Consider the following 115,343-nt stretch of genomic DNA (forward strand, 5'->3'; position numbering starts at 1 on the left):
TCGTTGTATTTTGGCGACTCAATTATCTTATCATACTACATTTTCAAATGCAAGTACTTTTTTAAAAGATTTTTTGATGCGGCCGAGAGGACTTGAACCTCCACGGGGTTTCCCCCACTAGGCCCTCAACCTAGCGCGTCTGCCGTTCCGCCACGACCGCGCGGAAAAAACAAAAGTGAGCCATGAAGGATTCGAACCTTCGACCCTCTGATTAAAAGTCAGATGCTCTACCAACTGAGCTAATGGCTCGTAAATGGCTGGGCTAGCTGGATTCGAACCAGCGCATGACGGAGTCAAAGTCCGTTGCCTTACCGCTTGGCTATAGCCCATCGAAATAGTTATCTTCTTTTCAAAGACAAATGTTATTGTACCATAATGTCCAATAAAAAACAACTGCCATATAGCAGAAGTTAAAATGGCGGTCCCGACCGGGGTCGAACCGGCGATCTCCTGCGTGACAGGCAGGCATGTTAACCACTACACCACGGGACCATTTGGTTGCGGGGACAGGATTTGAACCTGCGACCTTCGGGTTATGAGCCCGACGAGCTACCGTACTGCTCCACCCCGCGATAATATTATTTATATAATTATATGATAAGTGTTAGCAACCACATTACGAGAATGTTTGGTTGCGGGGACAGGATTTGAACCTGCGACCTTCGGGTTATGAGCCCGACGAGCTACCGTACTGCTCCACCCCGCGACAATATTATTCATATAATTTATATGGTGGAGGATGACGGGATCGAACCGCCGACCCCCTGCTTGTAAGGCAGGTGCTCTCCCAGCTGAGCTAATCCTCCGAAGTGGTGACCCGTACGGGATTCGAACCCGTGTTACCGCCGTGAAAGGGCGGTGTCTTAACCACTTGACCAACGGGCCAATATGTATGGCAGAGAAGAAGGGATTCGAACCCTCGCACCGCGTTAGCGATCTACTCCCTTAGCAGGGGAGCCCCTTGAGCCACTTGGGTACTTCTCTGTATGGCTCCGCAGGTAGGACTCGAACCTACGACCGATCGGTTAACAGCCGATAGCTCTACCACTGAGCTACTGCGGAATAATGAAGACAATTTGTATCTTATAAAAATTCTCATCGTAAGTCAAGAAGTTTTTTCACAACGTCTTGCGCAAACGTGACATGTTTATAATATACTGGATTGCGTTTTCACTGTCAAGATGTTTTCACTACCAGTTTTAGTTGTCCTTTACACTTTCCACATACATATCTTTGTGTATTTATTTGACGTCTTCTTACATATTGAAATGAACACCCCATACATTCATACATAGAAACTTTCGTTTCCTCCTCACTAATCATTCGTTTGCAAAAACGTGGTGCACCTACTTTCTTTAATAACTCACGAAAATCTCTATCTCGGTGCTTATACCCCTTTCCTGTGATATGTAAGTGATAATGACAAAGTTCATGTTTAACAATCCCGACTAACTCTCCTTTACCATATATTTCGTAATATCGATAATTCAATTCTATATTATGATTCTTCAATAGATAGCGCCCACCAGTTGTACGTAACCTACTATTAAACATTGCTTTATGTAAAAACGGCATTCCAAAGCATTGTAACGATACCTCTTCCACTAACCGCTGAATTTCTTGCTCATCCATTCTCATTCCTCCTAAACTAAAAAATATTTTCACACTTTTCTCTCTTCTTATACATATAGTAAATAGTACATATACCCATCCTCATTCAAGAAGCGTGATTTCTAAAAATGCAGCATTGCTAGAAATCCACTCACCAACCTCTCATCAAAGTTACCTTAACTAAAAGGAGCTACTTTTTTGAGAGCAGGATTAAACAAGGAGGGATTCCTATGCCCACGTGGCTAAAGAAACAAATGCAACGTGCATATTTTGAGAAAAACCGGTATCAAATCAAGTTACTAAATGAATGCTGGTTTTATTATAGTAAAATACATCAAAGCTCATAATCAATTAAACTTTCCAGTTCATAAAAAAAGAGCAGTTTCATCTGCTCTCTTTTCTTACTATTCAATCGGTAACATTGATAATGCAACACGACCTTTTTTCGTATCAATATCATCTACCCATACCTTTACAATTTGTCCCACGGATACAATATCTAATGGATGCTTTACAAATTGTTTGCTTAGTTTAGAAATATGTACTAAACCATCTTGCTTCACACCAATATCAACAAAGGCACCGAAATCAACAACATTGCGGATCGTTCCCTCTAATTCCATACCACGCTTTAAATCTTCTAATTTTAAAATCCCCTTTTTCAAAAGTGGCTTTGGCAACTCATCCCTCATATCTCGTTCCGGGCTAATTAAAGCATCCATAATATCAACTAGTGTCGGCTCACCAATCTCCGTCTCTTGAGATAATTTAGAAATATCTACTCCTTCTAAACTCTTTTGCAAATTTGGTTTCCCCACATCACTCTTCGATAAACCTAAGCTCTTTAATAGTAATTCAACATTTTTATATTGCTCTGGATGAATCCCTGTGCGATCTAATGGATTCGCTCCTTCTAATATACGTAAAAACCCGATACATTGTTCATATGTTTTTGCACCTAAACGCGGGATTTTCTTTAACTCCGTTCGCTTCGCGAATTTCCCATCTTCCTCACGCTTAGCTACAATATTTTTCGCAACTGTTTTTGATAACCCAGAAACATATTGCAACAATGCAACTGAAGCTGTATTTACATTAACACCAACTCGGTTAACTGCTGTCTCTACTACAAATGTTAATGATTCATTTAATCTCTTTTGAGATACATCATGTTGATATTGTCCCACCCCAACAGATTTAGGGTCAATTTTCACAAGCTCTGCAAGTGGATCTTGCAGACGTCTCCCAATTGAAACAGCACTTCTTTCTTCAACCTGTAAATGCGGAAACTCCTCGCGAGCTACATCAGATGCTGAGTACACACTAGCACCCGCTTCATTTACAATAATGTAAAATACATCTCGTTCTACATTTTGTAATACATCTACTATAAATTCTTCCGTTTCCCTCGAAGCTGTACCATTTCCAATCGCTATCATTTCAACTTCATATTTATCTATAATTGAAAGGATTTTCGTTTTTGCATCCTCATATTTACGAACAGGCGGATGCGGATAAATAACATCTATGTGAAGAACTTTTCCTGTATCATCTACTACAGCTAATTTACAACCGGTTCTATATGCTGGATCTACCGCTAACACAACTTTCCCTTTCATCGGAGGTTGTAATAATAAATTACGTAAATTCTCAGAGAAAATATGAATCGCTTGTTCTTCGGCCGTTTCCATTAATTCTTTACGAATTTCTCTTTCTATTGAAGGTTGAATTAATCGCTTATATCCATCTTCCGTCGCTAATTGTACATAATGTGCACTTTTAGAAGCTTCATCAAGAATCATTTTTTTATGTAAAAACTGAAGGATTTCTTCAATTGGCGTGATAACAGAAACTCTTAATACGTCCTCCTTTTCACCACGATTCATAGCTAGTACACGATGTGGCACTACTTTTTGCAACGGTTCTTCATAGCCATAATACATTTCATATATATTCTTTTCATCTTTTTCTTTATCTTTTACAGATGAAGACATAATCCCTTGTCGGAAAGTAGTATTGCGAATCCAACTACGATATGCCGCATTATCCGAAACAAGTTCCGCAATAATATCTTGCGCACCTTGCAACGCATCTTCTGCAGACGCCACTTCTTTTTCTGCATTAACAAATTCCATAGCCTTCTCTGCTGGATTTTCTTTTTTATATAACAATAGCCACTCAGCTAACGGTTCTAATCCCTTTTCTTTAGCAATTGTAGCTTTCGTTCTTCTTTTTTCTTTATATGGACGATATAAATCTTCTACTTCCTGAAGTTTTTTTGCAGCAACAATATGACGACGTAACTCTTCGGTTAGTTTCCCCTTTTCACCAATAAGACGAAGAACCTCTTCTTTCCTATCTTCTAATTGCATCATATATTGCCATCTTTCTAAGATTGCACGAATTTGCACCTCATCTAAGGATCCTGTCCATTCTTTTCGGTAACGAGCGATAAATGGAACTGTGTTACCTTCTTCTGTTAATTGAATAACATGACGAACTTGCTTTTCTGTAAAGCCTAATTCTTTCACTAACATTTTCATTAACCCTTGTCGATTATCTACCATTTCCATATCCAACCGTAACCTCCTCTATAATAAAAAAAAGTTGCCCTGTAAAGAGAGCAACTTAAACTGCCGATTTAAAAATCTATTAGTCCTAAACTAATTTGTAACGCTTCATCTACACGACTCATCATCACTTCATCTAAATGAGTGATTTTGTCCGTTAAGCGTTGCTTATCGATTGTTCGAATCTGCTCGAGTAAAATAACAGAATCTCTCTCAAAACCATACTTTTTCGCATCAATTTCCACATGAGTGGGTAATTTCGCTTTTTGAATCTGTGCAGTAATAGCCGCTACAATCACAGTCGGACTAAAACGATTTCCGATGTCATTTTGAATGACAAGAACCGGACGAACGCCTCCTTGCTCAGAACCAACAACTGGGGAAAGGTCTGCAAAATACACGTCGCCGCGTTTTACAATCAAAATATTACCCCCCGCTAACTAAGCGTTCTACTGTATGAGCTGCTTCATACTCTGCTAAGAAAGCTTCAGATGCAATACCAAGATTAATTTTTCCCATTTCAATGTACCCACGTCGCATTGATTCATGTTGGTAGCGTTTCTTCGTCTTATGTTGACGCAATAACAGTTGTGTTGCCTGGCAAATTAGTTCATGGCGATTCTTATTCTCTTGTTTTCCAATTCCGTCCAATTCCGTTACCATTTGCTTTGGCAACCGAACCACGATTTCAGTAGTTACACTTGATTCGGACACAAAAATACACCTCCACCGTCAACTACACACCCAAATATATATATGACACCTATTGTAATAATACCATTGTATGGAGCCTGTTGCAAAGACTTCCTTATTCCCTGCTTATGTTTTCCAATTCATAAACAAAACATTCATCTTCTTTTACTTTTCATCTCTTTCAAACAAGAAATAAAGCAATCCTTTCCGCAACATTTCATTGTAACTTATATTAATAACATTTATAAAAAGAAGATCCCTAGCAAAAAAGAGCCTATTTTCCATTAGCGAAAATCCCCTAAATGACGAGATACTGAGCGATAATACCTTCTTCTATATATCGTTCAAATAATTGATTACTTCTACAACTTTACCGTGTCGTATAAATATTCTCGGTACACGGAAGCTTATCGTTGCGATAATTTCATAATTAATAGTCCCGGAATATTCAGCGACCTCGGTAGCACTAATATACTCATCACCTTGTCTCCCAATGAGTGTAACTTTCGTACCAAGTGGCACTTCACAAGGAAGATGTATCATCAATTGATCCATTGTCACTCGCCCTACAATCGGTACTCTTTCACCATTTACAAGTACTTTAAACCCTTGCAACCTTCTAAGCCAGCCATCTGCATATCCAATTGCAACTGTCGCAATCCATTCTTCCGTTCTCGTTCGGTATGTGACATTATAACTAATCCCATCCCCTTTGATCACTTGCTTAATATGAGCAACTTTCGTATGAAGTGACAACGCCGGTTCCAATTTAAATGGTAAAAAAGGACGTATTTCTACAGATGGGGATAATCCATACATCGCAATACCAACTCGCACCGCATTAAATGTAATCCCTTGAAACCTTAACGTTGCAGCACTATTGGCTGTATGGACAAATTTAGGATTCACTCCAAATTCTTTCAACCAACTTAACTGCTGCAAGAATGTATTATATTGCTTATCAAAGTAAGAAGTCTCAACCTCATCCGCTGTTGCAAAATGCGTATATACTCCTTCTAACTCTAAAAATGGCGCACCTTCTAAACTCTTTAAGAACCCTTTTAATTCTTTGCGTTCACGTATTCCGATTCTCCCCATACCACTATCAAAATTAATATGGAATTTCATTATTGATGAACCATCCCAGAGCTTTATCGCTTCTTCCACCCATTCTTTTTGAAAAACAGTTAATGCTACATCATTTTCAGCAGCTACATTTACATCACGGGGCGGGGAAGGACCTAATACTAAAATCGGTGCAGTAATACCAGCCCTCCGAAGCACTAAGGCTTCATCTAAAAAAGCAACTGCTAATCTTGTCGCTCCTGCTTCTAATGCAGTTTTAGCCACCGGTACATAATCGTGCCCATATGCATTCGCTTTAACTACAGCAAAAATCTCTACATCACTTGGAATGAACTCTTTAATATGCGTAACATTGTTGTAAATCGCATCTAATTCCACTTCCACCCAGGTGTCACGGTAAAACGGTGCGTCTTCCATAAATACACTTCCTTATACACGATATGCGAAGCTTATTCTTTTATATGCTTCTTTTATGAAATCCACCTTCAAACTAAGAAAAGACGCGGTGCACATATATCACCACGTCTAAGATGTTTACTTCACCTGCTTCGCTGTAACCGAACGAGCAACCATCAACAACTCATTCGACTCTAAACCTTTAGATACGAGCATATATTCTACTCCGTTATGCGACCACGTTACAGAGTCTTTCGTCAATGCACCAATCGTGAAACCAAGATCAACCGGCTCTCCACTTACACTTACCGCCGATGAGGCCTCTGCAACTTTTGCCTTTTCTTGTATTAAAGTAAAGGATTTCTTACTTCCAGTGTATGTGAGTATTGCACGCTTGCCACTGTCTGTCTCCAACTCTTCTTCCTCTTTCAAAGTCATGCCTTGCGGCGTATCACGCGGATACAAAATAGCAAACGGTTTGTCTTCTTTCGCTGCCGTCTGAACATCCACTTGTGCTCTAGACATATTTTGTTTCGTATCAAATGCACCTTTATCAAACTTTGCATCAAACTTTACTTTAGTGAAATCTACTTTTACAAGGACATTTTGATCATTATCCATCAGCTTCACAGAAACTGGTGTTAAATCACTTTTATTCAGCTTAATTTCTTGTTTCGGCAACATATTTTGATGTTGATAATTTGTTTTTGTTTTAAATACATAATACTTATCTGTTTTCTCGAAAGAGAGATTTTTCTTATCTTGCAAAATATCTCTTACAAGTGATTCATATAAATAAGCCTGGCTACTATTTTGCGGCCAATCACTTTGAAAACGGAAACTCTTATTAAGCGCCGGCGTTAATACAAATACACCTTCATCATTTCTTAAAATAATTTGACTCTGATCCTTTTTCGCATTCTGCAAATTCACACGATAATACGAAGGTTCTTTATGCCAAATTTCTACATTGTACTCCTGAGGCTCATTTCCTGTTTTAATAGATAATTTCGCTTCAGCTTGATAACTCTTCATACTTTTAACTTTCGCTTCTAAATCTCTCACAACATCTTCCTGTTTCTTTTCCATACAACCCGCCAACACAAAAACGGTCAATAAACCGACAAGAACTAAAAACAGACGCCTTTTCATCACTTCAGCCCCTTTGCCCCTATAAATGAATGGAAGATATGCCTTCCTTATCGCTACCTCAAATATATGAGACAAAGATATAAAATATGCAGACTAGCGTGACGAGCTTTCCAAAACAACTTGAGCAACGGCAAATTCTTTACTATGACTAATTGATAAATGAACAATATGCTCTGTATTTGTAATGATAATCGGCTTACCTCTATCATCATTCCTTACTTCAATATCTAAAAAACTCACTTCTTTCCCGATACCGGTCCCTACCGCTTTAGAATACGCCTCTTTTGCTGCAAATCTTCCAGCTACGAATTCTGTAAGACGACTTCCTTTCAGCCCATCGGCAACATCACGTTCTTTTTCAGTTAAAATACGTTCCATAAACTTAAGCTTTCCATCTAGCATTTTTTCAATTCGATTCAACTCAATAATATCGATTCCAATCCCTACAATCATTTCAAAATCCCCTTCTTCTATTTAGCTTTCTTCATTCATATTGTAAGAATAACAGAGAATCTTTCTGATGCAAAAGGAGTGATACTAACAACATGCTAATACCATCCACTCGCATTTCCTTACAACCGATTATCATTTCTTTACTTCTTATACAATTAGTCATGATTATATTGAGCGACTTTTCCCTCTTTCACCTGGCAGCCTACAATGAATATATCGCTAAAGGAGAATGGTGGCGTGTCATAACTTCCTTACTTGTACACGTAGACTTACAACATTTTCTTTCTAATAGTATTTGTTTATTTTTACTTGGTTCTTCTATTGAAAAACAACTAGGACACTTTTCTTTCATCATTATTTTTTTCCTATCTGGCATTCTCGGGAATATTTCTTCTTATATTATTATGCCTCTTGAATATATTCACGCCGGAGCATCTGGTGGTATTTTCGGATTACTAGGCGCCAAATTATTCCTATTGTATAGTCGATACCGTTCTTCAAAACCAAGAGACATCGCTATTTTTTCAATAATGATACTTATATTACTGCTATTTACTTTCTTTAATCCCTCTGCCAATCCTATAAGCCATTTAACAGGATTGATTATCGGCGGCATATGCACCCCTTTTTTAACAAAAAAAATCGATGGCGCAGAGCTTATTTAATATAGAAGCTCGCACCATCGACAATTTCCACATCTGTTTGTTTACTTAAATCTCTCATTAGTTGAAATAAAGACTCGTCCTTTTTCTTCGCCTCAATCATACAATCAATTTGCGGAACACTCCCCTTTATCTTTCTCAAAAAAGATAAGAAGGTATCTACATCAATAAAATCCGCATGTGCTCTTGGGTTTTTTCCATCTCTAGGACTAGAGATGTGCATTTTAATTGGTAACAAAGACGATTCCCACGTATGTACAACACGCGCCCAATCTTCATGCCAATCTTCCTGGTCATTATTCATCATATGATGATGCAAATCAAACACGACTGGAATGTCTAATTTCTCACCTAAATACAATGTTTCTTCTAAAGAAAAGGTCGTGTCATCATTTTCTAATATAATCATCTCTTGAATACCTCTTGGAACAGTTGACCAATTTTCTATAAAGCGTTCTAATGCGAGCTCCTTATCGTTATAACCTCCTCCCACATGTAATACACATCGTTGCTTATGCTCAATTCCCATACCCTTTAACAATTTTTTGTGCATCTGCAATGTCTTTACAGATTGTTTGAAAATACTCTCCTCAGGTGAATTTAGTACAACAAAATGGTCTGGATGGAAGTCAATTCGCATATTCATACGAATTGCATATTCACCTAATTCTTTCAGATTTTCTTTTAAAGGACGAATATAGTTCCAATCTAACAACTCCTCATGATTCGCTAAAGGAATAAGCTTGGAACTAAGTCGAAAGAAAGATATATCATGTCCTTTATTATGCTTTAATAATCGTAAGCAATTTTCCAAATTTGAATTAGCGATTCTTTCGAGTTTACGAATCGCAGCCTCTCGATCATCAATCCGCTGAAACTGTGCATATGTCATCGTTTGAGATGGAGATGCATTCTTCAAATGCACACTCATCGCAACATACCCAAGTCTTACAAGCATATAGCACCTCATTTCTATACGATTTATTATGTAGTATGCACAATTACAGAAATAAAAAAAGAGAATGCCAGCAAAGGGCATTCTCTTTTTTATTAAGCTTGTGGACGGCTATGATGTTTTCTTTCGCCGCGTCCATTTGAAGATCCAGGGCGACCTTCACCTTTACGACCACGGTTACCATCACGGCTACCACTTCCACCATCACGATTACGATCACGGTTACGACCATCGCCACTTCCGCTTCCACTTCCACGTCCATCACGATTGCGATCACGGTTACGACCATCGCCACCGCCGCGTCCATCACGACTACGATTACGGTTACCATCACGGTATCCACTTCCGTTACCACCGCGTTTTTTAGAACCGCCACCGCCACCTCTTGAAACAACTGGTGGTTCTGATGTTAAAGCGATTGGAGTTGTATCCGGCTCTTTTGTCATCATTTTTAAAGCAGCAGCTACTACTGTTACAGAATCATTCTCTTCTAACATTTCTTCTGCAATACGCTTGTAGTATGATAAGTTTTCATTTTGGATTGTGCTTTGAAGTTTTTCAGCGATTAAACGTTGTTGACCTTCTAATGCCTCGTCAAGTGTCGGTGCTTCCATACGATCAACCTTACGTTTTGTTGTACGCTCAATATTTTTTAATTGTCCTGATTCACGTGGTGTTACAAATAACATTGCAATACCTTTTTTACCTGCACGGCCAGTACGACCAATACGGTGAACGTATGATTCTGGATCTTGCGGGATATCGAAGTTGTATACGTGTGTTACGCCTGAAATATCAAGACCACGTGCAGCAACGTCTGTTGCAACAAGAACTTCGATAGTACCTTCTTTAAATTTACGTAATACAGACATACGTTTTGCTTGTGTTAAGTCACCATGAATACCTTCTGCTGCATAACCACGTAAGTTTAATGCTTCTGATAATTCATCAACACGACGCTTTGTACGACCGAATATGATTGCAAGCTCTGGAGATTGAATATCTAGTAAGCGTGTTAACACGTCAAACTTATTCTTTTCTTGCACTTCTAAATAGAACTGCTGAATGTTTGGCATTGTTACTTCTTTTGCTTTTACTTTAATGTGTTGAGGCTCAGTCATGAAACGCTCAGCAATACGACGGATTGGATCTGGCATTGTCGCTGAGAATAATAATGTTTGATGTGTTTCTGGCACATCTGTTAAAATCGCTTCAATATCTTCAATGAAGCCCATGTTTAACATTTCATCCGCTTCGTCAAGAACAACAGTCTCTACGTTTTGTAAGCGAAGTGTTTTACGGTTAATATGATCTAAAATACGACCCGGCGTACCAACAATAATGTGTGGGTGTTTTTTTAGAGCACGAATTTGGCGGTTAATATCTTGACCACCATAAATTGGTAGAATACGAACACGTTTATGTTTACCAAGTTTGTATAACTCTTCTCCAACTTGAATTGCTAATTCGCGCGTTGGCGCGATAACAATACCTTGAACTGCTTCTTTATTTGTATTCACTTTATCTAATAGTGGTAATCCGAATGCTGCTGTTTTCCCTGTACCTGTTTGCGCTTGCCCAATAATATCCTTACCTTGCAATGCATATGGAATTGTTTCAGCTTGAATCGGCGTAGCCTCTTCAAAGCCCATACTTTCAACAGATTGTAGTAAAGACTCACTTAATCCTAATTCTCGAAATGTTGTCAATGTTACTTCTCCTTTTCTATCCTATACTTATCATTTAAAAAAAGGCGTTTTCCGAACTTGCGGAAAAGCCCTTTTCCTGAATACTGACGTATAACCGGGCGTATATTCTTCACGAAAATACTTCTAAACGTTATTACACTTTATCAATTATAAGTTTTGTAGGTGTAAAAAGCAAACCCCAACTGTTACCTTATTTCATATTCAGAGCTTTTTTCTTTACTTTTATTTTTTTATCGTTTACTGTAAGCGCTTATTATAAGTTTCCACTATTTTCGTGGCTATCATCCCTATTTATATACACCAATTATTTCAACATCGTAATTACTTCTTCTAATTTCATACCGCGAGACGCTTTTACTAGCACAACATCTTTTGCATCAACTACTGCTTGCAACTCTTTTGTTAACTCTTCTTTACTATCATACGCTTTTACACGGTCTTTAGGGAAATTAATTTTTGCACCTTCAGCAATTTGAGCCCCTAATTTACCATATGTGAATACATATGAGATCTTTGCTGGGTCAATTAATTTACCTACTTCATAATGAAATTGCACTTCTTGATTTCCAAGTTCTAACATATCACCAAGCACAACAATTTTTTTAGCAAATCCATCTAAGCCATTCATTAGGTGGAACGCAGCTTCCATAGCCGTTGGACTCGCATTATAGGCATCATTGATAATTGTTAAACCACTATCTGTTTTTACAATTTCCATACGCATACCTGTCATTTGAAGTGTTACTAAACCTTTTTTCATTTCTTCCCACGTTACACCAAAATGTTTCGCAATTGCCATTGAAGCAAGTGTATTATATACATTATGCTTTCCTAGCACCGGTAGATAGAATGACAAAGTTTCATCCCTGTTCATCTTAAAGTGTGTTCCAGTTGCCTGTAATGTTACAGTAGTTGGATAGTAATCATTTGCTCTCGCATCACCAAATGTAACTGTTTCTGCTGCTAAATTCATTTCTGGAACACGATTCGTTAATAGCGGCTCATCTCCATTATATACGAACACGCCACCCTTTTGTAAACCTGTAACAATTTCTAACTTCGCTTCAGCAATCGCCTCACGAGATCCTAAATCCATTAAGTGTGCCTCACCAATGTTCGTGATAATAGCTGCATTAGGACGAGCTAACTTAGATAGAAATTCAATTTCTCCTTGGCTTGACATGCCCATTTCTAATACAGCTACTTCTGTATTTTCCTCTAAATTTAAAATAGTAAGAGGTAAACCGATATGGTTGTTGAAATTACCTTCTGTTTTTTGAACTTTAAATTTAGTCGCAAGAATACTTGTTACAATATCTTTCGTAGATGTTTTACCATTACTACCCGTTACACCAACAACTTTTACATCCAATTGATCACGATAGTTTTTCGCTAACATTTGCAATGCTGCTAGTGTATCTTCTACAAAAATAACTGGAAGATTTTCAGGTGGGTTTTCTACATCTTTCATCCACAATGTAGCAATCGCCCCGTTTTCAACAGCTTTATCTACAAAAGCATGTCCATCGAAACGTTCACCTTGAATCGGAACATATAAGTTTCCTTTTTCAATCTTTCTCGTATCAATAGATGCTCCTTGTATAGTAATTCCCTCATATTTCTCTGCTAATCCAGTACCATCTACCATTTTCTCTACTTGTTTTAACGTTCGCTTAATCATAAAAAAACACTCCTTACATAGAGGAAGCACTATTCCTTCGAATAGTGCTTCCTCCTTTTTTGTTAGATTGTATATTTAATTTTTTGTTTTTCTTCGTGACGTTCAATCGCTAAACGAATCAACTCTTCAATTAATTCCGGATACGGTAACCCTGTATGTTGCCATAATAGCGGGAACATACTAAACGGCGTGAATCCTGGCATTGTGTTTACTTCGTTAATATATACTTCTCCATCTTTCGTTAAGAAGAAATCAGCTCGTGTTAAGCCCGAACCATCTAATGATTGGAATGCAATAATTGCATCTCGCTTAATTACATTAGACTCTTCTTCTGTCATTTCAGCTGGAATAATTAACGCTGTATCACCATCGATGTATTTCGATTTGTAATCATAAAAATCTTTTTTTGGTACAATTTCACCTACAACAGAACATTTCGGCTCATCATTACCTAATACACCAACTTCTACTTCACGACCTACAATATTTTCTTCTACAATAATTTTACGGTCAAATTGGAATGCCTCTTCGAATGCATTCTCAAGCTCTTCACGATCGTTACACTTATTAATACCAACACTTGAACCAAGGTTTGCTGGTTTTACGAAGCAAGGATATCCTAATACTTCTTCTACTTTTTCATACGCTATTTCACTATCTTTTTCCCATGCGCTACGAATGAAAGATGCATATTTCGCTTGTTTCAATCCAGCTTCTGCAAAGATATTTTTCATAACGACTTTATCCATACCAGCAGCTGATGCTAATACACCGTTACCTACATAAGGAATGTTCATTAATTCTAATAATCCTTGAACCGTTCCATCTTCACCGTTTGGCCCATGTAGTAATGGGAAAATAACGTCAATAGCATCTTCCCCCGAAGTTGCAGACGGAATAATTTCTGTGCTTAATGATAACGGGGAAATCGCATTTTCTGCACCGCTCATTTTTAAAGTTTCAACGTCTGTTACTTCACCTTCAATACGCTCACCGCGTATCCATTGACCTTGTTCTGTAATATAAATTGGATGAATCTCGAATTTATCTTGATTTAATGCTTTAATAGCAGCAAGAGCCGTTTGTAGCGAAACTTGATGCTCAGCTGATTTTCCACCGTATAGTAAACCTAATTTAATTTTTGTCACTGAAATCACCCTAACCAATTGTTTTCATTTTTCTATTTTAGCACTTTTTATAAAAATAGGTAGTTCCTATTTGAAATAAAATGTAACTTCCACAGATAATTAAAAGACATCACTCATTGGCTTTCTATTTATTTTTTTCACAACTGCACAAAATTAAATCCTAAAATAAAATTTCAATCTAATCTAGTTATGTACCTAAAATATGTAGAAATCTCCTTTTTGTGTATGCCATCTATTTATTAAGAAGATCGTTTGGTCAGTGTGTCTTTTTGCCTTTTTTCAACAAGACGATCTAAAGAAACATATACAAAGCCTGCAACTACACATCCAACACCTAAAATTGTAAATAAGAAGTGACCAAGCAAACGATCCAATAGAAAACCACCAAGAAGCGGACCAAATGCCCCCCCTGTGATCCACTGCAAACTGGCCGCTCCCATATATGTTCCTCTCAAATGCTCAGGGGCCAAATTCGCTACAAACGTCATCTGTACAGGTGACATAATCATCTCACCTAACGTGTATATTGCATAAACGAACAGTAACGTTATTAAAATAATTGTAGCATTTGTATCTAATCCTCCAAACCACTTCGGTAACCACCCTATAAAAAACAAACCAATTCCGAACAAACACGCACCGTATAACATCGTCTTTCCGACAGGTTTATCTGCCGCCCATTTTGAAATTTGAAATTGAAATAAAACAACTAATAGTCCATTTAGCGCCATTAAATATGGATATGGATTATTAATGCCCTTCATTTCGTTATCAAAGTGCAGCGGCAACATGCCTTCTGTTTGAGAAAACCCCATAGAAATAATGATTCCCGCTAACAAATAAATCATTAACGCCTTATCTCTCATTAAAATTTTCCAAACCGCACCTGATTCCTTCTCTTCATTCTCTTCTTTTTTATCTGCGGCTTTTGGCATTGTCTCCTGAATAAAAATTAATACAAGTAATGCATAAAATAGCATTGTCGACGAAGCGATAATAAAAACAAGGTTCTTCGATAAAACAACTACTGATACTCCCATTATCGGTCCAATTGCAGCACCAATATTGTGTCCCATTCGCAATAAACCATATGCCTCTGTTCTTTTTTCTGGCGCCGTCACATCTGCAACCATCGCTGATGCCGCTGGATGAAATAGAGAATTACTTAACCCTAAAAAAATAGATAAAATGGCATATGGGATAAACCCTTCTATAAATAAAAAACCGAGCATTAGTAATGCATTACTCGCCATCGAAAATATCATGATTGGCTTTCTTCCATATATATCAGCTATTCTTCCGCCTATAAGTGAGCCAAAGCTTGCAGCAATTGGAGAAAGCGCCATAATAATTCCAACTTGTAATAAAGAATCTACCTTATCTTTTAAATATAGTGCAAAAAAAGGCATTAACATCATCATCGCAATTCCGTTCAATGTCTCACCGATAAATCGAATCCATACGTTACGATCCATCGCCCTTAGCTCACGCCATGTATTTTTCATACTTCCCCCCCTTAATTAACCAACAATTATCTTATAACAAATTCAGAAAAATGTAAATTTTCAAAACAAAAATCCATTCTAACAGAATTAGAATGGATTTTTCCACTTATAAATTTGCTACATCTTCTTCTTTTTTACTATTACTTAAAGCACTATGTTTTCGGCTATATAAAAAGTAAACTGCTATACCAATAACCATCCATACCCCAAAACTAATCCACGCTGTTCCGGATAACTGAAGCATTAAGTATAAACAAAAAATTACCGTTAACGCTGGTAAAAATGGTACAAGAGGCGCCTTAAATGCCCTTGGTAAGTCAGGATGAGTTCTTCTCAGGACAATAACCGCAACTGCTACAAGTGCAAAGGCTGACAATGTCCCCATATTTACAAGGTGTGCTAAAACATTTAAATCAATTAACCCTGAAATAAGTGCTGCAATAATCCCAGTTGTCCATGTATTTAAAAATGGTGTTTTAAATTTCGGATGAACTTTAGCAAGACGCTTCGGCAACAGCCCATCTCGGCTCATCGCATACGAAACACGAACTTGCCCATACATCATAACTAGCATTACAGTTGTAATCCCTGTAATTGCTCCTACCGAAATTACTCCCGCTAAACTATCTTGTCCAATAAATTGAAGTGCAAAGGCAACTGGATCTGATATATTTAGCTGTCCGTATGGAACAATTCCTGTCAAAATAAGTGAAACAACGATATAAAGAACAGTACAAATTAATAACGATGCGATAATGCCGATTGGTAAATCACGTTGCGGACGTTTCACTTCTTCTGCAGCTGTTGAAACTGCATCAAATCCTATGAATGCGAAGAATACTGTAGCAGCTCCAGCCATTACACCATCTAAACCAAATGGCATAAAAGGCGTCCAATTTTCAGGTTTTACATAATTAAACCCAGCAAAGATAAAGATAAGAACAACCGCTATTTTAATAAATACCATGATATTATTTATTCGTGCACTTTCACGAACACCTCTAGATAAAAGAGCTGTCATAACTAGAATAATTAGAACTGCAGGTAAATCAATTATTCCACCCTTTCCTGTACCAGGAGCCGAGGAGAGAATGGTCGGAATATGAATCCCAAATCCCTTTAATAACGATTGAAAATACGCTGACCATCCATTGGCTACAGCAGATGTAGCTAATAAATACTCGAGCATTAAATCCCATCCAATTAAGAATGCAAATACTTCTCCCATCGTCGCATACGTGTACGTGTACACACTCCCTGAGACAGGAACTGAAGAAGCAAATTCAGCGTAACAAAATGCAGCAAAGGCACAAGCTAATGCAGCTATAGCAAATGATAATATAATAGCTGGTCCAGAATGTTTCGCTGCTACAACGCCAGTAAGAACAAAAATACCAGTTCCAACAATTGCTCCGATTCCAAGCATTGTTAAATCAAGTGCCCCTAACGTTCTCGATAATGTCTTTTGTTTACTTTCTTGCAGTAACGTTGAAATCGGCTTCTTTTGAAAAATTTGCTTCATACTGTGCTCCTCCATGATTTTAGTTATCTGAAAATTTAATTTATTTTTTATTTTACCCACAGTACGTTTTTTAGTCAATACTTTTGTCGGAATAAACAGAAAATCATCGAGATACGCGCTATACCCTTATCATTCTTTCTATAAAAAGATTCACACAATCATATCTATATATCTTTTCATAACTGTTTTTGGTATTATTATACATGTCGATTCCACAAAAGAGGCATGCTCCTTTATTGAGCATGCCTCTTTTTACTTATTTCACAGTATATGAACCCTCTTCAATCCAGCTATACATATACTTTTCATCTTCCGTCTCATGTGCTTGTTTTACAATACGAAGCGGACGGAATGTATCTATCATAACAGCCAATTCAAGTGTTTCTTTCTTCCCTATACTCGCTTCTGTTTTTCCAGGATGCGGCCCATGTGGAATCCCGCTCGGGTGAAGCGTAATAGAACCTTCTTCCACACCTTTTCGGCTCATAAAGTTACCTTCTACATAGTAAAGTACCTCATCACTATTCACATTACTATGATAATATGGTGCCGGAATTGATTCTGGATGATAATCATATAAGCGTGGTACGAAAGAGCAAATAACAAAATTATGACCTTCGAATGTTTGATGTACTGGTGGTGGCTGATGAATACGACCTGTAATTGGTTCAAAATCCTCAACATTAAATACCCATGGATATAAATAACCATCCCATCCAACAACATCTAACGGATGGTGCCCTAAAACATGCTTATGCATATAACCCCTCGACTTTGTCATTACGACAAACTCACCTTTTTCATCATATGTCTCCAATTTCTCCGGACCACGAATATCTCTTTCACAAAACGGACTATGCTCTAACAGTTGCCCATATTCATTGCGATAGCGACTTGGTGTTGTAATTTGGCTATTTGCCTCTACAACAAGAAACTTAGTCTCTCCCTCATCTGGAATAACACGATAAATCGTTCCAATTGGAAGCGTTACATAATCACCTTTTCTATAGTGAATCGTTCCAAACATCGTCTCAATTTTTCCTGTTCCATAATGAACGAATAACATTTCATCGCCATCACCATTACGATAGAAATAATCCATTTTTTCTGCCGGACTCACTACTCCAATTAACAAATCTTCATTTCCAAGTATGAAGGTTCTTCCACTTACTGCATCACCATTTTTCTTATTTTCTTTCGTGCGAAAGTGACGATGAGCAAGAAGGGCATCCTCTTCATACTGTAACTGACAAGAATGCGATAATGCCGCATGACCTACTTCCGTTGGCATATAATGATGATACAAAATAGACTGCGTACCAGAAAAACCTTTTGTTCCCATTACCTGTTCACGATAAAGCGATCCATCCTTTTTACGGAATTGTACATGTCGTTTATGAGGTAGCTCCCCCATGTGACGATAATACATGCCCATCACCTGCTTCCATCTCTTTTTTGACCGTATTACGTAATGTACCTAAACCAGTAATCGTAAGTTCTACAACATCTCCAGCTTGCAGCCACTCTTCCGTACCAAGCTCCAAAATACAGCCTGTTCCTACTGTTCCAGACCCGATAACATCCCCTGGATATAACGTAACATCTTCCGAAGCACGTTCAATCATTTCAGAGAATGTATAATAAATATCTTGGAAATTCCCTTGTGATAACAGTTGCCCATTTACATGAGCAGTCATCTCTAAATCATAACGATCACCGTTACGATAAACGTCTAATTCCTCTTTCGTAACGAGATACGCTCCTAATGAAGTTGCAAAGTCTTTCCCTTTCGCTGGGCCAAGCCCTACTTTCATTTCTGTTGCTTGTAAGTCCCTCGCACTCCAGTCGTTCATAATACAGTACCCAAAAATATATTCCTCTGCTTGCTCACGAGAAATGTTTCGTCCTTCTTTCCCAATTACGCAAGCAATCTCTAACTCATAATCAAGTTTTTTAGACTTCTTCGGACCAATAACAAAATCATCTGGTCCAATAACAGCACGGTGGTTAGTAAAATAAAAAACGGGGATATCATACCATTCAGGTACAACATCTAGCCCTCTTCTTCCGCGGGCTGTTTTTACATGCTGTTCAAATGCATAAAAATCTCGAATGCTACTCGGATTAGGAATTGCCGCTGCTAATTGAACTTCATCTAAGGAATATATACCCTTTTCAGGATTCTTAATATTACGCAATACTTCTACATACTCATCTACTTTCTCTAAAAAGGCGAACATAGAAGAAGGTAATTGTCCATCACTCGCAAGATTCATATCGATTACTTTGTCACCTTCAAGCCATCCAGCTCGCATTTCTTTCGAGGGGAGACGAAATGTAACAAATTTCATCATGATTCCTCCCTATGAAAATGAAATTTCCACCAACAAAGAAACTCTTGCTGGTGGATACAAATTTTATAAATTTCCGCGACGCTCTTGTTCTCTTTCAATTGATTCGAATAACGCTTTAAAGTTCCCTTCGCCAAATCCACGAGAACCTTTACGTTGGATGATTTCAATAAATAGAGTTGGACGATCTACAATTGGTTTCGTAAAGATTTGTAATAAATAACCTTCTTCGTCACGGTCTACTAGAATCTTCAATTCTTTTAATTTATCAATTTCTTCATCAATTTTCCCCACTCGTGCAGTTAACTCATCGTAATACGTATCTGGCGTATCTAAAAACTCAACACCATTCGCACGAAGTACTTCAATTGTTTTTACAATGTCACTTGTTAATAAAGCAAGATGCTGTACACCCGCTCCGTTATAGAACTCTAGATATTCTTGAATTTGCGACTTTCTTTTTCCGTCTGCTGGTTCATTAATTGGAAACTTAATACGGCTTCCATTCGTCATAACTTTTGACATTAGCGCCGAATACTCTGTACTAATATCGTCATCATCAAAATGAATCATTTGTTTAAAGCCCATGACGTTCTCATAATAGCTAACCCATTCTTCCATTTTTTCAACATTACCAACGACATGGTCTACAGCAATTAAACCGGATTCTTCAAATGGAATATTAAACTCTATCTTTTGGAATCCTGGCATAAATGTTCCTTTATAATTTTTACGCTCTACAAGCGTGTGAATTGTATCACCATACGTACCAATAACAGCTTTTTTCAATGTGCCGTCTTCATCTGATAACTCTTCAGGAGGAGCAATCGCAACAGCACCACGCTTCACCGCTTCCGAGTAAGCTTTATCAACATCGTCAACAAGTAATGCCACATCTTTCACACCATCACCATGAGTCTTTACAAACTCTGCAATACGATTATCGCTACTTAAAGCCCCAGACACAACGAAACGCATATTTTTTTGCACAAGAACATAAGATACCTTTTCACGATTTCCAGTTTCTAATCCAGAGTAAGCCACAATTTTGAATCCGAACGCTCTCGCAAGGTAATAACTCGATTGTTTTGCATTTCCTACGTAAAATTCCAAATGATCTACATCACGTACCGGAAAAAAGTCCTCCATTTGTGCAGCTAGCGTATCCATAGATTTTTGTTTCATAATATCTTCATCCCCCTGTAAATAGATTAAATGGTTCATACTTAAAACCAACCGAAAACGCTTCCAACATCGATTAATAGAAATTAGTTAGCAGGCTAACAATTTCTGACCTTTAAAATTTTCTATCTTTTCTGTCAAATTCCTCTTTTTTTCTTACATATAAAATTCGACTTTTTTCTCTTTAAAATAAAGTGAAACTTTAATCGGTGGGAGTTTTGTTCATTCCCCACTGATTATTAGCCCGACTCCTACCTAACTCCTTTTTTGAGGTGGGAGTCTTACTGTCCGCAAATAGCGAGATAAGGGGATATTATTAATACTTGAGGGTTTATATGAGAGGAAAATAAAAAAGACCCCAACATATTAACTACTTACTAATATGCTAGAGTCTTTATTTTTTTTGAATGATGGTACGTATGGTGTATAAAGATTTGTTGTCATCAAAATTTATCATACTAATACATTTGTAAGGAATACAATAAACGCTGTTAATAGCGCTGCTCCACTTGCCGATCCTAAAATGTCCATTTTTGTTACTTGTAATACTTGTTCCTTGTTCATATTCCTCATTCTCCCTTCTTTTTTTATTACAAAACTTTTATTATACTAATACACTTGAAAGAAATACGATTAATGCTGTTAATACTACCGCTCCGCTTGCTGATCCTAAGAAGTCACCTTTTGTTACGTTCAATACTTGCTCGTTGTTCATAGTTTTCATTCTCCCTTCTCTTATTTTTGTTACAAAACTTCTATTATACTAATACGCTTGAAAGAAATACGATTAATGCTGTTAATACTATCGCTCCGCTTGCTGATCCTAAGAAGTCACCTTTTGTTACATTTAATACTTGCTCGTTGTTCATAATTTTCATTCTCCCTTCTCTTATTTTTGTTACAAAACTTCTATTATACTAATACGCTTGAAAGAAATACGATTAATGCTGTTAATACTACTGCTCCGCTTGCTGATCCTAAGAAGTCACCTTTTGTTACGTTTAATACTTGCTCGTTGTTCATATCATTCATTCTCCTTTTTTATAAGTTATCTATATGTAATTACTAAGAAATGATTAGTTCATAGTTTTCATGTTAACGTTACATTGAAATTAATTACGTAACGTTTGTAACACTAATGTAACATAACTATTATTACGTTGCAATATAATTACGTAAATTTTATTACACTTTTTTTACGTTTTTTTAAATAAACACTCAAAAACCTTGTTTTAATGCGTTTTCTACTACAATCACATTTGTAACACTAGTGTAACATTAAGGTCATAAAGCGAAATATAATATTATTCATCTCTATTTTGTTAAAAACCAAAGTGAAACTTTAATCAACGAGAGTTCCATTCCCTACTAATTATTCCCCTCACCAATCGCACTTTTACTAGAAATTAATGCGGGATAAAATACTATCTTTCCAAGATAAGTTTATATGTTTCCTCTATATAACTATGTATAATGGAAACAAAGAGGTGGTCATTTTGAAATTAATCGCACTAGATATGGATGGTACACTACTATCATCTAATCTTGAAATCTCCAAAGAGAACTTACAAGCTATCCAAACCGCAAAAGAGGCTGGTCATATTGTAATGATTTGTTCTGGCCGCGCGAAAGAGGATGCTTTGAAATTATTGGAAGAATATAAACTATCTCTTCCAGTTGGAGCAAGCAATGGGGCAATTGTTTATGTGGACGGAAAAGTAATTAACTCGCGTTGTTTACAAAATGATAAAGTATACAAGCTTGCAAAATTACTAGAATCTGAAGGTTTCCCATATAAGTTGTACACAAATAAAGGGGTTTATTCTCCTTATACATGGCAAGGTCAAGTCATGCAGGCATTCGAAGAAAATAAACATACACTAGATGTTACACTTGAGGAACTTGAAAGAATTACAGAAAAACAAAAGAAATCTAACTTAATTACTGATTTCCAAAAAATAGAAGATGTCGTAAATAATCCAGAATTAGAAATATCTAAATTCTTCATTTTAACATTTAATGCTGCTCATCGTTCACAGCTATTACAAACTTTACAAGAAGTTACGGACATTTCAGTTACGGCATCAGCTCCTACTAATGTAGAAATTATGGATAAGCATGGCCATAAAGGCAATGGTTTGCAAGAAATGGCAGCTTATTTCAATATACCAATTGAAGATACTGTTGCAATCGGTGACAACTTTAATGATGTGCCAATGCTACAAGTAGCCGGCTTATCAGTTGCAATGGGAAATGCTGAAGAAGACGTAAAAAAATTATGTGACGTTGTTACATTAACAAATAATGAAAACGGTGTTGCTCATGCAATTGAGCAATTTGTATTAAAACAAACTTCATCAAGTAAATAAAAAAAGGACTCTTTCACATTTTGAAAGAGTCCTTTTCTTTTACACATGATGACAAGCAACAAAATGATCTTCACCCACATTACGGAATTCTGGTACATTCGTTTTACAAATATCTGTAGCAAAGGGGCAACGTGTATGAAAACGGCAACCTGATGGTGGATTTGCAGGACTTGGAATATCCCCTTCTAGAATAATCCGTTCTCGCTTAACTGTTGGATCCGGTATTGGCACTGCTGATAACAATGCTTTTGTATATGGATGAAGCGGATTCGCAAATAACTCATCACGTGGTGCTGTTTCCACAATAGTTCCTAAATACATAATTCCAATTTTCGTACATAAGTGCTCCACAACACTTAAATCATGTGAAATGAATAAATAGGATAATCCCTTTTTCTCCTGTAATTCACTAAACAAATTAATGATTTGCGCTTGAATAGATACATCTAATGCCGCAACAGGCTCATCAGCTACAATAAATTCTGGATCTAATACCATCGCCCTTGCAATAACGATACGTTGACGTTGCCCACCGGAAAACTCATGAGGGTACCGGTCAATATGATACGGCGCTAAACCACATAACTCCAATACTTCTATCACCTTTGCACGGACATTTTCTTTCGTCGCTAGTCCGTGAGCCAACATTGGCTCACCAAGCGCTTCTCCAATTCTCATTCTTGGATTTAATGAGCTAAATGGATCTTGAAAGACGAGCTGCATATTAGGACGATGCTTTCTCAGCTCTTCTTTTGATAAAGCATGAACATCTTGACCTTTAAATTTCACTTCACCTTCTGTTTTTTGAACGAGACGGAGAATTGTTTTTCCTATCGTCGTTTTCCCACTTCCAGACTCTCCTACAAGGCCAAACACTTCTCCTTTATCAATTGTAAAGCTTACCCCATCTACCGCTTTCACATGTCCAATCGTTCTACTAAATACGCCGCCCTTAATCGGAAAATACGTTTTTAAGTTCTTCACTTCTAATAATGGTTCACTCATTGCCCAGCACGCTCCTCATATAACCAACAAGCTACTTTATGATCCTCGTCATGCACATTAAGATTTGGCGCTTCATTTTGGCATATTTCCATGCAATGTTCACAGCGGCCACTAAAGTAGCAAAACTCATCTAAGCCAACTAAATTTGGAACTTGCCCTGGAATAGAATAAAGTTTATCTGTTCGTTTCCCCATTACTGGTTTTGATTTTAGCAGCCCTTGCGTATATGGATGTTTCGGATTTTGAAATATCTCTAGTACCGGTGCCTCTTCAATAACTTTTCCACCATACATAACGACAACATAATCGGCCATTTCTGCTACAACACCTAGATCATGTGTAATTAATAAAATCGATGTTTTAAATTCCTCTTTTACTTGCCTTAGTAAATCTAATATTTGCGCTTGAATCGTAACGTCCAGAGCTGTTGTCGGTTCATCTGCAATTAATAACTTTGGATTACAACTAAGTGCAATAGCAATCATAATACGTTGTAACATGCCACCGCTTAATTCGTGCGGATAAGAATGGACAATTTCATCAGCACGAGCAATACCAACTTTACGAATTAATTCAATTGCTTTTTTGTATGCTTCGTTTTTGCTAAGTAGTTCATGCTCTCTTAACGTCTCAACAATTTGCTCTCCAACAGTAAAGACCGGATTAAGCGATGTCATCGGTTCCTGGAAAATCATCGCGATATCATTTCCTCTTAAACTACGAAGTTCTTTCTCTTTCATTCCTAAAAGACTTTTTCCTTCATAAATAATATCACCACCAACGATGCCGCCAGATTCAGCAATAAGTCCCATAATAGATAAAGCCGTTACACTTTTCCCGCAACCTGATTCGCCTACTACACAAACTGTTTCACCTTCTCGAACTGAAAAGCTAACATGATTGACAGCCTTTACTGTACCTTCTTCCGTCTGAAAGTGTGTTTGTAAATCCTTTAGCTCTACTACTGCTCTACTCATGCTTTCTCACCTACCGCTTCATCTTTGGATCTAATGCATCACGAAGTGCATCGCCAAGTATATTAATTGATACAACTGTTATAAAGATTGCAAAACCAGGCGGGATCCATAACCACGGACGCTTTTGGAAATCGATTAATGAGTTTGCTGCACTAATCATATTTCCCCACGATGGTGTAGGCGGGACAACGCCAAGTCCTAGGTAACTTAGTGCAGACTCTCCTAAAATAGAACCTGCAACACCTAATGTGGATACAACAATTAATATCGGCAGAACATTTGGGATTAAATGATATACAATTTTCCGGTAATCGTTTATCCCGAGTACATCAGCAGCTTGCATAAACGATTGTTCTCGCAGCGATAAAATTTGACCTCGTACGAGGCGTGCAAGTCCTGGCCAACCTACTAAACTTAAAATGATCATAATGACATAAAGACGATAATCAGATGGTACTTTCCATTCTGATAAAATAGCTCCCATTATAATAAGTAACGGTAATCCTGGCATCGACATTAAAATATCAGCAAGACGCATTATAATATTATCGACGATACCACGGTAGAAACCTGCAATCGCTCCTAATAAAGCACCTAGTATAACGGATAACACCATTGAGGCTAAGCCAATTGTTAATGAAATCCGTCCTGCTTGCATAAGCCTCGTTAAAATGTCTCTTCCTAATTGATCTGTGCCAAGCCAATGAGAAAAACTAGGTGGTTTGTTAATTAGCGTAACTTGTATTTTTCCTGATGCATACGGTGAAAAGAATGGACCAATAAAACAAAATAAAAACATAAAAACTAATGCGTAAAATCCTATAAGTGCCATTTTATTTTTCTTTATCCTTTTAAAAGCTTGCCTCCACGGCGATGATTCATTCCTTCTTTTCTTTTTTTCTTTTTTTTCCGTAGTTGCTGTAACAGTTTCCATCTCTTTCCCCCCCTTACTTCAACCGAATACGTGAATCAACAACTGCATATACAATATCCGCTAAAAAGTTTGAAACAATTGTCAAACACGAAAGAAACATCGTAAATGCCATTAATACCGTATAATCACGAAAATTAAGTGCTTCTAATTGAATATTACCGATACCTGGCCAGTTGAAAATTTGTTCTATAATAATTGCCCCTGAAAACAACCCTGGTAATTCAAATGCAAGCAATGTAATAGCCGGCAAAATTGCATTTTTTAATGCATGTTTATAAATAACGGTCTTCTCCTTTAAACCTTTTGCTCTAGCCGTTCGAATGTAATCTTGCCGTACAACCTCTAACATACTCGTTCTAAAATAACGAGTTAATGAGCCAACTCCAAGAAGAGTTAAAATAAATACGGGTAAAACCATATGCTTTGCAACTTCTATTCCGTAAGCAAGCCCAGTTGAATTACTCCCAACATCAATCATCCCGCCTATCGGTAACAGCTTAAAGTCAACCGCAAACACTTTAATTAAAAACAAACCGATAAAGAATGAAGGAAATGACATCGCTGCAAATACACCAATTGTTACAAGCTTATCGAATAAAGAATGTTGCTTTGTCGCTGAAAATACACCGATAATAAGTGCAATTAGCCAAATAAAGAACAATGCAATAATCGCAACAATAAACGAATTCCATATAAATTTATTTAATAATGACGTTACAGATTCTTGATATTGAAGAGAAAAACCAAAGTCCCCCTGCAATGCATTACCTAGCCAGTGAAAATATCGCTCAACAATTGGTTTATTCAATCCATACAATTCCCTAAGTTCAGCTGCTCTTTCCGGTGTAATCTTCGGGTTTGAATCAATATAATCTCCTGGAAGAAGTGCGAACAGGAAGAAGATAATAATCGATGTCCCCAACAGTGTAGGAATCATTTGTAACAGCCTACGAATGATATATGTTTTCACCCTTTTTCTCTCCAATCTTATGCTTAAAATAGAAGAACATTTTTTCAAAGCGGCACACTACTTGCCGAATGAAAAAATGTCTTCTACTTATACATTCTTCTCGTTATTTTTCGATAGATAGAGCTGGTAAGTTTGCACTAATACTATTGTATTTTTCAGGGTCAATTCCTTTTATATTCCCGTTATAACCAGTAATTGTTCTACGATAGTTTAATAGAATTACTGGTGGATCATCACTTAATTCTTTATACAGTTCTTTATAGATTGGTTTACGTTTTTCAATATCTACCGTTTCAATACCTTTTTGAATTAACTCATCTACTTTTGCATTTTTATAACCAAGACTCTTCTCATTGACACCCGACAAATATTCACCAGCTGTTTCACTCGGATCACTTGTAATTGGTGTCGAAACAGAAGCTAAATCATAATCACCTTTGTTTACCTTCGAAAGCATAGTATTAAAGTCCATAAATTCAGGGTTAAATTCTACACCTATTTCTTTATAATTCTCTTTTGCAATCGGAATTAATAAATCGCTATCTTTAGCCGAACTTGGGCCGAAATAAGAAAGCTTTAATTTTTGACCATCTTTTTCACGAATTCCATCCGAACCAACTTTCCATCCTGCTTCATCTAATAATTTTTTCGCTTTTTCTTTGTCGTATTCATATTTATTAACTCCTTCTTCCGTATAAGCCCAAGAAGTTGGATGAATTGGTACATTAGCTACCGTACCGTATCCTTTCAATGCTGTATCAACATATTTTTTACGATCTAATCCGTAAATAAGTGCTTGACGAACCTTTTTATCCTTTAAGTACGGCTTATTATTATTCATATAAATATAACTAAATGACGCTGCTGTTTCGATTTGGATATTTGCAAATTCTAAAGCCTTAGCCTGTTCAAGAACTTCGTCACCAGTACCTAGGCCAGTGTAGTCAACCTCACCTGTTTGGAATAATTGAAGCTTCGTATCACCAGAAGTAATTTTATAAATGAAGTTTGGAATTTTTGGTTTACCCGCATAATAATTTTCATTTGCTACAAATCGCACTTCTTGCCCTGGGATATACTTTTCAAATTTATATGGACCCGCAGCTATCGGTTTTTCATATAACGCTTTTAAGTAATCTAAACTTGCATTTTGTTTATAATCTTTTCCATAATAAGCTTTTGATAACACCTCTCCACCTAAGGCTGTTAGTGCCTGTGAATTAACTTTTTCAGTTGTAATTTTAATTGTCTGTGGATCAACAACTTGAATTCCTTCAATAGAATTTGCTTTTCCTTCTTTATATTCTTTACCGCCTTTAACAGCATATTGAGAAATGTCTTTGTCACCCTCATATGCCTTATCATGTAAAAGCGTCAATGTGAACGCTACATCATCTGCTGTTAATGGTGAACCATCGCTAAATTTCAAATCTTTACGTAAATGGAATGTATATGTTAACTGATCAGAGGAAATATCCCACTTCTCAGCTAATTCTGGAGTTGGTTTTCCTTGTTTATCTGTAGATACAAGAGATGCAAAAATAACTGAAGTGACGTTTCCATCCCAACCATTTTGTTGGAAATATGGTAAAAATACGCCACCTGGTTTACTAATACCAACTACTAACGTATCTTTTCTATTCTTCGCTTTATCTGGTACTTTCGTCTTATCTGTCGCAGCAATATTTTCAACTTTTATATTTTTTAAATCTTGCTGTTTTACTGGTTCTGTAGAAGCCGTATCCTCCTGTCCCCCACAAGCAGATAACACAAGCGAACTACTCAGTAATACCGAAAATACACCAGCCCATTTTTTTATCTTTTTCTTCATTGTCCCCACCCTAACTTTTTTTTAATAATTACACCTTATGAACTGCTTGCCTAATGTATGCCTCCCACAGCAACATTTTATAGCCAATCGGAAAAGTCGGTTTTGGTTATAAAAAAATAGTTGTTTTTGAGGGGTAACAATCTTATTCCGACCTTTCCGGTAGACTTTATGGTTATTAGCTTATATCTTTCAGTATATTTTGTCAATTATTTCTATATAAATATTTCGAGAATTCTCCAAAAATTATTGAGCAATATTCAATTTAGGTAAACTTAACAAAATACCATTATAATTATCTTCTTGTAATCCTTGAATTCGTGCATTATGTGCAGACACGACTTTACTATTGTTTAAGAAAATAACAGGTGGATCTTCACTTAACTCTTGATATAGTTTTTTATAGATTTCTTTTCGTTTTTCAATATCCAATGTTTCTAATGCCTGCTTAGCTAATTCATCTACTTTCGGATTATGATATCCATCATAATTACGCTTACTTGTCGAAACAAACTCCTCAATTGTTCCGCTCGGATCATCAATCATCGGTGTGGAGACCATGGCTAAATCATAATCTCCTTTAATTACCTTGGAAATCATCGTATTAAAGTCCATGTATTCAGGGTTGAAATCTACCCCAATCTTTTTATAATCCTCTTTCATAACGGGGATCATCACATCATTGATTTTACTTGCAGAAGAAGCAAAATAACTTACCTTCAATTTTTGGCCATCTTTTTCACGAATACCATCTGACCCAGCTTTCCAGCCAGCTTCATCGAGCAATTTCTTCGCTTTTTCTAAATTATATTCGTATTTATTGATTCCTTCTTCTGTATACGCCCACGAAACTGGTGTAATTGGTACATTAACAAGTGAAGCATAACCTTGGAAATACGTATCAATTACTTTTTGGCGCTCTAATCCGTAAATAAACGCTTGGCGTACACGTTTATCTTTAAAGTATGGCTTCTTATAATTCATTTTAATATAGCCGTAAGAACTTCCTGTATACACATTAATATTAGCGAAACCTAGCTCTTTTAATTGCTCAATCGTTTCCGCATTTGTCGTGAAGCCATCATAATCTACTTCTCCCGCTTGAAATTGTTGCAAATTCGTATCACCTTTTGTAATTTTATAAATAAAGTGCTCAATCTTCGGTTTACCTTCAAAATAATTTTCATTTGCTACAAAACGAACTTCTTGACCTGGAATATATTTATCTAGTTTATAAGCTCCTGCTCCCATCGGTTTTCCGTATAACTCTTTTAAATACTCTAAATTTCCTTGCTTATATTCTTTACCGTAATAAACTTTTGATATAACTTCTCCACCAATTAATGATAATGTTTGGGCATTTACCTTTTCAGTTGTAATCGTAATTGTTTTCGGATCGATGACTTGAATCCCCTCGATAGATGTAGCCTTTCCTTCTTTATATGCTTGCCCACCCTTTATTGCTGTTTGACTTATATCAGTTGCTCCGCTATATGTCTGGTCATGTAGTAACGTTAATGTAAATGCTACATCATCCGCTGTTAACGGCGAACCATCACTAAACTTTACATCATCTTTCAAATGGAACGTATATGTAAGCTGATCCTCCGAAATATCCCACTTCTTCGCTAGAATCGGGATTGGTTTTCCTTCCTTATCCAGCCCAACAAGAGGAGCAAAGATAGCTTGCGTTATATTGCCATCCCATCCATTCTCCATGAAATGCGGAAGGAATATCCCGCCAGGGCTCGGCATTCCAATTACAAAAGTATCTTTTCTTTCCTTTGCCTTTGCTGGACTTTTTGCTTTGTCACTCGCTTTAATAAATTCATCTTTCACTTTTGGCATCTTCGTTGCTTTATCTGTACTTGTCTCTTCTTGAGCGCATCCTGCTAATAAAACCGATGTACTAAGAAGCGTAGCAAGTAACCCTTTAAAAACCTTTCGCATAATTCTCACCCTTACTTTCCTATTTTTTAATTAAGTGATAACATAACGCTCCTTCTGTAACTATCTTTATTTTACCTATAAAAATAGTATGAATTGATTTCAAGATTATTCCTTTCCTTCAAGCATGTCAATCTTTCTCCTGTATGTCGTATTAAAAAACTTAAAAATCTACTTCTATTCCTTCAGCACAAAACATAGAATACTAATAATCAATTACCAAAAAGGGGGCGAAAACATGGACAACCTATTCCAATATGTCCTGCACTATATATTATTAACAATTATGATAGTCGGGGCACTATTACTATTCCCTTTCTTCCCAAAGTTCGTCCTCTTTTTAGCTTTTTTCGTTATGCTCGGAATTGCAATTACAATCTCAATGAGGGAAGAAGATACACAAAAAGAAAGCAGAGTTCAGCGCGTAAAGCTGTAAACTCTGCTTTCTTTTTTATCTTCAATCCCCGAGTCTCTATTACACACACTTATGTCTTGGGAAATAATTAGCCAATACTTTTGTAATTACTCTAATCAAAAAAACTTCTAATAACGTTTATTTTCCTTCTTACCATTTCATATGTTTCTCAACCTATGAAAATTGCGTAACAAAGATTTATCAAAATTACTGTTTCACGTGAAACACATTTTTTACTTATCCCGCATTAACGGGCAGTAAACGCCCGATTGGTTCAACTAATAATCAGTGTGGGATGAACACCCCCCACTGATTAAAGTTTCACTTTATCCCTTACGTAAAATATTATTATAAAAAAAGAAAGCTAATCCCTTCAGCAAAACTGAAAGGAATTAGCTTTCTACTCTTTACTCCACAATATTCTCTAACTCATTATATAACTCCGCTCGTAAAAACTCTTTTTTCGTTTTTTCTTCATATAATTGTTCAAGCATTTCAACATCAACTACATTTTCCATTTTACATTCGAGTGCATATATATCTTCTTCTATATGCATTAACTCGTTTTCAACTGCCTCTAAATCCCTAGACTTCTTCTTTTTTATAGGCATTACTTCTAACGCTTTATTCCCTTGCTGTTGCTGCTTCTGTTTTACTACTTGTTTCTCAATTCTTTCTTCCCACTTTTGACGAGCCCATGCATAGTTCCCTGCAAACTCAAATAATTTGTGCTCATCAATCCAATATGTCTTTTCAAACAATTTATTTAAGAAATAACGATCATGTGAAACAGCTAAAATCGTCCCATTATATTGTTCAAGGGCCTCCTCTAAAACTTCCCTTGATTCAATATCAAGATGATTCGTCGGTTCATCTAAAATAAGAAAGTTAACATCTTGATACATAAGTTGCGCGAGCCTTAACCTCATTTTTTCTCCACCGCTAAGTTGTGTTACTTTCTTAAAAACAGCTGGACCATAAAATAAGAAACGAGCTAATATATGTCTTGCTTCTCCCTCTGTTACAGCCACGCAATCTCTGAAAGCTTCCAATACATTGTTCCTCATATTCCCGTACGCATGTTGCGATAAATAACCGATTTTCACACTACTACCAATCCGAATTTCTCCAGCATCTTGCTGCATTTCTTTTAGTAATAGTTTTAATAACGTAGTCTTTCCTGTACCATTACGTCCAACGATAGCTGCGCGCTCCTGAAAACGAATATGCAAATTTACTTTCTCGAATAAAGATCGTTCAGCAAATCCTTTACTCACTTCTTTCATTACAACAACATCTTTCCCGCTTCTCTCTTGCCCTTCAAACTGAAGTCCCATCTGTTTTCTATCCAAAATGGGTCTCTTTAGTTTCTCTATGCGCTCTAATGCACGTTCCATATTTCTGGCTCTCTTATGCAATCCTTCATTCGGCGGATTCGCTTGATTTGCCCATTCACGTAGACGCTTAATTGCTTCTTTCATTTTCTTTATTTTCTTTTGCTGTTCTTGATACGCTTGAAATTCTTGAAGCAGCCTTTCTTCCTTTTCCTCAACAAACTGTGAATAGTTCGTATGATATACGTGAATTTCTCCATCTTCTAAATCAAAAATTTTCGTTACAACTTCATCAAGGAAATAGCGATCGTGCGAAATGACCACAACTGTTCCTGTATATTCTTTTAGAAATTGCTCTAACCACTCGACTGCAAATAAGTCCAAATGATTTGTTGGTTCATCTAACAAAAGTAGATCTGGTTTCTGCAATAGCATATACGCAAGGCTTACTTTTGTTTGTTCTCCACCACTTAACTCCATAAATGATCTTGGAAATAGTTCCGTCACCTGTAGACCATTTGCTACCTTCATAATATTCGCTTCTATTTCATAACCACCGAGAAACGCGTACCTTTCTTGAATTACTCCGTATCTCTCCATCAATTTTTGTAAAGCAGATGATTCCTGTTCTTCCGCCATATTTTTTTCTAAAGCATGCATTTCTATCTCCAACTCTTTTTCCTTTTTAAAAGCGGAGCTTAATACATCATATACATTCATTTCATTATTGAATTTTGGAATTTGTGCTACATGACCGATGCATGTACCTTTCTTCATATGAATGGCTCCTGCATCCAAACTCTCCATTCCTGTTAGAAGCTGAAAGATAGTTGTCTTCCCACTACCGTTACGACCAACTAATCCAATACGTTCTCCATTCTTTATTTCAAGCGATATATTTTCAAATATGATGTTTCCACCAAAAGATTTCTTTACATTATTTACACTACAAATTGTCATTTTCCGTACTCCTTTCAATATAAAAAACCATGGGAAAGAAACATTCCCCATGGTTTTTGTCATAGAAAAAGGAAGCCAAATAGCTCCCTTTTCACACGTTTATCAAAAATGGGTGAAGAGACTTCTATCGTTCAATAGCTACTATGCAATTGTTAAAAAAGGGCATACGTATCCCGTTAACAACTACATCATGAAAAATCGCACGACAAATATAGATATAATCTAAAAATTTTGCGCGCGTAGCTAAAGAACATTTCATCTCATTCACTCCTTTCGTACGGAATTTAATACTTACTTCTTTATTATACTTCCCCGATTTATGTTTGAATAGTCATTTTTCTGAAAATAATGAAGATAGACTAAACATTTCAATAAGTGACATCAAATCTTACAAAACTGTTATGTTCACGTAATGGAAAGCGATAGTACGAAAAGATACCTCCCTATACAATAAAGATGTAAACAAGAGAGACAAAAACAAGGAGGAAACAATCATGATGAAAGAAATCGTAAAAGCAATCTTTGAGGTATTAGTGAACGGACAAGCAGTTGTAAAAGAACTAAACGAATTATAAAAAGGAGTGAAGGAATATGATGAACATGGTAAAAATGGTTTTACACGCTTTAATCGATGCAAAAGCAGTTAGCCAAGAATTAAACCAACAATAAAAAGGGGTATATGAATATGAAGAAAGCCATTATTGTAATCGCAAGTACAGCAATTGCCTTATACACAATAAAAAATAGAAAAAAGAAACAAAATGAAAATGCTCTATATTATCCATACACACTATTAAAGAAAAAATAAAAGACAAGGTACCCTATTGCAATGAGGATATCTTGTCTTTTATTTTTCCCTATTACCTTTAAAGGATTTCCTCCCCCCTTTCCCGAATGTATTAAGCGGGATTTTTACATATATTTTAAAGGGGCATATATACAAATGGATACACAACAACTATATTTTTTAAACGATATCGGTAAACAAAAACCAGAAAGTATTCGGAACAGAAGTACTACATGTCCTTTTTGTGACAGAGAAAATTTAACGGATATTTTAGCAACTGAGGGCTCTATTATTTGGTTAAAGAATAAATTTCCTACATTAAAGGATACCTTTCAAACCGTGCTAATCGAAACAGATAATTGTGAAGAACATATTGCAACATATACAGAAGACCATATGAGAAAACTAATTCGCTTCTCTATTCACCATTGGTTAAACTTACAGGAAAATGAAGAATTCACTTCTGTGATTTTATACAAAAATCATGGTCCATTTTCAGGTGGAAGTTTGCACCATGCACACATGCAAATTATCGGAATGAAACATGTAGACTATCTTGAAAATATTGATGAAGCAAATTTCCAAGGGGTAATTGTCCAAAAAAATGAACGTATTGAACTCAACATTTCAGAGCGTCCTATTATCGGCTTTACTGAATTTAATATCATCATTGAAGATATTGCATTTATAGATGAAATGGCAAATTATATTCAGCAAACTGTACGTTACATACTGACAGATTTCCATAAAGGATGTAGTAGTTATAACTTATTCTTCTATCACTTAAACAGGAAAATCATTTGTAAAGTTGTTCCTAGGTTTGTCGTTTCACCGTTGTATGTAGGATATAAAATACCGCAAGTTTCTACAAAACTAGAAGATGTGAAAATACAACTAGCGCAGTATTTCACGAAAGAAAAGGATGAAATTATTCATAAAAAAACAGAGTAGGTATAGAAAACCTACTCTTTTATTACACCTTTATTTCGATAGTATACATCCTCTAATCCGATGTTATACTTCATATTGTTATCCGTCCACTCTGGTCCTAAATTCCCTGGCCATCCAGATGTATTCGCTATATATTTCAGTAATGCAAAATCAGTCAAACCTTTTTGCACCCCGCGCTTATAACCTTTCATTAAATGCGGCATTGCAATTTGTGCATTTATACGTGGATCTTTCAGCTCTTCATCAGTTAAATGATCTGGCGCAAGCCCACCACCGCGGTGCAATTGAAACAATCCGAATGAAGTTCCGTTATCTCCAACACTTCTTGGATTTAACCTACTTTCATGTTCGGCAATTGTAAGAGGTATCCATTCTGGAAGGTTTACTTTCTTTGCTTCCTCTATAATGATTTGTTTCATCTGTTTTACTTCTTCTGAATCAACATAACTTGTTTCATTCATTAGCTTACCCATTCCTTCAGACTTTCCTTGGAAATATAAATACACTCCAAGAACAACTAAAAATCCTACAAAGAATTTCTTCACTACCTCTACCTCTTTCTCCGCTGAAATTTGTCCCCTTTCAGCCTTCCCTTTACAATTCCCTACACTCTATCATTCTCTTACCCTTCAATCATAGCAAATAACTATACATATTATCATCATGCTTTAGACCGATTTTGCGAAAAAACAGTTGGTAAATACGTACAAAAATGTAACTTACATGGACTACAACTCATTTATTGTATATAATTGTAAATTGAATTCTATATAGACTAGGAGCATATATAAATGAAAAAATCCCTACTACTTTTTAGCATTTTACTACTCATTCCTATACATATCTCTGCACAATCATCATCCAAGCCAAAAGTACTTATTTTGTATAGTACAGCAGACAATAAAATCACAAACAATGTACAAATCCTTAATACTCAGTTAGGACATTTCACAAATGATATAACAGTAAAAAGTTTAAAAGAGGTAAATGAAACCACTAACTCATCTTCTTATACACATATTGTTTATATCGGAGAGAAAAAAGAAGATCTTTCTACTGAAGTAAAACAATTTCTAGAAAACTTCTCAGGTCCAGTATTAGTTTTAGGACAAAATGTTGAACAATTATCTAATCGTTTTTCTTTCATTACCTCGAAAGAAACCGATATACGAATTCACACTATAGAATATCCGACTAACCAATTAAAAAATGAATTACATGAAGAACGCTTGATGAAGAAAGTTGAAACAAAAGGAACAACTCTTGCTTACGCCTTGAGTGCTGATGGAACTCATCCGTTAATCATTCAGCAAGGAACATCGTATTATGTTGCAACTCCAAACCTTTTTGATTGGATGTCTCATTACGTCGGTGAAATGTTATTTTCTTACTTCGAACAAAAGCCTATGACAAATAAAACTTCAGCTTATTTACGTCTTGAAGACGTTCATCCAGCTGTAGATGTAAAGCAATTAAAAGAAATTGCTGAATTACTAAAAGAGAAAAAACTTCCTTATATGATTACCGTTATCCCTGTTTACAAAGATCCAGACACAGGAAAAACAGTACATTTAAAGGATAACTCTGAATTAATCGATGTTTTACGCTTTATGCAAGATAATGGTGGCTCTATCGTTATGCATGGTTACACACACCAGTTTTATGATAGTGAAACTGGCGAAGGTTTTGAATTTTGGGATGTAAAAACAGATCAACCAATTCGCCAACCGAACCATGAAAAACCAAAGACAAAAGAAGATTTTCAGTTTACAGAATACTATAATAAATACGTAGAAAATGGAAAAGCCTTCGAAGAAAAATATACTAAAGATCATATTGAAAAAGGGATTACAGAGCTTGTAGAAGCGAAATTATATCCAGTTGCCTTTGAAGCTCCGCACTATACAATGTCTCAAAAAGGATATGAAATACTATCACAATACTTTTCAACTTATGTAGGACAAATACAACTAAACGATACAACTTGGAAATCAATGCACTCACCGGCTTATATAAGTACACCGTCATTTTTACATGGGATGAAATTAATTCCTGAAACTGTTGGCTTTATTGAAGAAGATAAGCCACAAGCTATAGCAAAAATGAAAGAACGTGCTTTATCTGTCGAAAAATTATCCGATGGAATTATCGGTGCATTTTATCATCCTTACTTGGGCGTTGAACCATTAAAAGAAGTATTAAAAGAACTAGAAAGTATTCCAAACATAGAGTGGATTGATTTACAAAAAGAAACGAATGAAGTAAAAATGAAAGATATTCATATTACTACTAATAAAGACGGCATTCACGTTGAAAAACCAACAAGCGCGAATAACATAATTGATTATATGAAAAAATATGGGTTCTTCCTTATAATTGGGTTCATTATAATTGTCTTTCTTTTATTATTATGACTCACTAACTTTATAAAATCGTACCGTATTCTCATATATTTGCTCAGTAACTTTCTCTACTGATATTTTTTTTATTATACTAATTTCTTGTAATACATCTTTTATCATATAAGGATGTGTCATAGCATCCTCTTGAAATTCCCACGGCCCATCTGTTTCTACCATCATATATTCAAGCGGATAATACGAAACGATCCTTCTAATTTTCTCTTTATGTAAAACATCCGGTGTGATAGAAATATAATAACCGTTCCTCATCATCCGTTTCATTGTCTCTTCACTTCCTTTAAACCAATGGAAGTGTACACGTGAAACTTTATATTCTTCAAGTAAATCACATACAGTGTCAGCATCTTCATAAACCGCATGCAATATAACTGGTAAATCGTATTTACTAGCTAGTTCAACAAATTTTTTTAACACCGCTATGTATGGATCGATAGCAATATTTTCATCTTCTTTCCTTAAATAATATGGGAGTCCCACTTCACCAATCGCAACAATTTCCTCTACATGATCTTCAATTAATTTATAAATTTGCTCACATTCCTCTTTATGAATCGGTTGCTCCGGATGAAAACCTATTGCTGGATGTATAAAAGGATATCGCTTTGCTAAAGATAGAGTTTCTCGACATGATTGATAATTCATAGATACTGCAATAAGCCCTTGTATCTCTTTACTGTTTTCCACATCTGTAAGTAATCTACTTTTCTCTTCATCCTCATATTGATCAACATGTATATGGCTATCAATCCATTTCATCTTTATGCCCCCATAAAAAAAACAAGAAAGGATCTCCCTTCTTGTTTTATCATCTATATTAGTTAACAATTAAATTTGTTATTATATCAAATAATCCAATACATACTACGGCAACAGTAAAGTAGCTACAGAAATCTTTAATTGGAAACTTCACTACTTCTTCTTTACGCATCCCAGTTTTCTCCCTTCTTAATATATCCCTAATTATTTTTTATCTATTTGTATCTATTATGCAAAAAATATGACAAAATTACTATCGAATTAACTTACGTAAACCTTACAATGTTGTAAGGTTAAAAAAAGAACCCCATCTAAATAAAGATGAGGTCTATTAAAAATTAGTTGGTTTTTCGTTCTTCATTAACATTGCGAATCAGAAAGTAATAAAATGAGACTTTCTAGTTACACTATATGAAATTCACTATCTTTTAACTATCGAATTGCATTACAGAAGTCTTACATATTTGTAAGCTATGTGTAATGTAATTCGATAGTTCCCCTTACCTATGCTTTGTACAATAAGGTTAGAAAGTAAGCCAAATAAGAAGAATACTCACATAACCAAATTACATTGCTAGTAGCCCAATCTTCTTATACTTTCATTTTTGTTACTGCAATGTGTCCCCTTCCCCTTTATATAAAAAATGCCCTAGTTTATATGAACTAGGGCATTTTTATGCACCAAATAAATACCCCTATCTGGTATTTTTACTTTCGACAAAAAATAGATGGGGGTATATTTTTACTATCTCATCGCCAAAAGTTTACTCTTCGCATTTATAGGAATACTTGTAGTCTCAATCTCTTCAATTGACTCACCGTAACGCCCTTTCGCGAACACCTTTAACGCTTCTTCTCTCTTTAACATATGTTTAACAGTTTTCTTTATTTTTTGTTCTCTTCCACGTTCATCAAATGCAATAAATTCATATTCATACCATTCATCACCGACATGCTGACCAATCGTATCCACAATTGTATAGTATTCTTTCGTCGTATAAAGCGGATTATATTTATCAATAACTGGTCCAAGTTTCGTAGGTAGTAATACTACTACTATCGCTACCATAGCTATTACAGTAGTAATTATTTTTTTCTTCATAATACTGATCTTCCTCCTCTGCAGGATACTTATACATCCATTCTAAAGAGCAGGAATTTAATCTACCATTCAATCCCATTACATTACCCTTACATTTTTGTAAGAATAAAGTGAAACTTTAATCAGAGGGGGTTTTGTCCATCCCCCTCTGATTATTAGCCTTCACCAATCGGGCTTTTACGGGCAGTTAATCTCCCACCTAACTTCCTCGCATGTGTCGAATTTTGAGGTGGGAGTCTTACTGCCCGTTAATGCGGGATAAAAAAAAGATGAACGAATTTTCTCGTTCATCTTTTAGCTTGCTTTAAAGCCACCACCAAGTACATCACGCACATCGTGAATGACAACGAAGGCATCTTCATCAACTCTACTAATAACTTGCTTTAACTTAACAAGCTCTTGTTTATTAATAACGACATACAATACTTCTTTATTTTTACCAGTATATCCGCCGCGTCCTTCTAATACAGTGACACCGCGTGTCATGTTTTTCGTAATAGTCTCTCGAATTAAGTCTGGTTGATTCGAAATAATCGTAACAGCTGTTTTTGTATCCATACCTTCCACGATGAAATCAATCACTTTTGCTCCGACAAATACAGCTACAAGTGTATACATCGCCTTTTCTTGTCCTATTATAAATACAGAACCAGCAATTACAATAATATCAATAATAAGTACGCCTTTTCCGACGCTCCAACCTAAATATTGATTTGCTAACTGCGCTAAAATTGCCGATCCTCCTGATGTACCTCCAGCTTTGAACATACATCCTAATCCGACACCTACAAATACACCAGCGAATAAAGCCGCTAATAATGTATCACTATTTACTTGATACTGAATGTGCTCTGTAACGTATAAAAACAAAGATGTTTCCACAATACCTATAATTGTGTAAACCATCGTTTTCTTATCAAAAAATTTATAACCTACAGCTAATAAAATTGCATTTAAACCAAAATTCACAATTCCTGGTGACCAATCAAATAAATAATAAGTAACAACCGTTAAACCAATGATTCCACCCTCTGATAAACGGTTTGGAATTGCGAAGTAATTAATACCAATTGCAAATAGTAATGAACCGATTGTAATTAATGCGATTTCCTTTATACGTTGATTAACCATAGTTCATCCCTCCCCCCATTTGACATTGTATCACTATCTCCTAGAGGTTTAGAAGTGGTTTTTATTCCGCATTTCCCCTCACAAAGACCAAGATATTATGTTTAAACAAAGGGGTGATTAATTATTCATATTCGCTCTAACTGTACGGACAAAGCGCTCCACATTCCCACTCTGAATATACTTAGCTCTAATGGTTTCACGATTACAAGTACATTCGAAATATGGACGGAAATCTATGTCATCTATATGCAAATATGAATACTCTTCAAATATCGCAGGATAGCACGAAAATTTCCCGTAAAACAGAAGACGTCTAGTAGTGGCAACAAAAATCCCATGTTGATAACATAAAGTAAAGTCATCCTTTTCAAATATCCCTACGACAAACGCTAAAATCTTTTCGTCATCCTCTACATATTTTTTCATACTTAATAAAAGTTCACTCATGCATATTCCTCCAAATTCTATTCATTTTTTAACACTTGAAAAGAATCCATGGATTATTACAGACCGGTGTAACTCTTTTATAAAGTATGAAACGGGTTTCTTGTCAAAGACATTTCAAAAAATAATCCGTTATGTGCTTATACACATAACGGATAAATACTAAACTGTGAAGCGTTCCACAAGTTTATACGGAATTTCCATCTTTTCTTGTTTAGAACTCTCATCACTTACTTGCCTATAAAACATTTCAAAAGCCGTCTTACCTATTCCCTTTAAATTTTGGTCAATGGTTGTCAGTTGTAAAACTTGAGAAATCGGTTGATTATCAAAACCAATAATCGCTAAATCTTCAGGAACTTTAATACCTAATTTTTCAACTTCTGTCATGATCCCAATAGCAACTTCATCTCCTGCCACTATTAATGCTTCAGGAGGATTCTCCATCTCCTTGAATTGATGTGCAACTCTTACACCATCTTCTAATGTAAAGCATTCTGTGAAAATCCGATCTTCCATCACTTCTTCATCTATTAATTGTAGCTGTTGTTTATAAGCATCAAAACGTTTCTTACTACTTGGCCCTAACTTTCTTCCCGTACAATATCCAATCTTCTTATAACCTTTTTCAATAAGGTAACTCATCCCTAATTGAAAGGCATTAAAATGATCTGTATATACACTCGATATGCTTTCAATATCATTATCCTCACAAGCAATAACCGCCCCATACGCTGCATACGGCTCTATAATTTCCCACTCATTGGCACGAGAACAAATGATAAGACCGTCTAGTTGCTTTGTTTTCAACATATGTAAACTTTTCATTTCTTCTTTTTTATTGTAATTCGTTTGACAAAGAAGCACCCTGTAATTATGAGCTAACGCAACTTCCATCATTCCACCCACCATCGCATCAAAAGACGGATGATTAATATAAGGTAAAATCACGCCAACAATATTCGTCTTCCCTTTTGATAAATGAACAGCATTTGCATTTTGCGAGTAATTCAATTTCTCAACTATTTCTAAAACAACTTTCCTTTTTTCTTCACTTACATATGGATGATCATTTAATACCCTCGAAACAGTCGTAACTGAAACCCCAGCCATCTTTGCAATATCTTTAATATTAGCCATACACTCACCTCTACTTTTAACTTAATAAATCACATGAACATATGTCAAATCTTCTCATCATGACACTTTCATTCGTTTTTCTTACAAAAGTGTAATTTTCCTGTAAGCTAATTCGATAGTGACTCTCCGCAACATTTCATATAATTAAGTCAGAAACAGGGCAACAACTATTTGAAAAGGAGCGGATCTATATGATGAACAAAATGAAAACGAACAATTTCTTAAATACAATGAGCTTGGTATTTTCCGCTCTTATCGATGCAAAAGCTGTTGCTTCTACATTAAACAAGTAAGGAGAATGCATTATGAACAACATCACTTTTAATAAATTAGATTTTTTAGGACTAGCTAGCGGCACGGTTCTTCTTACTGCTTTCATTTACGCTGCTACACTATAACTTTGTGTCCCCTTTCCCCTTTATATAAATAATAATAGAAAAGACGACCGTCTATGCCCGGTCGTCTTTTCTTAGTTTTGATTTGGCTGCAAAACTGCCTTTAGTTCTTCAAACTTTGCATTTAATTCATCTGTCATCATTTTCATAGCCGTTTTTCGATCTATTTGTTCTTCAGCATCAATTTGAATCGGGTCCCCAAAAACTAATCGCGCTTTTTTTCCTTTTATCAATTCTTTTACACTTGATGGACCAACATAAGCTGCCGGTATTAACGGAACGTTAGAACGCATTGCAATCGTAACGGCCCCAGCTTTTAATGAAACGTCTTCTGATGATCTCGTTCCACTCGGGAAAATCCCTACCACTTTTCCCTCTTTTAATAAACGCGATGGAATTTTCAATGTGCTTGGCCCTGGATTCGCACGATCTACAGGGAATGCATTTACATTTTTAAAAAACCAATTTTTGAATTTCCCTTCAAACAATTCTTTTTTTGCCATGTAATGAATTTGGGTTGGGTACATTCCTGCTGCTAACATTAAAACGTCCATAAAACTTGTATGGGTACACGCAACAACGTAAGGGCCATCTTCCGGTAATTTCTCTCTCCCTTGTACTTCTACCTTCCCAGCCATTTTAAATATATATTTCAACGAAAATGTAATTGGTTTATACATTCATTTCGTTCCTTTCTAAACATCCGAATTGGAATCATATTCTTACAACAATTATAACACTAAGTTTTAGGAGTTGGTAATAAAAATAAGTATTTATTGTTAAATTTCAATTCTTACAAAAGTGTAATTTTCTTGTAAGCTAATTCGATAGTGACTCCCCCCAATATCTTATACAATCAAGTTAGAAAGTAACAACAACCATTTGAAAAGGAGCGGATCTATATGATGAACAAAATGAAAACGAACAATTTCTTAAATACAATGGGCATGGTATTTTCCGCTCTTATCGATGCAAAAGCTGTTGCTTCTACATTAAACAAGTAAGGAGAATTTATAATGAATAACATGACTTTTAACAAATTAGATTTTTTAGGACTAGCTAGCGGCTCGATTCTTCTTACTGCTTTCATTTACGCTGCTACGCTTGTATAACTTTGTGTCCCCTTCCCCCTTTATCCCGCTATTTGTGGGCAGTAAGACTCCCACCTCAAAATTCGGCTGTAGCAAAGAAGTTAGGTGGGAGATCCACTGCCCGTAAACGCCCGATTGGTTCAACTAATAATCAGTGGGGAATGAACAAAATCCCACTGATTAAAGTTTCACTTTATATAGAAAAAGACGACCGTCTATGCCCGGTCGTCTTTTTAATTTTTTCTTTCCTTCAAGTCTTTTAAAAGCTGTATCAGTTCAGCTTGTTGTTTTATATTTTTACGACCGTTTCGATTAATTGCTGCAAGCTCGCAGGCAACTCCAGCAGCAAAGAAAAACAATAAACTTTCTAACATATAAAATCCTCCAGTTGCCTATTAAACAGCTTGACGCAATTGCTTTTCTTGCAAAATTTGTTTATTTATATTTTCTTCTTTTCTCTGACAAACATTATTACGAATAAGCGCTGCAATAACAAATAATGTTCCTAATACATCAAATGTCGTTATTTTATATCCTTGTATCATCATAATAACTAAAGTAGTAATTGGCACAAAGTTAATAAATAAAATACCATTAATTGATGATAAGATTTTCACACCGTAGTTCCAAGCAAGTAGCGCTACAATACCAGGTAATGTCATCATAAATAATAAATCATATTTCACAATAGAAATCGTTTCCATACTTGGAACAGATACATATCCAAGTGACGTAATGATTATAGTTATAATTCCTGTAACTGCTGTCCCAAATATACAAGTTAATGTTGAATAACGTAATGTTGACCAATCGCTACACGTTTGACCACCCATCGTATAAATAACCCATCCTACAACACCAACAAATATAAATACTAGTGAAAACATATTATCTTTCAATGTTAAAAAGAAACTCATATCACCTTTCGTAATAACAAATACAGCCCCTACAAACGCAATAATCATGCTCGTTATCATATATTTCTTCGGCTTTATATTTTTATATCCCCATAAAATACAAATTGAAATCATCGGCATAAGCGCCTCCATAATAGAAGCTACCATCACACCTGATTTCCCCATTAACATTTGTCCTAGAAAAATTAATACATTATACACGGTAAAAGCCATCGTTCCAAAAAAGACGAGTAACTTTCCTCTTCCTTCTAAGCGAAATGCTTTCTTTCCTTCTTTCATTAGCAATAATACAATCAATACAATTGCTACCGCCCCATAACGAATAAATGAAAAATAAAATGGATCTATGTATTCTAGAGCATGATCAGCAACCGGAAACATCGCTCCCCATGACATACTTGCAATTAAACACGCTAAAGCACCTATTATCATTTGACCTTTTCTCACCACAATCCCCCGCTTCTTTCTATTTGCACAAGGAGAATTGTAAAAGAAAAAATATATCACGTAAAATGATTCAAAATGATGTTAACTATCATTTATAATGATAGTTAACATCAAGGAGGAGCATAAAATGGAATTACGAGACTTACAAATCTTCCAAAGCGTTGCCGACCGCGGTAGTGTAAGCGGCGCAGCAAAGGAATTAAATTACGTACAATCAAATGTAACCGCACGTATTAAACAATTAGAAAACGAGCTGAAAACACCTCTCTTTTACCGTCATAAGCGAGGCATGACTTTAACAGCTGAAGGAAGAAAGATGCTCGTTTACGTTCATAAAATTTTGCAAGATGTTGAAGAGCTAAAACAAGTGTTTTTAGATAGTGAAACACCATCTGGCATATTAAAAATTGGTACAGTCGAAACAGTCAGTACATTACCTACCATCTTGTCTTCTTACTATAAAAGCTATCCAAATGTCGATTTATCATTACAAGCCGGTCTAACGGAAGAACTTATTAGAGAAGTACTTGATCATCAATTAGATGGCGCCTTTATATCAGGTCCTATTAAACATCCACTAATTGAACAATACGATGTTAGTACTGAGAAATTAATGCTTGTTACACAAAATAAAGCTTTTCATATAGAAGAATTTACTACGACGCCCCTACTCGTTTTTAATCAAGGATGTGGATACCGTTCCAAGCTTGAACGATGGCTTAAAGATGAAGGTTTGCTACCAAAAAGAATTATGGAATTTAACATATTAGAAACTATATTAAATAGCGTAGCGCTCGGTCTTGGGATTACACTCGTCCCCCAGTCTGCGGTGCAGCACCTTTCTACAGCAGGTAAAGTCCACTGCCATCCAATTCCGGAGAAATACGGCAGTATTTCAACTGTTTTCATACGCCGTAAAGATAGTTACATGACCAATTCGATGCGCAGCTTTTTAAAAACAATTAAAGAGCACCATCATATCAATATGCTTTAAAAGACATTCTTACATGAATGTCTTTTTTTCTTACAAAAGTGTAATCCTCCCGTAAGCTAATTCGATAGTTGTAGGCGGCCATATTTCATATAATTAAGACAGAAAGCAGGGCAACAACAATTCGAAAAGGAGCGGATACGCATGATGAACAAAATGAAATCAAACAAATTTTTCAATACAATGGGCATGGTGCTATCCGCACTTGTCGATGCAAAAGCAGTTGCAACTACATTAAACAAATAAGGAGAGATTATGATGAACAACATTACCTTCAACAAATCAGACTTTGTCGGACTTGCAAGTGGAGCTACTCTTCTTACAGCTTTCATTTACACACTTGCTCAAAGTCTCGTTTAACAATTGGTTCCCCCCTTTATATAGAAAAGGCCGCTCGTCTTATAGACAAGCAGCTTTTTAGTTTGTTTCATATATAATTTGGCCTGTTTTACTTATATCATATCCACCAATTGCTTTTAATTCATTGTGAAACTCTTCAGATTGCAAAATCCCTTTTATAACCTCAATAAGTTCCTCATTTTCTTTATTCTTCAGAAGTACTAAATCATACTGTTCTTTCATTATTGGAATAAAGTCTACGTTCACAATTTGGGAAAACTTTTCTGATCCTACCCCAACATCAGCTTTTCCATTCGCGACTTGCGAGGCAACACCAAGGTGATTCGATTCTTCCCATTCATACCCGTTAATATCTTCTTTACTTAATTTTCGAATTCGCAATTGCTCATCCACTAACACCCTAATACCAGAACCTTTTTCTCGATTTACAAATCGTATAGATGACTGAGCTAAATCAGCCCATGTTTTTATATTTTGTGGATTCCCTTTTTGCACATAAAACCCAACATTTCTTGCTAATAAATTCATCATAATATATGGTTGTCCAACTAAAATACGTTTTACGTAAGGAACATTATATGTACCCGTTTCACCATCAAATAAGTGTAAACTAACGACGCTTCCTTCTCCTTGGTACATCTTCACTAAACTCGTTAAACTACCTTGATACGCTCTCAATATATTAGAATTTGGCAATCGATTTTCTATATGCTTTGCCAACATATCTAACGTTAGTTCTTGACCACTAATGATGCGTGTATTCGAACTACTAATTTCGTCCTTCTTTACAGGAGTAAATTGTACCTTCCCTGTTTTCATTTGCTTTATATATTGTTCTAAATCAGCTGCATCAATGCGCATTTGTCTACCAACCCTATAAGAAGGAAGTTCTCCTTTTTTAATTAGGTCGTATACAGTTAATTTTGATACTTTTAATTGCTTTGCTACTTCTTCCGTTGTGTAGGAATGATGATCCATAGACGATTCCTCACTTTCTTCCTTCATTGTAACAAAGAAAAGAATATTTCTCCTAGTTTTTAAAAACAACTATATCGTTCAAATTATATTCAATTATAACTAGTTATAATTAGTTATATTTAGTTATAATTAACTTAGTAAACGAAGGGAGATTTTTTATGAACAAATTTACTTTACGATCCATTGGGGTACTTATACTTTCTTTTCTTCTTATATTCAGTGTAGCTTGTTCAAGTGAAGAAAAGTCAGCTGCTAAAGAGGGAGAATTAGTGGAGCTGACTATATCAGCGGCTGCAAGTTTACAAGATGCATTAAAAGAAATTGAAAAGCAATATAAAGAGAAAGAACCAAACATTAAACTTTCTTTTAACTTCGGTGCTTCTGGTGCACTTCAACAACAAATTGAGCAAGGTGCACCTGCTGATTTATTCTTCTCTGCAGCAGAGGATAAATTCCAAACTCTTGTTAAAAAAGGATTTATTAATGAAAAAGAAGGGAAAAACCTTCTTGGAAATGAACTAGTTCTAGTCGTTCCAAAAGATAGTGCTCTTACAAAATTTCAAGATTTAAAGGATGAGAAAATCGAGAAAATCGCACTTGGTACACCCGAATCTGTACCTGCAGGAAAATATGCAAAAGCTTCTCTCACATATGAAAATCTTTGGAATGACGTTCAAAATAAAATCGTATTTACAAAAGATGTTCGCCAAGTGTTAACATATGTAGAAACAGGTAATGTTGATGCTGGTATTGTATATAAAACAGACGCTCTCGTTTCAGACAAGGTAAAAATTGTAGAAGCGGTAGCAGCTAATTCTCATGAGCCAATCCACTATCCTTTAGGTGTTATAAAGGAATCTAAGCATAAGAAAGAGGCGACTTCATTCTATGAGTATTTACAATCAAAAGATGCACAATCTATCTTTAAGAAATATGGATTTACAATCCTGCCATAATCGCTATGAGCTTTGATGCAATTTTGTCACCTGTCTTTCTATCCTTGCGAGTAGCTGCGTGCGCCACAATAATCGTTACAATCTTAGGAACGATTATTGGACGAGCATTAGCGCGCTCCTCGTGGCGATATAAAGTACTACTAGAAACTATTTTCTTATTACCAATGGTGCTTCCACCAACTGTTATCGGCTTTTTTCTAATTATCATTTTTGGAAATAACAGTCCCATTGGAAAGTGGATTGAATCATTATTTCAGCAGTCCATTATGTTTACATCTACTGCTGCTATCATTGCTTCTACAGTCGTTGCATTTCCGCTCATGTACCAATCAGCAAAAACAGGATTTTCTATCGCAAATGTACAAATTGAAGATGGCGCGCGCGATCTTGGTGCAAGTGAATATCAAGTTTTTCTACATGTTACACTCCCGCTTGCATTCCCCGCACTACTTAGCGGTATGATTTTAAGCTTTGTTCGCGCACTCGGTGAATTTGGTGCAACTTTAATGTTTGCAGGAAATATACCTGGCAAAACTCAGACGATTCCAACGGCGATTTATATGGCTATTGATGCGAGTAATATGCAACTAGCTTGGACACTTGTAATCATAACGATTAGTATGTCCCTTCTATTCTTACTATGCATTCAACTCATTAATAGAAGAATTACTACTTCTTAAAGCAACTTTCGACAAAAGTTGCTTTTTATTTCCCGGAAAATAAAATGATTTGATTAATAACTGAATTTTTCCTCTTATTTAAATATACATTTTATTTGAATTCACTTTCTAAAATAGGTAATTTCCTGTTATTATATGAAAGTGTTTCAAAAAATGAAGAAATGAAAACGCATTTATATCGTAAATTCTTCATCCTGTTTTAGCGATCGGTAATCTTCTACTCTATTAGTGGGGCATTACCGATCGTTAGAACGATATGTAATTATATTGGTATAGAAAACCGAAGGGAGTCTTGTAATGGACATTTTATTAGCGCTTCTTCCTGCAATCGCATGGGGAAACATCTTATTAGTAAGCGTAAAAATGGGCGGTGGTGCATATAGCCAAACGGTAGGTATGACAATCGGTGCTCTATTCTTCGCAACAACTATGTATGTATTTACTCAACCAACTTTAACAATGACAGTCTTGATTGTTGGCTTTATTTCAGGTTTATTCTGGGCTTTAGGACAAGTAAACCAATTAAAAACAGTTGAAAAACTAGGTGTTTCAACTACTGTAACTATTTCTACTGGTATGCAACTTGTTGCAACTTCTATCTTTGGAGTTATCGCTTTTCGTGAGTGGACTACTACTACAACAATTGTTCTGGGAACGATTGCAATCCTATTAATCGTAATTGGTGTAGTATTCACATCACTAGATGATAAAGAAAATGCACAGCCACCAGGACAATTGAAAAAGGGACTTCTTACTTTAATTGTTTCTACTTTCGGCTATCTTGTATATGTAATTATTATTCGTTGGTATAATATCGATGGTTGGTCTGCTATTTTACCACAGGCAGTTGGTATGTTCGTCGGTGCGGTTGTACTGACGTCTAAACATAAACCATTTAACAAATATGCAATTCGTAATGCTGTATCTGGTTTACTATGGGGAACAGGAAACTTATTCTTACTTCTTTCATTACCACGTGTTGGAGTAGCAACAAGCTTCCCATTATCTCAAACTGGAATCGTTATCTCAACATTCGGTGCGATTGTCTTCTTAGGTGAAAAGAAAACAAAACGTCAATTGATCTTTATTGCACTAGGTAGTGTTTTAATTATCGGCGGCGCTGTATTGCTTGGTATGACGAAAGCATAAACTTATAATTTATCAATCCCTGAAGCATAAATGCTTCAGGGATTTTTAATTATAACTATTTTTCAAGTATAATAATCTTCATACTCCTTTTTATCCAATTGTATTCCCTCCACTATAAGCCGTTTCTTTTTACAAAATTCTCTTAAAAATGGTATCGTTTTTTATAACATATTCTCATCAGAAAGGAATAAAGGATATGCCTAATAAACATCGAATTTTATTTATTGGTGCCGGTCGTATGGCAGAAGCCATATTTGCTGGACTACTTACAACAAGTAAAGAATACATCGAAGAAATTATTGTTTCCAACCGAAGCAACAGAGAAAAACTAACGCAATTACAAACTCAATATGATCTATCGATTACAACTGATTGGAAGCAGCATATTAAATCTGTAGATACAATCGTTTTAGCAATGCCGCCTGTCGCACATGAACAGCTATTAGCGGATCTATCCCCTCTTCTAACTAATCAATTTGTCGTGACAGTTGCTGCCGGAATCGGACCATCTTATCTAGAAGAAAGGCTTCCCCAAGGGACACCTGTTGCTTGGATTATGCCAAATACAGCTGCTGAAATTGGAAAGTCTATCTCCTTATATACGACGGGACATTCTGTAGATGAAACACATCAAGAAACGTTACAACTTCTTTTAAAGGGTATCGGTACCTCACAGTTTTGTACCGAAGAAGAAGTTCACCAACTTACCGCAGTTACTGGTAGTGCACCTGCTTTTCTCTATCACTTTGCTGAAGGTTTAATTGAAGCAACGAAAAGCTATGGTATTGATGAGGAAACAGCAAAACACCTTGTCATTCAAATGATTGCTGGCTCTGCCGCTATGCTTCAGCAAAATCAGGATCCAGCTATGCTCCGCGAACAAGTAACAACACCAGGAGGTTCAACGGCTGAAGGCTTAAAAGTTCTATATGAAAATAATTTTTCAGAAGTCATTCAACAAGCAGTAGAAGCAACCAATAAAAAAGCTAGGGGGAATTAATATGACTTTAACAAGTTTAAACGACTATACAACATTACATAACGGCGTAAAAATGCCTTGGTTCGGCTTAGGTGTTTTTAAAGTAGAAGATGGTACAGAAGTAATTGATTCTGTAAAAGCAGCTATAAAAAATGGATACCGTAGTATCGATACTGCTGCGATATATAAAAACGAAGAAGGCGTTGGACAGGCAATTCAAGAATCTGGTATTCCTCGTGAAGAGTTGTTCATCACTTCAAAAGTGTGGAATAGTGATCAAGGTTACGAGTCAACATTGCAAGCATTTGAAACTACATTAGAAAAATTAGGTCTAGAATATTTAGATCTATACTTAGTACATTGGCCTGTAAAAGGAAAATACAATGAATCATGGAAAGCTTTAGAGCAGCTTTATAAAGATGGTCGTGTTCGTGCTATCGGTGTGAGTAATTTCCACATTCACCACTTACAAGACGTATTTGAAATTGCTGAAATCAAGCCAATGGTCAACCAAGTGGAATACCACCCTCGCTTAGCACAAGAAGAATTACATGCTTTCTGTAAAGAACATAACATCCAGCTTGAGGCTTGGTCACCATTAATGCAAGGGCAGCTACTGGATAATCCAACACTACAAGAAATTGCTGCAAAACATAATAAATCAACTGCACAAGTTATTTTACGTTGGGATCTGCAAAATGAAGTTGTAACAATCCCTAAGTCTATTAAAGAACACCGCATTATTGAAAATGCGAACATCTTCGACTTTGAATTAAGCTCGGAGGATATGAAAGCAATTCAAGCTTTAAATGAAAATCATCGCGTTGGTCCAGATCCAGATAACTTTAACTTCTAGTAGGGAAACCACTGCCATATGCAGTGGTTTTTTTATTTTAAATAAAACTGAAAATTTAAACTATATTCCATTTGATTGACACTTCATTATCTAAGGTGTAAGATTTTGAATTATCAAAGAAACACAAAAATTAATAAAATTCATTTACTCATTGTATCAAGAGAGGTGGAGGGACTGGCCCTTTGAAACCTCGGCAACAGGTTCATTTTGAATACTGTGCCACTTCCTGCAAGCTTTATGCTTGAAAGATAGAATGAGGGACTTCGTTTATATACGGGTGCATAACTTGTACGTAAAAATCCCTCTTTCTCAATACGAAAAGAGGGATTTTTGTTTTTCATTCCCTCATCATCATCCAATCTTATTAACTATTTAGGAGGAAAATCAAATGAAAAAGAAGTTTGTACCCGGTATTGCATCAGTTGTAGGAGTAAGTATTTTATTAGCTGGTTGCGGTAGTTATAAAAACGAAGCAAGCGGAGCAAATGCAAAAGATGAGGCACCTAGTAAGCAAGTTTTAAACTTATCTTCACCTACTGAGATTCGAACAATGGATACGGCTCGTGCTACAGATACTGATTCTGGTCAAGTAATGAGAAACGTATTTGAAGGTTTATACAATCTTGGCGAAGGTAATAAACCTGTTCCTGGCGCTGCAAAATCTCATGAAGTGAGTGGCGATAAAACGAAATACACATTCCATTTACGAGATTCAAAATGGTCGAACGGCACACCTGTAACAGCGAAAGATTTTGTCTTCGCTTGGCAAAGAGCTGTTGATCCAGCAACAGCCTCTGAATATGCTTTTTTATTCTTTGATATTAAAAACGCTAAAAAAATTAATAGTAAAGAGCTTCCAGCCGATCAACTTGGTGTAAAAGCAGTTGATGACCATACGTTTGAAGTAGAATTAGAGCGTCCTGTTCCGTATTTTATTAGCTTAACGGCGTTCCCAACATTTCTACCAATCAACGAGGAATTCTTTAAAGCACAAGGTGATAAGTACGCTTTAGAAGATAATAAAATCTTATACAACGGAGCTTTCACACTAAACGATTGGAAGCATGAACAAAGCTTTAAATTTAAGAAAAACCCTACCTATTGGGATAAAGATAATGTCAAACTCGAAGAAATCAATTTCAACGTTGTAAAAGAGAAATCAACGGAAGTAAATTTATTTGAATCAAAACAATTAGACCGTATAAAATTAACGTCTGATTTCGTTGATAAGTATAAAAAAGATGGGAACTTTAAAGAACGTCCAAATGTAGGCGTACAATTTTTACGTATGAACCAACAAAACAAAGTACTTCAAAATGTCTCTGCACGCCAAGCGATTGCTCAGACAATTGACCGAAAATCCTTTGTAAATACGTTATTAAACGATGGCTCTACACCAGCTAATAGTCTCGTTCCAAAAAACTTTGCAAAAGGACCTGACGGAACAGACTTCCGTACTGCAAACGGCGATTTAACAAAAATCGATACAAAATCTGCACAAGAATTATGGAAAAAGGCAAAACAAGAACTTGGATCTGAAAAAATCACATTAGAATTATTAACCAGTGATGGTGACCTTGAAAAGAAAACTGGTGAATTCTTAAAAGGACAACTAGAAAAAAATTTAGACGGCTTAACAGTAAATATAAAACCTCAACCGCGTAAGCAGCAAGTTTCACTCTTATTAAAAGGTGACTACGAAATTGGAATTGACGGTTGGAGTCCTGACTTTGCTGATCCAATTACATTCCTTGAACTATTTACGACGAATAACCCTTACAACTTAGATCATTACTCTAATAAAGAGTTTGATGACACAATTGAAAAAGTTAAAACTACCTTGGCTGGTGATGAAAAAGCTCGCTGGGAAGCGTTACTAGCATCAGAAAAAATATTATTTAAGGACTCTGTTATCGCTCCTCTTTACCAAAAAGGAGAATCTTATTTAGAGCGTTCTTATGTAAAAGGAATTGTGCAAGTTGACTTTGCAGGCCAGTTAAACTTCAAGTGGGCAAAAATCGAAAAATAAATTGTAACTTTGATCAACGTTATTCCACCATACTAATTATTTTTTCATAAAATACATTAAAAGTAGATTCCTTAATACACGGGAATCTACTTTTTCAATATATTATTTCAAGAAATTAACATTCTATTTTTATTATTGACATATAGTTCTTTCCAGTGTTAATATTCTAAATAATCAAAGAAACGAAATATTTCACCACCAAAATGTAATGTCTACTAAGTTGAAACATATAACGATAGATTATAGTTCAACATGTATATACATATAGAACACCTGATTACCTACATACACATATTTATAATAGGTTTTCTCTTCTTCTATAGCTACACTTTAAGACATGGACATTATGACGTTACGAACAACACATTTAGGGAGGAAAGAACAATGAAGAAAAAAGTTGTACCTGTTGTTGCATCAGTTTTAGGGGCGAGTCTACTACTAACTGCTTGCGGGGGAAATAAAGAAAATGCAGGCGGAGCGAAAGCAAACGATAAAGCACCTAATAAACAAGCAATTAACTTATCATTTGCTTCAGAAATTCCAACAATGGATGTTGCAAAAGCAACGGACGGGGAATCTATGAACGTAATGCGAAATGTTTTTGAAGGTTTATATGCAATGGGGGAAGATAATACACCGATTCCTGGTGTTGCTGAATCGGTTGACATTAGTCCAGATAAAACAAAATACACATTCCATCTTCGTGATTCAAAATGGTCAAACGGTACTTCTGTTACAGCAAAAGATTTTGTTTTCGCTTGGCAACGTGCCGTAAATCCTGAAACAGCTGCTGAATATGCATTCTTATTCTTTGATATAAAAAATGCGAAACAAATAAACCAAAAAGAAGCCGCGATCGATCAATTAGGTGTTAAAGCTCTTGATGATAAAACTGTAGAAGTACAACTGGACCGCCCTGTTCCCTACTTCTTAAGCTTAACAACATTTTCAACATTCTTACCAATTAATGAAGAGTATTTAAAATCTCAAGGTGATAAATACGGTTTAGAAACGAATCATTTAATTTACAACGGGGCTTTCACGTTAGATAACTGGAAACATGAACAAAGCTTCCAATTGAAGAAGAACCCTAACTATTGGGATGCTAAAACTGTAAAACTAGAAGAAATCAACTTCAATGTCGTTAAAGATAAGTCTACAGAAGTTAACTTATATGATTCAGGACAAATTGATCGTGTTGCTTTAACTGCGGAGTTTGTTGATAAATATAAAAACGATGCAAACTTTAAAGAACGCGCTGAAGTCGGTATTCAATTCTTACGACTAAATCAAAAAAATGCAGTATTAAAAAATCAAAATGCACGCCTCGCTATTAACGGAGCAATGAATAAAAAAGCGTACGTAGAAACAATTTTAAATAACGGTGCAATCTCGGCAGAAGGAATGGTTCCTGCGAAATTCGCAAAAAGTCCGGACGGTAATGACTTCCGTAAAGAAAACGGAAACCTAGTTAAAGATGATGTGAAAACAGCAAAAGAAAACTGGAAAAAGGCGAAACAAGAACTTGGTACTGACAAAGTAACAATTGAACTATTAACAAGTGATAATGCTTTAGCTAAAAAGACTGGTGAATATTTAAAAGGTGAATTAGAAAAGAATCTAGATGGATTAACAGTGGATTTAAAACCTCAACCACGTAAACAACAGTTAAAACTACTATTAAGTGGTGATTACGAAATCGGAATCGATGGCTGGGGCCCTGACTTCGCGGATCCTATTACATTCTTAGATCTATTCACAACAGATAGTGCTTATAACTTCGATAAATACTCTAACAAAGAGTACGACGAGCTTATTCGTAAAGTAAAAACTGATTTAGCTGGTGATGAAAAAGTACGCTTTGAAGCAATGAAGCAAGCTGAAAAAATCTTATTACAAGATGGTGCTGTCGCTCCTTTATACCAACAAGGTCGTTCTTACTTACAACGCGGATTTATTAAAGGACTTGTAACAACTGACTTCGGCGGTGAATTTAACTACAAGTGGACAGAAGTTGCAAAATAACAAACGCTAGTAAAAAAGGTATCCACATGAAGGATACCTTTTTTACTTTATACGTCTTTAGCTACAAAACCTCTTCCCTTTACTATTCCTTTTATACCTATAGTGATTCCCGCTACCAATTATGTAACTAGTATAATAAATAATAATGAAATAATATTTTTCTCTAAATTAACTCCACCAAATATTATTGTGTAATAACCATTCGCTGCATATGTTGCGGGAAATAATTCGCCGATTGTTTAATATGTTTTAGAAAGCGCAAAGGCATTCTTTAAAAATCCTCATATACATACAAATTACTTTCAATTTAATTAATAAGCATGTGTCCCCCTTAAGGAAATAATTTATTAGGTTTATACATAATTACATGAAATTGGGAAAAACTTGTATAGAAAGAAATTACATAAGGAGGAATTTATAATGAGAATTTTACTATCAGCTTTATTAGCTCTTATGCTAGTACCTGTATTAACAGGATGTAAAGCTCCTGCAAAAGAAGATACAACTTCTAATAAGAAAACGACTGAAGAAGCAAAAAATGAGGCTCCTGCAGATTTAAAACTAAACTTTAATGAATTTGATTTAAAAGCAGACTATCAAGATACGAAGAAAGATTACGAAGCTGATTATAAAAATGTAGCAGCCGATAAGAAAATGGAAGCAAAAATTGAAGACCATAAAACAGATGTGAAATTCACAGGCAACGAGGCTGTTACTAAATTAAGTCCCCTTCTACAAGAATTAAAATTTGATAAAAATACGCCTGATCAAGAAGTGATTGATCAAGTAGTAAACGTGTTCAAGCTTGATAAAGACTATCAAAAATTTAATTTAGAAGTTGTTTTCTCTGACGGAACGAAAAAGGAATATAAGAAAGAAATAAAATAAAGAAGTAGGCGGTTGCCTACTTCTTTATTTTATTTTTTAATTTTTACATATCTTAGTTCTGGACTAGAACCGATAATGAATTGGACGCCAGATACTGATGATTTTTGTAAATACGAAGCGCTAGGGAAAATAATTGGAATTAATGGTGTTTCATCAAACATAATATCTTCTGCTTTATGCAATATGTCAAAGCGTTTGTTTTCATCTTGCTCTGTTTTTGCTTGATTAATTAAATTATCAAATTCTTTATTATGCCATTTTGCATAGTTGTTTGGACCATCACCTGCATATAAATCTAGTTTAGTAATTGGATCTAATAGAGAGCCGCCCCATCCCATATAAGCTAATTGGAAATCACTTTGCTTATATGTGTCAATATAACTCTTCCACTCTTTATTTTCTAATTTAATATCTACACCAAGATTTTTCTTGAACATTTCTTGCATCGCTTCTGCTACTTTTTTATGCTGTGTATCTGTTGTGAATTTTAATGTTACTTCAGGTAATATAGACCATCCTTGTTCTTTCATACCTTCTTCTAATAATTTTTTCGCTTCCGCTGAATCAAATTTTACGTAATCACCTTTTTCTTTACGGAAATCACGACCACCTTGTGTTTTTGCCCCTTCTGGAACGAATGCATATGCTTCTTGTGCATTATTTTTATACAATTTTTCAACGATAAACTTACGATCAACCGCTAATGAAAATGCTTTACGTACTTTCGCATTTGTAAACGGCTCTTTTTCTACGTTAAACGAGTAAATATAAGATGAGAATCCCGCAACACGTTTATATTCTTTATTCCCTTTTTCTTTCTCAATCATCTCTTGTGGTAAGCCACTTAATAAATCTAATTCTTTTGATTTGTACAATTGATACGCTGTTTTAGAATCTGGAATAATACGAAACTCAATTTCTTTTAATGTTACCTTTTTATCGTAGTATTCTTTATTTTTTTGCACTGTAATTGCTTGGTTATGCTTCCATTCTTTTAATGTGAATGGTCCGTTCGTAATTAACTCTTTTGGATCTGTTTTTAATTTATTGTTATCATCAATTGATTTTTTAGATAATGGAATAAATAATGAACTTGCTAACTTTTGTTTAATAGAAGCAACTGGGTGCTCAAGCGTTACCTTTAATGTTTGAGGATCAACGACTTGAATACCAACTTGGCCTTCTTCACCTTTTCCAGTATTATATGCCTCTGCTCCTTTAATAAAATACATTTCTGTCGCATTCATAGAACCCGTTTTCGGATTTAATAATCGCTTCCATGCGAACTCAAAATCATTTGCTGTAATAGGAGAACCATCTGACCATTTAATATCTTTCTTTAAATGTATTGTATATTCATTTCCATCAGCATTTACTTCTTCGTTCTCTGCTAATTCATTTTGATATTTCCCGTCACTATCTTGCGTATATAAACTTGAAAACAACTGCCCAATTATATAACCTGACGTGCTATCTGTCGCAATAGCGGAATCAAGCGTATATGGATCACTACCAATATTCGTTACTAATCGATCTCCTTCTCCCTTACTAGCACTTGCTTTTGAAGTGTCTTTCTTACCGCAAGCAACAGAAGTTATTGCTAAAACAGTCATAATGACAAATAATAAAAACTTCTTCATCCTACATTCCCCTTTAACCTAAAATTTTTGGTGTTGATGCTAATAATGTTTTTGTATAAGAATGTTGTGGATTACGGAATACTTCTTCCGTATTTCCAAATTCAACAAGTTCTCCTTTGTATAAGACAGCCACTTTTTCACATAAATAGTGAACCATCGGTAAATCATGTGCGATAAATAAATATGTATAGCCTTGTTCCTTTTGAATCTTTTGCAGCAAATGTACAATTTGGATTTGCAGTGAAACATCTAATGCTGAAATTGGTTCATCAAGGATTAATACTTCTGGCTCACATAATAGCGCTCTTGCAATGGCAATACGTTGACGCTGTCCACCGCTAAATTCGTGGGGATAACGATCAATATATCGTCTATCTAATCCAACACGCTCTAATGCATCACCTGCGACTTTATCTTTCAATCCTTTATCGCCTAAACCGAATGAAATATATCCTTCCGTTACGCTATCGCGTACTTTCCAGCGCGGATTTAATGCAGCTGTGGAATCTTGAAAAATAAACTGTACTTTCTGTAAGAAATTTCGCTTATTAGCCGACTTCAGCGTGTGAACAACTTGACCGTTATAATCAATTTCACCAGACGTTGGTTTTTCAATCCCAGCTATGAGCTTACCAAGTGTTGTTTTTCCTGAACCACTTTCTCCGATAATGCCAAGAGTTGTTCCTTTCGGAATAGAAAGTGATATACCTTTTAACGCTGCGATTTCTTTATTTTTAATTCCATACGTTTTCGTTACTTGCTTTACAGTAATTAAATCTGTCGTCATGAGGCATTCACCTTCTCTTTTGATTTCGCTTTATTATGCTCCAGAATATGCTGCCAGCAATGTGAACTATGCTCCTCAGAATATGTTGTTCTCTCTGGGAAACGATGAATACATTCTTTTATCGCTACTGAACAACGATTTACAAAAGGACAACCAAAGCTATTTAATGTTTCAATGGAAGGTGTCGTTCCTTCTATAGCACGTAATACTTTTTTGGAATCATCCATATTCGGAATTGCTTGCAATAAACTTTTCGTATACGGATGCTTAGGTGAACCTATTACTTCTTGTATCGTTCCTTTTTCAACAATGCGTCCTCCGTACATAACAACTACTCGGTCAGCGATTTCACGCACAAGTGCCAAATCGTGAGTAATTAATAAAATACTCGTATTTTGTTTTTCTTTTCGCTCTTTTAATAACCCCATAATTTGTTTTTGAATTGTTACATCTAACGCCGTTGTAGGTTCATCTGCAATAACGAGCTTCGGGTGACATGCAAACGCAATTGCTAAACAAATACGCTGCCTCATACCTCCGCTTAACTGATACGGGTATTGTTCAAAGCGTTTCTCTGCTTCATGTATCCCTAAATCATTTAGTAAGTTAATTGCAATTTCTTTTGCCTCTTTTTTCGATTTCTTTTCATGCTGCACAATTACTTCTGTAATTTGTCTTCCCACCTTCATCGTTGGATTTAAAAATGAAAGCGGGTCTTGAAAAATAAAGGAAATATCTTTCCCGCGAATTTGATTCCATTCTGATTCTTGTAAATCTGTTAATTCCTTTGATTGGAAAGATACATTTCCATCATCAATATGAATCGATTCTTGATTCAAGCCGATAATTGATTGTGCTGTAACACTTTTCCCTGAACCACTTTCTCCGACAAGTGCAACTATTTCACCTTCGTTAATAGAAAAGGAAACATGCTTCACAATTGCTTGCTTACTATTCTCTTTTTCAACGGCCAACGTTACGTTTTCTAAAGATAAGATTTGTGCCATGTTTTTTCTCCTTTCGATTACGTTTTACGATTTTCGGATCAATTGCATCTTGCAAACCATCACCAATCGCATTAAATGCGAACATGATTAGTGCAATCATGATTGCCGGGAAGAAAAGTTGCCACCATTCTCCGCTTAGTAATGTCCCGAGTGCATCGTTCGTCATCGTGCCCCAACTTGCCGCTGGTGATTGTACTCCAAGTCCGATAAAACTTAAAAATGATTCTGAGAAAATAGCTGCTGGAATTGTAAATGATAAATTTACGATAATAATCCCTGTTAAGTTTGGAATTAAATGCCCATATATAATTTTCATATGAGGTGTACCTAATCGCTCTGCTGCAATAACAAACTCTCTTTGTTTCAATGAAAGTACTTGCGCCCGAATGAGACGTGCCATGCCAATCCATCCTGTTAACGCAAGGGCGATTATAATTGTAAAAAGTCCTGGTTTCATAACGATTAATAGTAAAATAACAATTAATAAATATGGGATACCGTATAACACTTCAATCCCTCTTATAATCCACTCATCAATTAACGTTCCAAGACGATTACGCCCTCTCACATATCCACTAAAACCTCCGATAAGTACACCAAGCCCTATATCAAGAGCTGCCGCTACCAATCCAACTGTTAATGAAATTTTCCCACCAGCCCAAGTACGCGCCCAAATATCTCTACCTAAATCGTCTGTTCCAAACCAATGCTCACTACTAGGCGGTAAATTAGTTGCTTCTTTTACTTGTTCACTCGCAGTAAATGACGTTAAACTTTCGCCAATAAGCGAAAAAACAATAATTAGTAATAACGTCACTGCCCCTAAAACTGCTATAGGGTTTGATACAAACTTGCGAAACACTTCCTTTTTTCGGCTAATCGTTTGCTGATCTTTATTTATCGTTAATTCTTTCTTCTCTTCATTCGTTAATAACTGGTCATTAATTTCATAGGCCCCCATTTAAATATCCCCTCCTTACGTAATAGACCGAATACGCGGATCAACAATACGATGAATAATATCTGTAATGAAAATACAAAAGATTAATAATGAACTATAGAAAATTGTTGTTCCCATAATTACTGGATAATCTCGGTTAAAAATACTATCTACAAAATATTTTCCTAAACCAGGAATTGAAAAAATTTTTTCAATAACGAAAGTCCCTGTTAAAAGTCCAGCCATTAATGGGCCAACAAATGTAAGTACCGGAACAATCGCATTTCGAAGAGCATGCCTTATAATGATTTTCTTAATTGGTATACCTTTCGCTCTTGCTAGCTTAATATAATCACTCTGCAACACTTCAATCATATTAGAGCGAACAAATCTTGTAATAACTGCGATTGGCCCGAGTGCTAATGCGAAGGAAGGTAATACCGTATGCTCAAATGTTCCCCAAGACGCCACTGGTAGTAATTCAAATTGGATGGCGAATACTTGTATAAATAGTGGCGCTAAAATAAAACTAGGAATAGAAATACCGAGAATCGCAAGCAAGCTCACACTATAATCAATCACTTTCCCATGATATAGCGCGGCAAATGTACCTGCGGCAATTCCGACTAACAATGAAATAACAAGAGCTTGTAAACCAATAATTGCCGACGGTCCAAAACCGGTTGTTATAATTTCTGATACACCTTGACCTGTCGATTGAACAGATTCCCCAAAATCAAAATGAGCTACCCCATCCAAATAAGCAACATACTGATTCCATAACGGTTCATCAAGGTGATACTTTGCTCTCATGTTTTGTATTACTTCTTCAGGAAAGATTTTCGCATCTGATGAAAATGGATCACCTGGAATAATATGCATAATTAAAAATGTTACTGTCGTAATGACCCATAGCGTGAATACCATAACCGATAGTTTTTTAATAACATACACTTCAATAACCCCCTAAACAAATGAATTTACTTTGTTTTATTGACATATTTGTTCCCATTACTCCTTCTCCACTTCTTAAAACACAAAAAGCCTTGATCTTAAAAAATAAGATCAAGGCTTAATAAAACGATGCCCATCACTTATCTTTCAAGACTTGCTTGCTGGAATTAGCACGGTGTTCTATTACAGAACCCGCTGCTGAGGTGTCATAGGGCCAGTCCCTCTACCTCTCTGGATAAGTAAATTGCTATATTATTATTTGGTTCAAATTGTATATTTTGAATTATAATTCTGAAAAAATGAAAAGTCAATCTAATTGGATATTTTTAGAAAAATCAGTTTTTAATAGCGTTATTTCTTAAAATCACTACTTTAGCTTATAATAAAATTAATTACTTTAAAGGAGTTATAAAATGGATCCCTTACTTCTGGCTACTATAGGATTGCCATTAACAATCGTCATACTCGTCATCATTGGCTTCTACAAACTCTTCATTAAAAAGAAAAGCATCACTTCTTTTTACACTCCATTCGATAATATTACTGGACAAACAATTTCAGAATTTCATGAAGAACAAAAGGTATTAGTATCCGAGGATGAAGACGGAGATGGTAAGAAGAAAAAATAACCTTGCGCATGCGCAAGGTTATTTTTTCGCCTCTGTTTGAAAGCGTTTATAGTATGTCGATGCTGTTGAAAAATGAATTTCTATATCACGAATCAACGAGGAATCTTCTTCCTCTGCTAACTTCTGCAATTTTTTCATTGCTTGTTCTGATTCATTTAAGAAACCAACATATAGTTCATGTTCGTCCTCTTTCGACTTCGGCACACGAATTTCTTTACGCATATGATCAATATCTTCTAACATGCCCGTTGTTACCTTTTGCACGTCTTCTTTATATTTAGCATTAGTTATTTCCTTGCCGCCCTTTTCTTTCGCCACTTCCCATAACTGTAATGCTTTATTAATTTCTTTGTTCATCTTCACATCATACTTTTCATGTACCTCGCGATACACTTTCATCTCTTCTGTCTGTTCAGTAGATTGTTCTACCTTTTCTTTTGGTTCTTTCGCTTCTTTATTCCCATTACATCCTGCTAGAAGGATCATACTTCCCATTACAGCAATACCCAAAACCTTCTTCATCTCTTTTTCTCCTTTTATCTACAGCTACTACGAATTATAGTTTCCTTTATCTCCACTTGTTATTATACCGAGAACGCCCTGATTTTTGCACTCGAGACCACATCTTAATATATATACCAACATTTTTGTCACAGTATCGTCACTTTATGCAAATAACTTTTGCATGAGTTATTTCAAGGAAATGAAAAAAAAAGAGCTGATTCAAAGAAATGTTTGAATCAGCTCTTTTTTGTTAAGCCTCTAAATTTTGTTGCAGTTCAAACTGCTTTTCACTTCTTTTTGCCATGAATAAATAGCATAACACAGCACCAATTTCACAAAGAGCTATAACAACACCCATAGGAAGTGCTGTATTACTTCCGCCAATACCTACTAGCGGTGCAACAAGCGCTCCTGAAATGAACTGTAATAAACCTAGTAAAGCTGATGCTGTTCCTGCAGCTTGTTTTTGATTTCTCATCGCTAACGAGAAGCCAGTTGTTGATACAACCCCAACACTTGATACAACGAGAAATAGCGAGCATAAAACACCGATTAGACCTATTCCTAATACGATTGTAAGTAGTAACGATAGACCGCCAACAGCCGCAATAACAATACCGGAAACAAATAATGTCTTCTCATCCACTTTTCCTGCTAAACGACCAGTAACTTGGCTAGCAATAATAATACCAATACCGTTAATTGCAAAGAACAAACTAAACTGTTGTGGTGATGCCCCGTATATATTTTGCAACACGAACGGTGAACCAGAAATATAAGCAAACATTGCAGCTGTTACTAATCCTTGCGACAATGCATAACCCATAAATAAACGATCTTTCAGAAGCTTTCCGTATGTCGCCAGCGTTCCCGACAAACCACCTGTCTCCCTTTCTTCAGGAGGTAATGTTTCACGTAATACGAAAGTAGCTGATATTAGCATGAATACACTAATTGCTCCAAGAACGATAAAGACGCCGCGCCATGATGTGAACTGTAATAATTGCCCTCCAATAATCGGTGCCAAAATAGGGGCTGCTCCGTTTACTAACATAAGCAGTGAGAAAAACTTCGTCATTTCAGAACCTGAATACATATCACGTACCATTGCACGTGATATAACGATACCAGCAGACCCTGAAGCACCTTGTAAGAAACGTAAAAGCACTAAACTCCAAATCGATGGTGCAACAGCACAAAGTAAAGAAGAAGCAACATAAATAATAAGAGCGATAATAAGAGGTTTGCGTCTTCCGTAAATGTCACTAATTGAACCAACAAATAACTGTCCTACTGAAAGCCCAAGCAGGCAAGCAGTTAATGTAAGCTGCGCAAGGGATGCACTCGTTTGTAAATCATCCGTTAACTTTGGTAAAGAAGGCAAATACATATCAATAGATAATGGCCCAATTGCCGTAAGTGTCCCTAATACAAGAATCATCCATAACCTGTTTGTCTTTACAGGTTTATATACTTCGTGATTAACTCCATTCACTTTTTCCATTCACCCTTTCATATAAACACTCAATCGTAACAATTATAGTTACAACATAAATATACGTCAAGTATACCGTATTTCCCTGTTTAATAATGTAAAAAAAAGCGATAGAATCTCTATCGCTTTACTTTTTCAAATTACTATTTGTAAATTTAGATACAGATGCCATCATTTCTCCTGTGTCTAAATATGTGATTTGAATTGGATCTCCTACTTCTGTAAACATTGCATATGGGAATTTCTTTGCTGGTACCATGAATACTCTTTGCTCGTTTTCTAATAATACGTACACAATCGTATTTTCGCCTGATTTTTCTTTATACACACGTTGTACAGTACCTTCTTTTTGCGCTTCTTTCCCATTTGAAGTTGGTCTAAATGAATCACCACTTCCGCTCAGCGCATTTTTATAATTCTCAAGGGCTTCTTTTTGCGTTGAACCTGACGCAAATACTTTTGCATTAGAAGCAGATATAACAGTATGAGCACGTACTAATCCCCCGTCATCAATAACTGGTACAATCCAAGAAGGTTTACCATATACGTTATAAATAACCGGCATTGTTCCATGCCATTTCTCTCTCTTAAAGGAATTATCCACTACTTCTGTAGCAGCCGAACCATCCATAATTCCCTTCACTTCTTTTCCGTTATAGTAATACAACTTCCCTGTACGTGCATCAACTAATGAGTAACCGAGGGCAGAATCTACTCCTTCTTTCGGAGAGGTAAAGTCTGTAAAGTAATACAGTTTACCATCCTTTCCGAAGATTGGCGTAACGCCTTCCTTCGTCCCCCACTCAGTCGGCATCTTCATGTCTGTTTGTGAGAATTTCGTGTTCCAAAATCCGTGAATATATTTTCCGAAGTACGTATTTAACGTAGATGCTGTTTCATGATTTAATACACCATCAACGAATTTAGGTGCATTCCCTTTATCATATCGTTTCACATCACCTGTTTGTGCATCAACAACGACAACGCCTTCTACTTCAAACCCTGATCTTCCTGAAATAAACTCACCGTATGTCATTGTATAATACGGTTTTCCTTTATCATCAACTTCAAATTTTGGTTTCCCTTTAAAAACTAAATCTGGCTCTGCTTTTCGAACGACACGTTCTAATTTATTACCGAAAAACATGCTTGGTACATACTTCATTTTATAACCAAGATGTAATTTCGCTTCCGCATCAGGATTTGTACCTGACATTGTTACGTAACCTGGAATTGTTTCCGCTTTACGTGCTTTAAAAAATCCCGAAACTTCTATCGGTGCTACATACAAGGCTTCACCATTTACCATTTGCGGTGTTAATTCCCCTAGCTCAAAATAAGCTACTTTCGGAATATCACCAAATACCTTTTTCATTTTATTTTCCGCTGTTTTAGGCGGAACTGTAAACGGTTGGTCATTTTCAGTAAATGGCTCTGAAATATCTTTCTCTACCTTCACGACCGAATCATATTTCTTTTGCGAGATTACTATATCGTGCAAATAACCAAAATAGCCGTAACTTGCGAGTAAAACAAACATTAGAAGTCCTTTTAACATACCTTCTAATTTCCCTACCTGCTCTTGTGAAAATAAAACAAGCCCAATTAAAATCGCTACTGCAACAGAATAATGAGTAAGAATAGAATCTGCTCGATCATCAATTAGCCAAAAATATTCATAGATTGCAATACCTATCCAAAATAAAACAGGAATAACTAAAACAGATGATTTCTTCCCCTTTACAACTTTCTCATTTCCTCCTTTATCCACCGCGCGAATTTTATTACCGCTTCTAGTCCATGGAATCAAAAACAAAGTGAGAATAGCTAAAACTATAAATTTCATCAAAGGCAATGTCCCCTTTTCTTTTGTCTTCTCCATAAGTATAACAAATAAAGGGTAATCAGGTAAAAATGGGAATGAAAATACTTTTAATTACTTATCACTGCGGCTTAATATAAATCCACTAACTACATATAAAACTGAAGCAATGTAAAAAATAGTCCCTATCGTAAAGAAATCCACTAAGTAACCAGTTGCAATTATAGCTACTCCGCCACCAATTGATGTCCATACATGGTATTTCCCAATTTCGTAACCAGCTTCCTTATGTGCTACCTTTCGTGCTAACGACGTCTTCTCCGTATTGCGCTGCACAGCAACTAAAACCCCCATTAAAATTTGGAGAATATATACATGCCAAACTTCTGTTGCAATAGGGAAACAAAGCATTAATATAGCCATAGACCAAGCGTATACAATTAATAACTTTCTATCACCTACACTATCAGAGATTCTTCCAACTAACGGATATACTAGAGCTGAAGTTAAGGCAAATAAGCCGTACGCCCAGCCAAATTGCGAGAAACTATTTCCAACATTTCGAAGCAATAGTATATAAAAAGGAAATACCATACTACCCGCCATCATAATAATGCTTTGTGAGGCCACAAATCTTCTATATGTCATTTGCTATACTCCTTATAAAATAAATTCACAAACCTTTCCTCTGGGTCTACTTCCTTCTTCTTCTGAAGGAATTCTTCTATGCGAGGATACGCTTTCTTTAGTTGCTCCTTTTCCGGATAAGAATAATACGGTAAATAATAACTGCCATTATGCTTTAAAGTAACATCAATCATCTTCTGAATGACCGCTTTTGTTTTCTTTATTTCATCCTCAGAACGTCCTTGATTAATTAGAAGCACAAGCGCAAACATATCATCTTTCGCATAAGATAGCACCGCATTCTCATTCTTTTCTACATAGCGGATTGTAATGTTAAGAAGGTTTAATTCCTCTTTAGTTAAAACGCTTCGCAAATCATCTATATACTCTGCAAAACCATCTATTGGTACAAAGTACTCTTGTAAAACTTCGGTCAAGTTTGGATTATCGTATTCCATAAAAGCACTATCAGATCTCATTACGTTATTTCGAGTTTCGTACTTACCATCTGTACGTTCAAAATAACTTCTTTGTATATCCCAAAATGCGCCCTTTCCCCAGTCACTATAACGTGATAACCCAAGTAAGAATTTCGGCGCAGCTATAATATTTTCTTCTTTTAATTTGCTGTACTCTTTCAACTTCTGTTGATCTTCTGCCAGTACATAATCTGTCACATACATTTCTTTTAAAAATGAATTTGGGGCAACAGAAATACGTGCTAAATGCATACGTATATTCTCGTCCCTTCGCACTTTATTCTTAAAGTATGAAGAGTATTCTTTATAATCTAGTACCTTCGTATGCGTTTCATACAATTCATCGTTTGTTAACTGTAGCGTCACATCTAAAATCACACCAAACAATCCGTATCCCCCAATTACATACGGAAACAAGTCAGCATTTTCTTCTCTACTTACATTACGTACCGTACCATCTGCCATTAACAATCTGAACGACTCTACTGTATCAATCAATGCTTCATGACGAATATCACGCCCATGTACATTTACACTTAATGAACCACCAACAGTAAAAATATTTTGAGATTGCATCACTTGAACTGCAAGACCATATGGATTGATTTTCTTTTGAATGTCATTCCATGTGACACCGCTTTGTACCCTAATCCTCTTCTTCTCCGGATCGAATTCTAATATTTCATTATAGCCTTTCATATCAAGCATCGTACCGTTCGGATAATACGTCTGCCCGCCTTGGCTATGTTGCATACCTGCAATAGAAATCTTCTCTCCAGAAACATTTGCATCTTGCACTAACTTTTTTAATGAACTTTCATCCTCAGCATTTTCAACACGTTTAATTTTCGTTGGAAGCAACTTTCCTACATCACTCATAATAGGATGATCCAGTTGCTCTTTGTATGTATATATAGATGTCGCGAGCAACACGGTATACGCTACAATAACAACTGCTATCTTTCTTTTTTTCAAATGGCACTCTCCTTTTCTAACGTCCTTCCTCTTCATATTGTACCTATTTTCCTAAAAAAAGTATTAACAAAAAAGAGAGCGACCCTTATTTTAGGTCCCTCCCTCATCAAGACTGTTACTTTGCTGCTGGCAGCTGTATTGGCTCAAACTTTTCGTACGATGTATATTTTGCATTCGTAATAATGTGTGCCTTATCCTCACCATTACTACTCATAATCATATCTATCTTCGCTGATTCATATTTAAAATCTTTTGTAATGATATATTCTGCATCCACTTCTTCTATCTTTGCATTTTGTGCTTGTAGCATTTTCTTCTGCGTTTCATCCATGCTAGTTAACATACTTTCTGTTTCTTGCCCTTTTAATATGAACTTCAGCTTATATTTGTCTCCGCTTTTCTCCATCTTCATTTTATCTAAAACTACTGCTGGCACTTCTAAATTATCTACAATATCTTGAGTTGCTTTCATCCCGCCAGCATTTAATTGCTCCTCCGGTACAGATATAACTTCTCCTGTATTAGGATTTTTCACCTGACCAGCAACTTTACCATCCACAGCATACACTACAACATCTGTACCAGAAACATTCATTTCAGAACGAGAATTCTTTTTCTTTGGCTCTAATTGCATTTTAGCCTTTAGTACATCCATCTCTGTTCCTTCAGCTTTTATCCCTACATCATATGTCATCGTTACATGTTCTTCATTTTTAAAAGCTTCATTCGCTTTCTTGAAAACATCCTTCGCTGCTAATTCCTTTTCTTTTTGTACCGATTCTTTTTTTGGTTCATCCGTCTTTGTTGTTTTCTCATTACTACACCCTGCACCTAAAATAACTGCAAGGACTAAACTAGAAGTTAAAATAAGTTTTTTCATAATTCTCCCTCCTTTCCAAAAGGATATCATCTATTTTCCTTTGAAATCTATATAATTTTTAATATTTCTATTTAACTTTATTCCTCTCCTAACAACATTTTTAAAGGAATACCTAAATATGATGTAAATAAAAACAATTAAATTCAGGAGGTCATTATGAAAGCAATTATTTACACAAAGTATGGACCACCTAATGTTCTCAAACTTCAAGATGTAGAGAAACCTATTCCTAAAAAGAATGAAGTATTAGTTAAGATTCACGCAACAAGTGTAACCACTGGAGATTGTAGAATGCGAAGCTTTACTAGCCCCCTATTATTTTGGATTCCTATGCGAATTATATTAGGTTTCAAAACACCAAGAAGACCTATACTCGGTGTAGAGTTATCTGGTGAAATTGAGGAAATAGGAACGGATGTAACTCAATTTGAAAAAGGAGACCAAGTCTTTGCACTAACGGAGCTGAACGTTGGTGGTTATGCCGAATACACATGTGTGCATGAAAGCGGATTGATAGCATTAAAGCCCCTCAATTTAACGTATGAAGAAGCTGCTGTTATTCCTTTTGGTGGAACTTCAGCATTACACTTCCTCAGAAAAGGACATATACGAAAAGAGCATCAAGTCCTTATATATGGCGCTTCCGGATCAGTAGGTACCGCTGCTGTGCAACTTGCTAACTATTTCGGTGCGACTGTTACAGCTGTTTGTAGTAATTCAAATTTTGAGTTAGTACAATCTTTAGGAGCTAATCACGTAATTGATTATACGAAAGAAGATTTTTCAAAGCGAGATGAACGCTACGATATTATATTTGATGCAGTTGGAAAAATTAAAAAATCCCATTGCAAGAAAGCATTAACTGCTAACGGTAAATACGTGTCAGTCAATGGAACGATGGCAAAAGTACGCAAAGAAGATATCCTTCTACTAAAAAGGCTAACGGAAGAAGAAAAATTAAAGCCAGTTATCGATAAAACTTACCCGTTAGAAGAAATTTCAGAGGCTCATACGTACGTAGAGACAGGACATAAAAAAGGTAATGTTTCCATTACCTTAAAATAAAATATATTCAGAAAATAATATTGACAATTCTTTTTATAAGATTTACTATTAGTACCATATTTAAAAACTAAATACACATACTCTTATCAAGAGTGGCGGAGGGACTGGCCCGATGATGCCCGGCAACCGAGCTTATAACGTATAAGCTAAGGTGCTAATTCCTGCAGAACGATTTTCGTTTTGGAAGATAAGAGAGGAACCTATTTCGTCTATTCGGCACCTCTCTTATTTTTGAGAGGTGCTTTTTATTTTGGAACGTATATTAAGGGGGAATTATAGATGAAAAAGGTATTAGTAAGTATTGTAAGTGGAGCTGTCTTATTGTTAGGCGCATGTGGTGCTAATTCTGATAAAGAGGTAAAAGCATTAGATGAGAAAAAGATTACCGTTGGTGTAACAGGCGGACCTCATGAACAAATTTTTGAAAAGGTGAAAGAAGTTGCAGCAAAAGATGGCCTCCAAATCGATGTAAAGGTATTTAATGATTATGTAGCACCAAACGTATCTTTAGATGAAAAAAGCCTCGATGTAAATAGCTATCAAACCAAATCTTATTTAGACGTATTTAAAGCTGAACGTAATATGAAATTAACTGAAGTATTTTCCACAGTAACATTCCCTATGGGCATATACTCTAAAAACTTAAAAGATGTAAAAGAATTAAAAGAGGGTGACGCAATTGCTGTCCCAAACGATCCAACAAATGAGCTTCGTGCTTTAAAGCTATTTGAAAAAGCAGGGGTTTTAAAAGTTGATCCAAAAGCTACAGAAAAAGCGACTGCAAAAGATGTAATTGAAAATCCGAAAAATTTAAAGATTGTTGAATTAGAGGCATCTCAACTACCAACGCAGCTAGGTGAAGTGAAGGCAGCTGCGATTAATACAAACTTTGCATTAGGTGCAAAATTAAGTCCAGCGAAAGATTCTATTTTCCGCGAAGGAAAAGATTCACCATATGTGAACTGGGTCGTTGTTCGTACTGAAAATAAAGATGATGCTGTTGTAAATAAATTAAAGAAAGCTTATCAATCTAAAGAAGTAAAAGATTTCATTGAGAAAAAATTCGATGGTTCTGTTTTACCGTCTTGGTAGGAGCTGACTATAATGATTGAATTAAAAAACGTCTCCAAAGTATTTACAACAAAAAAAGGAACTGTTGAGGCCCTTAAACCAACTTCCCTTAAAGTAAAAAAGGGCGAAGTATTTGGAATCATCGGATATAGCGGCGCTGGTAAAAGTACATTAATTCGCTGTGTAAATTTATTAGAAAAACCAACGACAGGAAATATCATTATAAACGATCAAAACTTAACAACCTTATCGACAAAGGAACTCGCAAAAGCGAGACAAAAGATCGGCATGATTTTTCAAGGATTCAATTTACTTAAAACCGTTACCGTTTATGAAAACATCGCACTACCCTTACGTCTATCTGGCCTTCCCAAAAATGAAATTGAAAAAAGGGTAGAAAAGTATTTACGCATTGTTGATCTCTTTAATAAAAAAGATGCCTATCCAAGTGAATTATCTGGTGGTCAAAAACAACGTGTAGCGATCGCCCGCGCACTATCTCATGAACCTGAAGTTTTATTAAGTGATGAAGCAACGAGCGCATTAGATCCGGAAACAACCGATTCTATTCTTGATTTATTATTAAAGATCAACGAAGAAATCGGAATTACGATTTTGCTAATTACACACGAAATGAATGTCATCCAGCGTATATGTGACCAAGTTGCTGTAATGGAACATGGATCTGTCGTTGAGAGTGGAACCGTAAAAGATATTTTCACAAACCCACAACATGTAACAACGAAGAAATTTGTAAATAGCGCATTTGCAGCTAAAATTCCAGAAGAGGTACAGAAAAAGCTACAAAGTACTGGAGAAATCGTAACACTTTCATTTATTGGAACCTCTTCAGGAGAGCCAGCGTTAGCTGTCGCTACAAAACGTTTCCACGTATATCCTAATATTTTATCAGGCAATATTACGCAGTTAAAACATGAGGCATATGGGAGACTGGTCGTTCATATGCAAGGTGAAAAAAGTGAAGTACACCGTGCCTTATCATTTTTACAAGAACAAGGAATTATCGTAGAAGGAGGTAGAACCGATTATGGGAAACAAATCCTTTTTGGATGAGTGGGGTAACTTAATATGGGAAGCAACAATTCAAACCTTTCAAATGACATCTATTTCACTACTTATCTCTATTCTAATTGCATTACCACTCGGTGTAACACTCGTTTTAACAAGACCTGGTGGCCAACTAGAGAATAAAATCGTATATCCGATTCTTAATACAATTATTAATGTCATTCGCTCTCTGCCATTTATCATTCTATTATTCTTTATTTTACCTTTTACAAAATTTCTAATGGGGACATCTATTGGCGTGCAAGGTGTTATCGTACCACTTGTCGTATTCACAGCTCCCTATATTGCTCGTTTAATGGAAACGGCTTTATTAGAAGTGGACCGTGGTGTTATTGAAGCATATCAAGCAATGGGAATTTCTACTTTAAAAATCATTTGGCACGTCATGGTTAAAGAAGCTCGTCCATCTCTCGTACTCGGATTAACAATCGCAACGATCGGCTTAATCGGTGCAACAGCAATGGCTGGACTTGTAGGTGCTGGAGGCCTTGGTGATCTCGCATATCGATTCGGGCATTTACGCTACGAACCTGAAGTAATGTATGCAACAGTCTTTATTTTAATCATTCTCGTTCAAGGATTACAGTCATTAGGGAATGGTATAGCGCGGAGATTGAAGAAAGATTAAAAAGAAGGTATCTCGCTGAAATGAGATACCTTCTTTTTTAGTAACTACTCAGCCATACATTTTATTTAGAAGTTGGATAAGGCGTATTATTCCGGCGAGAATACGCCCCTTATTGCCTATAGAAAGTTATTTTCATTTTTCAGCATATAGATTGCTACCATGAAGATAAAAATGGACCTACACCTTGCTACCTTTCTTTGTTTTAAAACTTTGTGCGTGGCAGGAAAAGGCACTGACCGCTCCTATACATAGCCAGTCACCCCTCGACCATTTTAAAAAATGCTTTTTCTGTCGGTTTTTCATAGAATGACTGAGTAGTTACCTCTTTTATTTATAAATTTATCTCTTAAATCCACCTTCTGAATGAATAACTTGCCCTGTAATCCACCCAGCTTCTTCGCTCACTAAAAACTTAATAAGCCTTGCTGCATCCTTTGGTTCACCAATTCTGCCAAAAGGAAACATCGGTGTTAACCCGCGCTTTATCTCTTCAGTCATCCATCCCGTATTAGTTGGGCCTGGATTAATCGCATTAACCGTTATCCCTAAATGAGCCACTTCTGCTGATAACGTACTAGTGAGAGCGTCAATAGCTCCCTTCGTCGTTGCATACGCTAATTCTCCAGCCATAGGCCCTTTAAATTGTCCCGAAGTAATATTAACGATTCTACCACCTGATTCTTTATCAAATCCTTGAGCAAACTTACTACTTAACAATGTAGTGCCGCGAACATTTACCATATAATGTTTATCTAACTCTTCAGCAGTCAAATTGGAGAAATCATTATTCGTAGAGTACGCTGCGTTGTTAATTAATATATCAGGGTGCCGCATTTGTTCAATAACTTTATTTATAAGTTGTTCCGGCGCATCATTCCGAGTTAAATCTAACTCCATACTTGATACTTCAACACCGCTTTGTATCAGCTCTTCTTTTAATTGTATTTGTTCGTTTGGATCAACGCCCCAAGGCATCTCTTTATCGTAATTCGTCCAGTACGTAAAAAATATATCGTATCCTGCTTCAGCTAATTCTTTACAAATCGCTGCTCCAATACCATCTAGACGACTAACACCTGTAACAACAGCTACTTTATTTTTCAATTGATTCATAATATACTCCTCCAAATTAAAGACGCATATTTTATAAAAGAGATATAAACTTTCCCGCAAAAAAAGACAGATACATAAAATAGGCATCTATCCTTACAAAAGGGATGTACAAGCCAAATATGCAGTCCTTGAATGATTTGTAGAGAACTAAATACACCCTCACTAATGAGAGAGAAAAAATTCATCTATCCAATTTCTAATCATTACAAGCTCATCCACATACCTACTCTTTATCCCCTTTCAATATATCTCTATTATTAGTCTATCAAAAAAGATGAAATGTTACAAAAAATAAAACAATTACTCATAACCTATCTTTGTTCACATTCCCTCCATTGTGAACTTATTCACAATTGATATATAATAAACATGTAAATACAATACATTGGAGGGATTTCAATGGTTATCAATTTTTTAAGAACCGATAAACGCGCTACTTTCATATTATTATTTTTACGACTTTACATAGGATATGCATGGCTTGCTGCTGGAATAGGAAAAGTTTTCGGACAGTCTTTTGATGCAAGCGGTTTTCTAAAAGGAGCTATCGCTCAAGCATCAGGTAGTCACCCTGCAGTACAAGGTTGGTGGGCAGATTTCCTTCAACATTTTGTTCTTCCAAACGCAGATCTATTTAGCTTTTTAGTTCAATGGGGAGAAATTTTAGTAGGTCTCGGTTTGATTTTAGGTGGATTAACAAAAACAGCTGCATTTTTCGGAATCATAATGAACCTTTCATTTTTATTAAGCGGAACTGTTAGTGTAAACCCAAACCTGCTTATTTTAACTATGTTCATTTTAGTTGCAGGACAGAATGCTGGACGTATTGGATTAGATGGTTATGTTTTCCCAAAACTTTTCAAAAAAAATAACCGTGAAGCATATAAATTAAGTAAAACTGCATAAGAACAATTCATCTTTGAAATATCAAATAATAAGAAACACGATCATTTTCGCACATAAAACGAAACCGAAATCTATAATCAGATTTCGGTTTTTTGATATACAATAAATTACCTAAACTATTCACAATTTGATATAATACAAATTTATCTATAGAAGTAATTTATATTTATATAAACGTTATAATTTACCTTATAACGTTGGGCTATCTGAAAATCTAATAATACGTATACTTGTAGATGAACCAGAAGCAAGAGCTACAATCACAAGCTAAATAAAAAAAAATCCTTCCTTATGTATCCTGTCATTATAAAGTCCTAAAATCTTTCATACTTTCTCCAAGAATATAGTGTGAAAACCACATCAAATTCTGTTTCATAATAGCCACTCTCATTCCTGGCTGATCAGAACTATATGCCATTCCTTTAAATATAATTAATTCTGTATCAACTTCCATTTCTCTTAATCCTTGATGTAGCTCATATGCATTTGTAATTGGAATTCTTACATCCTTTTCCCCATGTTGAATTAAGGTAGGCGTACAGGCTGATTTAATATATGTCATTGGTGATGTTTTCTTATATATCTCTGGATCATTCCATGGATTATCTCCTAAATGCATTCTAATAAAGTAAGGGATATCTGTCTTTACATAATGGGTACTCCAATTAGTAATTCCACCGCCAACTGAAATAGCTTTAAATCTACTACTAAATGTAGAACAGAAAGCTGATATATATCCCCCATTGCTCCATCCCATAACTCCTACTCTATCTTTATCTACAATCCCCTTTTCAACTAGTTTATCTACTCCAGATATAATATCATCATAGTCAGCAATTCCCTGTTTTCTATAGTTTGCTTTTAAAAATTCATTACCATAACCAGAACTTCCTCTATAGTTTGGTTCTAAAACGATAAAGCCTTTTTCAACAAACTGTTCAATCGGATACTTCTCATTAAAACAGTCTGAAAATATCGGAAAAGATGCCCAAGCCGGACCACCATGGATTACTATTAATAAAGGATATTTTTTATTTGCGTCAAACTCTACTGGGGTTGATAAAACACCCTCTATTTCAAGACCATCACTACTTTTCCATGAGATTATTTCCCTATTACTTTTAAGCTTTCCTTCGAAAAAGCTATTTTCATTCGTTATTTTTTTATCGTCTAAATAGATTTCAAAGGTTTCATTTGTTATAGCCTTATTATAGGCTATATGATTTCCATCCATTGTTATAGAAGCATCCATTATAAAGCTATCTACTTTTTCACTTAACATTTCTACAGTGCCATCCTCACATAGCAATCCAATAAGGTAATTCGTTTTATCCTGCCATCTAATTAAAATTCCTTTAGCTGTCCACTGTAATGGCATAACCGTACTATCAAAATTTGTTAAAGGTTGAATTACCTCTCCAGTATTCATATCATATATCTCTAATGTACTATCTTGTATATGGTTTCTATAGTAATCCTTCTCTCTTATGCTTGCTGAGTAACATATTTTGCTGCCTTCAGGAGAAAAACAAACGCTCCCGCCCAACAACTTATCTACATTCATCTTTTGTAGCTCTCCAGCTTTAATATGTAGTATGTATAGATCTCCATTCATATAATCTCCCATATTTGAGCTTGGTGTAGCCATAAATACAACCTTCTTCCCATCATTTGAAATATCAAATTCATGGATATGAAAATTATTTCCATCAGTTAGTTGATAAACAACGCTATTTTCGTGTGCATCTTTATCATTTTGTATCGCTTTTTCTATTTCAATGTAATATAAACAATTATTCTGATGTTCCTTACCTACATGGTGGAAATCTCCATATAGTTCCTTACGTTTCTTTATTTCCTCACATTCTTTTGACTGTGCAACATAATAAAAACCTTTACCAGTAGGATTCCATTTGAATATACTGATTCCTTCTTTCTCATCAGTAATTTGAACCCCATCATATCCACCTATCGACTTAACAAAGATCTGATTTTTCTTATTATCCCCGTCGCCAACTGGGCTAAGATATGCGATATCCCTAGAATCTGGAGACCATAATGGGTATGTACTATCTATATCCCTAGTTGTTAATGGATAACTCTGCCCCTTATCCTTTTCATATATCCATACCTGATTCCTATATGTATTGTCTTTCCAGTTAGCTGTCTTCTTTACAAATGCTACATTTTTACCATCATCACTTATGTTTGTACTTGATAAGGCCGGTAATGAAATAATCTCTTCTATACTTAAATATATTTTTTCATTCACTTTCATCAATATCCCCCCTCGTAATGTCCATTAATCTATCGTCTCTTCTTGTCATAAGAAAGAAAATTGTTCACGAATACTTAAAATGATAACGAAAAATTCAGATAAATAAAAGTGGTTTCATTCCAAATCCGATAAAGTAAAACTTTAATTAGCAGGATTCTGTCCACTTATCAATTTTAGATGTTCTTTTTCGACACAAAAATACCCCTTTAGATAAAATATCTAAAGGGGTACAGATTCGTAAATTTATTTTAAAGCTACAACTATATTTATTAACTTACCAATCTCCTACTCAACCGTAACAGATTTAGCTAAGTTACGTGGCTTATCAACATCACATTCGCGGTGAAGTGCTGCGTAGTATGAGATAAGTTGGAATGGAATAACTGCTACTAGCGGTGCTAGTGCTTCGTGTACAGCTGGTAATACGAAGCTGTCTCCTTCCATTTCTAAGCCTTTCATTGAGATGATACATGGGTTAGCCCCGCGTGCTACTACTTCTTTCACGTTACCACGAATTCCAAGGTTTACGTGCTCTTGTGTAGCAAGTGCGATAACTGGTGTACCGTTTTCGATTAAGGCAATTGTACCGTGTTTTAATTCTCCTCCAGCAAATCCTTCTGCTTGGATGTAAGAGATTTCTTTTAGTTTTAACGCACCTTCTAAACCTACGAAGAAGTCTACGCTACGTCCGATGAAGAAGCAGTTACGCGTTGTTGCTAAAAATTGTTTTGCTAATGCGTCCATTTCTTCTTTTTGATCACAAAGTACTACCATTGCATTTGCTACAAGTCCTAATTCGTGTGTTAAATCGAAATCAAGAACTTCACCTTTCGCTTTTGCAATGTCAGCCGCTAAGATTGAAAGTACTGCAAGCTGTGCTGTGTATGCTTTCGTCGATGCAACTGCGATTTCCGGTCCCGCATATAACGGAAGTGTATAATCAGCTTCACGAGAAAGCGTAGAACCAGGTACATTTGTAATTGTTAATGCTTTATGACCCATTTCATTTGTTTGCACAAGTACTGCACGGCTATCAGCTGTTTCACCACTTTGTGAAATGTAAATGAAGAATGGTCTTTCTGTTAATAATGGCATGTTGTAAGAGAATTCACTTGCTACATGTACTTCAACTGGTACTTTCGCAAACTTCTCAATAAATTGTTTTCCAACAAGACCTGCATGGTAACTTGTTCCACATGCAATGATGTAAATACGATCGCTATCTAAAATCGCATTACGGATATCTTGATCTAATTCAATTTCGCCATTTTCATCTTGGTACTTTTGAATAATATTACGGATTACAAGTGGTTGCTCGTCGATTTCTTTTAGCATGAAATGAGGATACGTTCCTTTTTCAATATCACTTGCATCTAATTCCGCTGTAAACGGTGCACGTTCAATCGTTTCACCTTGTAAGTTTTTAATTGTAATGCTTTCTTTCGTTACAATTACGATTTCTTTATCCATTAATTCGATAAATTGATCTGTAACTTGTAACATCGCCATAGCGTCGCTTGCAATAACATTAAAGTTGTCACCAACACCTACTAATAGCGGGCTTTTGTTTTTAGCAACATAAATCATGTTTGGATTTTCAGCATCAAGTAGTCCGATTGCGTAAGAACCATGTAAAAGAGATAACGTTTTTCGGAACGCTTCTTCTACACTTAGTCCTGTACTTACTTGTTGTTCCATAAGCTGCACGATAATTTCTGTATCTGTTTCACTTACGAACGTTACATCTTGTAAATATTCCTTTTTCACTAACTCATAGTTTTCAATTACACCGTTATGAACTAGTGTAAAGCGTTTTGATGTACTTTGATGCGGATGCGCATTTAGTTTGCTTGGAATACCATGTGTAGCCCAGCGTGTATGACCGATTCCCACGCTTGCTGCTACGTTCTCATCTACGATTTCGCGAAGTTTTGCAATACGGCCTTTTTCTTTGTATACAACAACACCGTTCTCTGTTTGTACTGCAATACCTGATGAATCATATCCACGATATTCTAGCTTTTCTAAACCTTTTAATAAAATTTCCTTTGCATCTTGCTCTCCAATAAATCCTACGATTCCACACATGTTTAGTCGCCGTTACAAATGCTTACACTGCTTTGCGAACATGTAACGACATAGTCCGATACCATTTATTTATATTAAAAAAACGGATTACATATTGCTAGCCCTGTAAGCTTGTAACGGCTTTCACCTTCCTCTCGATTGGGTTAAAGTCCGTATATACTTATACAGCTAGTATTCATCCGTTCCTTTTCTCTCATCACACTTTCACCTTTGTCCACTAAGTCACCTTAATGTTTTAAGTAAAAGATTGCGGTTGTGATGAACAACCGGGAGTCATCCGCCGAAATCTCGATAAACTCCACCTCGTCAACTACACTACTTGTAGTTCTGGCGCTTTTATAATTTACAATATTTCCTTTGAGAAAAAGAACAAGACCATCGTATAACAAACAATATAAATCGTCAATGAAATTTTTTTCATTGTCTATAAAACATATGAAAAAGGAGCACTTTTTGTGCTCCTTTTAAATAAAATCGGCTAATTATTCAACGCCAACTTCAGCTTTCACAACTTCTACAATACGATGTACATACCCATCACAAATTTCTTGTGTCGGTGCTTCTGCCATTACACGAATAAGTGGTTCTGTTCCAGATGGACGAACAAGAATACGACCGTCTCCGTTCATTTCTTCCTCTACAATACGAATAATTTCTTTAATTTTCTCATTTTCTAATGCTAGTTTTTTATCTGTTACACGAACGTTTACTAGTAATTGTGGGAATTTTGTCATCTCACCTGCAAGCTCAGATAATGGCTTTTTCGTCATTTTCATGATATTTACAAGTTGAAGTGCACTTAACATTCCATCACCAGTTGTAATGTAATCAAGTAAGATAATGTGACCTGATTGTTCTCCGCCCAGGTTATATCCACCACGTTTCATTTCTTCCATTACGTAGCGGTCACCAACTGCTGTTTTATCACTTGTAATACTGTTTGCTTCAAGTGCTTTGTAGAAACCTAAGTTACTCATAACTGTTGAAACAACTGTATTATGTTTTAATTGACCAGTTTCTTTCATATACTTCGCGCAAATAAACATAATTTGATCGCCATCAACGATGTTTCCTTTTTCATCTACAGCGATTAAACGGTCGCCATCACCATCAAAAGCAAGTCCGATATCCGCACCTTTTTCTTTTACTAATTCAGCTAAGACCTCTGGATGTGTAGATCCTACGCCTTCGTTAATATTCATACCGTTTGGAGAAGTTCCCATCGTTGAAATATCAGCTTCTAAGTCTGCAAATAAGTATGGAGCTAAAGAAGAAGTCGCACCGTGTGCGCAATCTAAAGCGATATGTAAACCAGAGAAATCTTCCTCTACAGTTTGTTTAATGTATTGTAAATATTTTTGTCCACCTTCAAAGTAATCACTCACTTGGCCAAGGTTAGTACCTGTTGGACGTGGTAACTCGTCAACTTCTTTGTCTAATAATGCTTCAATTTCTGCTTCTTGCTCATCTGTTAATTTAAAGCCATCTGAACCAAAGAACTTAATTCCATTATCTTGTACTGGATTATGAGATGCAGAAATCATAACACCCGCTTGTGCATCTAAAGCTTTTGTTAAATAAGCCACACCTGGTGTAGAAATAACACCAAGACGCATTACTTCTGCTCCAGTTGATAATAGACCTGCTACTAAAGCTCCTTCTAACATATGTCCAGATATACGTGTATCACGGCCAATAATTACTTTTGGACGATCTGTATCTTTTGTTAATACATAGCCACCAAAACGTCCAATTTTGAATGCTAATTCAGGTGTTAATTCCTTATTTGCAACCCCGCGTACTCCGTCTGTACCAAAATATTTACCCATTATTATTCGCTCCTTTTTCGTGCTCTTTTTGATTATCTACTGTTGGTTCTTGGCTCGTTTCTTGGCTTGGTTCTTGGCCATTTTCTTTTTCTTTGTCTTTTTCTTTGTCTTTTTCTTTGTCTTTATTTTTATCTTTTTCCTGATCCTTTTCTAGATCAGGTTCAGGATTTTTTGGTTTTTCAGTTTGATTTTCTTGATTGTTTTTTGCATCTGGTGGTTCAATATTACCTTGTACTTCTTTATCCGGCTTTTCTTTCTTCACAATTGTGACTTTAGCACTTTTTTGTTTTGCTTCTATCGAAATATTACTAGGACCGCTCACTTGAATAGAAACATCCTTCGTCCCCGGAGATACATTTTGCAGATTAATCGCCGCTGTTATTTGAGCAGCTGTTATTTTATCTACTATACTTGCTTCTCCTGAAATATCAACGCTTATCTTTCCATCTTGTGGCGAAAGTAGCTGAGCAGTAACATCATTCGGAATTCCATTTTTTTGAATCGGGATACCATCAATCGTTTTACTTTTCGTTTGTTTTACCTTTTGTACCCCTACGGAAACCTTCACTTGATTTGGTTTTGCACTTGTTACACCTTTTGGCAATAAAACAGAGGCATCGAATGTTGTAGAATCCGTCAATTGACTAAGATCTACCTCGACCCCCTCTATAGATTGTATATTATCCAAAATGTCTTTTGGACCTGCTATCGTTACTTCTTTTGGTTCAATACTAATATTTGTAACAGCTAAACCTTCTAGTAAATTCCCTTTTTTCGAATATGTTAAAGGAACTGTTTTTTCGACGTTATTTGCTGTAGCTTGTGTCGCTACATTCACCGTTACACTTATTTTAGATGGACTCGTTTTTACATTTAAACGTTTTCCTTCTTTATTGTATAATGTAACGTCTGCTGTTTTTGTAACAGTTTTATTAACGCCTTTTAAGTCGATATATGCCTTAGCCGATGAGATACTTTCTATTTCTTCTTTTGTTCCAACGACTTCAACAGTGTCGGGCTTAATACTTGATTTCTCAATAGTAGCACCTGCTGGCATCTGATCTTCATTTGATAATTTTAAATCTACATGAACATATTTTTTGGCTTTTTCATGAAGAGTGACTTTAATTGTTGCTGGTTGAACTGTCCCTTTTACATCATCTGGGAGACCATTTGCTTTTAAAGAAACTTCATATGTTCCTTCTGGACGATCCCGCAAATCAACAGGTATATTAAATTGGCTTTTTGCTTTTGCTGTAGCAACCGCTGCTTTTGGCCCTTCTAACTTCACCTTGACTCCACCTTGTGGAATACCACTTACAATATACTTCTCTTCATCATATTTAAGGGTAATGGGATAATCAGTTAATGTTTCTTTCGATTCATTTACGAAAGGTAATATACTTGATGTTGTATTTTTTTCAGTTAAAGTTGCTGACATAAAAAGCATACACGCCAATAGTAATGAGATTCCTTTTAAAAACCAATTATTCTCCATTAACTTATCCATGACGCTTTCTCCTCCAATTCCATAAAGACGAAGAAGTCGTTTTTTCATTCCCACTAAATTCTGTTAACAACATATCCTTCAGCTGTTCTGTCTTCAAATCCCGATGTAACTCACCGTTTTTTGTTAAAGAAATTTGACCCGTTTCTTCCGACACAACTACTGTAATACTATCAGTAACTTCACTAACTCCCATTGCAGCACGATGCCTTGTTCCTAACTCCTTAGAAATAAACGGACTTTCTGATAGCGGAAGATAACATGCTGCTGCTTTAATTGTACTTCCCTGCATAATTACTGCTCCATCATGAAGAGGCGTATTAGGGATGAAAATATTAATGAGTAATTCTGATGAAACATTTGCGTTCAGCGGAATACCCGTTTCCACATAGTCACCCATCCCAGTCTCTTTTGACAACGTAATTAATGCACCAATTCTACGTTTTCCCATATATTCCGTTGCTTTCGCTATCGCTGTTGCAACAATTTCAGGTTCATCGTCCTCGTGAGTTCCCACACGTGAAAACAAGCTGCCTCGTCCTAGCTGCTCAAGTGCTCTTCGCAATTCTGGCTGAAAGATAATAATAACAGCTAAAAATCCCCACGTTAATACTTGTTCCGTTAGCCAATATAGCGTATGCAATTCAAGTAAAATACTAATCATCCGGACGACAATAATAACTGTAATACCTTTTAAAAGTTGAACAGCCTTCGTGCCCCGGATTATAAGAATTAGCTTATATATAATAAACCATACAACAGCAATATCTAATGCCGTACTAAGATATTTCAAAATGGTCGTATCTTCAAAAGGCATGCTAACCCTTCCTCCTACTTACGAGCAATTCTATCCATATATTGAAATATTATTTTATGCTCTATCTGTATGTATTTCCAACAACTAGTTAATTATACCATACATGAAACAAACGACAATTACAAACGCCCCCTTAGCTTAAATTGGTAAGATGTCAAACTTCCTTATCCTACAGTGTAATATAAGTTATTATACGCCTATTTTCCAATAAAAAAAGCAACTTCACAGTTGCTTTTCTTACATTTATTTCAGTTTTTCACCGAATAAAGAACCCATTAAAGCAACCGCTGTTGTTGCTGTTCTGTTTCTCTCATCTAAAATTGTATTTACTTCAACAAATTCAGCAGATGTAACAATATCAGCTTCTGCTAACATCTCCATCGCTAAGTGGCTTTCGCGATAAGATAGACCACCAATTACAGGCGTTCCAACTCCTGGTGCGTCATGAGGATCAAGCCCATCTAAATCTAATGATAAATGAACACCATCAGTATGAGATAAATACGCAATCGTTTCTTCCATAACAGCCGTCATACCCATACGATCAATTTCATGCATTGAGAATACTTTAATGCCTTCTTCACGAATAAAGTCTTTTTCTCCTTCATCTAATGCACGTGCACCGATAATTACAACATTCTCTTTCTTCACCTTTGGATATGCCCCATATAAGTCTACAAGTGAAGAATGTCCATATCCTAAACTTGCAGCAAGTGACATACCATGAATATTTCCAGATGGTGAAGTCTCTTCTGTATTTAAATCACCGTGTGCATCATACCAAATAACACCTAAATTTTTATAATGTTTCGCTACACCAGCTAACGTACCGATAGCAATACTATGATCGCCACCCAATACAAGTGGAAAACGGCCTTCTTCTATAATATGATCAACCTTACTTGCTAATTCATTACATACAGTTGCAACTTGTGTAAGGTTTCTTAGCTTTGTATTTTCAGCTATTTCTTTTTCTCTCTCTATACATATATCTCCCATATCTTTTACGTTATATCCAATTTCTTCGATTCTTTCAATTACCCCTGCATAACGGATCGCGCTTGGTCCCATATCAACCCCGCGACGCATCTGTCCTAAATCCATTGGAACTCCAATAACTGAGATTTCTTTTTTCATAGATAGTATCCCCCTTTTATGCCTTCACTAAATATTTTAAATCTTTTATATAGTCTGACTCAACTCGACATTTTTCTGCATGGATATACATTTTATTCACTTATATTTACGTTGGAATCCCAATTTTTAAACTATTCGATGTATAAAGTTAACTTAATGAACCAACTAACTTTTCTATCAGCAAATATTTTTATCAGTACTTTTCTCCATCACCACCTACAATTACACAAAATATCCTCAAATAACTGAACAAAAAAACACTTCTACATTTAGAAGCGTTTTTCTGATGCTAGTTTCCACACTGCTGCAATATTTTTTGCTGTCATTTCGATATTCTCTTCTGCCACTTTATATGCTTCTTCTAATGTCATTGGACTAGCTGTAATACTAAACACTGCATCAATTCCCTTTTCATAAACAATTGCATAGTTCGGAGATACAGATCCACCAATAGCAATTACAGGGATATGACGACATTTCGCCCGCTTCGCGACACCAACAGGAGCTTTTCCATAAGCTGTTTGTTCATCTATTCTTCCCTCACCAGTTATAATAAGATCAGCACCCTCTATACACTTATCAAAATTTGTATAATCTAATACAATTTCAATCCCTTTTCTTAGCCGTCCCTTTAGCACTGCAACGACAGCAGCTCCCATTCCTCCAGCTGCCCCCGCACCCGGTATTTCAGATACATCAAAAGACACATGTTGTTTTAGTATATTAGCATAATGTTTTAAATTCTCATCTAGCTCTTTCATCATCTCTACATTCGCACCTTTTTGTCTCGCAAATACAAAAGATGCCCCGCTCAGTCCAACTAAAGGGTTATCTACATCACATGCTGCTTCTAACTTTATATCTTCCAGGCGTGAATCAATCCTAGAAAGGTCAACAGTGGTTATCCAATGCAATGTCCCTCCAGAGGGTTCTATTACCTCACCTTTCTTATTTATAAATCTTGCGCCTAAGGCAGATAGCATACCAGCCCCACCATCATTTGTAGCACTTCCTCCAAGCCCTAAAATAATGTGTTTAACTCCTTGGTCTAATGCATGTAATATAAGTTCACCTGTCCCTTTTGTAGTTGTAATAAGTGGGTTTCTCTTTTCAGTTGGAACGTGTTGTAATCCTGATGCTGCTGCCATTTCAATAAATGCTGTCTTCTTATCCTTAGACATACCATAAAATGCTTGCACGCTCTCTCCAAGCGGCCCTGTCACATTAAGTGATATCATTCTCCCCATTGTAGCGCCAACAAGAGATTCAACCGTTCCTTCGCCTCCATCTCCAATTGGTACTTTAACATACTCTGCTTTAGGAAAAATTGCTGCAAAGCCTCTTTCAATAGCTTCACATACCTCTATAGCTTTCAGGCTTTCTTTATATGAATCCGATGCAATGACAACTTTCATAGTTACCTCCCTCTTATTCAATCCCTTTGTTTCATTTTAAACGATATACGGAAAAGTTGCCTTTTGGAGTGGAATTTAAACACAAAAAAAGCTTACATCATTTGATGTAAGCTTTCCCTATTTATATGGAGCCTAGCGGGATCGAACCGCTGACCTCCTGCGTGCAAGGCAGGCGCTCTCCCAGCTGAGCTAAGGCCCCTTAGTAATTAAGCGGAAGACGGGATTCGAACCCGCGACCCCAACCTTGGCAAGGTTGTATTCTACCACTGAACTACTTCCGCGAAAATGGTGAGCCATGAAGGATTCGAACCTTCGACCCTCTGATTAAAAGTCAGATGCTCTACCAACTGAGCTAATGGCTCGTAAATGGCTGGGCTAGCTGGATTCGAACCAGCGCATGACGGAGTCAAAGTCCGTTGCCTTACCGCTTGGCTATAGCCCATTAATATTTACTAGTATGGTTATCTTTTCAAAAAAATAAACCCTTTCAGGTTATTTTAAAGAAAATGGTGGAGGGGGGCAGATTCGAACTGCCGAACCCAAAGGAGCGGATTTACAGTCCGCCGCGTTTAGCCACTTCGCTACCCCTCCGACATTTAAAAATATATGGTGGAGGATGACGGGATCGAACCGCCGACCCCCTGCTTGTAAGGCAGGTGCTCTCCCAGCTGAGCTAATCCTCCAAAAGTGATGACCCGTACGGGATTCGAACCCGTGTTACCGCCGTGAAAGGGCGGTGTCTTAACCACTTGACCAACGGGCCAAAAAAATAAAAACTTTTCCCAAGCTTCCAACCGGGCTTGAACCGGTGACCTCTTCCTTACCATGGAAGTACTCTACCAGCTGAGCTATGGAAGCATAATGGCTCCGCAGGTAGGAATCGAACCTACGACCGATCGGTTAACAGCCGATAGCTCTACCGCTGAGCTACTGCGGAATAATATAAGCCTGGCAACGTCCTACTCTCACAGGGACAAGGTCCCAACTACCATCGGCGCTAGAGAGCTTAACTTCCGTGTTCGGTATGGGAACGGGTGTGACCTCTCTGCCATCATTACCAGACTTTTATCATTATAGACATTCTTTTGAGAACGTCAAAAGGAATTTTAAATATATATTCCTTCAAAACTAGATAACATTCGCTTCATATTATATGGTTAAGTCCTCGATCTATTAGTATTCGTCAGCTCCACATGTCACCATGCTTCCACCTCGAACCTATCAACCTGATCATCTTTCAGGGATCTTACTAGCTTACGCTATGGGAAATCTCATCTTGAGGGGGGCTTCATGCTTAGATGCTTTCAGCACTTATCCCTTCCGCACATAGCTACCCAGCTATGCCCTTGGCAGAACAACTGGTACACCAGCGGTGCGTCCATCCCGGTCCTCTCGTACTAAGGACAGCTCCTCTCAAATTTCCTGCGCCCACGACGGATAGGGACCGAACTGTCTCACGACGTTCTGAACCCAGCTCGCGTACCGCTTTAATGGGCGAACAGCCCAACCCTTGGGACCGACTACAGCCCCAGGATGCGATGAGCCGACATCGAGGTGCCAAACCTCCCCGTCGATGTGGACTCTTGGGGGAGATAAGCCTGTTATCCCCGGGGTAGCTTTTATCCGTTGAGCGATGGCCCTTCCATGCGGAACCACCGGATCACTAAGCCCGACTTTCGTCCCTGCTCGACTTGTAGGTCTCGCAGTCAAGCTCCCTTATGCCTTTGCACTCTACGAATGATTTCCAACCATTCTGAGGGAACCTTTGGGCGCCTCCGTTACACTTTAGGAGGCGACCGCCCCAGTCAAACTGCCCACCTGACACTGTCTCCCGGGTCGATAAGACCCGTAGGTTAGAATTTCAATACAGTCAGGGCGGTATCCCACCAGCGCCTCCACCGAAGCTAGCGCTCCGGTTTCAATGGCTCCCGCCTATCCTGTACAAACTGTACCAAAATTCAATATCAGGCTACAGTAAAGCTCCACGGGGTCTTTCCGTCCTGTCGCGGGTAACCTGCATCTTCACAGGTACTATAATTTCACCGAGTCTCTGGTTGAGACAGTGCCCAAATCGTTACACCTTTCGTGCGGGTCGGAACTTACCCGACAAGGAATTTCGCTACCTTAGGACCGTTATAGTTACGGCCGCCGTTTACTGGGGCTTCAGTTCAGAGCTTCGCTTACGCTAACCCCTCTCCTTAACCTTCCAGCACCGGGCAGGTGTCAGCCCCTATACTTCGCCTTACGGCTTCGCAGAGACCTGTGTTTTTGCTAAACAGTCGCTTGGGCCTATTCACTGCGGCTTTCCGTTAAGAAAGCACCCCTTCTCCCGAAGTTACGGGGTCATTTTGCCGAGTTCCTTAACCAGAGTTCTCTCGCACACCTTAGGATTCTCTCCTCGCCTACCTGTGTCGGTTTGCGGTACAGGCACCTTTTATCTCGCTAGAAGCTTTTCTTGGCAGCGGGGAATCAAAGACTTCGCTCCATAAGGAGCTTCCCCATCACAGCTCAGCCTTCACGATAAGCGGATTTGCCTACTTATCAGCCTAACTGCTTGGACGTGCACAACCAATCGCACGCTTCTTCTATCCTTCTGCGTCCCTCCATTGCTCAAACGATAAAGAGGTGGTACAGGAATATCAACCTGTTGTCCATCGCCTACGCCTGTCGGCCTCGGCTTAGGTCCTGACTAACCCTGAGCGGACGAGCCTTCCTCAGGAAACCTTAGGCATTCGGTGGACGGGATTCTCACCCGTCTTTCGCTACTCATACCGGCATTCTCACTTCTAAGCGCTCCACCAGTCCTTCCGGTCTGACTTCACTGCACTTAGAACGCTCCCCTACCACTGATACCATTGGTATCAATTCGCAGCTTCGGTGGTGTATTTAGCCCCGGTACATTTTCGGCGCAGAGTCACTCGACTAGTGAGCTATTACGCACTCTTTAAATGGTGGCTGCTTCTGAGCCAACATCCTAGTTGTCTAAGCAACTCCACATCCTTTTCCACTTAATACACACTTTGGGACCTTAGCTGGCGATCTGGGCTGTTTCCCTCTTGACTACGGATCTTATCACTCGCAGTCTGACTCCTAAGGATAAGTCATTGGCATTCGGAGTTTGACTGAATTCGGTAATCCGATGAGGACCCCTAGTTCAATCAGTGCTCTACCTCCAAGACTCTTACACTTAAGGCTAGCCCTAAAGCTATTTCGGGGAGAACCAGCTATCTCCAGGTTCGATTGGAATTTCTCCGCTACCCACACCTCATCCCCGCACTTTTCAACGTGCGTGGGTTCGGGCCTCCATTCAGTGTTACCTGAACTTCACCCTGGACATGGGTAGATCACCTGGTTTCGGGTCTACGACCACGTACTAAACGCCCTATTCAGACTCGCTTTCGCTGCGGCTCCGCCTCTTCAGCTTAACCTTGCACGGGATCGTAACTCGCCGGTTCATTCTACAAAAGGCACGCCATCACCCATTAACGGGCTCTGACTATTTGTAGGCACACGGTTTCAGGATCTCTTTCACTCCCCTTCCGGGGTGCTTTTCACCTTTCCCTCACGGTACTGGTTCACTATCGATCACTAGGGAGTATTTAGCCTTGGGAGATGGTCCTCCCAGATTCCGACGGAATTTCACGTGTTCCGCCGTACTCAGGATACATTCAAGAGAGAACGAAGTTTCGACTACGGGGTTGTTACCCTCTGTGACGGACCTTTCCAGGTCGCTTCGTCTACCTCGTTCCTTTGTAACTCCGTATAGAATGTCCTACAACCCCAAGAGGCAAGCCTCTTGGTTTGGGCTAGATTCCGTTTCGCTCGCCGCTACTCAGGAAATCGCATTTGCTTTCTCTTCCTCCAGGTACTTAGATGTTTCAGTTCCCTGGGTCTGTCTTCCATACCCTATGTATTCAGGTAAGGATACCATACCATTACGTATAGTGGGTTTCCCCATTCGGAAATCTTCGGATCAAAGCTTACTTACAGCTCCCCGAAGCATATCGGCGTTAGTCCCGTCCTTCATCGACTCCTAGTGTCAAGGCATCCACCGTGCGCCCTTTCTAACTTAACCAAACTAAAATTAAAAAAATATGAGCTACACTGTTATCTAGTTTTCAAAGAACATACATTTAAACTTGAGAGATAGTTCTCTCAAAACTGAACGAAACAAAACAAGTCAACGTTTATTGATGAACTGCGTTCATCAATTCTCCATAGAAAGGAGGTGATCCAGCCGCACCTTCCGATACGGCTACCTTGTTACGACTTCACCCCAATCATCTGTCCCACCTTAGGCGGCTGGCTCCATAAAGGTTACCCCACCGACTTCGGGTGTTACAAACTCTCGTGGTGTGACGGGCGGTGTGTACAAGGCCCGGGAACGTATTCACCGCGGCATGCTGATCCGCGATTACTAGCGATTCCAGCTTCATGTAGGCGAGTTGCAGCCTACAATCCGAACTGAGAACGGTTTTATGAGATTAGCTCCACCTCGCGGTCTTGCAGCTCTTTGTACCGTCCATTGTAGCACGTGTGTAGCCCAGGTCATAAGGGGCATGATGATTTGACGTCATCCCCACCTTCCTCCGGTTTGTCACCGGCAGTCACCTTAGAGTGCCCAACTTAATGATGGCAACTAAGATCAAGGGTTGCGCTCGTTGCGGGACTTAACCCAACATCTCACGACACGAGCTGACGACAACCATGCACCACCTGTCACTCTGCTCCCGAAGGAGAAGCTCTATCTCTAGAGTTTTCAGAGGATGTCAAGACCTGGTAAGGTTCTTCGCGTTGCTTCGAATTAAACCACATGCTCCACCGCTTGTGCGGGCCCCCGTCAATTCCTTTGAGTTTCAGCCTTGCGGCCGTACTCCCCAGGCGGAGTGCTTAATGCGTTAACTTCAGCACTAAAGGGCGGAAACCCTCTAACACTTAGCACTCATCGTTTACGGCGTGGACTACCAGGGTATCTAATCCTGTTTGCTCCCCACGCTTTCGCGCCTCAGTGTCAGTTACAGACCAGAAAGTCGCCTTCGCCACTGGTGTTCCTCCATATCTCTACGCATTTCACCGCTACACATGGAATTCCACTTTCCTCTTCTGCACTCAAGTCTCCCAGTTTCCAATGACCCTCCACGGTTGAGCCGTGGGCTTTCACATCAGACTTAAGAAACCACCTGCGCGCGCTTTACGCCCAATAATTCCGGATAACGCTTGCCACCTACGTATTACCGCGGCTGCTGGCACGTAGTTAGCCGTGGCTTTCTGGTTAGGTACCGTCAAGGTGCCAGCTTATTCAACTAGCACTTGTTCTTCCCTAACAACAGAGTTTTACGACCCGAAAGCCTTCATCACTCACGCGGCGTTGCTCCGTCAGACTTTCGTCCATTGCGGAAGATTCCCTACTGCTGCCTCCCGTAGGAGTCTGGGCCGTGTCTCAGTCCCAGTGTGGCCGATCACCCTCTCAGGTCGGCTACGCATCGTTGCCTTGGTGAGCCGTTACCTCACCAACTAGCTAATGCGACGCGGGTCCATCCATAAGTGACAGCCGAAGCCGCCTTTCAATTTCGAACTATGCAGTTCAAAATATTATCCGGTATTAGCCCCGGTTTCCCGGAGTTATCCCAGTCTTATGGGTAGGTTACCCACGTGTTACTCACCCGTCCGCCGCTAACTTCATAAGAGCAAGCTCTTAATCCATTCGCTCGACTTGCATGTATTAGGCACGCCGCCAGCGTTCATCCTGAGCCAGGATCAAACTCTCCAATAAAGTTAGTTTGTCTAGCATCTAAAAATAAAAATTGACGTTCACGTTGTTTGTTTCGTTCAGTTTTCAAAGAACTACTCGGTCGCTCATTTGCGACTTCCTTATGTTAACATCTTCATTTTTCGATGTCAACTAAGTTTTTCAATTTCTTTTTTGTCGTTTTCTGCGTTTCTGCATCAGCGACGTTTATTAATTTATCATATACTTACTCTTAACGTCAATACTTTTTAATAAAAAATTCTTTTTCTTACATAACGAATACATTCTTCCCTATTAGCAACTCTCCGAAATAAACAAAAAATGATTTTATACCTTTCTTCCATCGCCTTTTTTACAATGCTATGTATACGCTCATCTTCAAAATCAAATAAAAGTTCCTCTAATTCTCTCTTCAGTATGTATTCCATTTCTTTTTTCTCTTCCTTCGTCAACATAATCCCAAGCAAATTATCACCCCAATAACTCCTTACGTGTACCGATAAACACCGCACTCATTTTCAATTATCAATAATGTATCATCAAAAAACAAAATTCTATCACTCATTATATCCATCACTTACGATGTTAATCCCTTGTTCTCTTTTTTAAATTTAAAGCATATATGTAACTGAAAAGGATTGGACAAAGGGGCGTAATATTATGTTTTTCTTTTTTATTACGAGTAAAAGGACATTTAAACACATTAGCTTAATAGTCGTACTTTCCTTATTTACAGCATGGCTACTCTTTTTAAAAACATATTCACATGAATCTGCTTTTTCAACTGCTACCGGCCCTAAAGTGATTTACAAAGGGGACACTGCAAAAAAACAAGTTGCATTCACGTTTGACATTAGTTGGGGAGACCAAAAAGCTATTCCAATCCTTAATACACTCAAAGAAAGAGAAATTAAGAATGCAACCTTCTTTCTCTCTGCTGCATGGGCTGAAAGACACCCTGATATTGTCGAACGCATCATGAAAGATGGACATGAGATTGGTAGTATGGGTTATAATTACACGTCCTACACTTCACTAGAAGCAAATGAAATACGACGAGATCTTTTACGGGCACAAGATGTTTTTACAAAACTTGGCGTAAAACAAGTCAAGCTATTACGTCCACCTAGTGGCGACTTTAACAAAACGACTCTTAAAATAGCGGAATCACTCGGATACACCATCGTTCATTGGAGTAACAATTCAAATGACTGGAAAAATCCCGGCGTAAATAAAATCGTTTCCACAGTCTCTAGCAATTTAAAGGGTGGCGATATTGTCTTATTACATGCTTCTGATTCTGCCCTTCAAACAAATAAGGCTTTACCATTACTCTTACAAAAATTAAAGAGCGACGGATATGAACAAACATCTGTATCACAACTTATTTCCAACACAAGTACAAAAAGCGAAGATATTAAGTAGTTCCTTTCCACACGGTTCTTCACACATAAAAAGCTCTGCTATCTTTCGTTAAGATAGCAGAGCTTTTTTTATCCTAGTGTTTACAGACGATAAGAATCTGGTTAATTAAAAACCCATTCTCTTCTCATTAAACTGACTTACTCTTTTGTCCAATTAAACGATGCAATACAAGTACCTGATATGCATTACATAATAGAAGTGGTATCACCATTAAATATAACCAATCTGTATCATTAATCCGGAGTGCTGGTACCCATTCAAGAATTGTTACAACAACCATAAAGAACAGAGCGGGAACAAATGCTTTTTTATTCGTTTCTTTACTCTTTATGTAAGCGACAATTGCCCCAAACACAAATAACATCCCAGCAACAAGTATGTTATTCCCTAATGAAACTTCTCCATTTGCAATAAGTACTGACCTTAAATAAACGAAATCAAATAATACGAACGCAATAAAGAACAGTTGCACTGCATTCCATAAAGAAGATGACCGGAACATCCCTAATCCAAAACGATGGATCGTTAAATACGCAAAGAACCCCATTTGACTTATAACACTAAAAATAAATCCTACGCCCATCAACCAGAAAGAAACTGCTAGAATCTCCTTTTCGTCGAAATTTTGAAAAAACTTAGCGTATTTGTCCCACTCTAAAACAAAACCAATAAAGACCGTGCTAATCCCACCAAGAAACAACGTCGTAAAAAATAGTCGTACCCACTTGCGGCTATTCACAACACATCCCCCATTATTCTTATATTTCTAATTAAATTGTATCAATGACAATTTCAAAAAGCTAGCCATGTTAATGTATAAATTCCTTAAAGAGATTTATATTAAAAAAAGAGAACTTTGCTGAAAGGAGCTCCAACTTATGAAACGGATGCTGCTCGTTTTGATTTCTTCTTTTCTATTTATAGCACTAGTGGCATGTGCACAAGAAAAAGAAGCAAAATCCGAACTTGATTATGATCAAACAAAAAAAATGATTGTTGATATTTTAAAAACCGACCAAGGAAAAAAGGCGATCCAAGATGTATTAACTGATGAAAAAATGAAACAAGCCCTCATACTAGATGAAACAGTAGTAAAGAAAACGATTGAAGATGCGATGGTATCTGAAAAAGGGCAACAATTCTGGGAAAAGCTCTTTAAAGACCCTGAGTTCTCATCGAAATTTGCTAAAAGCATGGGAAAAGAACAAACGAACTTAATGAAAACTTTACTAAAAGATCCTGAATACCAATCAGGTGTTATAGAGATTATGAAAAATCCTGAAGTAGAGAAAATTATGTTACAAACAATGAAGAGTAAAGAATATCGTCAATATTTACAGCAAGTACTAACCGAAACTGCCGAAAGTCCACTCTTCCAAGCTAAGATGATTGACATCATTAGTAAAGGTGTACAAAAAGCTGAAAAAGGTGGGTCTGATAAGAAAGGCGCAGGTGGTTCTCAAGATGGGAACAAAGAACAACAATAAAAATTATAGTAATGAGCGGACAATGTATATATTGTCCACTCATTATTACTTTATTTTTGTGTAACAGCTGTTTTATCAATAACTGTCTCAGCTATCGTACGATAAATAAGACCCGTTGTATGTGTATCTTCATATACTGACGGCGCAAAGTCCTCTTTATTCCAATCAGGTTGTTGAAGTGGAATTCGGCCAAGTACATCCGTTTGGAGTTCCGTAGCTAATTTATCTCCTCCACCTCTTCCAAACACATACTCTTTTTCACCAGTTGCTTTACTTTCAAAATACGCCATATTTTCAACAACACCAAGAATACTATGTTCTGTACGTAAGGCCATGGCTCCAGCGCGCGCTGCTACAAATGCCGCTGTTGGATGCGGCGTTGTTACAATAATCTCTTTACAAGCCGGCAACATCGAATGCACATCTAAAGCAACATCACCCGTACCTGGTGGTAGATCCAATACTAAGTAATCTAAATCACCCCATTCTACTTCTGTGAAAAAGTGATTTAACATTTTCCCAAGCATCGGTCCTCTCCAAATAACAGGTGCGTTATCTTCTACAAAGAATCCCATTGAGATTACTTTCACGCCTAGACGCTCCACTGGTATTATCTTATCACCTCTTACGATTGGGCGTTTTTCTATACCCATCATATCCGGTACACTAAAACCATAAATATCCGCATCAATGATACCAACCTTTTTTCCTAAACGAGCTAAAGCAATTGCAAGGTTAACTGAAACAGTCGATTTCCCTACTCCACCTTTTCCACTTGCTACTGCTAAAAATGTTGTATTTGAGTTCGTTGATAATAAGGATTCACTTTTCTCTTCCTCTTGCGGTGGTGCAAACTGAGCTAATTCCTCTTCTGTAAATTCTGCAAAACGAAGTCCAACTGTTGTTGCTCCAAGTTCTTTTACTAACTTTACAATTCCAGACTGCAACTGCATTTGTTCCGCTGTACCTGTCTTTACAATTGCAATTTTAACACTTACATGTTCCTTCTCAGGCTTGACTGTTACCTCTTTAATTGCATTTGTTTCTTTTAACGTTTTATGTATAAACGGATCTACAATCCCTTCCAAAGCTTCCACTACCTGCTCTTTTGTTACCATAATTAGCCCAGCCCCCTGTATGAAAAATAACGTAATGTTAATTAAATTTATCTCTCTTTATTTTTGAAATAAATGCGTTTACATTTCCAGTATAACATATTTTCGGAAAACTTCGTTAACGAGAGAAACTCGAAAAATCCTCCTTATTCTGGAGGATTTCCTTTTTCCGTAAAATAACGTAATATACCACGATATATTGCAGCCGCTACTTTTTGCTGGTATTTCTCCGAATTTAACATATATCTTTCATTCACATTCGATAAAAAGCCAGCCTCAATTAAAGCACCTGGTTTTTTGGCATACTTCAATAAATACACGTGAGGAATTGTTTTAGCAGAACGATTCGTATTTTCTAAGCTTGTTCTCAATTCAGCTTGTATAAATTTCGCAGCCCGTTCATTTTCAATCGAAGAACGGTAGTAGAACGTTTGTGCGCCCTTAGACCCACTACTAGTTAGGGCATTTAAATGAATACTCGCAAAAAAGTCTACATCAGGCTTATTAATGATATCCACACGCTTTTTTAAATCCTCTGCTTTACGTCTACTATATGACTTTGTATCTTTATTAGCTAAATCATAATCTCCTTCACGCGTTAAAATGACTAAAGCACCTTGTTCTTGTAAATAATCTTGTACCTTTTTTGTAATCTCAAGCGTAATATCTTTTTCTACAATATCCTTTCCACCAACAGCCCCTCCGTCTGGCCCACCATGCCCAGCATCTAGTACAATCACTTTCCCTGATAAGGGTAAATTCCAAGCTCGCCACGATTTTGTAATTTGAAATTCTTGTTTAACTAAAAAAAACAAAACAACCGCAGCGAGCGCAAAAGAGATAATTCGAATTCTCTTCATACCTTTCCTCCTCCAGCTAGTCCCTCTAATTACTTATATGGGACAAGAGGAAAGTTTATGCTTGTCTTAGTGTAGCTTTAATCGATATCTTCTTTCGCCTTTTTCATACCCTTCCTGCCACCACAAGCCGATAAACTGCTGACAAGATTCAAAAAGCAATTCCTCGTCTTGCAACTTAATTTCACGTATAGTCATACTCGTTAAAAATTGAAATAACGTTTCAGTTAATTGTTGTTCTTCTTCTAAAGCCCTATATTTCACATCAAAGAATGATTCACCATGATAACCAAATTTACTGTATCTCGCTCCTAATAAATAAGATTCTATCCCTAGTTCAATACAATAATCTTCATACTGACGATGAAGTTCTTGCATCTGAAAGGCATCACGAATATTTGAACGCAATGTTTTTAATGATAATTCTCGCAGCATCTTCCGCTCGTATTTTAACTGCTTTTCTTTTTGTTTTTCTTGTAAGCTGACAATGACATTCATAGTACTTATAAACCTCCCTAATACGTATTAGTCTAAGCTTCTAAAGAAGAAGCATACGCGAGGCGGTAGCACTAAAATATTCCAAGCTACAAAAATTACAAAAGAAGAATTAAACATAAAAAAACCCCAACCAAAATGGTTGGGGTTTGAAGTTCGCAAAAATTAACGTTTTGAGAACTGAGGTGCACGACGTGCGCCTTTAAGACCGTATTTTTTACGCTCTTTCATACGTGCGTCACGAGTTAATAGACCTGCACGTTTTAGTGTTAGACGGTATTCTGGATCAGCTTTTAATAAAGCGCGAGAAATACCGTGACGAATAGCACCAGCTTGACCAGTGTATCCACCACCATTTACGTTTACAAGTACATCGTAGTTACCTAAAGTTTCTGTTGCAACTAGAGGTTGTTTCACTACTTCACGTAATGCAGCAAATGGGATATATTTTTCAAAATCACGACCGTTAATGATAACGCGTCCTTCGCCTGGAACTAGGCGTACGCGCGCTACTGAACTCTTACGACGTCCAGTGCCATAGTATTGAACCTGTGCCAAAGTAAGCCCTCCTTTAATTAATTATCCGCGAAGTTCGTAAACTTCTGGTTGTTGTGCTTGGTGTGGATGCTCTGCTCCAGCATACACGTTTAATTTCTTAGACACTTGACGTCCTAAACGTCCTTTTGGAAGCATGCCTTTAATTGCAAGCTCTAACATTTGTACAGGGTAGTTTGTACGCATTTCTAGAGCTGTTCTTTGCTTAAGTCCACCTGGGTGGTTAGTGTGACGGTAGTAAATTTTATCGTTTAATTTATTACCTGTTAAATGAATTTTCTCAGCGTTAATAATAATTACATGATCACCCGTGTCAACGTGTGGTGTAAATGTAGGTTTGTGTTTACCACGTAAAATGGATGCTACTTCAGTAGATAGGCGACCTAAAGTTTGACCTTCAGCATCAACCACATACCATTTACGCTCAACTTCGTTAGCTTTTGCCATAAAAGTCGTACGCATGTGTTTCCCTCCTCGTTATCTTTTCCATAGAAAAAATCTATTGTTTATCTTAAACACGATTTCCTTCCGGGGCTAATCGTGGTTTTAGAAACAATACCATATGTTATGATATACTGTTGAGTTTCTAATGTCAAGCAAATGTTACACCAGGATTAGTTGTTATAGTTTACCTGCCATAAGTAAAGTCCATGACCTGGAGCCATCTTTCCAGCAAACTGGCGATTTTGTTTCGCTAAAATCTCTGGAATACTATCAGGATCAAGCCTTCCTTGGCCTACGCTAAGTAACGTACCAACAATAATTCTGACCATATTATATAAAAATCCATTACCTACAAAGCGAAAAATTAATTCATCGTCTTGCTCAATTAATTCGATTTCATAAATTGTTCGCACTTTATCTTTTTTGTCAGTTTTTGCCGAACAAAAAGAAGTAAAGTCATGCGTTCCAATAAAATAAGGAATCGCTTTTCTTATAGAGTTTATTTCGAGCGGATATGGATATTGATATACGTAATTTCTACGGAATACATCCGCAGGCTTTGATAATAATACACGATAGCGATATTCTTTTTTCTCGACACCGTAACGTGCATGAAATTCTTCTGTTTTCTTCTCTACTTGCCTGATAATAATATCATCCGGCAACATTGTATTTAAAGCATTACTCCATTGCCACTCTTCAAGAGACAAAGGTGTATCAAAGTGTATCACTTGTCCTTTGGCGTGAACGGTAGAATCCGTTCTGCCTGATGCCTGCACACGAACAAGTTCTCCTTTATGCAACTTCTGCAATGCTTTCTCTATTTCTTGTTGAACAGTACGATGCTGTGGTTGAATTTGGTAACCACAAAAATGAATGCCATCATATGCAACTGTACATTTTATTCTTTCCATTTCTCTATTCTCCATTACGACCGCACCCATGCTAAAATACAAGCTAAACAAAGTAAGCTTACAATTGTTACTGTATCACTTATTTTCCAGCGTAGTTGCCTAAATTTAGTACGTCCTTCGCCACTTTTATATCCACGAGATTCCATCGCAATCGCTAAGTCCTCTGCACGCTTAAAAGCACTGATAAATAATGGAACGAGTAGTGAGATAATAGCTTTCATCCTATCTTTTATCGGTCCCCCAGCAAAATCAATACCACGTGACGCCTGCGCTTTCATGATTTTACTCGTTTCATCCATTAATGTGGGGATAAATCGAAGAGAAATTGACATCATTAATGCGATTTCATGAACAGGAACTTTCATACGCTTCAACGGCTTTAATAACGTCTCTAAACCATCTGTAATCTCAATTGGTGTCGTTGTTAACGTTAATAATGTCGTCATTAAAATAATAACGAAAAATCGTATAGAAATGTAGATTCCTTGCTCTAATCCTTTTTCATGTATCGAAAACCAACCAAGCTGGAATAGTACTTCCCCTTCTTTATTTGTAAAAATATGCAGGAAAAATGTAAAAAGAAAAATCCATAAAATTGGTTTTAAGCCCGAAAGTACATAACGAATCGGCACTTTTGCAAAAAATAAAGCAATGAGTGCATATAAGAATAAAAACCCATATGAAATCGCATTATTTGCTAAGAAAACAACAAATACATATAAAAAGACAATCAACAGCTTCGTACGAGGATCAAGTTGATGAACGAGTGACTGACCTGGAATATATCTCCCAATAATCAACTGCTGCATGATTCATGACCACCTTTTCGTAACACCTGTACAACTTCATGAGTAAGATCCTCTAAAGATAAGGTAGCCTTCGAAATTGAAATACCAAACTTCTCTTCAATTGCACGTTTATACTTTAAAGACATTGGAAGATCCACACCGATTTGTTCTAATTCATCAGCATATGAAAATACTTCCTCTGCTCTTCCTTGCAAAAAGACCGTTCCTTTATGCATGACCACTATTTGATCTGCATACTTAGCGGCATCCTCCATATTATGGGTAACAAGAATGACTGTAAGCCCCTGTTCCTTATGCAAATTGTAAAACATCTCCATGAGCTCGTGCTGTCCTTTCGGATCAAGCCCTGCTGTAGGTTCATCTAATACAAGCACTTCGGGTTCCATCGCAAGTACGCCTGCTATTGCAACACGCCTCATTTGCCCACCACTTAATTCAAACGGAGAACGTGCTAATAACTCTATGTCCAATCCAACAAGCTGGATTGCATCTTTCGCCTTTTGTTTTGCCTCTTCTTCAGATACACCAAAATTAGTAGGTCCAAAACAAATGTCCTTTTCAACTGTTTCTTCAAATAGTTGATGTTCTGGAAACTGAAAGACAACCCCTACTTTTTTTCGTAGCGGCTTAAGTTTCTTCTCTTTCTTCCCTGCTGAAATTAAATGTTCACCAATTTGAACCGTACCATTTGTCGGCTGCAATAAACCATTTAAATGTTGAATCATCGTCGACTTACCTGAACCAGTATGACCGATAATGGCATAATAGCCCCCACTTGGAAACGACACGTCTACATCATAAAGTGCGCGTCTTTCAAATGGAGTTTTATATTGATAACGATGTTCTACTTTTTGGAATGTAATCTCCAAAGTTCGTTCACCAAGCTTTCCATTGTAAGATGCGTATTTTGCAAGTGAATTTCATTTTTTTTTAATAATTCTGCTATTTTCACCGAAAAAGGTACATCTAATCCAATCTCTTGGAGCATATGAGAGGATTTGAAAATTTTCTCTGGAGTACCTTCCTCTAATATTTCTCCTTTGTTCAAAATAATAATACGGTCTGACTGTGCCGCTTCTTCTAAATCGTGCGTAATCGATAACACCGTAATACCCTTTTGATTAACAAGTTGTCTGACCGTTTCTACTACTTCACGTCTCCCCTGAGGGTCTAACATTGAAGTTGCTTCATCTAGTATTAAAATAGATGGCTGAAGTGCTAGAACACCTGCTATTGCGACTCGCTGCTTTTGTCCACCAGATAACGAATGGGGCTCTTCATTTAAAAAATCTTCCATACGGACAAGTTGCAGAGCTTGTTCTAGTCTTTCTATCATCTGCTCCCTTGGCATTCCGATGTTCTCTAGGCCGAATACAACATCATCTTGTACTGTCGTTCCAACAAATTGATTATCTGGATTTTGAAATACCATCCCAATTTGCTTTCGAACATCCCATACTGTTTCCTCTGATAAAATCATTGTATCATTTAAAGTAATTGTCCCTGATTCCGGTAAAAATAAGCCATTCAATAATTTTGCAAGTGTAGACTTCCCTGAACCATTTTGTCCAATAACAGATACCCATTCTCCTTCATATAAGGAAAACGAAACATCTTTTAATGCATAAGAGGCTGCCCCAGGATATTGAAATGATATATTTTCTGTCCGAAGTTTCTCTTTTTTCAATACAAGGCACCCTTTCTTTCGCCAAGTTAGCCCGTTTTTCTATATTTAAAAAAAAAGGGCCATGACCAGTTACTTGAAAAGAACTGTCTTGCCCTTTTAATTATCATTATACTAGCTCGATAATTACCATTGGTGCTGCGTCTCCGCGACGTGGACCAATTTTTGCAATACGAGTGTATCCGCCTTGGCGCTCAGCATAGCGTGGAGCTACATCAGCGAATAATTTTTGAAGTGCATCTTGACCAGTCTCAGCGTTAGCAACCTCATTACGGATGAAAGCTGCTGCTTGACGACGAGCATGAAGATCTCCGCGTTTACCTAAAGTGATCATTTTTTCCACTACAGAACGAAGTTCTTTTGCACGAGTTTCTGTCGTTTGAATGCGCTCGTTGATAATTAAATCAGTAGTTAAATCACGTAACATAGCTTTACGTTGCGCACTTGTACGGCCTAATTTTCTGTATGCCATTCGTAGTTCCCTCCTTTGTTGATGGGTTTAAATCCTCAGTCGTCTTTACGTAAACCTAAACCTAATTCCTCAAGTTTATGTTTAACTTCTTCTAAGGATTTACGTCCTAAGTTACGAACTTTCATCATATCTTCTTCTGTTTTGTTCGCAAGCTCTTGTACAGTATTAATTCCTGCACGTTTTAGGCAATTATAAGAACGAACAGAAAGATCTAGTTCTTCGATAGTCATCTCTAGAACTTTTTCTTTTTGATCTTCTTCCTTCTCGACCATAATCTCAGCATTTTGTGCTTCGTCAGTTAAACCAACAAAGATATTTAAATGCTCAGTTAAGATTTTGGCACCTAAAGAGATAGCTTCTTTTGGCCCGATGCTTCCATCCGTCCATACATCAAGCGTAAGCTTATCATAATTAGCCACTTGTCCGACACGTGTCTTTTCCACTTGGTAAGTCACACGTGATACTGGAGTATAAATAGAATCAATAGGAATTACTCCTATTGGTTGATCTTCGCTTTTATTTGCAACAGCTGGCGTATACCCACGGCCACGCTTTGCAGTTAAACGCATGCGGAAATGCGCATTTTTTGCTAACGTTGCAATGTGTAAATCTGGATTTAAGATTTCAACATCACTATCGTGAGTAATATCAGCAGCTGTGACAATACCTTCGCCCTGTACATCGATTTCCAACGTCTTCTCTTCTTCAGAGTAGATTTTAAGAGCTAACTTTTTCAAGTTTAAGATCATCGTCGTAACGTCCTCTACTACGCCCTCAATTGTTGAAAATTCGTGTAAAACGCCATCGATTTGGATAGCAGTTACAGCGGCACCAGGGAGTGAGGATAAAAGAATACGACGTAAGGAGTTACCCAAAGTAGTACCATATCCACGCTCAAGCGGTTCAATCACGAATTTGCCATACTTAGCATCTTCGTTAAGTTCAACCGTTTCGATTTTCGGTTTTTCGATTTCAATCATTAACTAAACCCTCCTTCAAAACGTCGAAACCCCGGTTAAACAAAGGAAGAACCTCTGTTTAACCGAAAGTCCCCCTTAGGCAGTTCCCGATTGTGCACAACAAGCGATGTTTCTGTACGAAATTTCTCGATAATGCATCATATCCATTATAGACAAAAGGGAAAATTCTATACAGAAAAATTACACACGACGACGTTTTGGTGGACGACATCCATTATGAGGAACTGGAGTAACATCTCTAATTGCTGTTACTTCTAGACCTGCCGCTTGAAGAGCACGAATTGCAGCTTCACGACCAGCACCAGGACCTTTAACAGTAACCTCTAAAGTTTTTAAACCATGCTCCATTGCAACTTTAGAAGCAGCTTCAGCAGCCATTTGCGCAGCGAATGGAGTAGATTTACGAGATCCACGGAAACCAAGTGCACCAGCACTAGACCAAGAAAGTGCGTTACCGTGAGTATCTGTAAGTGTTACGATTGTGTTGTTGAAAGTAGAACGAATATGAGCTATACCAGCTTCAATATTCTTTTTCACACGTTTTTTACGAGTGTTTGTTTTACGTGCCATTGTTAGTTCAACCTCCTTTACTTATTATTTCTTTTTATTTGCTACTGTACGACGTGGACCTTTACGTGTACGAGCATTGTTTTTAGAGTTTTGACCACGAACTGGTAAACCACGACGGTGACGAAGACCACGGTAAGAACCGATCTCCATTAGACGTTTAATGTTAAGAGATACTTCACGACGAAGGTCTCCCTCAACTTTAATACGATCGATGATATCACGGATACGTCCTAATTCATCTTCCGATAAATCACGAACTCGTGCTTCCGAAGAAATACCAGCTTCTGTAATGATTTTTTCAGCAGTTGGGCGACCAATGCCGAATACGTAAGTTAAAGAAATAACAACGCGCTTGTCACGAGGAATATCTACACCTGCGATACGTGCCATTCTGAATGCACCTCCTTCTGATTAACCTTGTTTTTGTTTATGTTTAGGGTTTTCACAAATAACCATTACTTTTCCACGTCTACGAATAACTTTACATTTTTCGCAGATTGGTTTAACTGACGGTCTTACTTTCATGTCTCGAACCTCCTTAAAGATTACGGAGTGCTATATTATTTAAAACGGTACGTAATACGACCACGATTTAAATCGTACGGAGATAATTCTACCGTAACTTTGTCTCCTGGTAAAATACGAATGAAGTTCATACGGATTTTACCAGAAACGTGAGCCAATACGACATGCCCATTCTCTAATTCTACTTTGAACATAGCATTTGGCAACGTTTCAAGAACGGTACCTTCGACTTCAATTACATCATCTTTAGCCATTCAATAGTTCTCCCTTCTTCAAATCAGTAACATTTTACACTGCTCTGAAATCCCGGAGAGCCAGCTACTTATAAAGTGGTAAGGATTTCGTATCCTGCTTCTGTAAGAGCAATCGTGTGCTCAAAGTGGGCACACCATTTACCATCTACCGTTACCACTGTCCAGTCATCAGATAGTGTTTTTACATATCGTCTTCCTTGATTCACCATCGGCTCAACACAGATGACCATTCCCGGCTTTAATCTAGGGCCTCTATTTGGTGGACCATAGTGCGGGATTTGAGGGTCCTCATGTAAGTCTTGCCCGATTCCGTGACCAACATACTCCCTAACAATCGAGAATCCATTCTCTTCAGCATGGGTTTGAACCGCATGTGAGATATTTGATAATCTTTCGCCTGGTTTTACTTGTTCTAGACCAAGATACAACGATTTTTCTGTGACATCAAGTAACTTTTGAACAGATTCAGAAATGTTTCCAACTGGATACGTCCATGCAGAATCTCCATGGTACCCATTGTATTTCGCACCAATATCGATACTGATGATATCGCCCTCTTCGAGCTTACGCTTCCCTGGAATCCCGTGTACAAGCTCTTCATTTACAGAAGCACATATGCTCCCCGGAAATCCGTTATATCCTTTAAAAGATGGCGTAGCACCATATTTTCGAATCGTCTTTTCCGCTATTTGATTGAGCTCTTTCGTTGTAATTCCTGGAGTAATATGTTGTTTCAACTCTTGATGAGTTAAAGCAACGATCCTGCCAGCTTCTCGCATGATTTCTATCTCGCGAGGAGTTTTGCAGATGATCATTACGCTAAGCACCCGATGAGAACATCGATATCAGCAAATACTTTATTGATATCTTGCTCACCATTAATGCTTTCTAAGTAACCAAGCTCCCCGTAGAAATCAAGCAAAGGTTTTGTTTGCTTAATATTTACATCTAAACGATTTGCTACAGTTTCCTCGTTGTCATCAGAGCGTTGATATAATTCGCCACCACATTTATCGCACACATCAGCTTTTGCTGGCGGATTGAATTCTAAGTGGTAAGTCGCACCGCACTCTTTACAAATGCGACGACCTGTAAGGCGTGTTAATAACAACCCTGAATCCACATTAATGTTTAAAACATAATCGATTTTTTTGCCAAGATCTTTCATAATCTCTTCAAGAGCTGATGCTTGTGCAACAGTTCGTGGGAAACCATCTAATAAGAATCCTTTAATACAGTCTTCTTGACTTAAACGTTCACGAACAATTCCGATTGTAACTTCATCTGGAACAAGCGCACCTTTATCAATAAAAGATTTTGCTTGTAAACCAAGTTCAGTTTCAGCCTTCATAGCTGCACGGAACATATCTCCCGTTGAGATGTGAGGGATGTTATACTTGGCAACAATCTGTTCGGCTTGTGTACCTTTACCAGCACCAGGAAGCCCCATTAAAATTAAGTTCATCCTTGTTCCCCCTCAGTACATGAGCATGTAGGGAAGATAATTCTTCCCACTTACTCACTGCTTGATAAACCCTTTGTAATGGCGTTTTACTAATTGGCTTTCTAGCTGCTTCATTGTTTCTAAAGCAACGCCGACAACGATTAACATACTCGTTCCACCAATCTGTGCAGATGGAGGAAGATTTCCCAATTTCGTAAAGATAACTGGTAAGATTGCAATCGCTGCTAGGAAAATTGATCCCACAAAGGTCAAACGATACAAGATTTTTGTTAGATATTGTTCTGTATTCTTACCCGGACGAATACCTGGAACATATCCACCTTGCTTGTTTAGATTCTCTGACATTTGCTCTGGATTAACCTGAACAAATGCATAGAAGTATGTGAAGGCCACAATGAGCGCAACATATATGATCATTCCCACTGGGTGAGAATAGTTAAAGTTTGCAATAATCCACTGCGATACATCATGTTTCGGGAAGAACTGTGCAATAGTTGGAGGCGTAATTAAGAATGAAACAGCAAAAATGACTGGAATAACACCCGCACTATTTACCTTAAGTGGTAAATGAGTGTTTTGTGCTCCAGCATGATTCCCATTCCCTCCTGTTACACGCTTCGCGTATTGAATTGGGATCTTTCTAACAGCCTGTTGAATGAAAATAACACCAACAATAACTGCTAGCACAGCTAGTAAAATCAATGCAACTTTAACGATACTCATGAACAATTGATCTCCGATATTTTGAAACTGTTGTTGATACACTTGAGATATAACACTTGGGATCGCCGCGGCAATACCACCAAAGATAAGGATGGAAATACCATTACCTACACCTTTAGATGTAATCTGCTCACCTAACCACATTAAAAATGCAGTACCAGCAGTCAGTACCGTAGCAATGTATAAATAAGTGCTCCAACCTGGATTCAAAATTAATTGCCCACCTACCATACCGTTAAAACCGATTGACATACCAAACCCCTGAATAAACGCAAGAACAATTGTAAAGTAACGCGTGAATTGCGTTAGTTTACGACGGCCCATTTCGCCTTGCTTCGACCATTCCGAAAATTTAGGAACAACATCCATCTGCAATAATTGCACGATGATGGATGCTGTAATATACGGCATGATTCCCATCGCGAAGATGGAGAAGTTCTTCAAGGCGCCACCGCCAAATGTATTTAGGATACCTAAGGCATTTAATTGATCTTGTGCTTTCAGTACGTCTCCATTTGTAAATGGCACTGGGATAAACGTGCCAATCCTGAATACGACTAACATCGCTAAAGTGAATAATATTTTACGTCTTATCTCAGCAACGCGCATAAAGTTGGAGATTGTACGAAACATTAGATCACCTCAACTGATCCGCCAGCTGCTTCAATTGCTTCTTTAGCACTTGAAGAGAACTTGTGCGCTTTAACAGTTAATTTTTTCTCTACTGCTCCGCTTGCAAGAATTTTAACACCGTCGTTTAACTTGCTGATAACGCCAGTTTCCAGCAATAATTCAGGTGTTACTTCTGTACCATCTTCAAAACGATTTAACGTTGATAAGTTTACAATAGTAAACTCTTTACGGTTAATGTTTGTGAAGCCGCGTTTTGGTAAACGACGGAATAGTGGAGTTTGACCACCTTCGAAGCCAAGACGAACACCGCCGCCAGAACGTGCGTTTTGTCCTTTATGACCTCTACCAGCAGTTTTACCGTTACCAGAACCGATACCACGGCCCACACGGTTACGTACTTTACGAGAACCTTCTGCAGGTTTTAATTCATGAAGTTTCATTCCCAGGCACCTCCTTATATTAATGAGTTATCCTTAAGCTTCTTTTACAGTTATAAGGTGAGAAACTTTGTTGATCATACCAAGAATAGCAGGAGTTTCTTCCTTAACTACAGTTGAATTCAACTTTTTAAGACCTAAAGCTTCTACCGTCGCACGTTGATCTTGTGGACGACCAATTACACTACGAGTGAGGGTAATTTCTAACTTTTTCGCCATTTGTTTTCCCTCCTTAACCTAGTAGCTCTTCTACAGATTTACCGCGTAATTTTGCAACATCTTCAGCGCGCTTAAGTTCGCTTAATCCGTTCACAGTAGCGCGAATCATGTTGATTGGTGTGTTAGTACCAAGAGATTTCGAAAGAATATCTTGTACACCAGCTAATTCTAGTACCGCACGAACAGGTCCACCAGCAATAACACCAGTACCTTCAGCAGCAGGTTTTAAGAATACTTCACCAGCTCCAAAATGACCGTTGATTGTATGTGGAATTGTTGTACCAACTAATGGTACTGCGATTAGGTTTTTCTTAGCGTCTTCGATAGCTTTACGGATTGCGTCTGGTACCTCTTGTGCTTTACCAGTACCGAATCCAACATGACCGTTTTTATCGCCAACTACAACTAGTGCAGCAAAGCGGAAACGACGACCACCCTTAACAACTTTCGCGACACGATTTATCGTAACTACACGTTCTTCAAGTTCTAATTTACTTGGGTCAATGCGTTGCATCAATTTTCCCTCCTTTGACCATTAAAATTGTAATCCAGCCTCACGAGCAGCTTCAGCTAGAGCTTTAACACGGCCATGGTATAAGTAACCACCGCGATCAAATACTACTTCTTTAACGCCTTTCTCTACAGCACGCTTAGCAACTGATTCTCCAACTTTCGTAGCAGCTTCAGTATTGCTAGTACCGTTAAGAGCAAGGTCTTTATCAAGAGTAGATGCACTTACTAATGTTACACCATTTACATCATCAATAACTTGAGCGTAAATATGTTGGTTAGAACGGTACACGTTTAAACGTGGACGTTCTGCAGTACCAGTAAGTTTAGCACGTACACGTGCATGTCTTTTCTTACGAGTCGCATTTTTAGCAGCTTTAGTGATCATTCTTGTCACTCCTTTCTTTCACCTAACGGGTTTACTTAGCAGTTTTACCTTCTTTACGACGAACAACTTCGCCTTCGTAACGAATACCTTTACCTTTATATGGTTCAGGAGCACGTACAGCACGGATGTTAGCAGCAAATTCGCCAACACGTTGCTTGTCGATACCTTTAATTACGATTTTAGTTGGTACAGGTACTTCAACTTCAAGTCCTGCTTCTGGAGTCATTTCTACTGGATGAGAATAACCTACGCTTAAAACAAGTTTATCACCTTGTTTTTGAGCACGGTAACCAACACCGACTAATTCAAGTCCGCGTGCAAAACCTGTAGTTACACCTTCAACCATGTTTCCGATTAAAGCACGAGTTGTACCGTGTAATGCACGGTGTTCCTTCTGATCAGATGGACGCTCAACTGTTAGTGTATTTTCTTCAATTTTGATAGACATATTAGTTTTGAAAGTACGAGTTAATTCACCTTTAGGGCCTTTTACTGTTACAGTATTGTCTTCTGCAACTGTAATAGTAACACCTGCAGGGATTTCAAGAATCTTTTTACCAATACGAGACATGTGGTCACACCTCCGTTCGTTTTAAATATATATTACCAAACGTATGCTACTACTTCTCCACCAGTTTGTAATTGACGAGCGTCTTTGTCTGTCATTACTCCCTTAGATGTAGAAACAAGAGCGATACCTAATCCGTTAAGTACACGAGGTACTTCATCAGCTTTTGCGTAAACGCGTAAGCCAGGTTTACTGATACGTTTTAATCCAGTGATTACACGTTCATTGTTTGCACCATATTTCAGGAAAATACGAAGGATACCTTGTTTGTTATCCCCGATGTATTCTACATCACGAATGAAACCTTCACGTTTTAAAAGATCAGCGATCTCTTTTTTGATTTTAGAAGCAGGAACCTCTAATTTCTCATGACGTACCATGTTCGCATTACGGATGCGAGTAAGCATGTCTGCAATTGGATCTGTCATCACCATGTGTTTTACCTCCTTCCCATTTGTGGGTTTTACCAACTAGCTTTTTTAACACCAGGAATTTGACCTTTATATGCAAGTTCACGGAAACAAATACGACAAAGCTTAAATTTGCGGTATACAGAATGCGGACGACCGCAGCGTTCGCAACGTGTATACTCTTGTACTTTAAACTTAGGAGTACGCTTTTGTTTCGCGATCATAGATTTTTTAGCCACGTTTTCGCCTCCTCTACTTAGCGTTGGCTTCCATTATTTTTGGAATGGCATACCGAATTGTGTTAAAAGTTCACGAGCTTCTTCATCAGTTTTCGCTGTAGTAACGATTACGATGTCCATACCTCGGACTTTACTTACTTTATCATAATCAATCTCAGGAAAAATTAGTTGCTCTTTAACACCTAATGTGTAGTTCCCACGACCATCAAATGATTTCTTAGAAACACCACGGAAATCACGTACACGTGGTAAAGAAACTGATACTAATTTATCGAAGAACTCATACATTTGCTGACCGCGTAAAGTTACTTTCGCACCGATTGGCATACCTTCACGAAGACGGAAACCAGCGATTGATTTTTTAGCGCGAGTTACAACAGGTTTTTGACCTGCGATTTGAGTTAATTCTTCTACTGCATTGTCTAAAGCTTTTGAGTTAGATACCGCGTCACCAACACCAGTGTTGATTACGATCTTTTCGATTTTCGGTACTTCCATCACAGATTTATAGTTAAACTTGCTCATTAGAGCAGGAGTAATTTCCTTTTGGAACTTCTCTTTAAGGCGATTCAATGAAGTGACCTCCTTTCTTAAGAAAATTATTTATCTAATAATTCACCAGATTTTTTTGCAATACGCACTTTTTTACCATCTTCTACTTTGAAGCCTACGCGAGTAGGTTCGCCTGTTTTCGGATCTAATACCATAACATTAGAAACGTGAATAGGTGCTTCTTTCGTAATAATTCCACCTTGTGGATTTAATTGAGATGGCTTAGAGTGTTTTTTAACGATATTAACACCCTCAACGATAACACGGTTTTGCTTTGGGAAAGCCACAAGGATAACACCTTGTTTTCCTTTGTCTTTACCAGTGATTACCTGAACTTTATCACCTTTTTTTACATGCATCTTAATTCTGCACCTCCTTAGCAAGGCAATACCTTAAATTATAGAACTTCTGGAGCTAAAGAAACGATCTTCATGAAGTTGCTATCACGTAATTCACGAGCTACTGGTCCGAAGATACGAGTACCACGTGGGCTCTTATCGTCTTTGATGATAACCGCTGCGTTTTCATCAAATTTAATGTAAGAACCGTCCGGACGACGAGCTCCGCTCTTCGTACGTACCACTACTGCCTTAACAACGTCACCTTTTTTAACAACGCCACCTGGTGTTGCTTGTTTTACCGTAGCAACGATAATATCACCAATATAAGCATATTTACGACCAGAGCCGCCTAATACTTTAATTGTTAAAAGTTCGCGGGCACCAGAGTTGTCAGCAACTTTCAAACGAGATTCTTGTTGGATCATGTTATGAAACCTCCCTTCGGACTAAAAATTCCGATTCGTCTATTTAGATAACAACCGCTTCTTCAACGATTTCAACTAAACGGAAACGCTTAGTAGCAGAAAGCGGGCGAGTTTCCATGATTTTAACGATATCGCCAAGTTTCGCTTGGTTTTGCTCATCATGGGCTTTATACTTTTTAGAATACTTAACACGTTTTCCGTACAAGGAATGAGTTTTGTAAGTTTCAACTAAAACTGTAATCGTTTTGTCCATTTTGTCAGAAACAACACGACCAGTATAAACTTTGCGTTGGTTACGTTCGCTCACTATGCAAACCTCCCCTCAATTTATCGATTAATTCCGATCTCTCTTTCACAAACTACAGTTTTCATACGAGCAATCGCTTTACGTACTTCACGGATGCGAGTCGGATTCTCTAATTGTCCTGTAGCAAGTTGGAAGCGAAGATTAAACAACTCTTCCTTTAAAGCTTTAACTTTTGTTTCGATTTCGGCAGTGGTTAATTCACGAATATCATTAGTTTTCATTAGATTCACCACCATTTACTTCACGTTTTACGAATTTACATTTAATTGGTAATTTGTGAGCTGCAAGACGTAATGCTTCACGTGCTACCTCTTCAGATACACCCGCAATTTCAAACATAATTTTCCCAGGTTTTACTACTGCTACCCAGCCTTCTGGTGCCCCTTTACCGGAACCCATACGTACTTCTAAAGGTTTTGCAGTGTAAGGTTTAGAAGGGAAAATTTTAATCCATACTTTACCGCCACGTTTCATTTGACGAGTCATTGCACGACGAGCAGCTTCGATTTGACGGTTTGTAATCCATGAAGCAGCTAGTGCTTGTAAACCGAATTCACCAAAAGCGATTTCAGTTCCACCTTTTGCACGACCACGCATTTTACCACGATGCTCTCTACGATATTTTACGCGTTTAGGCATTAACATATTATTTTCCTCCTTCCTCAGAAGCTTTCTTTTTTGTAGGAAGGACTTCTCCACGGTAGATCCATACTTTTACGCCTAATTTACCGTATGTTGTATCAGCTTCAACTGCTGCATAGTCAATATCAGCGCGAAGTGTATGAAGTGGAACAGTTCCTTCACTGTAAGATTCTGCACGAGCGATATCAGCTCCGCCAAGACGACCAGAAACCTGTGTTTTAATACCTTTTGCTCCTGCACGCATAGCACGTTGAATAACTTGCTTTTGTGCACGACGGAATGATACACGGTTTTCTAATTGACGAGCGATGTTTTCGCCTACTAATTTAGCGTTAAGATCAGCTCTCTTAACTTCTAAAATGTTGATGTGTACACGCTTGCCTGTTAATTGGTTAAGAGCTTTACGAAGCGCTTCAACTTCAGTACCACCTTTACCAATTACCATACCAGGTTTCGCAGTGTGAATTGTAACATTTACACGATTTGCTGCACGTTCGATTTCTACTTTAGCAACAGCAGAATCTTTTAAGCGTACAGCAATGTACTCACGGATTTTGATGTCTTCATGTAATAACGTAGCATAATCTTTCTCAGCGAACCAACGAGATTCCCAGTCGCGGATAATACCGACACGAAGACCAATTGGATTAACCTTCTGACCCATCGATTATCCCTCCTTCTTTTCTGATACCACAACTGTGATGTGGCTTGTGCGTTTGTTAATTTGGCTTGCACGACCCATTGCACGTGGACGGAAACGTTTCAACGTTGGACCTTCGTCAACGAAGACTTTTTCAACAACTAGGTTGTTAATATCCATCTCATAATTGTGCTCTGCATTTGCGATTGCAGATTTTAAAACTTTTTCTACAACTGGAGAAGCAGTTTTTGGTGTGTGGTTAAGGATAGCAATCGCTTCACCCACTTGCTTACCTCGGATTAAGTCTACTACTAAACGAACCTTACGAGGAGCAATACGAACTGTTCTCACTACTGCTTTAGCTTGCATTGAAGTGCCTCCTCTCATTATCTTCTAGTTTTCTTATCGTCAGCAAGGTGACCTTTATACGTACGAGTTGGTGCGAATTCACCTAACTTATGGCCAACCATATCCTCAGTGATGTACACAGGTACGTGTTTACGACCATCATATACAGCAATTGTATGTCCGATGAACTGAGGGAAGATTGTTGAACGGCGAGACCAAGTTTTAACAACTTGTTTTTGCTCAGATGCAACTAATTTTTCCATTTTGTTCATTAAGTGATCATCGACAAATGGTCCTTTTTTTAAGCTACGAGCCATTTTGGTGCCTCCCTTCGTGATTGGCGTACGGTTCTTGAAGCGAACCGTACTACAATCCCATTATTTTTTACGACGACGAACGATAAATTTATCAGACGCTTTGTTTTTCTTACGAGTCTTGAATCCAAGAGTTGGTTTACCCCATGGAGACATTGGAGACTTACGTCCGATTGGAGAGCGACCTTCACCACCACCGTGTGGATGATCAACCGGGTTCATTACAGAACCACGAACTGTTGGGCGCTTACCTAACCAGCGAGAGCGACCTGCTTTACCGATTTTGATAAGTTCGTGTTGTTCGTTACCAACTTGACCGATTGAAGCGCGACAAGCAGATAATACTAAACGTACTTCACCAGAAGTTAAACGTACAAGTACGTATTTTCCTTCTTTACCAAGTACTTGAGCAGATGTACCGGCAGAACGAACTAATTGTCCGCCACGACCAGGCTTAAGCTCGATGTTATGAACAACAGTACCTACTGGAATGTTGATTAATGGTAATGCGTTACCGATTTTAATGTCAGCTTCAGGGCCAGACATAATTTCCATACCTACTTCTAAAGTTTTAGGAGCAAGAATGTAACGTTTTTCACCGTCAACGTAATTAATTAATGCGATATTCGCAGAGCGGTTTGGATCATATTCGATCGTAGCAACGCGTCCTGGAATTCCATCTTTGTTACGCTTAAAGTCGATGATACGGTATTGACGCTTATGTCCGCCACCTTGATGACGTACAGTAATTTTACCTTGGTTATTACGACCAGCCTGTTTGCTTAAAGGAGCAAGTAAAGACTTTTCCGGTCTGTCGGTCGTGATTTCAGCGAAATCATTCGTAGTCATGTTACGACGACCGTTAGTAGTTGGATTATACTTTTTAATTCCCATCTCAATTTCCCTCCTTCTTTAGTAAGAATTAAACGCCTTGGAAGATTTCGATTTCTTTGCTGTCAGCAGTTAGCTTAACGATTGCTTTACGACGACGGCTAGTAAAACCAGCGTGACGACCAACGCGTTTTGCTTTCGGCTTGTAGTTCATGATATTTACTTTGTCTACATTAACACCAAAGATCGCTTCTATCGCGTCTTTAACTTCTGTTTTATTAGATTTAACGTCCACGTCGAACGTGTATTTTTTTTCAGCCATCATTTCCATAGAACGTTCAGTGATAACTGGGCGCTTAATGATATCACGAGGATCTCTCATTATGCAAGCACCTCCTCTACTTTTTCCACTGCCGCTTTTGTCATGATTAGCTTATCATGATG

The 115,343-nt window shown here is 37.2% G+C and carries 123 protein-coding genes, 19 tRNA genes, 3 rRNA genes, 1 pseudogene and 3 riboswitches (1 of these 149 only partly in view); of the genes and pseudogenes, 27 read left to right on the forward strand and 119 right to left on the reverse strand.

Annotation, left to right across the window (positions count from 1 at the left end; translation table 11 throughout):
- Positions 1-77: 77 nt before the first annotated feature.
- The 11 genes from MKX77_RS22700 to MKX77_RS22750 all read right to left on the reverse strand — a co-directional run bounded on the left by MKX77_RS22700 (position 78) and on the right by MKX77_RS22750 (position 1,632).
- Positions 78-160, reverse strand: a tRNA-Leu gene (locus tag MKX77_RS22700).
- 16 nt (positions 161-176) lie between these two features.
- Positions 177-249, reverse strand: a tRNA-Lys gene (locus tag MKX77_RS22705).
- Positions 250-254: 5 nt separating this feature from the next.
- Positions 255-329 (reverse strand) — tRNA-Gln (locus MKX77_RS22710).
- Between the two features lie 87 nt (positions 330-416).
- Positions 417-492 (reverse strand) — tRNA-Asp (locus MKX77_RS22715).
- 3 nt (positions 493-495) lie between these two features.
- Positions 496-572, reverse strand: a tRNA-Met gene (locus MKX77_RS22720).
- A 57-nt stretch (positions 573-629) separates the two neighbouring features.
- Positions 630-706 (reverse strand) — tRNA-Met (locus tag MKX77_RS22725).
- Between the two features lie 24 nt (positions 707-730).
- Positions 731-806, reverse strand: a tRNA-Val gene (locus tag MKX77_RS22730).
- Between the two features lie 4 nt (positions 807-810).
- A tRNA-Glu gene (locus MKX77_RS22735) sits at positions 811-885 on the reverse strand.
- An 8-nt stretch (positions 886-893) separates the two neighbouring features.
- Positions 894-984: transfer RNA gene (locus MKX77_RS22740), tRNA-Ser, on the reverse strand.
- Positions 985-987: 3 nt separating this feature from the next.
- Positions 988-1,062, reverse strand: a tRNA-Asn gene (locus MKX77_RS22745).
- Positions 1,063-1,176: 114 nt separating this feature from the next.
- Positions 1,177-1,632, reverse strand: a complete 456-nt coding sequence (locus tag MKX77_RS22750; RefSeq protein WP_215555029.1) for a SprT family protein — start codon at positions 1,630-1,632, stop codon at positions 1,177-1,179.
- Positions 1,633-1,841: 209 nt separating this feature from the next.
- On the opposite strand from MKX77_RS22750, the gene cmpA reads away from it, so the two are divergent.
- Positions 1,842-1,958, forward strand: a complete 117-nt coding sequence (cmpA, locus tag MKX77_RS22755) for a cortex morphogenetic protein CmpA (protein ID WP_001143642.1) — start codon at positions 1,842-1,844, stop codon at positions 1,956-1,958.
- 57 nt (positions 1,959-2,015) lie between these two features.
- On the opposite strand, the gene MKX77_RS22760 is transcribed toward cmpA, so the two are convergent.
- The 6 genes from MKX77_RS22760 to acpS all read right to left on the reverse strand — a co-directional run bounded on the left by MKX77_RS22760 (position 2,016) and on the right by acpS (position 7,961).
- The gene (locus MKX77_RS22760; protein ID WP_341307989.1) at positions 2,016-4,184 is read right to left on the reverse strand and encodes a Tex family protein; all 2,169 of its coding nucleotides are present in this window, start codon (positions 4,182-4,184) and stop codon (positions 2,016-2,018) included.
- A 68-nt stretch (positions 4,185-4,252) separates the two neighbouring features.
- On the reverse strand, positions 4,253-4,603 hold the full coding sequence (ndoA, locus tag MKX77_RS22765; protein WP_000635965.1) for a type II toxin-antitoxin system endoribonuclease NdoA: 351 nt from the start codon (positions 4,601-4,603) through the stop codon (positions 4,253-4,255).
- A 4-nt stretch (positions 4,604-4,607) separates the two neighbouring features.
- Positions 4,608-4,895 (reverse strand): antitoxin EndoAI, encoded by a 288-nt coding sequence (locus tag MKX77_RS22770; RefSeq protein WP_000004570.1) that lies wholly within the window; start codon positions 4,893-4,895, stop codon positions 4,608-4,610.
- 312 nt (positions 4,896-5,207) lie between these two features.
- Positions 5,208-6,377, reverse strand: a complete 1,170-nt coding sequence (alr, locus tag MKX77_RS22775; RefSeq protein ID WP_215555028.1) for an alanine racemase — start codon at positions 6,375-6,377, stop codon at positions 5,208-5,210.
- A gap of 117 nt (positions 6,378-6,494) precedes the next feature.
- Complete coding sequence (locus tag MKX77_RS22780) at positions 6,495-7,445, reverse strand: LolA family protein (RefSeq protein WP_341307990.1); 951 nt, start codon at positions 7,443-7,445, stop codon at positions 6,495-6,497.
- A 156-nt stretch (positions 7,446-7,601) separates the two neighbouring features.
- A complete protein-coding gene (acpS, locus tag MKX77_RS22785) occupies positions 7,602-7,961 on the reverse strand; it encodes a holo-ACP synthase (protein ID WP_341307858.1) in 360 nt (119 codons plus the stop codon).
- Positions 7,962-8,053: 92 nt separating this feature from the next.
- Between acpS and MKX77_RS22790 the strand changes: the two genes are divergently transcribed.
- The gene (locus MKX77_RS22790; RefSeq protein WP_341307859.1) at positions 8,054-8,626 is read left to right on the forward strand and encodes a rhomboid family intramembrane serine protease; all 573 of its coding nucleotides are present in this window, start codon (positions 8,054-8,056) and stop codon (positions 8,624-8,626) included.
- On the opposite strand, the gene uvsE is transcribed toward MKX77_RS22790, so the two are convergent.
- The 13 genes from uvsE to MKX77_RS22855 form a co-directional block, all read right to left on the reverse strand.
- Entirely contained in the window at positions 8,619-9,581 is a 963-nt protein-coding gene (uvsE, locus tag MKX77_RS22795; RefSeq protein WP_341307860.1) for a UV DNA damage repair endonuclease UvsE, read from the reverse strand. The two genes, MKX77_RS22790 and uvsE, sit on opposite strands and share 8 nt — an antisense overlap.
- Before the next feature lie 92 nt (positions 9,582-9,673).
- Positions 9,674-11,287 carry a DEAD/DEAH box helicase gene (locus MKX77_RS22800; RefSeq protein ID WP_341307861.1) on the reverse strand — a complete coding sequence of 538 codons (1,614 nt, stop codon included), beginning with the start codon at positions 11,285-11,287 and terminating at the stop codon, positions 9,674-9,676.
- 304 nt (positions 11,288-11,591) lie between these two features.
- On the reverse strand, positions 11,592-12,968 hold the full coding sequence (murF, locus tag MKX77_RS22805; protein ID WP_215555023.1) for a UDP-N-acetylmuramoyl-tripeptide--D-alanyl-D-alanine ligase: 1,377 nt from the start codon (positions 12,966-12,968) through the stop codon (positions 11,592-11,594).
- A gap of 62 nt (positions 12,969-13,030) precedes the next feature.
- Complete coding sequence (locus MKX77_RS22810) at positions 13,031-14,116, reverse strand: D-alanine--D-alanine ligase (protein ID WP_341307862.1); 1,086 nt, start codon at positions 14,114-14,116, stop codon at positions 13,031-13,033.
- Positions 14,117-14,355: 239 nt separating this feature from the next.
- The gene (locus MKX77_RS22815) at positions 14,356-15,621 is read right to left on the reverse strand and encodes an MDR family MFS transporter (RefSeq protein WP_341307863.1); all 1,266 of its coding nucleotides are present in this window, start codon (positions 15,619-15,621) and stop codon (positions 14,356-14,358) included.
- A 106-nt stretch (positions 15,622-15,727) separates the two neighbouring features.
- Positions 15,728-17,143 (reverse strand): amino acid permease, encoded by a 1,416-nt coding sequence (locus MKX77_RS22820; protein ID WP_002159541.1) that lies wholly within the window; start codon positions 17,141-17,143, stop codon positions 15,728-15,730.
- Positions 17,144-17,399: 256 nt separating this feature from the next.
- Positions 17,400-18,572 carry a homogentisate 1,2-dioxygenase gene (locus tag MKX77_RS22825; RefSeq protein ID WP_341307864.1) on the reverse strand — a complete coding sequence of 391 codons (1,173 nt, stop codon included), beginning with the start codon at positions 18,570-18,572 and terminating at the stop codon, positions 17,400-17,402.
- The gene (locus MKX77_RS22830) at positions 18,538-19,494 is read right to left on the reverse strand and encodes a fumarylacetoacetate hydrolase family protein (RefSeq protein ID WP_341307865.1); all 957 of its coding nucleotides are present in this window, start codon (positions 19,492-19,494) and stop codon (positions 18,538-18,540) included. Before MKX77_RS22830 ends, MKX77_RS22825 begins: the two co-directional genes overlap by 35 nt.
- A 66-nt stretch (positions 19,495-19,560) precedes the next feature.
- Positions 19,561-20,679, reverse strand: a complete 1,119-nt coding sequence (gene hppD, locus MKX77_RS22835) for a 4-hydroxyphenylpyruvate dioxygenase (RefSeq protein ID WP_341307866.1) — start codon at positions 20,677-20,679, stop codon at positions 19,561-19,563.
- A 450-nt stretch (positions 20,680-21,129) separates the two neighbouring features.
- Positions 21,130-21,240 carry a DUF3948 family protein gene (locus MKX77_RS22840; RefSeq protein ID WP_445819106.1) on the reverse strand — a complete coding sequence of 37 codons (111 nt, stop codon included), beginning with the start codon at positions 21,238-21,240 and terminating at the stop codon, positions 21,130-21,132.
- 40 nt (positions 21,241-21,280) lie between these two features.
- The gene (locus MKX77_RS22845; protein WP_201039406.1) at positions 21,281-21,400 is read right to left on the reverse strand and encodes a DUF3948 family protein; all 120 of its coding nucleotides are present in this window, start codon (positions 21,398-21,400) and stop codon (positions 21,281-21,283) included.
- 34 nt (positions 21,401-21,434) lie between these two features.
- Positions 21,435-21,554 (reverse strand): DUF3948 family protein, encoded by a 120-nt coding sequence (locus tag MKX77_RS22850; RefSeq protein ID WP_098534360.1) that lies wholly within the window; start codon positions 21,552-21,554, stop codon positions 21,435-21,437.
- 34 nt (positions 21,555-21,588) lie between these two features.
- A complete protein-coding gene (locus MKX77_RS22855; protein WP_001058532.1) occupies positions 21,589-21,699 on the reverse strand; it encodes a DUF3948 family protein in 111 nt (36 codons plus the stop codon).
- Positions 21,700-22,172: 473 nt separating this feature from the next.
- On the opposite strand from MKX77_RS22855, the gene MKX77_RS22860 reads away from it, so the two are divergent.
- Entirely contained in the window at positions 22,173-23,045 is an 873-nt protein-coding gene (locus MKX77_RS22860) for a Cof-type HAD-IIB family hydrolase (protein ID WP_341307868.1), read from the forward strand.
- Positions 23,046-23,084: 39 nt separating this feature from the next.
- Here the strand turns inward: MKX77_RS22860 and MKX77_RS22865 are convergent, their stop codons facing one another.
- The 6 genes from MKX77_RS22865 to MKX77_RS22890 form a co-directional block, all read right to left on the reverse strand.
- Positions 23,085-24,050, reverse strand: coding sequence for an ABC transporter ATP-binding protein (locus tag MKX77_RS22865; RefSeq protein ID WP_078176780.1), 966 nt, complete (start codon positions 24,048-24,050; stop codon positions 23,085-23,087).
- Positions 24,047-25,027, reverse strand: a complete 981-nt coding sequence (locus tag MKX77_RS22870) for an ABC transporter ATP-binding protein (protein WP_341307869.1) — start codon at positions 25,025-25,027, stop codon at positions 24,047-24,049. Before MKX77_RS22870 ends, MKX77_RS22865 begins: the two co-directional genes overlap by 4 nt.
- A gap of 10 nt (positions 25,028-25,037) precedes the next feature.
- Positions 25,038-25,961 (reverse strand): oligopeptide ABC transporter permease, encoded by a 924-nt coding sequence (opp4C, locus tag MKX77_RS22875; protein ID WP_000451066.1) that lies wholly within the window; start codon positions 25,959-25,961, stop codon positions 25,038-25,040.
- Positions 25,962-25,974: 13 nt separating this feature from the next.
- Positions 25,975-26,931, reverse strand: coding sequence for an ABC transporter permease (locus MKX77_RS22880; protein WP_341307870.1), 957 nt, complete (start codon positions 26,929-26,931; stop codon positions 25,975-25,977).
- Between the two features lie 103 nt (positions 26,932-27,034).
- Complete coding sequence (locus MKX77_RS22885; protein ID WP_341307871.1) at positions 27,035-28,762, reverse strand: ABC transporter substrate-binding protein; 1,728 nt, start codon at positions 28,760-28,762, stop codon at positions 27,035-27,037.
- Between the two features lie 243 nt (positions 28,763-29,005).
- Positions 29,006-30,709 (reverse strand): ABC transporter substrate-binding protein, encoded by a 1,704-nt coding sequence (locus MKX77_RS22890; RefSeq protein ID WP_341307872.1) that lies wholly within the window; start codon positions 30,707-30,709, stop codon positions 29,006-29,008.
- A 235-nt stretch (positions 30,710-30,944) separates the two neighbouring features.
- Here MKX77_RS22890 and MKX77_RS22895 point away from each other — a divergent pair, with 235 nt between their 5' ends.
- A complete protein-coding gene (locus MKX77_RS22895) occupies positions 30,945-31,142 on the forward strand; it encodes a hypothetical protein (RefSeq protein WP_215555015.1) in 198 nt (65 codons plus the stop codon).
- 386 nt (positions 31,143-31,528) lie between these two features.
- Here the strand turns inward: MKX77_RS22895 and abc-f are convergent, their stop codons facing one another.
- Both abc-f and MKX77_RS22905 read right to left on the reverse strand, forming a co-directional pair.
- The gene (gene abc-f, locus MKX77_RS22900) at positions 31,529-33,415 is read right to left on the reverse strand and encodes a ribosomal protection-like ABC-F family protein (protein ID WP_341307873.1); all 1,887 of its coding nucleotides are present in this window, start codon (positions 33,413-33,415) and stop codon (positions 31,529-31,531) included.
- Positions 33,416-33,539: 124 nt separating this feature from the next.
- Positions 33,540-33,674, reverse strand: a complete 135-nt coding sequence (locus MKX77_RS22905; protein WP_002139888.1) for an RAxF-45 family protein — start codon at positions 33,672-33,674, stop codon at positions 33,540-33,542.
- A gap of 420 nt (positions 33,675-34,094) precedes the next feature.
- Between MKX77_RS22905 and MKX77_RS22910 the strand changes: the two genes are divergently transcribed.
- Entirely contained in the window at positions 34,095-34,223 is a 129-nt protein-coding gene (locus MKX77_RS22910; protein ID WP_002029408.1) for a hypothetical protein, read from the forward strand.
- A gap of 135 nt (positions 34,224-34,358) precedes the next feature.
- A complete protein-coding gene (locus MKX77_RS22915; RefSeq protein WP_445819107.1) occupies positions 34,359-35,153 on the forward strand; it encodes a DUF4931 domain-containing protein in 795 nt (264 codons plus the stop codon).
- An 11-nt stretch (positions 35,154-35,164) separates the two neighbouring features.
- Here the strand turns inward: MKX77_RS22915 and MKX77_RS22920 are convergent, their stop codons facing one another.
- On the reverse strand, positions 35,165-35,698 hold the full coding sequence (locus MKX77_RS22920) for a transglycosylase SLT domain-containing protein (RefSeq protein ID WP_002159554.1): 534 nt from the start codon (positions 35,696-35,698) through the stop codon (positions 35,165-35,167).
- A gap of 246 nt (positions 35,699-35,944) precedes the next feature.
- On the opposite strand from MKX77_RS22920, the gene MKX77_RS22925 reads away from it, so the two are divergent.
- Positions 35,945-37,567, forward strand: coding sequence for a polysaccharide deacetylase family protein (locus MKX77_RS22925; protein WP_341307875.1), 1,623 nt, complete (start codon positions 35,945-35,947; stop codon positions 37,565-37,567).
- Here the strand turns inward: MKX77_RS22925 and MKX77_RS22930 are convergent.
- The 5 genes from MKX77_RS22930 to MKX77_RS22950 all read right to left on the reverse strand — a co-directional run bounded on the left by MKX77_RS22930 (position 37,562) and on the right by MKX77_RS22950 (position 42,149).
- Positions 37,562-38,332, reverse strand: a complete 771-nt coding sequence (locus tag MKX77_RS22930; protein ID WP_341307876.1) for a TatD family hydrolase — start codon at positions 38,330-38,332, stop codon at positions 37,562-37,564. The genes MKX77_RS22925 and MKX77_RS22930 overlap by 6 nt on opposite strands.
- Before the next feature lie 745 nt (positions 38,333-39,077).
- Complete coding sequence (locus MKX77_RS22935) at positions 39,078-39,434, reverse strand: YxeA family protein (protein WP_215555010.1); 357 nt, start codon at positions 39,432-39,434, stop codon at positions 39,078-39,080.
- 294 nt (positions 39,435-39,728) lie between these two features.
- Positions 39,729-40,565, reverse strand: a complete 837-nt coding sequence (locus tag MKX77_RS22940) for a YitT family protein (protein ID WP_002159558.1) — start codon at positions 40,563-40,565, stop codon at positions 39,729-39,731.
- Positions 40,566-40,682: 117 nt separating this feature from the next.
- A complete protein-coding gene (locus MKX77_RS22945) occupies positions 40,683-41,012 on the reverse strand; it encodes a PH domain-containing protein (RefSeq protein ID WP_341307877.1) in 330 nt (109 codons plus the stop codon).
- 159 nt (positions 41,013-41,171) lie between these two features.
- Positions 41,172-42,149, reverse strand: a complete 978-nt coding sequence (locus MKX77_RS22950) for a LacI family DNA-binding transcriptional regulator (protein ID WP_341307878.1) — start codon at positions 42,147-42,149, stop codon at positions 41,172-41,174.
- Positions 42,150-42,454: 305 nt separating this feature from the next.
- On the opposite strand from MKX77_RS22950, the gene MKX77_RS22955 reads away from it, so the two are divergent.
- Positions 42,455-42,547: a DUF3948 family protein gene (locus MKX77_RS22955; protein WP_012260201.1), complete on the forward strand. Its 93-nt coding sequence runs from the start codon at positions 42,455-42,457 to the stop codon at positions 42,545-42,547.
- 71 nt (positions 42,548-42,618) lie between these two features.
- On the opposite strand, the gene MKX77_RS22960 is transcribed toward MKX77_RS22955, so the two are convergent.
- A complete protein-coding gene (locus tag MKX77_RS22960) occupies positions 42,619-43,224 on the reverse strand; it encodes a lysophospholipid acyltransferase family protein (RefSeq protein ID WP_341307879.1) in 606 nt (201 codons plus the stop codon).
- A gap of 336 nt (positions 43,225-43,560) precedes the next feature.
- Between MKX77_RS22960 and MKX77_RS22965 the strand changes: the two genes are divergently transcribed.
- Positions 43,561-43,656: a DUF3948 family protein gene (locus MKX77_RS22965; RefSeq protein WP_142344732.1), complete on the forward strand. Its 96-nt coding sequence runs from the start codon at positions 43,561-43,563 to the stop codon at positions 43,654-43,656.
- Positions 43,657-43,868: 212 nt separating this feature from the next.
- Here MKX77_RS22965 and MKX77_RS22970 read toward each other — a convergent pair whose 3' ends face one another.
- Positions 43,869-44,009 (reverse strand): YrzO family protein, encoded by a 141-nt coding sequence (locus tag MKX77_RS22970; protein ID WP_002063481.1) that lies wholly within the window; start codon positions 44,007-44,009, stop codon positions 43,869-43,871.
- 21 nt (positions 44,010-44,030) lie between these two features.
- A complete protein-coding gene (locus MKX77_RS22975) occupies positions 44,031-44,999 on the reverse strand; it encodes a DMT family transporter (RefSeq protein WP_002140144.1) in 969 nt (322 codons plus the stop codon).
- A gap of 127 nt (positions 45,000-45,126) precedes the next feature.
- Here MKX77_RS22975 and MKX77_RS22980 point away from each other — a divergent pair, with 127 nt between their 5' ends.
- Both MKX77_RS22980 and MKX77_RS22985 read left to right on the forward strand, forming a co-directional pair.
- Positions 45,127-45,993 (forward strand): LysR family transcriptional regulator, encoded by an 867-nt coding sequence (locus MKX77_RS22980; protein WP_002063480.1) that lies wholly within the window; start codon positions 45,127-45,129, stop codon positions 45,991-45,993.
- A gap of 255 nt (positions 45,994-46,248) precedes the next feature.
- Positions 46,249-46,350: a DUF3948 family protein gene (locus MKX77_RS22985; RefSeq protein WP_341307880.1), complete on the forward strand. Its 102-nt coding sequence runs from the start codon at positions 46,249-46,251 to the stop codon at positions 46,348-46,350.
- Between the two features lie 57 nt (positions 46,351-46,407).
- On the opposite strand, the gene MKX77_RS22990 is transcribed toward MKX77_RS22985, so the two are convergent.
- Positions 46,408-47,355 (reverse strand): substrate-binding domain-containing protein, encoded by a 948-nt coding sequence (locus MKX77_RS22990; protein WP_002029392.1) that lies wholly within the window; start codon positions 47,353-47,355, stop codon positions 46,408-46,410.
- A gap of 131 nt (positions 47,356-47,486) precedes the next feature.
- Between MKX77_RS22990 and modA the strand changes: the two genes are divergently transcribed.
- The 8 genes from modA to MKX77_RS23030 all read left to right on the forward strand — a co-directional run bounded on the left by modA (position 47,487) and on the right by MKX77_RS23030 (position 56,890).
- The gene (gene modA, locus MKX77_RS22995) at positions 47,487-48,284 is read left to right on the forward strand and encodes a molybdate ABC transporter substrate-binding protein (RefSeq protein WP_341307881.1); all 798 of its coding nucleotides are present in this window, start codon (positions 47,487-47,489) and stop codon (positions 48,282-48,284) included.
- 5 nt (positions 48,285-48,289) lie between these two features.
- Complete coding sequence (modB, locus tag MKX77_RS23000) at positions 48,290-48,964, forward strand: molybdate ABC transporter permease subunit (protein WP_002029397.1); 675 nt, start codon at positions 48,290-48,292, stop codon at positions 48,962-48,964.
- Between the two features lie 297 nt (positions 48,965-49,261).
- A complete protein-coding gene (locus MKX77_RS23005) occupies positions 49,262-50,113 on the forward strand; it encodes a GRP family sugar transporter (protein ID WP_002140141.1) in 852 nt (283 codons plus the stop codon).
- Positions 50,114-50,309: 196 nt separating this feature from the next.
- The gene (proC, locus tag MKX77_RS23010) at positions 50,310-51,113 is read left to right on the forward strand and encodes a pyrroline-5-carboxylate reductase (protein ID WP_215554998.1); all 804 of its coding nucleotides are present in this window, start codon (positions 50,310-50,312) and stop codon (positions 51,111-51,113) included.
- Position 51,114: 1 nt separating this feature from the next.
- Positions 51,115-51,948 carry an aldo/keto reductase gene (locus MKX77_RS23015; RefSeq protein WP_215554997.1) on the forward strand — a complete coding sequence of 278 codons (834 nt, stop codon included), beginning with the start codon at positions 51,115-51,117 and terminating at the stop codon, positions 51,946-51,948.
- A gap of 150 nt (positions 51,949-52,098) precedes the next feature.
- Positions 52,099-52,203, forward strand: a riboswitch (SAM riboswitch).
- Positions 52,204-52,336: 133 nt separating this feature from the next.
- On the forward strand, positions 52,337-53,977 hold the full coding sequence (locus MKX77_RS23020; RefSeq protein ID WP_341307882.1) for a peptide ABC transporter substrate-binding protein: 1,641 nt from the start codon (positions 52,337-52,339) through the stop codon (positions 53,975-53,977).
- Between the two features lie 384 nt (positions 53,978-54,361).
- The gene (locus MKX77_RS23025) at positions 54,362-56,002 is read left to right on the forward strand and encodes a peptide ABC transporter substrate-binding protein (RefSeq protein WP_341307883.1); all 1,641 of its coding nucleotides are present in this window, start codon (positions 54,362-54,364) and stop codon (positions 56,000-56,002) included.
- Between the two features lie 420 nt (positions 56,003-56,422).
- Complete coding sequence (locus MKX77_RS23030) at positions 56,423-56,890, forward strand: YusW family protein (RefSeq protein ID WP_215554994.1); 468 nt, start codon at positions 56,423-56,425, stop codon at positions 56,888-56,890.
- Positions 56,891-56,919: 29 nt separating this feature from the next.
- On the opposite strand, the gene MKX77_RS23035 is transcribed toward MKX77_RS23030, so the two are convergent.
- Genes MKX77_RS23035 through MKX77_RS23055 form a run of 5 tightly spaced genes read right to left on the reverse strand, consistent with a single transcriptional unit; the run spans position 56,920 to position 62,218 of the window.
- Positions 56,920-58,530, reverse strand: a complete 1,611-nt coding sequence (locus tag MKX77_RS23035) for a peptide ABC transporter substrate-binding protein (protein ID WP_341307884.1) — start codon at positions 58,528-58,530, stop codon at positions 56,920-56,922.
- Positions 58,531-58,543: 13 nt separating this feature from the next.
- Positions 58,544-59,317, reverse strand: coding sequence for an ABC transporter ATP-binding protein (locus tag MKX77_RS23040; RefSeq protein WP_341307885.1), 774 nt, complete (start codon positions 59,315-59,317; stop codon positions 58,544-58,546).
- Positions 59,314-60,324, reverse strand: coding sequence for an ABC transporter ATP-binding protein (locus MKX77_RS23045; RefSeq protein ID WP_341307886.1), 1,011 nt, complete (start codon positions 60,322-60,324; stop codon positions 59,314-59,316). Before MKX77_RS23045 ends, MKX77_RS23040 begins: the two co-directional genes overlap by 4 nt.
- Complete coding sequence (locus MKX77_RS23050) at positions 60,281-61,285, reverse strand: ABC transporter permease (protein WP_215554990.1); 1,005 nt, start codon at positions 61,283-61,285, stop codon at positions 60,281-60,283. The genes MKX77_RS23045 and MKX77_RS23050 overlap by 44 nt, the downstream gene beginning before the upstream one ends.
- Before the next feature lie 15 nt (positions 61,286-61,300).
- Complete coding sequence (locus MKX77_RS23055) at positions 61,301-62,218, reverse strand: ABC transporter permease (RefSeq protein WP_341307887.1); 918 nt, start codon at positions 62,216-62,218, stop codon at positions 61,301-61,303.
- A 137-nt stretch (positions 62,219-62,355) separates the two neighbouring features.
- Positions 62,356-62,460: riboswitch (SAM riboswitch) on the reverse strand.
- Positions 62,461-62,631: 171 nt separating this feature from the next.
- Between MKX77_RS23055 and MKX77_RS23060 the strand changes: the two genes are divergently transcribed.
- A complete protein-coding gene (locus MKX77_RS23060) occupies positions 62,632-62,847 on the forward strand; it encodes a DUF3951 domain-containing protein (RefSeq protein WP_000371390.1) in 216 nt (71 codons plus the stop codon).
- Between the two features lie 18 nt (positions 62,848-62,865).
- Here the strand turns inward: MKX77_RS23060 and MKX77_RS23065 are convergent, their stop codons facing one another.
- The 6 genes from MKX77_RS23065 to MKX77_RS23090 form a co-directional block, all read right to left on the reverse strand.
- Positions 62,866-63,369 carry a hypothetical protein gene (locus MKX77_RS23065; RefSeq protein ID WP_215554988.1) on the reverse strand — a complete coding sequence of 168 codons (504 nt, stop codon included), beginning with the start codon at positions 63,367-63,369 and terminating at the stop codon, positions 62,866-62,868.
- 232 nt (positions 63,370-63,601) lie between these two features.
- Positions 63,602-64,855, reverse strand: a complete 1,254-nt coding sequence (locus MKX77_RS23070; protein ID WP_341307888.1) for a Bcr/CflA family multidrug efflux MFS transporter — start codon at positions 64,853-64,855, stop codon at positions 63,602-63,604.
- A gap of 118 nt (positions 64,856-64,973) precedes the next feature.
- The gene (locus tag MKX77_RS23075) at positions 64,974-66,692 is read right to left on the reverse strand and encodes a DUF3981 domain-containing protein (protein ID WP_341307991.1); all 1,719 of its coding nucleotides are present in this window, start codon (positions 66,690-66,692) and stop codon (positions 64,974-64,976) included.
- 90 nt (positions 66,693-66,782) lie between these two features.
- A complete protein-coding gene (locus MKX77_RS23080) occupies positions 66,783-67,316 on the reverse strand; it encodes an MFS transporter (RefSeq protein ID WP_341307889.1) in 534 nt (177 codons plus the stop codon).
- Complete coding sequence (locus MKX77_RS23085) at positions 67,313-68,749, reverse strand: FAD-binding oxidoreductase (RefSeq protein ID WP_341307890.1); 1,437 nt, start codon at positions 68,747-68,749, stop codon at positions 67,313-67,315. Before MKX77_RS23085 ends, MKX77_RS23080 begins: the two co-directional genes overlap by 4 nt.
- Before the next feature lie 115 nt (positions 68,750-68,864).
- Positions 68,865-69,629: a hypothetical protein gene (locus MKX77_RS23090; RefSeq protein ID WP_341307891.1), complete on the reverse strand. Its 765-nt coding sequence runs from the start codon at positions 69,627-69,629 to the stop codon at positions 68,865-68,867.
- A gap of 156 nt (positions 69,630-69,785) precedes the next feature.
- Between MKX77_RS23090 and MKX77_RS23095 the strand changes: the two genes are divergently transcribed.
- The 4 genes from MKX77_RS23095 (at position 69,786) to MKX77_RS23110 (ending at position 73,482) form a co-directional block, all read left to right on the forward strand.
- Positions 69,786-70,694: an NAD(P)-dependent alcohol dehydrogenase gene (locus MKX77_RS23095; protein WP_341307892.1), complete on the forward strand. Its 909-nt coding sequence runs from the start codon at positions 69,786-69,788 to the stop codon at positions 70,692-70,694.
- An 80-nt stretch (positions 70,695-70,774) separates the two neighbouring features.
- Positions 70,775-70,888: riboswitch (SAM riboswitch) on the forward strand.
- Positions 70,889-70,973: 85 nt separating this feature from the next.
- A complete protein-coding gene (locus MKX77_RS23100; RefSeq protein WP_215554982.1) occupies positions 70,974-71,786 on the forward strand; it encodes a MetQ/NlpA family ABC transporter substrate-binding protein in 813 nt (270 codons plus the stop codon).
- A gap of 12 nt (positions 71,787-71,798) precedes the next feature.
- Positions 71,799-72,839: a methionine ABC transporter ATP-binding protein gene (locus MKX77_RS23105; protein WP_215554981.1), complete on the forward strand. Its 1,041-nt coding sequence runs from the start codon at positions 71,799-71,801 to the stop codon at positions 72,837-72,839.
- Positions 72,814-73,482 carry a methionine ABC transporter permease gene (locus MKX77_RS23110; protein WP_215554980.1) on the forward strand — a complete coding sequence of 223 codons (669 nt, stop codon included), beginning with the start codon at positions 72,814-72,816 and terminating at the stop codon, positions 73,480-73,482. Before MKX77_RS23105 ends, MKX77_RS23110 begins: the two co-directional genes overlap by 26 nt.
- A 339-nt stretch (positions 73,483-73,821) precedes the next feature.
- On the opposite strand, the gene MKX77_RS23115 is transcribed toward MKX77_RS23110, so the two are convergent.
- On the reverse strand, positions 73,822-74,595 hold the full coding sequence (locus tag MKX77_RS23115) for an SDR family oxidoreductase (protein WP_341307893.1): 774 nt from the start codon (positions 74,593-74,595) through the stop codon (positions 73,822-73,824).
- 399 nt (positions 74,596-74,994) lie between these two features.
- On the opposite strand from MKX77_RS23115, the gene MKX77_RS23120 reads away from it, so the two are divergent.
- Positions 74,995-75,501, forward strand: a complete 507-nt coding sequence (locus MKX77_RS23120; RefSeq protein WP_002202045.1) for a DoxX family membrane protein — start codon at positions 74,995-74,997, stop codon at positions 75,499-75,501.
- Positions 75,502-75,805: 304 nt separating this feature from the next.
- Here MKX77_RS23120 and MKX77_RS23125 read toward each other — a convergent pair whose 3' ends face one another.
- The 21 genes and pseudogenes from MKX77_RS23125 to MKX77_RS23220 all read right to left on the reverse strand — a co-directional run bounded on the left by MKX77_RS23125 (position 75,806) and on the right by MKX77_RS23220 (position 92,788).
- Positions 75,806-77,779 carry a S9 family peptidase gene (locus tag MKX77_RS23125; protein ID WP_341307894.1) on the reverse strand — a complete coding sequence of 658 codons (1,974 nt, stop codon included), beginning with the start codon at positions 77,777-77,779 and terminating at the stop codon, positions 75,806-75,808.
- A 285-nt stretch (positions 77,780-78,064) separates the two neighbouring features.
- The gene (gene glmS, locus MKX77_RS23130; protein WP_215554975.1) at positions 78,065-79,867 is read right to left on the reverse strand and encodes a glutamine--fructose-6-phosphate transaminase (isomerizing); all 1,803 of its coding nucleotides are present in this window, start codon (positions 79,865-79,867) and stop codon (positions 78,065-78,067) included.
- A gap of 12 nt (positions 79,868-79,879) precedes the next feature.
- Positions 79,880-80,064: pseudogene (locus tag MKX77_RS30735) on the reverse strand (hypothetical protein).
- Between the two features lie 285 nt (positions 80,065-80,349).
- On the reverse strand, positions 80,350-81,696 hold the full coding sequence (gene glmM / locus MKX77_RS23135) for a phosphoglucosamine mutase (protein ID WP_215554974.1): 1,347 nt from the start codon (positions 81,694-81,696) through the stop codon (positions 80,350-80,352).
- Positions 81,689-83,206 (reverse strand): CdaR family protein, encoded by a 1,518-nt coding sequence (locus MKX77_RS23140; protein ID WP_341307895.1) that lies wholly within the window; start codon positions 83,204-83,206, stop codon positions 81,689-81,691. The genes glmM and MKX77_RS23140 overlap by 8 nt, the downstream gene beginning before the upstream one ends.
- Complete coding sequence (gene cdaA, locus MKX77_RS23145; protein ID WP_002113339.1) at positions 83,199-84,020, reverse strand: diadenylate cyclase CdaA; 822 nt, start codon at positions 84,018-84,020, stop codon at positions 83,199-83,201. The genes MKX77_RS23140 and cdaA overlap by 8 nt, the downstream gene beginning before the upstream one ends.
- Before the next feature lie 243 nt (positions 84,021-84,263).
- The gene (rocF, locus tag MKX77_RS23150; protein WP_002113337.1) at positions 84,264-85,157 is read right to left on the reverse strand and encodes an arginase; all 894 of its coding nucleotides are present in this window, start codon (positions 85,155-85,157) and stop codon (positions 84,264-84,266) included.
- 269 nt (positions 85,158-85,426) lie between these two features.
- On the reverse strand, positions 85,427-86,572 hold the full coding sequence (locus MKX77_RS23155) for a glycerate kinase (protein ID WP_341307896.1): 1,146 nt from the start codon (positions 86,570-86,572) through the stop codon (positions 85,427-85,429).
- Between the two features lie 126 nt (positions 86,573-86,698).
- A tRNA-Ala gene (locus MKX77_RS23160) sits at positions 86,699-86,771 on the reverse strand.
- A gap of 10 nt (positions 86,772-86,781) precedes the next feature.
- Positions 86,782-86,853: transfer RNA gene (locus tag MKX77_RS23165), tRNA-Gly, on the reverse strand.
- Between the two features lie 5 nt (positions 86,854-86,858).
- Positions 86,859-86,934: transfer RNA gene (locus MKX77_RS23170), tRNA-Lys, on the reverse strand.
- A 5-nt stretch (positions 86,935-86,939) separates the two neighbouring features.
- A tRNA-Gln gene (locus MKX77_RS23175) sits at positions 86,940-87,014 on the reverse strand.
- A 65-nt stretch (positions 87,015-87,079) separates the two neighbouring features.
- Positions 87,080-87,163, reverse strand: a tRNA-Tyr gene (locus tag MKX77_RS23180).
- A 16-nt stretch (positions 87,164-87,179) separates the two neighbouring features.
- Positions 87,180-87,255, reverse strand: a tRNA-Val gene (locus tag MKX77_RS23185).
- Between the two features lie 8 nt (positions 87,256-87,263).
- Positions 87,264-87,335: transfer RNA gene (locus MKX77_RS23190), tRNA-Glu, on the reverse strand.
- Positions 87,336-87,357: 22 nt separating this feature from the next.
- Positions 87,358-87,430: transfer RNA gene (locus MKX77_RS23195), tRNA-Thr, on the reverse strand.
- A gap of 4 nt (positions 87,431-87,434) precedes the next feature.
- Positions 87,435-87,509 (reverse strand) — tRNA-Asn (locus MKX77_RS23200).
- A gap of 9 nt (positions 87,510-87,518) precedes the next feature.
- Positions 87,519-87,634: ribosomal RNA gene (gene rrf / locus MKX77_RS23205) — 5S ribosomal RNA — on the reverse strand.
- A gap of 91 nt (positions 87,635-87,725) precedes the next feature.
- Positions 87,726-90,647 (reverse strand): 23S ribosomal RNA (locus MKX77_RS23210).
- Positions 90,648-90,793: 146 nt separating this feature from the next.
- Positions 90,794-92,345: ribosomal RNA gene (locus tag MKX77_RS23215) — 16S ribosomal RNA — on the reverse strand.
- The 16S, 23S and 5S rRNA genes sit together here with 9 tRNA genes alongside, the layout of an rRNA operon.
- 224 nt (positions 92,346-92,569) lie before the next feature.
- Positions 92,570-92,788 carry a hypothetical protein gene (locus MKX77_RS23220; protein WP_033710542.1) on the reverse strand — a complete coding sequence of 73 codons (219 nt, stop codon included), beginning with the start codon at positions 92,786-92,788 and terminating at the stop codon, positions 92,570-92,572.
- 193 nt (positions 92,789-92,981) lie between these two features.
- Here MKX77_RS23220 and pdaB point away from each other — a divergent pair, with 193 nt between their 5' ends.
- Positions 92,982-93,746, forward strand: coding sequence for a polysaccharide deacetylase family sporulation protein PdaB (gene pdaB, locus MKX77_RS23225; RefSeq protein WP_002063440.1), 765 nt, complete (start codon positions 92,982-92,984; stop codon positions 93,744-93,746).
- Positions 93,747-93,873: 127 nt separating this feature from the next.
- Here the strand turns inward: pdaB and kbaA are convergent, their stop codons facing one another.
- Positions 93,874-94,485: a KinB signaling pathway activation protein KbaA gene (kbaA, locus tag MKX77_RS23230; protein ID WP_341307897.1), complete on the reverse strand. Its 612-nt coding sequence runs from the start codon at positions 94,483-94,485 to the stop codon at positions 93,874-93,876.
- Between the two features lie 139 nt (positions 94,486-94,624).
- Between kbaA and gerD the strand changes: the two genes are divergently transcribed.
- The gene (gene gerD / locus MKX77_RS23235; protein ID WP_193648745.1) at positions 94,625-95,233 is read left to right on the forward strand and encodes a spore germination lipoprotein GerD; all 609 of its coding nucleotides are present in this window, start codon (positions 94,625-94,627) and stop codon (positions 95,231-95,233) included.
- Between the two features lie 50 nt (positions 95,234-95,283).
- On the opposite strand, the gene MKX77_RS23240 is transcribed toward gerD, so the two are convergent.
- The 37 genes from MKX77_RS23240 to rplD form a co-directional block, all read right to left on the reverse strand.
- Positions 95,284-96,351: an Mrp/NBP35 family ATP-binding protein gene (locus MKX77_RS23240; RefSeq protein ID WP_341307898.1), complete on the reverse strand. Its 1,068-nt coding sequence runs from the start codon at positions 96,349-96,351 to the stop codon at positions 95,284-95,286.
- Between the two features lie 143 nt (positions 96,352-96,494).
- Positions 96,495-97,208: an N-acetylmuramoyl-L-alanine amidase CwlD gene (gene cwlD / locus MKX77_RS23245; RefSeq protein WP_002091549.1), complete on the reverse strand. Its 714-nt coding sequence runs from the start codon at positions 97,206-97,208 to the stop codon at positions 96,495-96,497.
- Positions 97,209-97,274: 66 nt separating this feature from the next.
- Positions 97,275-97,703, reverse strand: coding sequence for a DUF2521 family protein (locus MKX77_RS23250; protein ID WP_002113330.1), 429 nt, complete (start codon positions 97,701-97,703; stop codon positions 97,275-97,277).
- 162 nt (positions 97,704-97,865) lie between these two features.
- Positions 97,866-98,258: a 30S ribosomal protein S9 gene (rpsI, locus tag MKX77_RS23255; RefSeq protein WP_002091548.1), complete on the reverse strand. Its 393-nt coding sequence runs from the start codon at positions 98,256-98,258 to the stop codon at positions 97,866-97,868.
- A 21-nt stretch (positions 98,259-98,279) separates the two neighbouring features.
- Positions 98,280-98,717 (reverse strand): 50S ribosomal protein L13, encoded by a 438-nt coding sequence (gene rplM / locus MKX77_RS23260; RefSeq protein WP_002029337.1) that lies wholly within the window; start codon positions 98,715-98,717, stop codon positions 98,280-98,282.
- A gap of 152 nt (positions 98,718-98,869) precedes the next feature.
- Entirely contained in the window at positions 98,870-99,613 is a 744-nt protein-coding gene (gene truA / locus MKX77_RS23265; protein ID WP_002091547.1) for a tRNA pseudouridine(38-40) synthase TruA, read from the reverse strand.
- Positions 99,614-99,627: 14 nt separating this feature from the next.
- Entirely contained in the window at positions 99,628-100,422 is a 795-nt protein-coding gene (locus MKX77_RS23270; RefSeq protein WP_341307899.1) for an energy-coupling factor transporter transmembrane component T family protein, read from the reverse strand.
- On the reverse strand, positions 100,410-101,291 hold the full coding sequence (locus MKX77_RS23275; protein WP_002124690.1) for an energy-coupling factor ABC transporter ATP-binding protein: 882 nt from the start codon (positions 101,289-101,291) through the stop codon (positions 100,410-100,412). Before MKX77_RS23275 ends, MKX77_RS23270 begins: the two co-directional genes overlap by 13 nt.
- Positions 101,267-102,109, reverse strand: a complete 843-nt coding sequence (locus MKX77_RS23280) for an energy-coupling factor ABC transporter ATP-binding protein (protein WP_215554967.1) — start codon at positions 102,107-102,109, stop codon at positions 101,267-101,269. The genes MKX77_RS23275 and MKX77_RS23280 overlap by 25 nt, the downstream gene beginning before the upstream one ends.
- A 106-nt stretch (positions 102,110-102,215) precedes the next feature.
- Positions 102,216-102,578, reverse strand: a complete 363-nt coding sequence (rplQ, locus tag MKX77_RS23285) for a 50S ribosomal protein L17 (protein WP_002091542.1) — start codon at positions 102,576-102,578, stop codon at positions 102,216-102,218.
- A gap of 35 nt (positions 102,579-102,613) precedes the next feature.
- The gene (locus tag MKX77_RS23290) at positions 102,614-103,558 is read right to left on the reverse strand and encodes a DNA-directed RNA polymerase subunit alpha (protein ID WP_215554966.1); all 945 of its coding nucleotides are present in this window, start codon (positions 103,556-103,558) and stop codon (positions 102,614-102,616) included.
- 180 nt (positions 103,559-103,738) lie between these two features.
- The gene (gene rpsK, locus MKX77_RS23295) at positions 103,739-104,128 is read right to left on the reverse strand and encodes a 30S ribosomal protein S11 (protein ID WP_002009745.1); all 390 of its coding nucleotides are present in this window, start codon (positions 104,126-104,128) and stop codon (positions 103,739-103,741) included.
- Positions 104,129-104,152: 24 nt separating this feature from the next.
- Positions 104,153-104,518, reverse strand: a complete 366-nt coding sequence (gene rpsM, locus MKX77_RS23300) for a 30S ribosomal protein S13 (RefSeq protein WP_002091539.1) — start codon at positions 104,516-104,518, stop codon at positions 104,153-104,155.
- 21 nt (positions 104,519-104,539) lie between these two features.
- The gene (gene rpmJ / locus MKX77_RS23305) at positions 104,540-104,653 is read right to left on the reverse strand and encodes a 50S ribosomal protein L36 (RefSeq protein ID WP_000868344.1); all 114 of its coding nucleotides are present in this window, start codon (positions 104,651-104,653) and stop codon (positions 104,540-104,542) included.
- Positions 104,654-104,688: 35 nt separating this feature from the next.
- Complete coding sequence (infA, locus tag MKX77_RS23310) at positions 104,689-104,907, reverse strand: translation initiation factor IF-1 (protein ID WP_001029884.1); 219 nt, start codon at positions 104,905-104,907, stop codon at positions 104,689-104,691.
- A 68-nt stretch (positions 104,908-104,975) separates the two neighbouring features.
- Complete coding sequence (map, locus tag MKX77_RS23315; protein WP_002091537.1) at positions 104,976-105,722, reverse strand: type I methionyl aminopeptidase; 747 nt, start codon at positions 105,720-105,722, stop codon at positions 104,976-104,978.
- Complete coding sequence (locus tag MKX77_RS23320; protein WP_002091536.1) at positions 105,722-106,372, reverse strand: adenylate kinase; 651 nt, start codon at positions 106,370-106,372, stop codon at positions 105,722-105,724. The genes map and MKX77_RS23320 overlap by 1 nt, the downstream gene beginning before the upstream one ends.
- A gap of 54 nt (positions 106,373-106,426) precedes the next feature.
- Positions 106,427-107,728: a preprotein translocase subunit SecY gene (gene secY, locus MKX77_RS23325; protein ID WP_002091534.1), complete on the reverse strand. Its 1,302-nt coding sequence runs from the start codon at positions 107,726-107,728 to the stop codon at positions 106,427-106,429.
- Positions 107,728-108,168 (reverse strand): 50S ribosomal protein L15, encoded by a 441-nt coding sequence (gene rplO, locus MKX77_RS23330; RefSeq protein WP_002009754.1) that lies wholly within the window; start codon positions 108,166-108,168, stop codon positions 107,728-107,730. The genes secY and rplO overlap by 1 nt, the downstream gene beginning before the upstream one ends.
- A gap of 33 nt (positions 108,169-108,201) precedes the next feature.
- Positions 108,202-108,384: a 50S ribosomal protein L30 gene (gene rpmD, locus MKX77_RS23335; RefSeq protein ID WP_001085231.1), complete on the reverse strand. Its 183-nt coding sequence runs from the start codon at positions 108,382-108,384 to the stop codon at positions 108,202-108,204.
- A gap of 13 nt (positions 108,385-108,397) precedes the next feature.
- Positions 108,398-108,898, reverse strand: a complete 501-nt coding sequence (gene rpsE, locus MKX77_RS23340) for a 30S ribosomal protein S5 (protein WP_002063426.1) — start codon at positions 108,896-108,898, stop codon at positions 108,398-108,400.
- Positions 108,899-108,919: 21 nt separating this feature from the next.
- A complete protein-coding gene (gene rplR / locus MKX77_RS23345; protein ID WP_002009761.1) occupies positions 108,920-109,282 on the reverse strand; it encodes a 50S ribosomal protein L18 in 363 nt (120 codons plus the stop codon).
- A gap of 31 nt (positions 109,283-109,313) precedes the next feature.
- Positions 109,314-109,853, reverse strand: a complete 540-nt coding sequence (gene rplF / locus MKX77_RS23350) for a 50S ribosomal protein L6 (protein WP_002091531.1) — start codon at positions 109,851-109,853, stop codon at positions 109,314-109,316.
- Between the two features lie 32 nt (positions 109,854-109,885).
- Entirely contained in the window at positions 109,886-110,284 is a 399-nt protein-coding gene (rpsH, locus tag MKX77_RS23355; protein WP_002091529.1) for a 30S ribosomal protein S8, read from the reverse strand.
- A 29-nt stretch (positions 110,285-110,313) separates the two neighbouring features.
- A complete protein-coding gene (gene rpsN / locus MKX77_RS23360; RefSeq protein WP_001085700.1) occupies positions 110,314-110,499 on the reverse strand; it encodes a 30S ribosomal protein S14 in 186 nt (61 codons plus the stop codon).
- A 33-nt stretch (positions 110,500-110,532) separates the two neighbouring features.
- Positions 110,533-111,072, reverse strand: a complete 540-nt coding sequence (gene rplE, locus MKX77_RS23365; protein WP_002091528.1) for a 50S ribosomal protein L5 — start codon at positions 111,070-111,072, stop codon at positions 110,533-110,535.
- 26 nt (positions 111,073-111,098) lie between these two features.
- Positions 111,099-111,410 carry a 50S ribosomal protein L24 gene (rplX, locus tag MKX77_RS23370; RefSeq protein ID WP_000558201.1) on the reverse strand — a complete coding sequence of 104 codons (312 nt, stop codon included), beginning with the start codon at positions 111,408-111,410 and terminating at the stop codon, positions 111,099-111,101.
- 38 nt (positions 111,411-111,448) lie between these two features.
- On the reverse strand, positions 111,449-111,817 hold the full coding sequence (gene rplN / locus MKX77_RS23375; protein WP_002063420.1) for a 50S ribosomal protein L14: 369 nt from the start codon (positions 111,815-111,817) through the stop codon (positions 111,449-111,451).
- A gap of 43 nt (positions 111,818-111,860) precedes the next feature.
- Positions 111,861-112,124, reverse strand: a complete 264-nt coding sequence (gene rpsQ / locus MKX77_RS23380) for a 30S ribosomal protein S17 (protein ID WP_002091526.1) — start codon at positions 112,122-112,124, stop codon at positions 111,861-111,863.
- A gap of 20 nt (positions 112,125-112,144) precedes the next feature.
- Complete coding sequence (gene rpmC, locus MKX77_RS23385) at positions 112,145-112,345, reverse strand: 50S ribosomal protein L29 (RefSeq protein ID WP_002091523.1); 201 nt, start codon at positions 112,343-112,345, stop codon at positions 112,145-112,147.
- On the reverse strand, positions 112,335-112,769 hold the full coding sequence (gene rplP / locus MKX77_RS23390) for a 50S ribosomal protein L16 (protein ID WP_215554965.1): 435 nt from the start codon (positions 112,767-112,769) through the stop codon (positions 112,335-112,337). The genes rpmC and rplP overlap by 11 nt, the downstream gene beginning before the upstream one ends.
- A gap of 1 nt (position 112,770) precedes the next feature.
- A complete protein-coding gene (rpsC, locus tag MKX77_RS23395) occupies positions 112,771-113,430 on the reverse strand; it encodes a 30S ribosomal protein S3 (protein WP_341307900.1) in 660 nt (219 codons plus the stop codon).
- 3 nt (positions 113,431-113,433) lie between these two features.
- On the reverse strand, positions 113,434-113,775 hold the full coding sequence (gene rplV / locus MKX77_RS23400) for a 50S ribosomal protein L22 (protein WP_002009773.1): 342 nt from the start codon (positions 113,773-113,775) through the stop codon (positions 113,434-113,436).
- A gap of 17 nt (positions 113,776-113,792) precedes the next feature.
- Positions 113,793-114,071, reverse strand: coding sequence for a 30S ribosomal protein S19 (gene rpsS / locus MKX77_RS23405; RefSeq protein WP_000124452.1), 279 nt, complete (start codon positions 114,069-114,071; stop codon positions 113,793-113,795).
- A gap of 60 nt (positions 114,072-114,131) precedes the next feature.
- The gene (gene rplB, locus MKX77_RS23410) at positions 114,132-114,962 is read right to left on the reverse strand and encodes a 50S ribosomal protein L2 (RefSeq protein ID WP_002091520.1); all 831 of its coding nucleotides are present in this window, start codon (positions 114,960-114,962) and stop codon (positions 114,132-114,134) included.
- A gap of 28 nt (positions 114,963-114,990) precedes the next feature.
- Positions 114,991-115,281, reverse strand: a complete 291-nt coding sequence (gene rplW, locus MKX77_RS23415) for a 50S ribosomal protein L23 (RefSeq protein ID WP_001205557.1) — start codon at positions 115,279-115,281, stop codon at positions 114,991-114,993.
- On the reverse strand, positions 115,281-115,343 hold the final stretch of the coding sequence (gene rplD, locus MKX77_RS23420; RefSeq protein ID WP_001127261.1) for a 50S ribosomal protein L4. 561 nt of this gene lie beyond the right edge of the window; the window shows 63 of its 624 coding nt (coding positions 562-624); its start codon lies off the right edge, out of view; its stop codon occupies positions 115,281-115,283. Before rplD ends, rplW begins: the two co-directional genes overlap by 1 nt.

This window comes from Bacillus sp. FSL R9-9410, assembly GCF_038050385.1.
GTDB lineage: Bacteria > Bacillota > Bacilli > Bacillales > Bacillaceae_G > Bacillus_A > Bacillus_A cereus_U.

Bases quoted from the DNA above. Each gene is read 5' to 3' on its own strand.
- MKX77_RS22750 (WP_215555029.1), bottom strand. From the start codon at position 1,632: ATGGATGAGCAAGAAATTCAGCGGTTAGTGGAAGAGGTATCGTTACAA.
- cmpA (WP_001143642.1), top strand. From the start codon at position 1,842: ATGCCCACGTGGCTAAAGAAACAAATGCAACGTGCATATTTTGAGAAA.
- MKX77_RS22760 (WP_341307989.1), bottom strand. From the start codon at position 4,184: ATGGAAATGGTAGATAATCGACAAGGGTTAATGAAAATGTTAGTGAAA.
- alr (WP_215555028.1), bottom strand. From the start codon at position 6,377: ATGGAAGACGCACCGTTTTACCGTGACACCTGGGTGGAAGTGGAATTA.
- MKX77_RS22780 (WP_341307990.1), bottom strand. From the start codon at position 7,445: ATGGAAAAGAAACAGGAAGATGTTGTGAGAGATTTAGAAGCGAAAGTT.
- acpS (WP_341307858.1), bottom strand. From the start codon at position 7,961: ATGATTGTAGGGATTGGAATCGATATTATTGAGTTGAATCGAATTGAA.
- MKX77_RS22790 (WP_341307859.1), top strand. From the start codon at position 8,054: ATGCTAATACCATCCACTCGCATTTCCTTACAACCGATTATCATTTCT.
- uvsE (WP_341307860.1), bottom strand. From the start codon at position 9,581: ATGCTTGTAAGACTTGGGTATGTTGCGATGAGTGTGCATTTGAAGAAT.
- murF (WP_215555023.1), bottom strand. From the start codon at position 12,968: ATGATTAAGCGAACGTTAAAACAAGTAGAGAAAATGGTAGATGGTACT.
- MKX77_RS22815 (WP_341307863.1), bottom strand. From the start codon at position 15,621: ATGAAAAATACATGGCGTGAGCTAAGGGCGATGGATCGTAACGTATGG.
- MKX77_RS22820 (WP_002159541.1), bottom strand. From the start codon at position 17,143: ATGAAGCAAATTTTTCAAAAGAAGCCGATTTCAACGTTACTGCAAGAA.
- MKX77_RS22825 (WP_341307864.1), bottom strand. From the start codon at position 18,572: ATGTATTATCGTCACATGGGGGAGCTACCTCATAAACGACATGTACAA.
- MKX77_RS22830 (WP_341307865.1), bottom strand. From the start codon at position 19,494: ATGAAATTTGTTACATTTCGTCTCCCCTCGAAAGAAATGCGAGCTGGA.
- hppD (WP_341307866.1), bottom strand. From the start codon at position 20,679: ATGAAACAAAAATCTATGGATACGCTAGCTGCACAAATGGAGGACTTT.
- MKX77_RS22840 (WP_445819106.1), bottom strand. From the start codon at position 21,240: ATGAACAAGGAACAAGTATTACAAGTAACAAAAATGGACATTTTAGGA.
- MKX77_RS22845 (WP_201039406.1), bottom strand. From the start codon at position 21,400: ATGAAAACTATGAACAACGAGCAAGTATTGAACGTAACAAAAGGTGAC.
- MKX77_RS22850 (WP_098534360.1), bottom strand. From the start codon at position 21,554: ATGAAAATTATGAACAACGAGCAAGTATTAAATGTAACAAAAGGTGAC.
- MKX77_RS22855 (WP_001058532.1), bottom strand. From the start codon at position 21,699: ATGAACAACGAGCAAGTATTAAACGTAACAAAAGGTGACTTCTTAGGA.
- MKX77_RS22865 (WP_078176780.1), bottom strand. From the start codon at position 24,050: ATGAGTGAACCATTATTAGAAGTGAAGAACTTAAAAACGTATTTTCCG.
- MKX77_RS22870 (WP_341307869.1), bottom strand. From the start codon at position 25,027: ATGAGTAGAGCAGTAGTAGAGCTAAAGGATTTACAAACACACTTTCAG.
- opp4C (WP_000451066.1), bottom strand. From the start codon at position 25,961: ATGGAAACTGTTACAGCAACTACGGAAAAAAAAGAAAAAAAGAAAAGA.
- MKX77_RS22885 (WP_341307871.1), bottom strand. From the start codon at position 28,762: ATGAAGAAAAAGATAAAAAAATGGGCTGGTGTATTTTCGGTATTACTG.
- MKX77_RS22890 (WP_341307872.1), bottom strand. From the start codon at position 30,709: ATGCGAAAGGTTTTTAAAGGGTTACTTGCTACGCTTCTTAGTACATCG.
- MKX77_RS22895 (WP_215555015.1), top strand. From the start codon at position 30,945: ATGGACAACCTATTCCAATATGTCCTGCACTATATATTATTAACAATT.
- abc-f (WP_341307873.1), bottom strand. From the start codon at position 33,415: ATGACAATTTGTAGTGTAAATAATGTAAAGAAATCTTTTGGTGGAAAC.
- MKX77_RS22905 (WP_002139888.1), bottom strand. From the start codon at position 33,674: ATGAAATGTTCTTTAGCTACGCGCGCAAAATTTTTAGATTATATCTAT.
- MKX77_RS22910 (WP_002029408.1), top strand. From the start codon at position 34,095: ATGAATATGAAGAAAGCCATTATTGTAATCGCAAGTACAGCAATTGCC.
- MKX77_RS22915 (WP_445819107.1), top strand. From the start codon at position 34,359: ATGGATACACAACAACTATATTTTTTAAACGATATCGGTAAACAAAAA.
- MKX77_RS22925 (WP_341307875.1), top strand. From the start codon at position 35,945: ATGAAAAAATCCCTACTACTTTTTAGCATTTTACTACTCATTCCTATA.
- MKX77_RS22930 (WP_341307876.1), bottom strand. From the start codon at position 38,332: ATGAAATGGATTGATAGCCATATACATGTTGATCAATATGAGGATGAA.
- MKX77_RS22935 (WP_215555010.1), bottom strand. From the start codon at position 39,434: ATGAAGAAAAAAATAATTACTACTGTAATAGCTATGGTAGCGATAGTA.
- MKX77_RS22940 (WP_002159558.1), bottom strand. From the start codon at position 40,565: ATGGTTAATCAACGTATAAAGGAAATCGCATTAATTACAATCGGTTCA.
- MKX77_RS22945 (WP_341307877.1), bottom strand. From the start codon at position 41,012: ATGAGTGAACTTTTATTAAGTATGAAAAAATATGTAGAGGATGACGAA.
- MKX77_RS22950 (WP_341307878.1), bottom strand. From the start codon at position 42,149: ATGGCTAATATTAAAGATATTGCAAAGATGGCTGGGGTTTCAGTTACG.
- MKX77_RS22955 (WP_012260201.1), top strand. From the start codon at position 42,455: ATGAACAACATCACTTTTAATAAATTAGATTTTTTAGGACTAGCTAGC.
- MKX77_RS22960 (WP_341307879.1), bottom strand. From the start codon at position 43,224: ATGTATAAACCAATTACATTTTCGTTGAAATATATATTTAAAATGGCT.
- MKX77_RS22965 (WP_142344732.1), top strand. From the start codon at position 43,561: ATGAATAACATGACTTTTAACAAATTAGATTTTTTAGGACTAGCTAGC.
- MKX77_RS22970 (WP_002063481.1), bottom strand. From the start codon at position 44,009: ATGTTAGAAAGTTTATTGTTTTTCTTTGCTGCTGGAGTTGCCTGCGAG.
- MKX77_RS22980 (WP_002063480.1), top strand. From the start codon at position 45,127: ATGGAATTACGAGACTTACAAATCTTCCAAAGCGTTGCCGACCGCGGT.
- MKX77_RS22985 (WP_341307880.1), top strand. From the start codon at position 46,249: ATGAACAACATTACCTTCAACAAATCAGACTTTGTCGGACTTGCAAGT.
- MKX77_RS22990 (WP_002029392.1), bottom strand. From the start codon at position 47,355: ATGAAGGAAGAAAGTGAGGAATCGTCTATGGATCATCATTCCTACACA.
- modA (WP_341307881.1), top strand. From the start codon at position 47,487: ATGAACAAATTTACTTTACGATCCATTGGGGTACTTATACTTTCTTTT.
- modB (WP_002029397.1), top strand. From the start codon at position 48,290: ATGAGCTTTGATGCAATTTTGTCACCTGTCTTTCTATCCTTGCGAGTA.
- MKX77_RS23005 (WP_002140141.1), top strand. From the start codon at position 49,262: ATGGACATTTTATTAGCGCTTCTTCCTGCAATCGCATGGGGAAACATC.
- proC (WP_215554998.1), top strand. From the start codon at position 50,310: ATGCCTAATAAACATCGAATTTTATTTATTGGTGCCGGTCGTATGGCA.
- MKX77_RS23015 (WP_215554997.1), top strand. From the start codon at position 51,115: ATGACTTTAACAAGTTTAAACGACTATACAACATTACATAACGGCGTA.
- MKX77_RS23020 (WP_341307882.1), top strand. From the start codon at position 52,337: ATGAAAAAGAAGTTTGTACCCGGTATTGCATCAGTTGTAGGAGTAAGT.
- MKX77_RS23025 (WP_341307883.1), top strand. From the start codon at position 54,362: ATGAAGAAAAAAGTTGTACCTGTTGTTGCATCAGTTTTAGGGGCGAGT.
- MKX77_RS23030 (WP_215554994.1), top strand. From the start codon at position 56,423: ATGAGAATTTTACTATCAGCTTTATTAGCTCTTATGCTAGTACCTGTA.
- MKX77_RS23035 (WP_341307884.1), bottom strand. From the start codon at position 58,530: ATGAAGAAGTTTTTATTATTTGTCATTATGACTGTTTTAGCAATAACT.
- MKX77_RS23040 (WP_341307885.1), bottom strand. From the start codon at position 59,317: ATGACGACAGATTTAATTACTGTAAAGCAAGTAACGAAAACGTATGGA.
- MKX77_RS23045 (WP_341307886.1), bottom strand. From the start codon at position 60,324: ATGGCACAAATCTTATCTTTAGAAAACGTAACGTTGGCCGTTGAAAAA.
- MKX77_RS23050 (WP_215554990.1), bottom strand. From the start codon at position 61,285: ATGGGGGCCTATGAAATTAATGACCAGTTATTAACGAATGAAGAGAAG.
- MKX77_RS23060 (WP_000371390.1), top strand. From the start codon at position 62,632: ATGGATCCCTTACTTCTGGCTACTATAGGATTGCCATTAACAATCGTC.
- MKX77_RS23065 (WP_215554988.1), bottom strand. From the start codon at position 63,369: ATGAAGAAGGTTTTGGGTATTGCTGTAATGGGAAGTATGATCCTTCTA.
- MKX77_RS23070 (WP_341307888.1), bottom strand. From the start codon at position 64,855: ATGGAAAAAGTGAATGGAGTTAATCACGAAGTATATAAACCTGTAAAG.
- MKX77_RS23075 (WP_341307991.1), bottom strand. From the start codon at position 66,692: ATGAAATTTATAGTTTTAGCTATTCTCACTTTGTTTTTGATTCCATGG.
- MKX77_RS23080 (WP_341307889.1), bottom strand. From the start codon at position 67,316: ATGACATATAGAAGATTTGTGGCCTCACAAAGCATTATTATGATGGCG.
- MKX77_RS23090 (WP_341307891.1), bottom strand. From the start codon at position 69,629: ATGAAAAAACTTATTTTAACTTCTAGTTTAGTCCTTGCAGTTATTTTA.
- MKX77_RS23095 (WP_341307892.1), top strand. From the start codon at position 69,786: ATGAAAGCAATTATTTACACAAAGTATGGACCACCTAATGTTCTCAAA.
- MKX77_RS23100 (WP_215554982.1), top strand. From the start codon at position 70,974: ATGAAAAAGGTATTAGTAAGTATTGTAAGTGGAGCTGTCTTATTGTTA.
- MKX77_RS23105 (WP_215554981.1), top strand. From the start codon at position 71,799: ATGATTGAATTAAAAAACGTCTCCAAAGTATTTACAACAAAAAAAGGA.
- MKX77_RS23110 (WP_215554980.1), top strand. From the start codon at position 72,814: ATGGGAAACAAATCCTTTTTGGATGAGTGGGGTAACTTAATATGGGAA.
- MKX77_RS23115 (WP_341307893.1), bottom strand. From the start codon at position 74,595: ATGAATCAATTGAAAAATAAAGTAGCTGTTGTTACAGGTGTTAGTCGT.
- MKX77_RS23120 (WP_002202045.1), top strand. From the start codon at position 74,995: ATGGTTATCAATTTTTTAAGAACCGATAAACGCGCTACTTTCATATTA.
- MKX77_RS23125 (WP_341307894.1), bottom strand. From the start codon at position 77,779: ATGAAAGTGAATGAAAAAATATATTTAAGTATAGAAGAGATTATTTCA.
- glmS (WP_215554975.1), bottom strand. From the start codon at position 79,867: ATGTGTGGAATCGTAGGATTTATTGGAGAGCAAGATGCAAAGGAAATT.
- glmM (WP_215554974.1), bottom strand. From the start codon at position 81,696: ATGGGTAAATATTTTGGTACAGACGGAGTACGCGGGGTTGCAAATAAG.
- MKX77_RS23140 (WP_341307895.1), bottom strand. From the start codon at position 83,206: ATGGATAAGTTAATGGAGAATAATTGGTTTTTAAAAGGAATCTCATTA.
- cdaA (WP_002113339.1), bottom strand. From the start codon at position 84,020: ATGCCTTTTGAAGATACGACCATTTTGAAATATCTTAGTACGGCATTA.
- rocF (WP_002113337.1), bottom strand. From the start codon at position 85,157: ATGAAAAAAGAAATCTCAGTTATTGGAGTTCCAATGGATTTAGGACAG.
- MKX77_RS23155 (WP_341307896.1), bottom strand. From the start codon at position 86,572: ATGAAAGTTGTCATTGCATCGGATTCATATAAAGAAAGCCTGAAAGCT.
- pdaB (WP_002063440.1), top strand. From the start codon at position 92,982: ATGTTTTTCTTTTTTATTACGAGTAAAAGGACATTTAAACACATTAGC.
- gerD (WP_193648745.1), top strand. From the start codon at position 94,625: ATGAAACGGATGCTGCTCGTTTTGATTTCTTCTTTTCTATTTATAGCA.
- MKX77_RS23240 (WP_341307898.1), bottom strand. From the start codon at position 96,351: ATGGTAACAAAAGAGCAGGTAGTGGAAGCTTTGGAAGGGATTGTAGAT.
- cwlD (WP_002091549.1), bottom strand. From the start codon at position 97,208: ATGAAGAGAATTCGAATTATCTCTTTTGCGCTCGCTGCGGTTGTTTTG.
- MKX77_RS23250 (WP_002113330.1), bottom strand. From the start codon at position 97,703: ATGAATGTCATTGTCAGCTTACAAGAAAAACAAAAAGAAAAGCAGTTA.
- rplM (WP_002029337.1), bottom strand. From the start codon at position 98,717: ATGCGTACGACTTTTATGGCAAAAGCTAACGAAGTTGAGCGTAAATGG.
- truA (WP_002091547.1), bottom strand. From the start codon at position 99,613: ATGGAAAGAATAAAATGTACAGTTGCATATGATGGCATTCATTTTTGT.
- MKX77_RS23270 (WP_341307899.1), bottom strand. From the start codon at position 100,422: ATGCAGCAGTTGATTATTGGGAGATATATTCCAGGTCAGTCACTCGTT.
- rplQ (WP_002091542.1), bottom strand. From the start codon at position 102,578: ATGGCATACAGAAAATTAGGCCGTACAAGTGCGCAACGTAAAGCTATG.
- MKX77_RS23290 (WP_215554966.1), bottom strand. From the start codon at position 103,558: ATGATTGAAATCGAAAAACCGAAAATCGAAACGGTTGAACTTAACGAA.
- rpsK (WP_002009745.1), bottom strand. From the start codon at position 104,128: ATGGCACGTAAAACAAACACTCGTAAAAAACGTGTGAAAAAGAATATT.
- rpsM (WP_002091539.1), bottom strand. From the start codon at position 104,518: ATGGCACGTATCGCAGGTGTAGATATTCCTCGTGACAAGCGCGTTGTT.
- rpmJ (WP_000868344.1), bottom strand. From the start codon at position 104,653: ATGAAAGTAAGACCGTCAGTTAAACCAATCTGCGAAAAATGTAAAGTT.
- infA (WP_001029884.1), bottom strand. From the start codon at position 104,907: ATGGCTAAAGATGATGTAATTGAAGTCGAAGGTACCGTTCTTGAAACG.
- map (WP_002091537.1), bottom strand. From the start codon at position 105,722: ATGATCATCTGCAAAACTCCTCGCGAGATAGAAATCATGCGAGAAGCT.
- MKX77_RS23320 (WP_002091536.1), bottom strand. From the start codon at position 106,372: ATGAACTTAATTTTAATGGGGCTTCCTGGTGCTGGTAAAGGTACACAA.
- secY (WP_002091534.1), bottom strand. From the start codon at position 107,728: ATGTTTCGTACAATCTCCAACTTTATGCGCGTTGCTGAGATAAGACGT.
- rplO (WP_002009754.1), bottom strand. From the start codon at position 108,168: ATGAAACTTCATGAATTAAAACCTGCAGAAGGTTCTCGTAAAGTACGT.
- rpmD (WP_001085231.1), bottom strand. From the start codon at position 108,384: ATGGCGAAAAAGTTAGAAATTACCCTCACTCGTAGTGTAATTGGTCGT.
- rpsE (WP_002063426.1), bottom strand. From the start codon at position 108,898: ATGCAACGCATTGACCCAAGTAAATTAGAACTTGAAGAACGTGTAGTT.
- rplR (WP_002009761.1), bottom strand. From the start codon at position 109,282: ATGATCACTAAAGCTGCTAAAAATGCGACTCGTAAGAAAAGACATGCA.
- rplF (WP_002091531.1), bottom strand. From the start codon at position 109,853: ATGTCTCGTATTGGTAAAAAGATTCTTGAAATCCCTGCAGGTGTTACT.
- rpsH (WP_002091529.1), bottom strand. From the start codon at position 110,284: ATGGTGATGACAGATCCAATTGCAGACATGCTTACTCGCATCCGTAAT.
- rplX (WP_000558201.1), bottom strand. From the start codon at position 111,410: ATGCATGTAAAAAAAGGTGATAAAGTTCAGGTAATCACTGGTAAAGAC.
- rplN (WP_002063420.1), bottom strand. From the start codon at position 111,817: ATGATCCAACAAGAATCTCGTTTGAAAGTTGCTGACAACTCTGGTGCC.
- rpmC (WP_002091523.1), bottom strand. From the start codon at position 112,345: ATGAAAACTAATGATATTCGTGAATTAACCACTGCCGAAATCGAAACA.
- rplP (WP_215554965.1), bottom strand. From the start codon at position 112,769: ATGTTAATGCCTAAACGCGTAAAATATCGTAGAGAGCATCGTGGTAAA.
- rpsC (WP_341307900.1), bottom strand. From the start codon at position 113,430: ATGGGTCAGAAGGTTAATCCAATTGGTCTTCGTGTCGGTATTATCCGC.
- rplV (WP_002009773.1), bottom strand. From the start codon at position 113,775: ATGCAAGCTAAAGCAGTAGTGAGAACAGTTCGTATTGCTCCTCGTAAG.
- rpsS (WP_000124452.1), bottom strand. From the start codon at position 114,071: ATGGCTCGTAGCTTAAAAAAAGGACCATTTGTCGATGATCACTTAATG.
- rplB (WP_002091520.1), bottom strand. From the start codon at position 114,962: ATGGGAATTAAAAAGTATAATCCAACTACTAACGGTCGTCGTAACATG.
- rplW (WP_001205557.1), bottom strand. From the start codon at position 115,281: ATGAGAGATCCTCGTGATATCATTAAGCGCCCAGTTATCACTGAACGT.